96 protein-coding genes, 2 tRNA genes, 2 pseudogenes and 1 CRISPR repeat array (1 of these 101 running past the window's edge) are annotated in these 114,080 nt (G+C 63.4%); of the genes and pseudogenes, 59 read left to right on the top strand and 41 right to left on the bottom strand.

Annotation, left to right across the window (positions count from 1 at the left end):
• From ACN0S5_RS15180 to ACN0S5_RS15160, 5 genes are all read left to right on the top strand, one after another.
• On the top strand, positions 1-1,010 hold the 3' portion of the coding sequence (locus tag ACN0S5_RS15180) for a GMC family oxidoreductase (protein ID WP_417209561.1). Its footprint begins 628 nt before the window's first position; only the last 1,010 of its 1,638 coding nucleotides appear in the window; its start codon lies beyond the left edge, outside the window; it ends in the stop codon at positions 1,008-1,010.
• Between the two features lie 30 nt (positions 1,011-1,040).
• Positions 1,041-2,534 (top strand): aldehyde dehydrogenase family protein, encoded by a 1,494-nt coding sequence (locus ACN0S5_RS15175; protein ID WP_417209560.1) that lies wholly within the window; start codon positions 1,041-1,043, stop codon positions 2,532-2,534.
• A gap of 128 nt (positions 2,535-2,662) precedes the next feature.
• Positions 2,663-3,730, top strand: a complete 1,068-nt coding sequence (gene dctP, locus ACN0S5_RS15170) for a TRAP transporter substrate-binding protein DctP (RefSeq protein WP_417209558.1) — start codon at positions 2,663-2,665, stop codon at positions 3,728-3,730.
• Positions 3,731-3,869: 139 nt separating this feature from the next.
• Positions 3,870-4,388 (top strand): TRAP transporter small permease, encoded by a 519-nt coding sequence (locus ACN0S5_RS15165; RefSeq protein ID WP_417209556.1) that lies wholly within the window; start codon positions 3,870-3,872, stop codon positions 4,386-4,388.
• 1 nt (position 4,389) lies between these two features.
• Complete coding sequence (locus ACN0S5_RS15160; RefSeq protein ID WP_417209555.1) at positions 4,390-5,685, top strand: TRAP transporter large permease; 1,296 nt, start codon at positions 4,390-4,392, stop codon at positions 5,683-5,685.
• Positions 5,686-6,027: 342 nt separating this feature from the next.
• On the opposite strand, the gene ACN0S5_RS15155 is transcribed toward ACN0S5_RS15160, so the two are convergent.
• The 4 genes from ACN0S5_RS15155 to ACN0S5_RS15140 are packed head-to-tail and all read right to left on the bottom strand — an operon-like array spanning position 6,028 to position 10,947.
• Positions 6,028-6,585 carry a hypothetical protein gene (locus tag ACN0S5_RS15155; protein ID WP_417209554.1) on the bottom strand — a complete coding sequence of 186 codons (558 nt, stop codon included), beginning with the start codon at positions 6,583-6,585 and terminating at the stop codon, positions 6,028-6,030.
• 1 nt (position 6,586) lies between these two features.
• On the bottom strand, positions 6,587-9,442 hold the full coding sequence (locus ACN0S5_RS15150) for a 2Fe-2S iron-sulfur cluster-binding protein (RefSeq protein ID WP_417209553.1): 2,856 nt from the start codon (positions 9,440-9,442) through the stop codon (positions 6,587-6,589).
• Entirely contained in the window at positions 9,435-9,695 is a 261-nt protein-coding gene (locus tag ACN0S5_RS15145; RefSeq protein ID WP_417209552.1) for a sarcosine oxidase subunit delta, read from the bottom strand. The genes ACN0S5_RS15150 and ACN0S5_RS15145 overlap by 8 nt, the downstream gene beginning before the upstream one ends.
• A gap of 10 nt (positions 9,696-9,705) precedes the next feature.
• Positions 9,706-10,947: an FAD-dependent oxidoreductase gene (locus ACN0S5_RS15140; protein ID WP_417209551.1), complete on the bottom strand. Its 1,242-nt coding sequence runs from the start codon at positions 10,945-10,947 to the stop codon at positions 9,706-9,708.
• A gap of 121 nt (positions 10,948-11,068) precedes the next feature.
• On the opposite strand from ACN0S5_RS15140, the gene ACN0S5_RS15135 reads away from it, so the two are divergent.
• The 7 genes from ACN0S5_RS15135 (at position 11,069) to ACN0S5_RS15105 (ending at position 19,751) form a co-directional block, all read left to right on the top strand.
• Entirely contained in the window at positions 11,069-11,929 is an 861-nt protein-coding gene (locus ACN0S5_RS15135) for a LysR family transcriptional regulator (protein ID WP_417209550.1), read from the top strand.
• 273 nt (positions 11,930-12,202) lie between these two features.
• A complete protein-coding gene (locus tag ACN0S5_RS15130; RefSeq protein ID WP_417209549.1) occupies positions 12,203-14,257 on the top strand; it encodes a hydantoinase/oxoprolinase family protein in 2,055 nt (684 codons plus the stop codon).
• Positions 14,250-15,944: a hydantoinase B/oxoprolinase family protein gene (locus tag ACN0S5_RS15125; RefSeq protein WP_417209547.1), complete on the top strand. Its 1,695-nt coding sequence runs from the start codon at positions 14,250-14,252 to the stop codon at positions 15,942-15,944. The genes ACN0S5_RS15130 and ACN0S5_RS15125 overlap by 8 nt, the downstream gene beginning before the upstream one ends.
• A 33-nt stretch (positions 15,945-15,977) precedes the next feature.
• Positions 15,978-16,973, top strand: coding sequence for a TRAP transporter substrate-binding protein (locus ACN0S5_RS15120; protein WP_417209546.1), 996 nt, complete (start codon positions 15,978-15,980; stop codon positions 16,971-16,973).
• A gap of 149 nt (positions 16,974-17,122) precedes the next feature.
• Complete coding sequence (locus tag ACN0S5_RS15115; RefSeq protein WP_417209545.1) at positions 17,123-17,575, top strand: TRAP transporter small permease subunit; 453 nt, start codon at positions 17,123-17,125, stop codon at positions 17,573-17,575.
• Positions 17,576-17,579: 4 nt separating this feature from the next.
• Positions 17,580-18,893 carry a TRAP transporter large permease gene (locus ACN0S5_RS15110; RefSeq protein WP_417209543.1) on the top strand — a complete coding sequence of 438 codons (1,314 nt, stop codon included), beginning with the start codon at positions 17,580-17,582 and terminating at the stop codon, positions 18,891-18,893.
• Between the two features lie 126 nt (positions 18,894-19,019).
• On the top strand, positions 19,020-19,751 hold the full coding sequence (locus ACN0S5_RS15105) for a GntR family transcriptional regulator (protein ID WP_417209541.1): 732 nt from the start codon (positions 19,020-19,022) through the stop codon (positions 19,749-19,751).
• Positions 19,752-19,798: 47 nt separating this feature from the next.
• Here the strand turns inward: ACN0S5_RS15105 and ACN0S5_RS15100 are convergent, their stop codons facing one another.
• The 9 genes from ACN0S5_RS15100 to ACN0S5_RS15060 all read right to left on the bottom strand — a co-directional run bounded on the left by ACN0S5_RS15100 (position 19,799) and on the right by ACN0S5_RS15060 (position 28,984).
• Positions 19,799-20,557: an SDR family NAD(P)-dependent oxidoreductase gene (locus ACN0S5_RS15100; RefSeq protein WP_417209539.1), complete on the bottom strand. Its 759-nt coding sequence runs from the start codon at positions 20,555-20,557 to the stop codon at positions 19,799-19,801.
• Positions 20,558-20,591: 34 nt separating this feature from the next.
• The gene (locus ACN0S5_RS15095) at positions 20,592-22,031 is read right to left on the bottom strand and encodes an FAD-binding oxidoreductase (RefSeq protein ID WP_417209538.1); all 1,440 of its coding nucleotides are present in this window, start codon (positions 22,029-22,031) and stop codon (positions 20,592-20,594) included.
• Positions 22,024-22,935, bottom strand: a complete 912-nt coding sequence (locus ACN0S5_RS15090; protein WP_417209537.1) for a dihydrodipicolinate synthase family protein — start codon at positions 22,933-22,935, stop codon at positions 22,024-22,026. The genes ACN0S5_RS15095 and ACN0S5_RS15090 overlap by 8 nt, the downstream gene beginning before the upstream one ends.
• Before the next feature lie 18 nt (positions 22,936-22,953).
• The gene (locus ACN0S5_RS15085; protein ID WP_417209535.1) at positions 22,954-24,258 is read right to left on the bottom strand and encodes a TRAP transporter large permease; all 1,305 of its coding nucleotides are present in this window, start codon (positions 24,256-24,258) and stop codon (positions 22,954-22,956) included.
• Entirely contained in the window at positions 24,255-24,773 is a 519-nt protein-coding gene (locus tag ACN0S5_RS15080) for a TRAP transporter small permease (protein ID WP_417209534.1), read from the bottom strand. The genes ACN0S5_RS15085 and ACN0S5_RS15080 overlap by 4 nt, the downstream gene beginning before the upstream one ends.
• Before the next feature lie 58 nt (positions 24,774-24,831).
• A complete protein-coding gene (gene dctP, locus ACN0S5_RS15075) occupies positions 24,832-25,881 on the bottom strand; it encodes a TRAP transporter substrate-binding protein DctP (RefSeq protein ID WP_417209533.1) in 1,050 nt (349 codons plus the stop codon).
• 366 nt (positions 25,882-26,247) lie between these two features.
• The gene (gene purU / locus ACN0S5_RS15070) at positions 26,248-27,132 is read right to left on the bottom strand and encodes a formyltetrahydrofolate deformylase (protein ID WP_417209531.1); all 885 of its coding nucleotides are present in this window, start codon (positions 27,130-27,132) and stop codon (positions 26,248-26,250) included.
• Positions 27,133-27,311: 179 nt separating this feature from the next.
• A complete protein-coding gene (locus tag ACN0S5_RS15065; RefSeq protein ID WP_417209529.1) occupies positions 27,312-27,776 on the bottom strand; it encodes a RidA family protein in 465 nt (154 codons plus the stop codon).
• Complete coding sequence (locus ACN0S5_RS15060) at positions 27,773-28,984, bottom strand: pyridoxal phosphate-dependent aminotransferase (RefSeq protein ID WP_417209527.1); 1,212 nt, start codon at positions 28,982-28,984, stop codon at positions 27,773-27,775. The genes ACN0S5_RS15065 and ACN0S5_RS15060 overlap by 4 nt, the downstream gene beginning before the upstream one ends.
• A gap of 130 nt (positions 28,985-29,114) precedes the next feature.
• On the opposite strand from ACN0S5_RS15060, the gene ACN0S5_RS15055 reads away from it, so the two are divergent.
• A complete protein-coding gene (locus ACN0S5_RS15055) occupies positions 29,115-29,981 on the top strand; it encodes a LysR family transcriptional regulator (RefSeq protein ID WP_417209526.1) in 867 nt (288 codons plus the stop codon).
• Positions 29,982-30,294: 313 nt separating this feature from the next.
• On the opposite strand, the gene ACN0S5_RS15050 is transcribed toward ACN0S5_RS15055, so the two are convergent.
• Positions 30,295-30,368, bottom strand: a tRNA-Cys gene (locus tag ACN0S5_RS15050).
• A gap of 172 nt (positions 30,369-30,540) precedes the next feature.
• On the opposite strand from ACN0S5_RS15050, the gene ACN0S5_RS15045 reads away from it, so the two are divergent.
• The 3 genes from ACN0S5_RS15045 (at position 30,541) to ACN0S5_RS15035 (ending at position 34,249) form a co-directional block, all read left to right on the top strand.
• Complete coding sequence (locus tag ACN0S5_RS15045; protein WP_417209525.1) at positions 30,541-31,194, top strand: protein-L-isoaspartate O-methyltransferase family protein; 654 nt, start codon at positions 30,541-30,543, stop codon at positions 31,192-31,194.
• A 30-nt stretch (positions 31,195-31,224) separates the two neighbouring features.
• Entirely contained in the window at positions 31,225-32,667 is a 1,443-nt protein-coding gene (locus ACN0S5_RS15040) for a TolC family outer membrane protein (protein ID WP_417209524.1), read from the top strand.
• Between the two features lie 73 nt (positions 32,668-32,740).
• A complete protein-coding gene (locus tag ACN0S5_RS15035) occupies positions 32,741-34,249 on the top strand; it encodes a hypothetical protein (protein WP_417209522.1) in 1,509 nt (502 codons plus the stop codon).
• Between the two features lie 115 nt (positions 34,250-34,364).
• On the opposite strand, the gene ACN0S5_RS15030 is transcribed toward ACN0S5_RS15035, so the two are convergent.
• Positions 34,365-34,685 carry a DUF6280 family protein gene (locus tag ACN0S5_RS15030; protein WP_089280323.1) on the bottom strand — a complete coding sequence of 107 codons (321 nt, stop codon included), beginning with the start codon at positions 34,683-34,685 and terminating at the stop codon, positions 34,365-34,367.
• 216 nt (positions 34,686-34,901) lie between these two features.
• On the opposite strand from ACN0S5_RS15030, the gene efp reads away from it, so the two are divergent.
• Both efp and ACN0S5_RS15020 read left to right on the top strand, forming a co-directional pair.
• On the top strand, positions 34,902-35,465 hold the full coding sequence (gene efp, locus ACN0S5_RS15025; RefSeq protein ID WP_417209521.1) for an elongation factor P: 564 nt from the start codon (positions 34,902-34,904) through the stop codon (positions 35,463-35,465).
• 92 nt (positions 35,466-35,557) lie between these two features.
• Complete coding sequence (locus ACN0S5_RS15020; RefSeq protein WP_417209520.1) at positions 35,558-36,022, top strand: GNAT family N-acetyltransferase; 465 nt, start codon at positions 35,558-35,560, stop codon at positions 36,020-36,022.
• Between the two features lie 3 nt (positions 36,023-36,025).
• Here the strand turns inward: ACN0S5_RS15020 and ACN0S5_RS15015 are convergent, their stop codons facing one another.
• Positions 36,026-36,763, bottom strand: a complete 738-nt coding sequence (locus ACN0S5_RS15015) for a YgfZ/GcvT domain-containing protein (RefSeq protein WP_417209519.1) — start codon at positions 36,761-36,763, stop codon at positions 36,026-36,028.
• Between the two features lie 60 nt (positions 36,764-36,823).
• Here ACN0S5_RS15015 and ACN0S5_RS15010 point away from each other — a divergent pair, with 60 nt between their 5' ends.
• Positions 36,824-37,501, top strand: coding sequence for a TIGR04283 family arsenosugar biosynthesis glycosyltransferase (locus ACN0S5_RS15010; RefSeq protein WP_417209518.1), 678 nt, complete (start codon positions 36,824-36,826; stop codon positions 37,499-37,501).
• Positions 37,502-37,505: 4 nt separating this feature from the next.
• Here the strand turns inward: ACN0S5_RS15010 and ACN0S5_RS15005 are convergent, their stop codons facing one another.
• Both ACN0S5_RS15005 and ACN0S5_RS15000 read right to left on the bottom strand, forming a co-directional pair.
• Positions 37,506-39,254, bottom strand: coding sequence for an ABC transporter ATP-binding protein (locus tag ACN0S5_RS15005; protein ID WP_417209516.1), 1,749 nt, complete (start codon positions 39,252-39,254; stop codon positions 37,506-37,508).
• The gene (locus ACN0S5_RS15000; RefSeq protein ID WP_417209514.1) at positions 39,247-39,960 is read right to left on the bottom strand and encodes a tyrosine-protein phosphatase; all 714 of its coding nucleotides are present in this window, start codon (positions 39,958-39,960) and stop codon (positions 39,247-39,249) included. Before ACN0S5_RS15000 ends, ACN0S5_RS15005 begins: the two co-directional genes overlap by 8 nt.
• 127 nt (positions 39,961-40,087) lie before the next feature.
• On the opposite strand from ACN0S5_RS15000, the gene ACN0S5_RS14995 reads away from it, so the two are divergent.
• A complete protein-coding gene (locus ACN0S5_RS14995) occupies positions 40,088-41,284 on the top strand; it encodes a pyridoxal-phosphate-dependent aminotransferase family protein (RefSeq protein WP_417209513.1) in 1,197 nt (398 codons plus the stop codon).
• 17 nt (positions 41,285-41,301) lie between these two features.
• On the opposite strand, the gene ACN0S5_RS14990 is transcribed toward ACN0S5_RS14995, so the two are convergent.
• Together ACN0S5_RS14990 and ACN0S5_RS14985 are read right to left on the bottom strand one after the other, a co-directional pair.
• Positions 41,302-41,985, bottom strand: coding sequence for an ABC transporter ATP-binding protein (locus ACN0S5_RS14990; protein WP_417209512.1), 684 nt, complete (start codon positions 41,983-41,985; stop codon positions 41,302-41,304).
• A gap of 96 nt (positions 41,986-42,081) precedes the next feature.
• Complete coding sequence (locus tag ACN0S5_RS14985) at positions 42,082-43,368, bottom strand: lipoprotein-releasing ABC transporter permease subunit (RefSeq protein WP_417209511.1); 1,287 nt, start codon at positions 43,366-43,368, stop codon at positions 42,082-42,084.
• Between the two features lie 191 nt (positions 43,369-43,559).
• On the opposite strand from ACN0S5_RS14985, the gene ACN0S5_RS14980 reads away from it, so the two are divergent.
• From ACN0S5_RS14980 to ACN0S5_RS14970, 3 genes are all read left to right on the top strand, one after another.
• Positions 43,560-44,678, top strand: coding sequence for a pyridoxal phosphate-dependent aminotransferase (locus tag ACN0S5_RS14980; protein ID WP_417209509.1), 1,119 nt, complete (start codon positions 43,560-43,562; stop codon positions 44,676-44,678).
• Between the two features lie 127 nt (positions 44,679-44,805).
• On the top strand, positions 44,806-45,012 hold the full coding sequence (locus tag ACN0S5_RS14975; protein WP_417209508.1) for a histidinol phosphate aminotransferase: 207 nt from the start codon (positions 44,806-44,808) through the stop codon (positions 45,010-45,012).
• A gap of 75 nt (positions 45,013-45,087) precedes the next feature.
• Positions 45,088-46,071, top strand: a complete 984-nt coding sequence (locus ACN0S5_RS14970; RefSeq protein ID WP_417209507.1) for an Ldh family oxidoreductase — start codon at positions 45,088-45,090, stop codon at positions 46,069-46,071.
• 138 nt (positions 46,072-46,209) lie between these two features.
• Here the strand turns inward: ACN0S5_RS14970 and ACN0S5_RS14965 are convergent, their stop codons facing one another.
• Together ACN0S5_RS14965 and ACN0S5_RS14960 are read right to left on the bottom strand one after the other, a co-directional pair.
• Positions 46,210-46,644 carry a DMT family transporter gene (locus ACN0S5_RS14965; protein ID WP_417209505.1) on the bottom strand — a complete coding sequence of 145 codons (435 nt, stop codon included), beginning with the start codon at positions 46,642-46,644 and terminating at the stop codon, positions 46,210-46,212.
• 10 nt (positions 46,645-46,654) lie between these two features.
• Positions 46,655-47,065 carry a PaaI family thioesterase gene (locus ACN0S5_RS14960; protein ID WP_417209504.1) on the bottom strand — a complete coding sequence of 137 codons (411 nt, stop codon included), beginning with the start codon at positions 47,063-47,065 and terminating at the stop codon, positions 46,655-46,657.
• A gap of 108 nt (positions 47,066-47,173) precedes the next feature.
• On the opposite strand from ACN0S5_RS14960, the gene ACN0S5_RS14955 reads away from it, so the two are divergent.
• Together ACN0S5_RS14955 and ACN0S5_RS14950 are read left to right on the top strand one after the other, a co-directional pair.
• The gene (locus ACN0S5_RS14955) at positions 47,174-47,644 is read left to right on the top strand and encodes a c-type cytochrome (RefSeq protein WP_417209503.1); all 471 of its coding nucleotides are present in this window, start codon (positions 47,174-47,176) and stop codon (positions 47,642-47,644) included.
• A gap of 64 nt (positions 47,645-47,708) precedes the next feature.
• Positions 47,709-48,128: a c-type cytochrome gene (locus tag ACN0S5_RS14950; protein ID WP_417209501.1), complete on the top strand. Its 420-nt coding sequence runs from the start codon at positions 47,709-47,711 to the stop codon at positions 48,126-48,128.
• A gap of 313 nt (positions 48,129-48,441) precedes the next feature.
• On the opposite strand, the gene ACN0S5_RS14945 is transcribed toward ACN0S5_RS14950, so the two are convergent.
• Complete coding sequence (locus ACN0S5_RS14945; RefSeq protein WP_417209500.1) at positions 48,442-49,029, bottom strand: TetR/AcrR family transcriptional regulator; 588 nt, start codon at positions 49,027-49,029, stop codon at positions 48,442-48,444.
• Positions 49,030-49,109: 80 nt separating this feature from the next.
• Between ACN0S5_RS14945 and ACN0S5_RS14940 the strand changes: the two genes are divergently transcribed.
• From ACN0S5_RS14940 to ACN0S5_RS14910, 7 genes are all read left to right on the top strand, one after another.
• On the top strand, positions 49,110-49,430 hold the full coding sequence (locus tag ACN0S5_RS14940) for a hypothetical protein (protein ID WP_417209499.1): 321 nt from the start codon (positions 49,110-49,112) through the stop codon (positions 49,428-49,430).
• A gap of 133 nt (positions 49,431-49,563) precedes the next feature.
• On the top strand, positions 49,564-50,850 hold the full coding sequence (locus ACN0S5_RS14935) for a homoserine dehydrogenase (protein ID WP_417209498.1): 1,287 nt from the start codon (positions 49,564-49,566) through the stop codon (positions 50,848-50,850).
• Positions 50,851-51,041: 191 nt separating this feature from the next.
• Entirely contained in the window at positions 51,042-52,922 is a 1,881-nt protein-coding gene (locus ACN0S5_RS14930; protein ID WP_417209496.1) for a VCBS domain-containing protein, read from the top strand.
• Positions 52,923-53,111: 189 nt separating this feature from the next.
• The gene (gene glpX, locus ACN0S5_RS14925; protein ID WP_417209495.1) at positions 53,112-54,086 is read left to right on the top strand and encodes a class II fructose-bisphosphatase; all 975 of its coding nucleotides are present in this window, start codon (positions 53,112-53,114) and stop codon (positions 54,084-54,086) included.
• A gap of 114 nt (positions 54,087-54,200) precedes the next feature.
• Positions 54,201-55,955 (top strand): single-stranded-DNA-specific exonuclease RecJ, encoded by a 1,755-nt coding sequence (recJ, locus tag ACN0S5_RS14920; protein ID WP_417209494.1) that lies wholly within the window; start codon positions 54,201-54,203, stop codon positions 55,953-55,955.
• 135 nt (positions 55,956-56,090) lie between these two features.
• Positions 56,091-56,165, top strand: a tRNA-Glu gene (locus ACN0S5_RS14915).
• A 183-nt stretch (positions 56,166-56,348) separates the two neighbouring features.
• Complete coding sequence (locus ACN0S5_RS14910) at positions 56,349-57,632, top strand: DUF6538 domain-containing protein (protein ID WP_417209492.1); 1,284 nt, start codon at positions 56,349-56,351, stop codon at positions 57,630-57,632.
• Positions 57,633-57,724: 92 nt separating this feature from the next.
• Here the strand turns inward: ACN0S5_RS14910 and ACN0S5_RS14905 are convergent, their stop codons facing one another.
• From ACN0S5_RS14905 to ACN0S5_RS14895, 3 genes are all read right to left on the bottom strand, one after another.
• Entirely contained in the window at positions 57,725-61,543 is a 3,819-nt protein-coding gene (locus ACN0S5_RS14905) for a trypsin-like peptidase domain-containing protein (protein WP_417209491.1), read from the bottom strand.
• Positions 61,544-61,686: 143 nt separating this feature from the next.
• Entirely contained in the window at positions 61,687-62,400 is a 714-nt protein-coding gene (locus ACN0S5_RS14900; RefSeq protein WP_417209490.1) for an OmpA family protein, read from the bottom strand.
• Between the two features lie 25 nt (positions 62,401-62,425).
• Positions 62,426-64,855 (bottom strand): hypothetical protein, encoded by a 2,430-nt coding sequence (locus tag ACN0S5_RS14895; RefSeq protein WP_417209489.1) that lies wholly within the window; start codon positions 64,853-64,855, stop codon positions 62,426-62,428.
• Positions 64,856-65,435: 580 nt separating this feature from the next.
• Here ACN0S5_RS14895 and ACN0S5_RS14890 point away from each other — a divergent pair.
• The 10 genes from ACN0S5_RS14890 (at position 65,436) to ACN0S5_RS14845 (ending at position 76,912) form a co-directional block, all read left to right on the top strand.
• Complete coding sequence (locus ACN0S5_RS14890) at positions 65,436-65,690, top strand: hypothetical protein (protein WP_417209487.1); 255 nt, start codon at positions 65,436-65,438, stop codon at positions 65,688-65,690.
• Positions 65,691-65,692: 2 nt separating this feature from the next.
• Positions 65,693-68,188 carry a CRISPR-associated helicase Cas3' gene (gene cas3, locus ACN0S5_RS14885; RefSeq protein WP_417209486.1) on the top strand — a complete coding sequence of 832 codons (2,496 nt, stop codon included), beginning with the start codon at positions 65,693-65,695 and terminating at the stop codon, positions 68,186-68,188.
• A gap of 412 nt (positions 68,189-68,600) precedes the next feature.
• Positions 68,601-70,067, top strand: a complete 1,467-nt coding sequence (gene casA, locus ACN0S5_RS14880; RefSeq protein ID WP_417209485.1) for a type I-E CRISPR-associated protein Cse1/CasA — start codon at positions 68,601-68,603, stop codon at positions 70,065-70,067.
• Positions 70,064-70,558 carry a type I-E CRISPR-associated protein Cse2/CasB gene (casB, locus tag ACN0S5_RS14875; RefSeq protein ID WP_417209484.1) on the top strand — a complete coding sequence of 165 codons (495 nt, stop codon included), beginning with the start codon at positions 70,064-70,066 and terminating at the stop codon, positions 70,556-70,558. The genes casA and casB overlap by 4 nt, the downstream gene beginning before the upstream one ends.
• Positions 70,555-71,649 carry a type I-E CRISPR-associated protein Cas7/Cse4/CasC gene (cas7e, locus tag ACN0S5_RS14870; protein WP_417209483.1) on the top strand — a complete coding sequence of 365 codons (1,095 nt, stop codon included), beginning with the start codon at positions 70,555-70,557 and terminating at the stop codon, positions 71,647-71,649. The genes casB and cas7e overlap by 4 nt, the downstream gene beginning before the upstream one ends.
• Positions 71,649-72,323 (top strand): type I-E CRISPR-associated protein Cas5/CasD, encoded by a 675-nt coding sequence (gene cas5e / locus ACN0S5_RS14865; RefSeq protein WP_417209481.1) that lies wholly within the window; start codon positions 71,649-71,651, stop codon positions 72,321-72,323. Before cas7e ends, cas5e begins: the two co-directional genes overlap by 1 nt.
• Positions 72,320-72,991, top strand: coding sequence for a type I-E CRISPR-associated protein Cas6/Cse3/CasE (cas6e, locus tag ACN0S5_RS14860; RefSeq protein ID WP_417209480.1), 672 nt, complete (start codon positions 72,320-72,322; stop codon positions 72,989-72,991). The genes cas5e and cas6e overlap by 4 nt, the downstream gene beginning before the upstream one ends.
• Positions 72,988-73,950: a type I-E CRISPR-associated endonuclease Cas1e gene (cas1e, locus tag ACN0S5_RS14855; RefSeq protein ID WP_417209479.1), complete on the top strand. Its 963-nt coding sequence runs from the start codon at positions 72,988-72,990 to the stop codon at positions 73,948-73,950. The genes cas6e and cas1e overlap by 4 nt, the downstream gene beginning before the upstream one ends.
• Positions 73,947-74,234 (top strand): type I-E CRISPR-associated endoribonuclease Cas2e, encoded by a 288-nt coding sequence (gene cas2e / locus ACN0S5_RS14850; RefSeq protein ID WP_417209478.1) that lies wholly within the window; start codon positions 73,947-73,949, stop codon positions 74,232-74,234. Before cas1e ends, cas2e begins: the two co-directional genes overlap by 4 nt.
• Positions 74,235-74,312: 78 nt before the next feature.
• Positions 74,313-76,598: direct repeats of the CRISPR family, unit length 29 nt; unit sequence CCGTTCCCCACACCCGCGGGGATGAGCCG.
• A gap of 29 nt (positions 76,599-76,627) precedes the next feature.
• Positions 76,628-76,912, top strand: a complete 285-nt coding sequence (locus ACN0S5_RS14845) for a hypothetical protein (RefSeq protein ID WP_417209476.1) — start codon at positions 76,628-76,630, stop codon at positions 76,910-76,912.
• Positions 76,913-77,129: 217 nt separating this feature from the next.
• Here the strand turns inward: ACN0S5_RS14845 and ACN0S5_RS14840 are convergent, their stop codons facing one another.
• From ACN0S5_RS14840 to ACN0S5_RS14820, 5 genes are all read right to left on the bottom strand, one after another.
• Entirely contained in the window at positions 77,130-78,050 is a 921-nt protein-coding gene (locus ACN0S5_RS14840) for an ABC transporter permease (RefSeq protein ID WP_417209475.1), read from the bottom strand.
• Positions 78,050-79,120, bottom strand: coding sequence for an ABC transporter permease (locus tag ACN0S5_RS14835; protein ID WP_417209474.1), 1,071 nt, complete (start codon positions 79,118-79,120; stop codon positions 78,050-78,052). The genes ACN0S5_RS14840 and ACN0S5_RS14835 overlap by 1 nt, the downstream gene beginning before the upstream one ends.
• Positions 79,110-80,645, bottom strand: a complete 1,536-nt coding sequence (locus tag ACN0S5_RS14830; protein WP_417209473.1) for an ABC transporter ATP-binding protein — start codon at positions 80,643-80,645, stop codon at positions 79,110-79,112. The genes ACN0S5_RS14835 and ACN0S5_RS14830 overlap by 11 nt, the downstream gene beginning before the upstream one ends.
• Positions 80,646-80,742: 97 nt before the next feature.
• Positions 80,743-81,837, bottom strand: coding sequence for a BMP family ABC transporter substrate-binding protein (locus ACN0S5_RS14825; protein ID WP_417209472.1), 1,095 nt, complete (start codon positions 81,835-81,837; stop codon positions 80,743-80,745).
• A 102-nt stretch (positions 81,838-81,939) separates the two neighbouring features.
• The gene (locus ACN0S5_RS14820; RefSeq protein WP_417209471.1) at positions 81,940-82,632 is read right to left on the bottom strand and encodes a GntR family transcriptional regulator; all 693 of its coding nucleotides are present in this window, start codon (positions 82,630-82,632) and stop codon (positions 81,940-81,942) included.
• A 294-nt stretch (positions 82,633-82,926) separates the two neighbouring features.
• Between ACN0S5_RS14820 and ACN0S5_RS14815 the strand changes: the two genes are divergently transcribed.
• The 3 genes from ACN0S5_RS14815 to ACN0S5_RS14805 are packed head-to-tail and all read left to right on the top strand — an operon-like array spanning position 82,927 to position 86,239.
• Positions 82,927-83,814 (top strand): aromatic ring-hydroxylating dioxygenase subunit alpha, encoded by an 888-nt coding sequence (locus ACN0S5_RS14815; RefSeq protein WP_417209470.1) that lies wholly within the window; start codon positions 82,927-82,929, stop codon positions 83,812-83,814.
• Between the two features lie 22 nt (positions 83,815-83,836).
• On the top strand, positions 83,837-85,561 hold the full coding sequence (locus tag ACN0S5_RS14810; protein ID WP_417209468.1) for a Rieske 2Fe-2S domain-containing protein: 1,725 nt from the start codon (positions 83,837-83,839) through the stop codon (positions 85,559-85,561).
• A gap of 9 nt (positions 85,562-85,570) precedes the next feature.
• On the top strand, positions 85,571-86,239 hold the full coding sequence (locus ACN0S5_RS14805; RefSeq protein ID WP_417209467.1) for a glutathione S-transferase family protein: 669 nt from the start codon (positions 85,571-85,573) through the stop codon (positions 86,237-86,239).
• Positions 86,240-86,701: 462 nt separating this feature from the next.
• Here the strand turns inward: ACN0S5_RS14805 and ACN0S5_RS14800 are convergent, their stop codons facing one another.
• Positions 86,702-87,118: a helix-turn-helix domain-containing protein gene (locus tag ACN0S5_RS14800; protein WP_417209466.1), complete on the bottom strand. Its 417-nt coding sequence runs from the start codon at positions 87,116-87,118 to the stop codon at positions 86,702-86,704.
• A gap of 215 nt (positions 87,119-87,333) precedes the next feature.
• Between ACN0S5_RS14800 and ACN0S5_RS14795 the strand changes: the two genes are divergently transcribed.
• Positions 87,334-87,519 (top strand): IS66 family transposase, encoded by a 186-nt coding sequence (locus ACN0S5_RS14795; RefSeq protein WP_417209464.1) that lies wholly within the window; start codon positions 87,334-87,336, stop codon positions 87,517-87,519.
• 270 nt (positions 87,520-87,789) lie between these two features.
• Here ACN0S5_RS14795 and ACN0S5_RS14790 read toward each other — a convergent pair whose 3' ends face one another.
• Both ACN0S5_RS14790 and ACN0S5_RS14785 read right to left on the bottom strand, forming a co-directional pair.
• A complete protein-coding gene (locus ACN0S5_RS14790; protein WP_417209463.1) occupies positions 87,790-88,677 on the bottom strand; it encodes a hypothetical protein in 888 nt (295 codons plus the stop codon).
• The gene (locus ACN0S5_RS14785) at positions 88,674-89,513 is read right to left on the bottom strand and encodes an NAD-dependent epimerase/dehydratase family protein (RefSeq protein WP_417209462.1); all 840 of its coding nucleotides are present in this window, start codon (positions 89,511-89,513) and stop codon (positions 88,674-88,676) included. Before ACN0S5_RS14785 ends, ACN0S5_RS14790 begins: the two co-directional genes overlap by 4 nt.
• Positions 89,514-90,080: 567 nt before the next feature.
• Between ACN0S5_RS14785 and ACN0S5_RS14780 the strand changes: the two genes are divergently transcribed.
• The 13 genes and pseudogenes from ACN0S5_RS14780 to ACN0S5_RS14720 all read left to right on the top strand — a co-directional run bounded on the left by ACN0S5_RS14780 (position 90,081) and on the right by ACN0S5_RS14720 (position 106,192).
• A complete protein-coding gene (locus tag ACN0S5_RS14780; RefSeq protein WP_417209569.1) occupies positions 90,081-91,973 on the top strand; it encodes an ABC transporter substrate-binding protein in 1,893 nt (630 codons plus the stop codon).
• A gap of 246 nt (positions 91,974-92,219) precedes the next feature.
• Positions 92,220-93,206 (top strand): ABC transporter permease, encoded by a 987-nt coding sequence (locus ACN0S5_RS14775; protein ID WP_274576881.1) that lies wholly within the window; start codon positions 92,220-92,222, stop codon positions 93,204-93,206.
• Positions 93,207-93,211: 5 nt separating this feature from the next.
• Positions 93,212-94,357 (top strand): ABC transporter permease, encoded by a 1,146-nt coding sequence (locus tag ACN0S5_RS14770; protein ID WP_417209460.1) that lies wholly within the window; start codon positions 93,212-93,214, stop codon positions 94,355-94,357.
• A complete protein-coding gene (locus ACN0S5_RS14765; protein WP_417209459.1) occupies positions 94,357-96,111 on the top strand; it encodes a dipeptide ABC transporter ATP-binding protein in 1,755 nt (584 codons plus the stop codon). Before ACN0S5_RS14770 ends, ACN0S5_RS14765 begins: the two co-directional genes overlap by 1 nt.
• A gap of 10 nt (positions 96,112-96,121) precedes the next feature.
• On the top strand, positions 96,122-97,330 hold the full coding sequence (locus ACN0S5_RS14760; protein ID WP_417209458.1) for a mandelate racemase/muconate lactonizing enzyme family protein: 1,209 nt from the start codon (positions 96,122-96,124) through the stop codon (positions 97,328-97,330).
• A gap of 81 nt (positions 97,331-97,411) precedes the next feature.
• Positions 97,412-98,362, top strand: a complete 951-nt coding sequence (locus tag ACN0S5_RS14755) for a lactonase family protein (RefSeq protein ID WP_417209457.1) — start codon at positions 97,412-97,414, stop codon at positions 98,360-98,362.
• A gap of 29 nt (positions 98,363-98,391) precedes the next feature.
• Positions 98,392-99,138: a ribonuclease activity regulator RraA gene (locus ACN0S5_RS14750; RefSeq protein WP_417209455.1), complete on the top strand. Its 747-nt coding sequence runs from the start codon at positions 98,392-98,394 to the stop codon at positions 99,136-99,138.
• Positions 99,128-100,186: a DUF475 domain-containing protein gene (locus ACN0S5_RS14745; RefSeq protein WP_417209454.1), complete on the top strand. Its 1,059-nt coding sequence runs from the start codon at positions 99,128-99,130 to the stop codon at positions 100,184-100,186. Before ACN0S5_RS14750 ends, ACN0S5_RS14745 begins: the two co-directional genes overlap by 11 nt.
• 145 nt (positions 100,187-100,331) lie before the next feature.
• Positions 100,332-101,051 (top strand): GntR family transcriptional regulator, encoded by a 720-nt coding sequence (locus ACN0S5_RS14740; protein WP_417209452.1) that lies wholly within the window; start codon positions 100,332-100,334, stop codon positions 101,049-101,051.
• A 300-nt stretch (positions 101,052-101,351) separates the two neighbouring features.
• The gene (locus ACN0S5_RS14735; RefSeq protein WP_417209451.1) at positions 101,352-102,344 is read left to right on the top strand and encodes a D-2-hydroxyacid dehydrogenase; all 993 of its coding nucleotides are present in this window, start codon (positions 101,352-101,354) and stop codon (positions 102,342-102,344) included.
• A gap of 52 nt (positions 102,345-102,396) precedes the next feature.
• Positions 102,397-103,284, top strand: a pseudogene (locus tag ACN0S5_RS14730) (2-hydroxy-3-oxopropionate reductase); the annotation flags it as partial.
• A gap of 25 nt (positions 103,285-103,309) precedes the next feature.
• Positions 103,310-104,578 carry a glycerate kinase type-2 family protein gene (locus ACN0S5_RS14725; RefSeq protein WP_417209449.1) on the top strand — a complete coding sequence of 423 codons (1,269 nt, stop codon included), beginning with the start codon at positions 103,310-103,312 and terminating at the stop codon, positions 104,576-104,578.
• A gap of 87 nt (positions 104,579-104,665) precedes the next feature.
• Positions 104,666-106,192, top strand: coding sequence for an aldehyde dehydrogenase (NADP(+)) (locus ACN0S5_RS14720; protein WP_417209447.1), 1,527 nt, complete (start codon positions 104,666-104,668; stop codon positions 106,190-106,192).
• Between the two features lie 2,295 nt (positions 106,193-108,487).
• Here ACN0S5_RS14720 and ACN0S5_RS14715 read toward each other — a convergent pair.
• From ACN0S5_RS14715 to ACN0S5_RS14685, 7 genes and pseudogenes are all read right to left on the bottom strand, one after another.
• On the bottom strand, positions 108,488-108,763 hold the full coding sequence (locus ACN0S5_RS14715; RefSeq protein ID WP_417209445.1) for a type II toxin-antitoxin system RelE/ParE family toxin: 276 nt from the start codon (positions 108,761-108,763) through the stop codon (positions 108,488-108,490).
• A gap of 34 nt (positions 108,764-108,797) precedes the next feature.
• Positions 108,798-109,073 (bottom strand): type II toxin-antitoxin system RelB/DinJ family antitoxin, encoded by a 276-nt coding sequence (locus tag ACN0S5_RS14710; protein WP_417209443.1) that lies wholly within the window; start codon positions 109,071-109,073, stop codon positions 108,798-108,800.
• A gap of 1,088 nt (positions 109,074-110,161) precedes the next feature.
• The gene (locus tag ACN0S5_RS14705; RefSeq protein ID WP_417209442.1) at positions 110,162-110,812 is read right to left on the bottom strand and encodes a hypothetical protein; all 651 of its coding nucleotides are present in this window, start codon (positions 110,810-110,812) and stop codon (positions 110,162-110,164) included.
• A gap of 29 nt (positions 110,813-110,841) precedes the next feature.
• Entirely contained in the window at positions 110,842-111,792 is a 951-nt protein-coding gene (locus ACN0S5_RS14700; RefSeq protein WP_417209440.1) for a hypothetical protein, read from the bottom strand.
• A gap of 126 nt (positions 111,793-111,918) precedes the next feature.
• A pseudogene (locus ACN0S5_RS14695) lies at positions 111,919-112,398 on the bottom strand (transposase); the annotation flags it as partial.
• A 277-nt stretch (positions 112,399-112,675) separates the two neighbouring features.
• Positions 112,676-113,752, bottom strand: a complete 1,077-nt coding sequence (locus ACN0S5_RS14690; RefSeq protein WP_417209439.1) for a tyrosine-type recombinase/integrase — start codon at positions 113,750-113,752, stop codon at positions 112,676-112,678.
• A complete protein-coding gene (locus tag ACN0S5_RS14685; protein WP_417209438.1) occupies positions 113,752-113,931 on the bottom strand; it encodes a hypothetical protein in 180 nt (59 codons plus the stop codon). The genes ACN0S5_RS14690 and ACN0S5_RS14685 overlap by 1 nt, the downstream gene beginning before the upstream one ends.
• Positions 113,932-114,080: the final 149 nt, after the last annotated feature.

The raw sequence follows: 114,080 nt of genomic DNA, 5'->3' as shown, positions 1-114,080 counted from the left end.
TCGAATCGCGCCCCAATCTGGAGCGGTTGACCGGCACCGCGGTGCGCCGGATTGTGGTGGAGGACGGGCGTGCAACCGGTGTCGAGGTGGCGCGCGGCGGCGAATTCCTGCGGTTGAACGTGCGGCAAGAAATCGTGTTGTCCGCCGGCACGATCAATTCCCCGCAGATCCTGATGTTGTCGGGGATCGGCGCGGCGTCGGAGGTGTCCGCGCAGGGGATCGACGTGGTTGCCGATCTTCCGGGCGTGGGAAGCAACCTACAGGATCACCCTTCGATCGGGGTGACGGCGACGGACCCGTCGCGGTGCTCCATGGCGCTGAATGCGCGCGCTTTGCCCCGACTGGCGGGTGCGGGCGTGCGGTATGTCCTGTCCCGCTCGGGGCCGTTTTCATCAAACGCCGCCGAAGCCGGGGGGTTCTTGCGCACCGATCCGTCGCTGTCGCGGCCAGACATCCAGATGACCTTTGTGGTCGGGATGAAGGGACGCGCCGATGTGATCCCCTCGCAGCATGGATTCGTCCTGCACGCCAATGTCTGCCGTCCGCAAAGTCGGGGGCGCATCTATCTGAAGTCGCCGGATTTCCGTGCCGCGCCGGGGCTGGAGCACGGGTTTTTCCGTGACGGTCGGGATGTCGACGTTCTGGCAGAGGGGCTGCGGCGCAGCCGGATGATCCTGTCCCAGCCCGCCTTTGCCCGTTTCCTCGGCAAGGAACTGGTGCCGGGACCAGAGTATTCCGGTGCCGAGGGGCTGCGCGACGCGGTGCGCGATTTCGCCAATACGGTCTATCACCCTGTCGGCACCTGCAAGATGGGGACCACGGATGACCCCGGCGCGGTTGTCGACAACCGGCTGCGCCTGCGCGGCATCGCCGGGCTGCGGGTCGCCGATGCCTCGGTCATTCCCAGCAATCTGGCCGGCAATACCAGCGCTCCCGCGATTATGATCGGAGAGCGCGCGGCGACTTTCATTCAAGAGGACCGGCGGGCGCGCACCACGGCGTCCGCCTGACTGCCCGATGCGGGCGAGAGAAGGTGTGAGATGAACAAACAGACAAAATTCGGGGTGGCTCCGGCTGTGGCGCTTGCGGGCCGTCCGCATCAATTGCTGATCGGTGGCGACTGGTGCGACAGCCAGAGCGGCGAGACGTTCGAGACCCTGAACCCGACAACCGGCAAGGTGCTGGCCACAATGGCCAAGGCAGGCCCGGCGGACGTGGATCTGGCCGTGGACGCCGCGCGCCGGGCGCTGGACGGGGAGTGGGCTCGCTGGACGCCGCTTGATCGGCAGGCGGCGCTGTTGCGTCTGGCTGATCTGGTCGACAGGCACTTCGACGAAATCTGCACGATAGATACGCTCGACATGGGGGGGCCGATCTCGCGGACCTCGCTGATGCGGCGGAGGGCGGTGGGGTTGCTTCGGTACTACGCCGGTCAAACGGTGATGATTCACGGCGACACGATCGTCAATTCCTCGCCCGTCGCGCCGTTTGCCTACACGGTCAAGGAACCGGTCGGCGTGGTCGCGGCAATCAATCCGTGGAACGGACCGTTCGGCATGTCGGTCTGGAAGATCGCCCCGGCGCTTGCGGCGGGGTGCACGGTGATCCTGAAACCCGCAGAGCAGGCGCCGATCTCTCCTACCTTTTTCGCAAAACTGTGCATGGAGGCGGGCTTTCCCGCCGGAACGGTCAATGTGCTGAACGGTTTTGGCGATGTCGGGGCGGCGCTGTCGGCGCATCCCGGCGTCGACAAGGTCGCCTTTACCGGGTCCACGGAGGTCGGGCAGCGGATCATCCGCGCATCGGCGGGCAATGCCAAGCGGGTGTCGCTGGAACTGGGCGGGAAATCCCCGAACATCATTTTCGCCGATGCCAATCTGGACAAGGCCATCCCGGCGGCGGCAATGGCCGTGTTTCAGAATTCCGGGCAGATCTGTTCGGCGGGAACGCGGCTGTTCATCGAGGACAGCATCCACGATGACGTCATCGAGGGCATGGCGGAGTTCAGCAGAGGCCTGACACTGGGCGATCCGCTTGACCCGGCGACCGATCTTGGGCCGTTGGTGACCCGTGAACAGATGGTTCGGGTGCAGGGCTATATCGACCTGGGCCAGGCAGAGGGGGCGAACACCGCCTTCAGCGGGGCCTTGCCTGCCGACCCGGCATTGGCCGCAGGCAACTTTGTGGCGCCGACGCTGTTTTCTGCCGTGCACGACGACATGAAAATTTACCGCGAGGAGATTTTCGGCCCCGTCATCTCAGCGATGAGCTTTCGGACCGAGGATGAGGTGCTGTCGCGCGCCAACGACACTGTCTACGGGTTGGGGGCCGGGGTCTGGACCCGCGATGTGCAGCGCGCGCACCGGATGAGCCGCGGTGTCCGGTCGGGTACGGTCTGGGTCAATTGTTATCAGGCGATGGACCCCGCCGTCCCCTTTGGCGGATATGGGATGAGCGGTTATGGGCGCGAATCCGGGCCCGATCACATCGAAGAATTCCTTAATATCAAGGCGGTATGGCTGGCCGAGGCGTAAAAAGGTCTGATGGTCAAAAGCGTGACTTTTAATTGGTCATACCATTTGACAGGCATGCGTCACAGGTCTAGGATTGGATATGCCGAGAGGTCCGGGGAGGCCTTGCGGTGGAGACATGGGAGGACAATATGAATTACGTCAAATCAGGAGCCGTGAGCGCCATCTGTGGGGCCGCGCTTGCCGCGACGCTGGGTGCTGTCCCGTCGGGCGGCGTGTCTGCCCAGCAGGCCAGCGTTGATGGGCCCAAGGTCGAATGGCTTGTCTCGCTCTGGGGCCAGCGCCGTGGTCTGACCGAAGGGATCGAAAAGCTGGCGGAAGAGCTGTCCGAGACGACCGGCGGCAAGTTCACGCTGAACCTGCAATATGGCGGCGTGCTTTCGGAACCGGCCGAGAACATCGACGGTCTGCAATTCGGTGCCTTTGAGGCGGCCATGCTCTGCCCCGGTTATCACCCCGAAAAGACGCCGACGCTGTCGGCGGTTGAATTGGCCATGCTTCCGATCACCTCGTTGCAGCAGCGCGCCAACGTGATGAACACCTATTACAAGCATCCTGCCGTCGCCGCCGATCTGGCGCGGTGGAATACCCATATCTTGATGACCGTCGTTTTGCCGGGCTACGAGATCATGGGCAGCGGCGAGGTGCCCAAGAGCCTGTCCGATTTCGACGGTCGCAGGGTCAGCGCCTCGACGGGTGTGGGGGACCTGATGCGGGGGATCGGTGCCTCGGTCGCGCATACACCGGCCCCGGAGATGTATCAGGCGCTGGAACGCGGCGTGATCGACAGTGTCGTGTTTCCCTGGACCTATGCATTTGCGTCCTACCGGCTGGACGAGGTGTCGACCTGGATGACCGACGGCTGGCAATTGGGGGCGGGTCACTGCCTGCTGGCAGCCAACATGGACGCCTACAACGCCCTGCCGCCGCAATACAAGGACCTCATCGACGCGTCGATCCAGCCCTCCTACGACTGGCAATTCGGCCTCTACAGGGCTGCCGATGAAAAGAACATCGCGCAATTCCAAGAGGAAGGGCTTGTCTGGGTCGAACTGTCCGCCGAGGACCGGACCGCCCTGCAAGACGCTGCTGCGCCGAGCTGGCAGGCATGGGTCGATGGGATGGAAGAGAAGGGGTATCCGGGTCAGGAACTTCTTGACTACGTTCTCGAAGTTGCCGCGAGTTCGTCCGGTAGCTGAAATAGGGCCCGGACGGATCGCGTTCGGCCAAGACGGGGCGTGGTGGCCAACCATTGCGCCCCAACCACGAGACGAGGGAAACGGGATGGGTCACGCAATCGTCGTTGTTCATCGGATTTTGCGCCCCTGCGAAAATACGATGGCGCTGGTCAGTGGGATCTTGCTGCTTCTGATGATGTGTATTGGCTGTGCCGAAGTGCTGATGCGGTCGGCATTCAACGCGCCGATCCGCGGGGTTGTCGACATCGTCTCGCAGTTCATGGTTTTTATCGCGGCTCTGGGGATTTCGTATTGCCAGAGAGAGTTGGGCAACGTCCGGATGACAGCCATCGCAGGAAAATTCCGCGGCGCGCTGAAGTGGTCAATGGAGGCGTTGACACTGTCCATCTGCGGGGCTGCCGCGATGGGCCTGCTGCTGGGCAGCTACGCCAATCTGGGCCGAGCCTGGCGGCTGGGCGGCGGCACGGCGGAACTGCACCTGCCAACCTGGATATCGATATCCGCCGTGACACTGGCCCTTGGCGTGCTCTGCATTCGACTTGCAATCCAGATCGTCGAGGCTCTCAGGCTGGCTATGGCCGGATCGGCGCAATCGGAAATCTTCGGTATTGACGCCGACCTGAGCCACGACACTCACACCGACACGAAGGAAGCATGAGATGGATCCGGTAACGGTCGGACTATTCGGCATTGCGCTGCTGATATTTCTGGTGGTTTTCGGCGTGCCGGTGGCATTTGCCGCGGCGTTCACCGGAATCCTCGGCATCTATTACCTGCGGGGCTGGAACACCGCGATCGGCCTTTCCGGGTTGATCCCCTACGCCAATTCGGCCTCCTATTCGCTGAGCGTGCTTCCGCTGTTCATCGCCATCGGATTTCTGGCGATGCAGGCAGGCATAACGACACAGGCCTATGCCGCCGCCCGCACATGGGTCGGCAGAGCGCCGGGCGGGCTCGCGACCGCGACGATCCTTGCCAGTGCCGGGTTCGCCGCCGTGTCCGGCGCCAGCACGGCAAGCACCGCGGTGTTTACCCGGATTGCAATGCCCGAGATGGAAAAGCTGGGCTACAATCAGGCTCTGGCCGCCGGGGTCATCGCTGTCGGAGGCACGCTGGCGGCGCTGATCCCGCCCAGTGCGATGCTGGTTCTGTATGGCATCATCGTCGAGGAATCGATCGGCAAGTTGCTGATCGCGGGCTTTGTGCCGGGCGCGCTGTCACTGGTCGTCTACATGCTGGTGATCACCGTCGTGGTAAAGCTGAAACCGGACTGGGCGCCGTCTCTTGAGCGCACGACCATCATAGAGAAATTGCGGACGCTGCCCAAGGTTTCTGGTATTTTCTGTGTCGTGGGCGTCATCCTGGGCGGCGTCTATTTCGGCCTGATGACACCGACGGAGTCCGCCGCGATCGCCACGGCGATTATCATGGCGATGGCCCTGTGGAAGCGCATCCGGATGAACGACATGCGCAAAGGACTGATGGAAACCATCCGCACCACGGCAATGATCTTCATGGTCATTTGGGGGGTGATGATCTTTATCCGTTTCCTGGCGTTCACCGGACTTCCCAATCAGATCACCGATATGGTCGTGGGGCTGGACGTGCCACGTTTTTATATTCTGATGGCGGTCATCGTGATGTATCTGCTTTTGGGTATGATCCTGGACGGACTGGGCATGATGATGCTGACGCTTCCGGTGATCTACCCGACCATGATGGGTTTGGGCTATGACCCGATCTGGTTCGGCATTCTGATCGTCAAGCTGGTCGAGATCGGCGTGGTCACTCCGCCGGTTGGCATAAACTGCTATGTGGTCAACGGACTGCGCCCGGATATCAAGCTGGAGACGGTGTTTCTTGGGGTTGCGCCGTTTCTGGTTGGCGAGGTTTTCCTGCTGGCACTGATCATCGGCCTGCCTGATTTGTTCCTGTTCTTGCCCAACCATCTGTAGACGACGGGCCTGTCCAGAGTTGGGCCGACAGTCGGAGGCCTCAGGCTCTGGACGCATGGCCGGAACCGGACAAAAACTGCGCGGTTGCAGGCGAACAGACGGCCATAGGACGGCGGCCACAGCCTGCGGCAGCCGGGCGCCATGTCCTGAGGGCACGCGACGCGGGTTTCTTTCCTGAGACGTCTGTCATGGCGGCGCGCTTTGCGGTCAGGCGGCCACCAGTCGTGCGCCCGACGATGCGCCCGCGCCCCGCCTTTTTCAGCCACAGGCATGCAGCGGTGCGGCGGGTCTTGAAAAGGGGGCGTCTGGACACCGTGCCAAAGCGGCCCCTGCAAGCTCGGGTTACAGAGACAGACAGCCCTCGATGAAAGAGTGCGAAGAGGCGATATCAAGTAGGATGTCGGCGGCGAAGGCGTGCCCTGTCTGCCGCGCCAAGACCACCGCATCCACCCCGCAGAGCGTAGTCTGAAGAACGGTTTTTCCGGTCAGGGCTGTGGCCTCCAAGGGCGTCGACGTCATGGCGGAAAACAGGTCCATCGCGCCTGCGCCCGCGATCCGGAACCAGCCCCAGGTCTCACCCCGGTAGGCCGAGTAGGTCCGGGGTGGCAGCGCCCCGAAATCACGCGGGAAAACGCCCGTTTCATCGGCGAGGATCAGCAATTCGTAGCGGCCCAGTCGCGCCAGACGGAGACCGTCGGCCTCCGAAACGCCGTTGATCGCTTCCGGAAATGGCAAGCGGTTCTGACTGCACCACTGAGGGGTGCCGCTGCCCCTTAGCCCGAGACGCGCTTGGTCCGACAGATCGGCGATCACGGTGTCCGGCGCAAAGCGCGACGCGGCGGCGACAAGAAGATCCTTGCGACCTTGCAGGGGATAACGTCTGTGTGCGGAATAGGTCATGTCAGATATCCTGGCGCGCGTTGGTCGGGTCATAGAAGGCATCCGGCGTCAATTCGGCGGCGCGTGTCGTGCCATTGCGGGTCCGGATCGTGATGGCTTTGCCTGCGGCGGCGTCGGCGGCATCGGCGTAGGCCAGCCCGATCAGCCGACCAAGGGTTGGCGACCGCAACACCGAGGTAACATGACCGACCGCTTTGTCGTCTTTCATGACAAGGCAGGACTCGCCAACTTCGTCCGCTAGATCCAGCGGCAGCGAGAACCGGCACAAGCGGCGCCGGAGCCCGGTGTCGCGGCGCAGATCGACGGCGGGTTTGCCAAGGAAATACGGCTTTTTCTTCGACAGCGCCCAGCCCATGTCCAATTCGTCGGGCGTGCTGAGAGCATCGGTGTCCTGACCGATGATGATGTGACCCTTCTCCAGCCGCAGAACCCGCGAAGCCTCTAGCCCGTAGGGCGCCACACCCTGGTTGCGCAGCGCGGCCCAGAGCGCGGCGGCATAGGTGAACGGCGTGTGCAGTTCGAAGCTGAGTTCGCCGGTAAAGCCAATGCGCATGACACGGACCGGACAGCCGGCGACGGTGCCGGTCCGGCCTTCGAGAAAGCCGAAACTCTCCCTGTCAAAGGCAATGTCGCTGTTCAGCCTTTGCAACACGTCGCGCGCGCGTGGACCGGTCAGATTGATCCCTGCAAACGCGGCCGTGACGTTCTGGATGTCGACATCCATCCGCCATTGCGTGCGCCACCACGACATGTCGGAAAAGACACGGGCGACGGCACCGGTTGTCGCGGTGACGTAGAAATCATCCTCGGCTATCCGAAAGGCGACACCGTCATCCACGACCGAGCCCATCTCGTTCAGCATCAGGCAATAGCGCACGCGCCCCACCGGCTGCTTCGCATGGGCCATGGTATAGATCCGGTCGAGAAAGGCGCCCGCGTCCGGCCCCCGTACCGCGATCTTGCCCAGCGTCGAGACGTCGAGCATCGCGACCTCCTCGCGCACCGAGCGGACTTCCCGTGCGATGATCTCTGTCGCCGGACCGTCGCCGTACCAGAGGGGCCGCCACCAGGCACCGACCGGCGTCATTCTGGCGTGTTCGGCGCGGTGTTCGGGGTCAAGCGCCGTCAACCGGTAGGCGCTGTGATGCGAACCGGCCAACAGACCCAGCTTTTCCGGGCCAAAGGGCGGGCGCGCCGTTGTCACGCCGATCTGGCCGACCGTGCGCCCGGTTTCACCGGCGACGATGCGTGCGGTCGGCAGGGCGGAATGTCGGCCCTGCGAGGGGCCCATGCCGACGGTGGAATACCGCTTGACCAGTTCAAGCTCGCGATAGCCGTCGGCGACCGCGTTCACGATGTCCTTGACCTGAAGATCCTCGTCGAAATCGACAAAGTCGCGACCGGCCTTGTCGGCACTCGGGACCGGGTAGGTCCGGTGCAGGGCAGCGCGGTCATCGACCAATGCCTCGGGCAGCGAGACCGTCAGCCCAAGGGACTGCGCCGCGCGGGCCCCGGCGATTTCGCCGCTGCGGCGCACGGCGTCGCCTCCGAACAGCCCGGCGACGCTGCCCGCGAGGAACATGGTGTCCGGGGTTCCGGTGATCGCAAAGCTCTGTCGCGAGTCGTCGAAACCAAGCCGCGCGCCCGCATGGAGCGGCAACTGGTAGCCCGGCGTCGCCCCCGCATCCAGCGCGGCAAGGTCGCAGCGGACCGACTCCGAGCCGGTTGGCGTTTCGATCCGAAGGGCAGCCAGATGGCGGTTGCCCTTGGTGCCTGTGGCGGCGGTGATCCTGGCGCAGCGGATCACCCGGATGCCCCTCTGCGTCAGGTCCGAGGGGTCAAGATCCGGGTTCTCCGCAGGGAGCAGCACGGCGGCGATGGTGACTTTGGCCTCGTGCAGATCCAGTGCGGTGTCGATCCCGTGCGGCGTTCCGGCAAAGACAACCGCTGTTGTGCCGGGCTTGACCCCGTAGTGCCGCATAAGACGTTGCGCGGCGGCGGCGGTCACGATGCCGGGGAGGTCGTTGTTGTGAAAGACGAGGGGTTGTTCCTGCGTGCCGCTGGCGACGATGACCCGGCCCGCCCGAACCCGGTAGAGCGTGTCGCCCTGAACAATGGGCAGGAAATTGTCCGCGTACCATCCGTTGCAGGTGGCCCCGGTCAGGGTCGTGATGTTGGCGTGGTCCAGCGCCGCCCGCGCAGCGGTCAACGCCGCCTCCATCCCGCGTGCATAGGTCAGCGCGCCGCCGGTGTCGGGTTCGGCGTCCACGATCACGACCCGTGCCCCGGCCTCGGCCGCGGTTCTTGCGGCGGCAATCCCCGCCGGTCCCGCGCCGACCACCAGAACATCGCACCGCAGGTTGCGCTTGCGATAGGTGCCATGGCCTGCGCCTGTGTCGACGCTCCCCAGACCGGCGGATTTGCGGATTATCGGCTCCCAGAGCTTCAGCCAGCTTTTCCCGGTCGGCCCGAAGAAGGTGCGGTAGTAAAAGCCCACGGGCAGGAACCGCCCCAGCCGGTCGAGGATCTGGCCCCGGTCGCGCTCGGCCCCGTGCGAACTGTTCTGGACCCGCACCGACTGGCCGTCTGCCAGAGCCCTGCGGTCGGCGCGCACGTTGGGTTCGGACCCGATCTGCACCAATGTATTGGCGTCCTGGCCACACAGGGTCAGCGGCCCGCGCGGACGGTGATACTTGAACGAGCGCGACAGAATCCAGTGACCCTGGGCCAGCAGCGCCGAGGCGACGGTATCCCCTTGCAGGCCGGTCCGGTCGATGCCGTCAAACTGGAACCGCAGGGGGGCGGAGCGGTTGATCCGCGTGCCCCAGGGGGCGTCTAGTCGCTTGTGATCAGACATGCAAAAGGTCCTCTTCTCCGGGCAACCATGTCCGCAGAACGGCGTCGGTGGCGGTGTGGCGTTCGGCCAGAAAGACGGTGTTCGACGGGCGATGCCGCCACCACTCCACCATCGGGCCAATCGGGTTTTCGACGTAGAAGACGTGGCAAACCACGGCCGAGGCGTCTTGGGCAGATGTCGCGCGCCGGGGGCCAAGGTACTGGAACTCATCAATGTCGCGCAGCCCGTTCACCGGGCAGGTCAGCTGTTTCATGGCAAGCTCCTCAGTGGCTGGCGGCGGTGGCGCCCATTTCGTTGAGCAGGGCAAACCGGTCGAACCGGGTCAGCGCGAAAGGGGCGAGAATGTCCGATGTCTTGCCGGTGGCCACGCATTGAGCAAGGTACTTGCCCGCGACAGGCGTCGCCTTGAATCCCCAGGTGCCCCAGCCGGTATCGAGCCAGTAGTTCGACAGCGGCGAGGTGCCCATGATCGGGCTGTAGTCCGGTGTCATGTCGGTGATCCCCGCCCATTGCCGCAGCAGCTTGACGTTGTGCAGGAACGGAAAGAGCTGCAACGCCCCATGCGCAAGGTGCTCTTTCTGGTCGAACGTCGACCGGGTGGAAGCCAGTTGATAAGGGTCCGACCCGCCGCCGACGACGATCTCGCCCCGCGACGACTGCACAAGGTAGGTGTGCAGGTTGGCGGAAGACACCAGCGTGTCGAGAAAGGGTTTCAGCGGCTGGGTGACCATCGCCTGAAGGGGAAAGCACCGGATCGGCAGCCGAATCCCGGCCAATTCGGCGACTTGCCCGTTCAGGCCGCCTGCCGCCTGGATCACCTGACCGGCGCGGATCGTGCCGCGGTCGGTTTCGATCTCGGTCACCTTGTCGTTCGCGGTCCTGATCCCGGTTACGGTTGTGCGCTGGTGGATCTCGACGCCCTTCTCGGCGGCGCGCTTGGCATAGCCCCAGGCGACGGCATCGTGCCGGGCGGTGCCGCCATCCGCGTGCCAGAGCCCGCCGAGGATCTCGTGCTGGCCGCCTTCGTCCATGTTCACCAGCGGGCAGAGTGCGCGCACCGACTGCGCGTCGACAACCTCGATCCGCGCCCCGGCCAACTTGCCCATCTCGGCCCGCAGGTGAAAGCTGCGCAGGGTGGCGTCGGAATGGGCAAGCGTCAGTTGTCCGCGCTGCGAGAACATGACGTTGAAGCCAAGATCCTGCGACATGGTCTCGAAGAGTTCCACGCCTTCCTTGTAGAACCGGATCGACTCGGCGGTGAGGTAGTTTGAACGCACCGTCGTGGTGTTCCGCGCGGTGTTGCCACCGGCCAGATAGCCTTTTTCCAACACGGCGACGGACCGGATGCCATGGTGATTGGACAGGTAGTAGGCGGCGGCCAGCCCGTGCCCGCCGCCGCCGATGATGACGACATCGTAGCTGGGTTTCAGGTCCGGCGTCGCGGGGATGTCGCGAAACGGCTCGTGGCGATTGCGCAGGCCGTATCTCAGGAGGGCGAACGGCATGTGAAGCTCCTTGCTCTTTGGTCAGCAAAAAGCCCGCGAACCGACCGGATCGCAAGAAAGCGATCTTGCCACTCAGGCCTCGATTTCGTTATGTTTTGAAAACGAAATCGAGGTCTTGGCCATGCGTGATCTTCCCCATCTCGTCTACTTGCAGGCCTTCGAGGCCGCCGCCCGGCACCAAAGCTTTACCCGCGCGGCGGCAGAGCTGAACTGCACACAGGCGGCGATTTCACAGCGCATTCGCGGGCTCGAACAGTATTTCGGCCGCCCGCTTTTCCATCGCAAGGCCAACGGGCTGGAGCTGAGCTCGGCGGGAAAGGCATACCTTCCCGGCATCACGCAGGCGCTGGACGTGATGGCGGCGGCGACGCGCGGATTGTCGGGCCGCCGCGAGGCGCGCACCCTGACCGTGTCGGCACCAATCTCTTTTCTCAACCTGTGTCTGGTTCCGCAGCTTGCGGAGTTCATGGAGGCAGCGCCGGATGTCGCTCTGCAACTGAACAGCGCGATCTGGACCGATCCGAACGTCGACCTTGCGGATGTCAGCATCCTGTTCGTGGATCGGCAGCAGGCACCGCTTGGGGCCATCGAATTGTGCCCGGCGCCGGTGACGCTCGTTTCTCCGTCCGCAGGTCGGGCAGGTCAGGCCCGCGCCATCGAGGTTCAGGGCCGGACGCCGCTTTGGACCCTTTGGGCGGACCGGTCCGGCGCGGTATTTGAGGCCGACCTGCCGGCCTGTCGTGTCGATACCGCGGAAACCGCGCTGCATCTGGTCCGCGAGGGATTCGGGCACACGGTGATCTACGCGCTTTATGCGCGGGCCTTTCTTGCGCCGGATGATCCCGACGGGCTGCGGCAGGGCGGCTTGGTCGCGACCGGGCAAAGCCTGATGATGGTGCCGAACGGGACCCGCAAGCCGGGTTCGGCGGCGCGGGACTTCATGGACTGGCTAGCGCGCAGGATGACCGGTTCCGGCACCTGACACGCGTTCCGCGCTCCGGCCCCTCGTGCCTATGCGCTGCGCGCAGGCGTTTGCGCGCCGGAGAATCGTTGCGGACAGCCATGCAGGCGGTGCCGGACGGCAGGCCGGAACGGGCGGGTCGCTCCGGGGGCGCAAAAATGCCCGGCGACCCTCTTCGAGTGACTGTTTTCCACGCATTTTCAGATCGCTGATCGCGGCTTGTCAAAAAGGCCTTGCTTTTCGGCATCCAATCTGGATGCTGAAATGAAACCCATGAACAGAAAGTTTCGGCGCATGTTCGATCAACAAGAAAAAGCTGGCTGGATCGTCGGCGTGGACGTCGGGGGAACCTTCACGGATTTCGCCGCCCGCAACGTGACCACAGGCGAATTCGCAGTACACAAGCGGCCTTCGACGCCCCACGACCCGTCCGAGGCCATTCTGCTGGGCCTTGGCGAGTTGCAGGCCAAGATCGGCATCACCGGCGAGGATCTCGGGCGGTTCGCCCACGGCACGACGGTTGCGACGAATGCGCTCTTGCAACGCAAGGGGGCCAAGGTCGGTGTCGTGACCACCAAGGGATTTCGCGACCTTCTGGAGATCGGCCGCCAGGTGCGCCCGCTGATCTACGATTTGCAGGTGGATGCCCCGCCGCCGTTGTCCGACCGCCGGTCACGGCTGGAAATCGAAGAGCGGATCGGTGAGGGCGGAACGGTCGTCACGCCGTTGACGGACGAGGCCATCAATGCCTTCGTCGAGGAACTGGCCAGCGTGCCGGACGTCCAAAGCCTTGCCGTTTGCCTGCTGTTTTCCTTTGCCAACCCAGAGCACGAGCAGCGCATCGCCACCGCAGTCAAGGCCGCGCGCCCGGATCTTTTCGTCTCGGTCTCGTCAGAGGTGCAACCGGAGTTCCGCGAATACGAACGTTTCAGCACGGCGCTGATCAACGCCTTCCTCCAGCCCGAGGTCAGCCGCTACATGGACCGTCTGCAAGGCGCGGTGGGCCAGATGGCGCCAAATGCCCGGTTCGGTATCTTTCAGTCGTCCGGCGGACTGATGTCGGTCGAGAAGGCGGCGCAATTCCCGGTGCGGACCGCGCTCTCCGGACCGGCGGCCGGGGCGGTTGGTGCAACCGCGGCCGGGGCGGCCTCGGGATTTGGCAACCTCCTGACGCTGGACATCGGCGGCACCTCCACCGATGTCTGCATGATCCGCGGCGGCAAGACCGAGATCGCGCATGTGCGCGAGATCGCGGGCTTTCGCATCCGTCTGCCGATGGTCGACATTCACACTGTCGGCGCCGGGGGCGGCTCGATCGCGCATGTCGGTCCCGACGGGCTGATGCGGGTGGGGCCGGAAAGCGCCGGGGCCGTGCCGGGGCCGGCCTGTTACTGCAAGGGCGGCATAGAGCCCACCGTGACGGACGCCAACGTATTTCTCGGGCGTCTGCCGCTGTCGCTCGCCGGGGGCGGTCTGACGATCGACCCGGACAAGGCAGAGGCGGTCATCAACGAGATCGCCGCAAAGCTGGATGTGACGCCGGTGCGCGCGGCCCTTGGGATCGTCGGCATTGCGACCTCGAACATGGTGCGGGCGATCCGTGCCGTATCGACCGAAAAGGGACATGACCCGCGCGATTTCGCACTGATGCCCTTTGGCGGGGCAGGGGGGCTGCACGCGGCCGACGTGGCGATGGCGCTCAAGATCAACCGGATTCTTGTTCCGCGCGCGCCGGGGATTCTGTGCGCGGACGGTCTGCTCGAGGCCGATTTGCAGGAAAACTTCGTTGCGTCGACACGTGTCCGGCTGGATGGCGACCTGTCACCGTTGGCCGAGATAGCGGCGCGGATGACCAATGAGGCGGAGGACTGGCTTGTCGCCGAGGCCGAGGGGGCCGAGGACGGTCGTACCGTGCTGTCGTTCGACATGCGCTATGTCGGGCAGAACTACGAATTGCCGGTCGAACTGACCAGCGCCGAGATGTGCCCGGACCGGCTGCGCAACGGTTTTCTCGCCGAACACATGCGGGCCTATGGCCACGCCGACCCGGACGCGCCCATCGAAATCGTCAATCTGCGGGTAAAGGCGGCTGCGCGACTTGTGCAGGGCGCGGCAGAACTTGGCGGGGCCTCGGACCTTGGCGCGCCGATTTCGTACGCGCGGGTGTGGTTCGACGAAATCGCCCCGGTCGATACGCCGATCCTCGACCGCGAGACCTTGCCGGTTGGCACGGTTTTGCAGGGACCGGCGATCATCACCCAGCTGGATTCAACGACGCTTGTTCCGCCCGGCGCCACGGTGACCGTGGATGCCGCCCTCAACCTCTTGATGGAGATCGGCCATGTTTGAAGACGCCAAGCCCGATGCCGCGACGGATCCGATCGCACTGGAAATCACCTGGAACGGGCTGAAGTCGGTGGCGGACGAATGCTTTCTGACCATCATGCGCAGCGCCTTTTCCACCAACATCAAGGAGCGCCACGACCATTCGACCGCCATCGCCGACGCGAAAGGCCGGCTGGTGGTGCAGGCGGAAAACGCCTTGCCGATCCATCTGGCCTCGATGGCGGGCCTGATGACCTACATCCTTGAGGCCTACGGCGACACGCTTGCGCCCGGCGACGTCTTTATCGGCAACGACCCGCATGTGGCCGGGGGCACCCATTTGCCGGACATCAACCTTGCCGCGCCGATCTTTGACGGCACCCGCCTGATCGGCTTTGTCGCCAATATCGTGCACCACGCGGACGTGGGGGGGGCCGCCATCGGGTCGATGTCGGGCGGGCTTGACGAGATCTACAAGGAAGGGCTGCGCATCCCCATTGTTCGGCTCTACCGCAAAGGCGAACTGGTCGAGGACATCCAGCGGCTGCTGTTGCTGAACATGCGCCTGCCCGAGGAACGCCTCGGGGATCTCAACGCGCAGATCGCCGCCGCGAACCTCGGCCGCCGCCGTGTCGAGGAGATCATGGACACCATCGGGGCCGACACCCTGACCCGCACCTTTGACGAAATCATCGAGCGTACGCGTCTCCGGATGCAGGCCGCAATCGCCACCCTTCCGGACGGCGACTATAGCTTTGCCGACCTGATGGACGATGACGGCGCCGGGACCGAGGACATCCGCATCGCGCTGACCATCCACAAAAAAGGTCAGGCCATCGGCTTTGACTTTACCGGGACCGATCCGCAGATGCTGGGCAATTTCAATTGCACCTTCAACGCCACACAGTCGGCGGTCTGTTTCGCGCTCAAGGCGCTTCTGGACCCGGATGTGCCGAACAACCACGGTATCTTTGACGCGATCGAGATCAACGCGCCCGAAGGGACGCTGGTCAACTGCGTCTTCCCGGCGGCTGTGGCGATGCGCGCCAATACCTGCCAGAGGATCGTCGACGTGGTGATCGGCGCGCTGGCCGAGGCGCTGCCCGACCGGGTGATCGGGGCGGCCAACGGCGCGAATACCTCGGCGGTCTTCGCCGGGACCGATCCGCGGACGGGGCGACAGTACGTCTACCTCGAAACGCTGGGCGGCGGCATGGGCGCGCGCGCCACCCATGACGGCAAGGACGGGGTGCAGGTCAATATCACCAACACCTCGAACCTTCCGGTCGAAGCGATCGAGCAGGAATACCCGCTGCGCGTCGAGGGCTATGCCCTCGTCGAGGACAGCGGTGGCGCCGGACGGCATCGCGGCGGCATGGGCATCCGGCGCATCCTGCGCCCGGTTGGCCATATCTGCGAGTTCAACGGCGTCGGAGAGCGGTTCCGCCACCAGCCCTGGGGCATGTTCGGCGGTTTGCCCGGCGCGGCGGGGTCTTTCGTCATTGAAAGCGATGACGGCAGCCGCTGCGATCTGGCGCCCAAGGCCTCGGGCATTCGCCTTTCGCCCTCGGACCGGGTGGTGATCGATACCCCCGGTGCCGGCGGCTATGGCGCGCCAGAGGATCGCTCGGAGCGCGAAAAAGCCGAAGACCTGAACTCGGGCAAGTTCACGCCCGGCTATATGGCCCGTTTCTACACAGATCCGACCTAACTTTCTCAACCCAAGCAAAAAGGGAGTGGAACCTTGAACACCTCCATCAGATTTGTGGGTGCCGCGATGATCGCTGGCAGCCTGTCGGCCACGACAACCTTCGCACAAGAGGTGCGCTGGGACATGGCCAACGAATATGGCGAAACCTCGATCCATGGTCAGGCACAGAAGATCTTTGCCGACACGGCGGCCGAATTGTCCGGCGGTGACATCCTCATCACCAATCACTTCGGCGCTTCGCTGGGCTACACCTCGGCACAGCATTTCGATGCCGTCGCCGATGGCGCCCTGCCGATCGCGAACACCAACGTCGGCAGCGTCGCCGGGATCGAACCGCTTTTCCTGCTGTCGTCGCTGCCGTTTCTCGTCGGCGATTTCGACGAGGCGCGGACCCTCTGGGAGGTGGCGCGCCCCTACTACGAGGACGTTTTTGCCGAGTACGATCAGGTCCTGCTCTACGCCTCGCCCTGGCCCCCCGCCGGGATCTGGGCCGAACAGCCCGTTGCCTCGGGCACCGATCTGCAAAGCCTCAAGATCCGCGCATGGGACGCGAGCGGTACAAACACGCTGAAGGCGGCCGGGGCCGCCGCGATCCAACTGCCCTGGGCCGATGTGGTGCCGCAGCTTGCCTCTGGCGGCATCGAAGCGGTCCTGACCTCGGCGGAGGGCGGAGTCAGCGCCAAGTTCTGGGAACACCTCGACAGCTTTTCGGCGCTCAACTACGCAATGTCCCTGAACATGACACATGTGAACAAGGCCGAATGGGACCGCCTGACCGATGCGCAGCGTGACGCGCTGCTGAAGGCCGCCGAGGCCGCCAGCGACTATGCCTGGTCGGCTCTCGAAAAACGCGTGGGCGAAAACTATGCCGAAATGCGCGCGAACGGCATGACCGTGCGCGAAGAACTCGACCCCGAGTTCCTCAAGGCCCTCAACGTGGCCGGTGCGGGTGTCTACGAGGACTGGCTGTCCAAGGTCGGCGCGACCGGTCAGGAAATCCTCGACAAATACGCGGCGGCCCGAGACTGATCCCCGGATCTGACCGCCAAAACTGCCGGGGTGCGCTGCATCCCGGCCGACCCTCACCTGCCATCCAGCAAATGAGACCGACAATGCCCGCTCTGACGCTCTTCACACGTGTGAACCGATACTCCGGAAGGGCCGCAATGGGGCTCGCGATGGCCCTTTTGGTATACATGGTCCTGCACGTATCGCTTGAGATCGTGATGCGGGCCTTTTTCGCCACGTCGACCTATTCGATGGATGAATACGTGGGCTATGCGGTGGGCGCCATGACCTTTATGGCGCTCGCCGACACCTTTCGCGAACGCAAGCACATTCGGGTCGGCCTGATTCTGGCGCGCCTGCGCGGACGGGCGGCGGCGACGGTCGAGGTGATCTGCATCCTGTTGACCTTTGGGATCACGGTGTTTCTGGCGCGCTTCATCTGGCGCATGCTGGCCCGCGATTTTCATCGCGGATCCGTCAGCCCGACGGTCAACGAAACGCCGCTCTGGATGATAGACGCGGTGATCTTCGCGGGTCTGGTTCTGTTCATGATCCAGTTGATCGCAAGCCTGCTGGACGTGCTGCGGAACGGCCAGCCTCTTGAAACCGCACAGGGAGATTGAGACCATGGAAAGCCTGTTTGTCGCCCTCGTCGTCCTGCTGCTCATCATGACCTTTCTCGGACTTGGGGTCTGGGTCTTTGCGGCTCTGCTGCTGGTCAGCACCACCGGGCTGGTCCTGCTGATCGACATGGACCTGTTCCGCATCGGCACCATCATGGGACCGCTGGTGATCCGCAGCGCCACCGGCTGGGAACTGTCCGCCATCCCGATGTTCGTCTGGATGGGTGAGATCATGCTGCGCACCGATATCTCGGACCGGCTGTTTCGCGGCCTCGCGCCGCTGACCTACTATCTGCCCGGCCGACTCCTGCACACCAATATCCTTGGCTCCGCGCTGTTTGCCGCTGTCAGCGGGTCAAGCGCGGCGACGACGGCGACGGTGGGCAAGATCACCATCGCCGAACTGGGACGGCGCAAGTATTCGCACGCCCTGTCGCTTGGCACGCTTGCCGGGGCGGGCAGCCTTGGCCTGCTGATCCCGCCCTCGGTCGTCATGATCGTCTACGGCGTGCTGGCCGAAGTCTCGATCTCGCGGCTGTTCGCGGCGGGTGTCCTGCCCGGCCTGATGCTGGCGGGGATCTACTCGACCTACGTCATGGTCATGAGCCTGCTGCGCAGCGACGTGGCCCCCGCGGAAGGCGATGCGCCGGGCCCGCGCGACTTCCTGATGGGTCTGTGGGATCTGCTGCCCATCGGGGTGCTGATCTTCATCGTTCTGGGGGCGATCTACAGCGGCATTGCCACGCCGTCGGAGGCGGCGGCGGTGGGCGTGGTCTTTACGATCCTGATCTCGGCGCTGACCGGCCAACTGACCCGCGAGGCGTTTTTCTCCAGTCTGCGGGCGGCGGTGCATACCAGCTGCATGATCGCGGTTATCCTGATTGCCGCGGCCTTCCTGTCGACGGCGATGGGGTTTCTGCATGTGCCGCAGGATGTGGCCAAGGCCATTGCGGCAATGAACCTTTCGCCCGGCGCGTTGATCTTTGTGCTGGCGATCTTCTATGTGCTTCTCGGCATGTTCCTTGAGGGGGTGTCGATCACGGTGATGAGCCTGCCCATCACCCTGCCGCTGATCCTCGCCGCGAACTTCGATCCGATCTGGTTCGGGATTTTTCTGGTGATCATGGTGGAAATGGCGCAGATCACGCCGCCCATCGGATTCAACCTCTTCATCCTGCAAAGCCTCACCGGGACGGCGGTGACGCGCGTTGCGCTTGCGGCTGCGCCGTTCTTTCTGATGATGTGCCTTGCGGTCGTGATGCTGACGCTGTTTCCCGAAATCGCCCTTTGGCTGCCGAACAAGCTGTTCGGCGCATGACGCCGGGCGCGCGCGGGCCGGAGTGACCCTGCGCCAGACGGCCCGGCCCGTCTTGCGCTTTCGGGATGCATGCGAAATCATGGAAGGGAACGCACGATGCACCACAAAATGAAGGGAGCGCGCAGGATGTCGGAACGCGATGGGGTCAAGGTCGCGAAAATGCTGCGGGACTCCATCCTTCGGCTGGACCTGCGGCCGGGGGTCATCCTTGATGAGGCCGAGCTGGGCGCGCGCCTCAACGTCTCGCGGACCCCGGTCCGCGAAGCGATCATCCAGTTGATCGCCGACGGACTGGTGGTCCGCGAGGGCCGCAAGGCCAAGGTGGCGCCGCTGGACTTTGACGATGTGCCCAAGCTGTACGATGCGCTGCTGATCTCCAGTCGGCTTGTGCATCGACAGGCCGCCCTGAAACGGACCAAGCGCAACCTGACCGCCATCGCGCGCGAGATGGAGGCGTTCGAAGAGTTCTGTCGGTCCGGCGACGGCGTGGCCCGGTCCGAGGCGAACGCGTCGTTTCACAGCGCGATCTCGGCCTCGGCGAACAACCGCTACATTCAGGACTTCTACGAACAGGCCCTGCTGGGCACGATCCGCCTGTCGCGCGCCTGTTTCAGCGACCGCGAGGTCGAGGGCGATGACGGCGGTATTGCCGACCTCTCGGAGCACCTCAAAGAGACCATGCGCCAGCACCGCAAGATCTACGAGGCGATCGAGGCCGGCGATGCCGCAGCGGCAGACGCGACAGCCATCGAGCATTATGAATTGACCAAGAAACGGGTCATCGCCGTGCTGTTCAGCCGCTCGCAGGACTTCATTGAGATGGGCGACCTGTCGCTGGACAGTTGGGAGGTCGCCTGACGGCGGCGGGACATCCCGGCCCGGACGGGCCGGGGATGCGGTCGCGGTCAGCGGATCAGGACGCCCGAGGCCATAAAGCCGCCATCGACGTTCAGGATGTGGCCGTTGATATAGGCGGCGGCGTCGGAGGCAAGAAAACAGATCGCATCCGCGACCTCTTGGGGTTTGGCATAGCGGCGCGCGGGGATCTGTGCTTCCCATGCGGCGCGGTCCTTGGGGCCGTGGACCTGCAACACCATCGGCGTATCGACGGGGACGGGGGCCACCGCATTTGCGGTGATGCCCTTGTCGCCCAGTTCCGCCGCCAGAAGCCGTGTCAGCATGTCGACACCGCCCTTGGTGCAGGAATAGGCGCCGCGTCCGGTGTTGGCGATCTGGCCGTTGACCGAACTGACCGTGATGATCCGCCCCTTGCCCTTGGCCAGCATCTGACGCCCGGCCAGTTGGCAGCAATGAAAGGTGCCGGTCAGGTTGACGTTCAGGATTCTCGCCCAGGTATCGGGATCGAAATCTAGGATCTGCCCGGTCTTCACGATGGCCGCCGAGGTGACGAGGATGTCGGTTCCACCCGCCTCGGCGATCTGTTCGAAACAGGCGTCCAGCGCTGCCCGGTCGGTGACATCGGCCTTGATGGCCGTGACATCGCCAAGCGGCGATAGCCGGTTCATCGCGGCGTCCAGCGCCTCTTGCGACCAGTCCATGACAAAGACCTTCGCGCCAGCCTTCAGGAAACCGGCGGCCGAGGCCTCGCCGATGCCGCCCGCGCCGCCCGTGACCACGGCGATTTTGCCTGCAAAGTCGTACATATCGTTCTTTCCGTTGCGTTTTGCCAAAGGGGCGTCACTGGCCGCTGGCCAGCAGGACGCCCGGTGACAGCAGGCCGTCGGGGTCGACGGCCCGCTTGATCGCCTGCATCAGCGCGATTTCCGCCGGTGGCTGGCGATGCACCATCTCGTCCACCAGCTTGCGACCGATGCCGTGTTCGGCGCTGAATGACCCGTCGAGATCGGCGATGATATCATGGACGCGTTCGAACATCCGGTGGGTCAGGTCCGCCATCACCTCTGCCGGGGGCATGTCCTCGTGCAGGGTCATCATGATCAGGTGCGAATTGCCGTCGCCCAGATGGCAGACGGTCAGCGGCACCATCCAAGGGGCCATGTCCAGCGCCGCCTCGGTGGCGTGCGCGATGAAGTCCGGCACATGTTTCACCCGCAACGACGGGTCAAAGACGATCCCGTGTCCGGCTTTCTTGTTGGCCTCGGAAAAGGAGTGCCGCCATTTCCAGAGCTCTTGGCTTTCGCGCAGGTTCTGGCACAGCACGGCGTCTTCGACGACGTTTTCCTCCAGCAGGGCCTCCAGCGTGTCCTGCAAGCCAACCTGAAGCCGGTTGTCGGCTTCGAGGTCGCCCAGTTCGATCAGGACCATCCAGTCCGGCATCTCTGCCATCGGGAAGCGCAGGCCGGGAACATGTTCCAGCGTCAGGCTCACCTCGGTCCCCGAGACCAGTTCGCAGGCCATCAGCTTGGTGTCGAACCGATCCCGCATCCGGTTGAAGACCTGCACGGCCGCGCCGGGCGAGGCCACGGAGACCAGCGCATCCGCGCGCGAGCGCATCTTCGGGTGCAGGTGCAGCGCGGCGGCGGTGATGATCCCCAGCGTCCCTTCGCCTCCGATAAACAGGTGTTTCCAGTCCAGACCACGGTTGTCCTTGCGCAGCCCGTTCAGCCGGGAAATGACAGAGCCGTCCGGCAAGACCACCTCCAGCCCCAGCACGAGGTTGCGCATATTGCCGTACCGCACGGCAGAGACACCGCCGGAATTGGTCGAGATCAGCCCGCCGATCTGCGCCGTCCCTTCCGCGCCAAGATGCATCGGAAAGATCCTGTCATTGGCCTCGGCGATCTGGTGCAGGTTGCCCAGCACCAGCCCGGACTCGACTATCGCCACGTTGCTTACCGGGTCGATCTCGCGCACGGCATTCAGCCGGCGGGTGGACAGGAGGATGTCTCCTCCTGTCTTGCCGGGCACCGATCCGCCGCAGAGGCTGGTATTGCCGCCCTGAACGTAGACCGGCACACCATGGCGCGCGCAATAGCGCAGCACGCCGGACACCTCTTCGGTGCTGGCGGGCATCAACACCGCCTGCGCCGTCCCGGAAGCGCGATGCCGCCAGTCGGTCAGGTAGGCGTCCATATCGGTGCCGGTCAACAGTCCCTTTGGCCCGACAATCGCCCCGAGCGCGGCGACGTGATCCCCGAGCACTTCGGTGTCAGGCATATTCTTTCAGCCCCCAGTTGACGTTGAAGGTCTCGACCAGCCTGGTCACCGCCTCCACGGTGGCGGCGCTCGGCGCTTCCAGCGGCAGTCGGCCCAGCCCGCAATCCATCCCCAACAGTTTCATGCCGACCTTGATCGGCACCGGGTTCGGCTCCATGAAACAGGTGTTGATCATCGGCCGCGCCAGTTCCATGTGCTTGACCAGGTCGGCGGTCTTGCCGGCCTTGCCCAGCGTCAGGGCCTCGTTCCAGAACCGCGGGAACAGGTTGGCCGCGGCCAGCACGGCACCGCGGGCACCAAGCGAGGCATGGTAGGTCATCAGCCCTTCCTGACCGCCCAGCAGGCAGAAATCGTCATTGGTCAATTCCGCCAGATGGGCGCAGCGCGACAGATCGGTGTCCGAGAACTTCATGCCGATGATGACGCCTTCGTCGGCAAGTTTCGCGATATGGTCGATGCCGATCTTGACCCCGGTGCGGCCGGGGATCTCGTAGAACACCACCGGCATGTCGATTTCTTCGCGGAAGCGGCGCACATAATCGGCCATGCCCTGTTCGTGGCCGGTGGCGTAGAACGGCAGGATCAGCATGACCGCATCGGCCCCGGCGGCCTTGGCGTCCCTTGCGACCTGCATGTTGTCGGCATAGCCCGGTGACAGCAGCCCGGCGATGACCGGCCCGCGCCCCTTGCTGGCCTCAGCGGTCACCTCGACGATCCTGGCGCGCTCGGCGTTCGACAGCATGGTGTATTCGCCGGTACCGCCGATGGGAACGGTGCCCTTGGCACCGCCGGCAAAGACGTGGTCGATCACGCGGGGGATCATGTCGTAGTTCACCGAGCCGTCGGCTTTGAACGGCGTGACGGTGGCGGGCAGCATGCCGGCGATATCGTTTGCGGTAGTCATGTCAGTGTTGTCCTTGTCTTAGTTTGCAAAGCCGAAAAGGCGGGGGAGGGTGAGAGAGATCGCGGGGATGTAAGTCACCAGCATCAGCACGATCAGCGAGGCGAAGAGCATCGGCAGGCTGGCCCGGATGATCTGTCCAAGCGGCACCTTGCTGACCGCCGAGCCAAGGTAGAGCGCCATCCCGTAGGGAGGCGTCAGCAGACCGATCATGACGTTCATCGTCATGATCACACCGAAATGGATCGGGTCGACGCCCATCGCGGCGAGGATCGGGGTGAACGGCGGTGCAAACAGCAGCAGTTGCACCGAATCCGATATCCACAGCCCGTTGATCAGGAAAAAGATGTTGATCGCCAGAAGCAGCACCCAAGGCGCGACGTCCTGCGCCATGATGAAGGCCTCCAGCGTGTCGGGCAGGCGTTCGTTGGCCATGATCCAGCTGATGATCGTGGCAAAGCCGACGATCAGGTAGATCGACGTCGTCACCCGCGCCGACCGGTCGAGGATCGCCCAGAGTTCCTTCAGCGTCAGGTTGCGGTAGGCAAAGACGCCGACCAGCAACGCGTAGGCCACGGCGACGGCTGCCGCTTCGGTCGCGGTGAAGATACCCGACACGATACCGCCGATGATGATGACCGGCATGAACAGCGACCAGAAAGCATCCAGCACGATCCGGAACACGATTGCCACGCTCAGGTCCTTGATCGGGTTTCGCGGAAAATTCCGCAGCCGCGCCATGATGAAGACCACCAGCATCAGCCCGCCGCCCAGCAGGATGCCCGGAACCGCCCCGGCCAGAAACAGCCCCGCGACCGAGGTGTTGGTCAGGCTTGAGAACATGATCAGCGGGATCGAGGGCGGGATGATCGGCCCCTGAATGGCGGAACTCACGGTCAGAGCGGCCGCGAAATCCCGGTCGTAGCCGTCCTTGCGCATCATCTCGATTTCGACCGGGCCAAGCGCCGCGATATCCGCCATGGCCGAGCCCGAGACGCCGCCGAACATCATCGAGCCGACGACGTTGACATAGGCAAGCCCGCCGCGCAGCCGACCGACCAGCAGGCGCGAAAAGCCCAGCAGACGTTCGGTCATGTTGGTGGCCGACATGATCTCGCCGGCGATGACAAAAAGCGGAATCGACAGCCAGATGAAGACATCCATCCCGGTAAAGAACTTGTGCACAACGATCGAAAGCATCGACGTCATGTTCGGTTCGACAAAGAAATAGGCGATGCCGGCCACGCCGATGGCGAAGATCACCGGGCTGCCGAGGAAGAGAAGAAGCAGCAAGATGCCGATGATGGTAAGAAGCGACGCGCTCATTGTGCTGTCTCCTGCATTCCAACGAGATGAGAGGCGGCCTGTCGGCCCGATACGATCTCGCGCAGGGTCACCGCCACCAGTTGCAGCACGACAAGGGCCGAACCGACGGGAATGGCGAGATAGGGCCAGAACCAAGAGATCTGTAGCGCGGCGGTGGTGCGGCGCATCGAGAATTCGGCCTGTAGCCAGCCCTGCCAGATCATGAGTGAGAACATCCCGACCATGACAAGGCGAAAGACGAGGTTGCGCCAGACCAGCCAGCGTTCGGGCCAGAGCTTGTCGAGGAAGTCGACGCGCACCAGTTCGTTGTACTGAACGAGGCGGCAGGCGGTCAGCATCACGACCCAGATCATCAGGTAGCGCGAGGCTTCTTCGGGCCAGGGCAGCGAATGGGAAAAGCCAAAGCGCAGCGCGACCTGTACGACCAGGCTGACCGCGACGATGATCAGCATGATGCGCGCGATCACCGAGGCAACCCAGCTGGCGGCATCCGCGATTTTTAGGATCAGGGTCATTGGGGGGCTCCATGGTCCCGCCCCGCGAAAAGGCGCGGGGCGGGTTGTGTCATGTGTCTCAGAAGGCGGGGTTTTCAGAGCGGGCTTCCGCGATGGCGGCGTCCAGCTTTTCGAACCAGATCGGATCGACATACTCTTTCAGAAGTTCGCGAACCGGTTCCTGCGTGGCATCGACGAACTGCTGGAACTCGTCCGGTGTCGGCTGGTAGATTTCGACACCCGCCTTGGCGATCTTTTCAAGATCGAGCGACTCCTTCGCCTTGACGATGCCGAGGAAGGCCAGCTTGGCATCCCGGACCGACGAATGAAGCACGCGCTTTTCCTGCTCCGACAGGCTCTGGTAGAAGTCCTCGTTCATCACCACCAGCGCGACGTTCAGCAGGTGCTTGTCCAGCGTGTAGTATTTCTGGACCTCCTGCAAATTGGCCAGCAGCAGCACGTAGGGGGCGTTCTCCTGCCCGTCGACGACGCCGGTCTGCAACGCGTTGTATAGCTCGGCCCAGGCGATGGGTGTGGCCGACGCGCCAAGCGCCTCGACGATCTTCAGGTGGATCGGGATTGCCTGAACGCGGATTTTCTGACCAACCATGTCGGCGGGCGAATGGATCGGGGCCTTGGAGCTGGAGAAGTTCCGGAAAGCCGACGGCAGGTACGCCAGAATGCGCACGCCCGCCTCTGCCGCGACGGCGTCCGCGAGATCCTGACCGAAGGGGCCGTCAAGGACGCGGCGCGCCTCGTCGGTGCTTTCAAAGGCATAGGGCATGTCGAGGATCTGCACCGAGGGGTAGAAGCTGGCGAGCTGGCCAATCGACATGGCGGCGCCCATCTGGATCACGCCGCGCGCGACCTGTTCGGTCACCGAGTCGTTGTCGCCTAGCTGTTTGTTGGGGAAAACCTGAAGCCTGAAGTCGCCGTTGGTGCCGTTTACCAGAGCCGAGCCCAGCACCTGGGTAAAGGCCCAATAGGGATTGTCGATGAGACTTCCCTCGCCTTCGCTATGGGCAAGCTTAAGGACGGTTTCCGCCCCTGCGGTCATTGGCGACAAGGCAAGTGCCGTGGTGACGGCAAGCGCGCCAAGGCCGCGCAGCGTGGTGTCGAAGAATGTCATACGATGTCCTCTTTTCCTGTGGTCAGTTTCCAGTGGTCGGTGCGCGAGCACCCTGGCGCTGCCATTTCGGCCAGGGGTCATGGTCCAACAGATTCCGTAGCTTCAGCTTTTGCCACTTCTGGTATCCAAATGGGATACTCAAATTGAGTCAAGGAAATTTCGCCGTTTTGTCATGGATTCGTCGGAAGACATCCAAGGTGATCAATTTTTCGGCGAAGGAGTGTTGCCCACGGGGGGAATTTGACAACCGTTTGATATTAAATCATTTTATGACAGCATAAGCACCCCGCCTGCCGGGGGCGGCGGGGCGAATTCTGGGCAGGATCATCGGTTTTCCGGACGCCGCTGGCCTGCGTCCGATTTGGCTTATCCCATCCGGTCCGACGCGTAAGAGCCGGGGGAGGCCGGGAAAACCACCGTCTTGGCACCGTTCAGAAACACCCGGCGATGGATGTGCGCGTGGATCGCACGCGACAGCACCTGCGCTTCGACATCGCGGCCCAGCGTCACGTAATCCGAGGCGCTCTGGGCATGTGTCACGCGCACCACGTCCTGTTCGATGATCGGCCCTTCGTCCAGATCGGCGGTCACGTAGTGCGAGGTCGCGCCGATCAGCTTGACGCCTTTCTCATAGGCCTGCTTGTAGGGGTTGGCCCCCTTGAAGGAGGGCAGGAACGAGTGGTGAATGTTGATGATCCGCCCCGACATCTTGCGGCACATCTGATCCGACAAAACCTGCATGTAGCGCGCCAGAACGATCAGGTCCGCGCCGGTGTCCTCGACAATCTCCATCAGCCGAGCCTCGGCCTTGGGTTTGTTCTCTTTTGTGACCTTCACGCAATGGAACGGCAGGTCGTGGTTCACCACCACCTTCTGATAGTCCATATGGTTGGAAATCACGGCGACGATGTCGATCGGCAGCGCCCCGATCCGCCAGCGATAAAGCAGGTCGTTGAGGCAATGGCCAAAGCGGCTGACCATGATGACCACCTTCATGCGATCCTCACCCGAGTGAAACGCGTACTGCATGTCGAAAGGCCGGGCGACGCTCTCAAAATCCCGGCGCAGGCTGTCGATCTCGGCCCCGGTCTCGGAGGCGAAACTGATGCGCATGAAGAAGTTGCCGGTCTCTTGATCATCGAACTGCGAACTGTCGGTGATGTTGCACCCGTGTTCGGCGAGATAGGTGGACACCGCGGCGACGATTCCACGGGTCGAACGGCAAGTGACGGTCAGGCAATGGTCAGACATTTTGGGCTCCGGTCTGTTTGGCGCGCGGGCGAAGACACGCCGGCGCAATCTCGCAAGGGAATGGCAGATACCGGTGCGCCCGCCACGCGGAGAACATCGGGTCGCGGGCCAAATCGCAGGGCGTTGGTTTCCGGGAGGAAAGCTCTGTCGCTCATGTGAGGCCTTTTTCCCGATCGGGCTCAGGCTGGCGACGTGATCCGGTCGTCCTGCGGGGCGTCGACCCTGTGCCCGATTGCGGCGACAAGCTGAATTTCCACCGGTGCCCGGCCGGGAAGGCTGGCCACGCCGATGGCGGCGCGGCTGCACCGGCCCCTGTCGCCCAGCCGCTCACGCAGATGGGCAGAGGCGAAATCGGCCACACCGCTGTGGTTTTCGAAACCGTCCTCCGCCCAGACATAGACCGTCATGGCAAGGATGCCCGAGATTTCCTCGTCTGGATGCACCTGCGACATGACCGCGGTCAGGGCATTGGCGCAGGCCAATTGCGCGGCCGCGCGCAGGGCGGTTTCATCGCCCACCCGGACCGGTCCGAAACAGGTCATGACACCCGCGTGGCGCGGCGTCATTCCGGCGGTGTAGACCAGCGGGCCATGCCGCGTGGCCGGCACATAGTCGCCTTGCGGGATCGGCGCGTCGTCGGTCATGCCCGATACCGTTCGATGAGGGTGGCGATCCGGGTGACGGCAGCGGCGGCGGCTTTGTGGTCCTGCGAGACATTCAGCCGGACGCTGCGGGCCGCATGCGGGCTGAACTCGGTGCCCGGCGTGACGACCACGGCGGCCTGCGTCCGCAGGGCCGCGACGAACTCGGATGGGGCAATGCGCAACGGCGGCAGTTCGGGGAAGAGATAGCTGCCCGCCTGCGGCGCGCGGACGGTGACGCCGTCAATCCCGCGAAACAGCGCGACCAAATCGTCGCGGATCGCCTGATGCGCCCTGATCCGGTCCGCCATCCAGCCTGCGGGCTCGGCAAACCATGTCGTCAGCACCGCCTGTGCGTATCCCGCCGCGCGAAGCGAAACGATGGCTTGCAGTTTTTCCATACGCTCGATCAGCGCGGGTGCCCCAAAGGCGGCCCCCAACCTGTAGCCGCTCAGCGACTCGGTTTTGGACGGGCCCATGATCGTCACCACGTTTGCCGGGTCGATCGCCTGCGCCCGGAGGTGGGTATAGGTCTCGCCCGTATACAGCAGGCGGGAATAGAGTTGGTCGACGATGACCGAGGCGCCATATTGGCCTGCAAGCGCGGCGATCCCTGCAATCTCGTCTGCGGAGTAGACAACGCCCGCCGGATTGTTGGGATTGGAAAACAGAAAGAGTTTCGCGCCGTCGCGAAAGGCCTCTTCCAGTTGGTCGAGATCAAGACCGGCGTCCCTGTCCTTGTCCTTGTATCGCATCCGGACCGGACAGATTTCGCCCTCGAAAAACTCGACCAGTTTGCGATTGGCAAAATAGTCCGGTTGCACGATCGCCACCTTGTCGCCACGCCCGACGCAGGCCGCCACGGCAAGGAACAGCGCGCCCTGCGTGCCCGGAGTCAGGATCATCCCGTCCTGTGGATCGACCGGCGCCCCGGTGAAATCGGCCAGCCGTCCGGCCAGAGTGGCACGGATATCCGCGTCGCCGCGATATTCGGTATAGGCCTGCGCACCGCCGCGCGAAACACCGTTGGCAATGGCCTCAAAGGCGGTGGGGGTCGGCGGGAAGGCATCAACGTCGCCATGCGAGAAATCGACCTTGCGACCGGGCAGAACCGCACCGGTCATCCAGTCACCGGCCTGATGGGCAAGACGCACTTCCTGCCCCGGCGCCGCATCGGTTCCCAGTTTTTCGAACTTGCCTTGGATCGTCATGCACCTGTCCTTGTCGCTTGGCGGACCGCCGGGTCGCTTGGCGGACCGCCGGTTTCGCGCGACCGTACCGCCCGGAAGGACGAAATAAAAACTGGTGTTTTTGAATTCAGACATTAGAAAATCTATCTTCATGGACACGCGGTTTCTGGAATCCTTCATCATGGTGGCCGAGTGCGGTTCGATGGCCGAAGCCGCGCGGCGTCTCAATGTGACCTCCGCCGCGCTGGCCCAGCGTCTGCGCACGCTGGAGGCCGATCTTGGCCATGCGCTGGTGCTGCGCGCCGGGCGCACGGTGCAGCCGACCGAAGAGGGGCTTGCGATCCTCGACAGCGCCCGCGCGCTGGTCCAGAACACGCGGGATCTGCGGGCCATCGCCGCGAAGGGCGTTCCGGAAGGCCAGTTGCGGCTGGGCGCGACGGCCACCTCGATGACCGGGATTTTGCCCGGACTCATCACCGCTCTGAGCCATCAGCATCCGCGCATCGAATACCATGTCCGGCCCGGCTCGTCGGTGGATCTCTACCATGCGCTGATCGCCGGTGATCTGGATGTCGCGCTGCTGGTCAAGCCGACTTTCGCGCTGCCGAAATCGGTGGGCTGGGTGTCGTTGCGGGTAGAGCCCCTTGTCCTGCTGAGCCCCGAAGGCGCAGATTGCAGCGATCTTCACCGGTTGTTTTCGGAGCATCGCTTTATCCGCTACGACCGGAATCAATGGGGCGGGCAGATCGTCGACAGGTATCTGCGGCAACAGGCGCTGCCGGTGGTGCAGTTCTTGGAACTCGACGCGCTCGACGCTATTGCGGCGATGGTCGACCAGGGGCTTGGCATCGCGATTGTGCCCGACTGGGGGCGGCCCTGGCCGGAAGGTCTGCGCGTACAAAAGACCCCGCTGCCGGCGGGCGACGTCCGCGAAACGGGAATGGTCTGGCGAAAATCCGGGGCGCGGCTGGCGGCGGTGATGGCCCTGATCGAAGTCTGTGAACAGGCCGGACCATAACGCAGCGCCGATTGGCTGTCTCGATCGGCGCAAAGCCCGCCTGATCCGTGCAACTGACCTTCCCATCGGGGCCCTCAGGACCGGGGAACTGCCACATCGCAACCCGATCCGGAGACACAAAGCCGATTGTCCCGGCATTGCGTGATGACAGTGCGGGGTCTTGGACCGATGCCCCGGCCACACCACGACCGGCGCAATCGGATCGGGGGCTGCTGTGGTTGCGATCGCTCAAAAGCGCGGAGTTTTGCAAACGGAAAAGAGACCAAATTGGCCTAAGCTCCGGAGCGGATCGTCATAAGCCATTGAAAGGTATTGGAGGCGAGTACCGGAATCGAACCGGTGTACACGGATTTGCAATCCGCTGCGTAACCACTCCGCCAACTCGCCAGAGTGGCGGCCTGATTAGGCGCAACGGCGGCACCCGTCAAGCAAATATCTCTTGTGCGCCCCGCCGGGCCACAGGGCCACATTCGCCAAGTTTGCTGGCTTGGGTCATTGCCGCTGCGCAGCAGTTGTGGCACAACCCGTATCACAGGTTCTGAACGGAAGAGTTTAGTACATGACTGACTTTGCTACACGCCGCCGGATGATGGTCGACACGCAGGTGCGCCCGTCGGACGTCACCGAATTTCCGATCATCGACGCGATGCTCAATATCCCGCGTGAGGCCTTTGTGCCCCGCGACAAGGTAGAGGCCGCCTACGCCAGCGAGGACGTCGATCTGGGTGAGGGGCGGGTCCTGCTGGATCCGCGTGTCTTTGCCAAGATGCTGGACGCGCTGAACCTGACCAACAGCGATCTCGTTCTCGATATCGGGGCCGGTCTGGGCTATTCCTCCGCCGTCATCGCCCGCATCGCAGAGGCGGTTGTCGCGGTCGAGGCGGATGAGACGCTCGCCGCAGAGGCGCAGTCGCTGCTCAGCGACCATCACGCGGACAACGTGGTCCTGCACATGGGCCCGCTGGCCGATGGCGCGGACGAACACGGCCCCTATGACGCGATCCTTGTCGAGGGCGGGGTCGAGGTGCTGCCCGAGGCAATCGCGGCGCAGCTCAAGGATGGCGGGCGCATTGCCGTGATCTTCATGGAAAATGCGCTGGGCACCGTGCGGGTCGGCCACAAGATGGATGGCCGGATCACATGGCGCTTTGCCTTCAACGGGACCGCCCCGGTGGTTGACGGTTTTGAGAAAAAGGCTGAGTTCGCTCTCTGAGAAGAGCATGCGCAGCCGCAGGTGAACGGAATGATTGGAAAGCCGGTGCTGGGCAGGATTCGCAAAAACATGGCGCGCGGGGCTGTCGGCCTTGTGCTCTTGGCCGGAACGGTGACACCGGTCTGGGCCGACACATTGGCCGAGGCGATGGAAGCCGCCTATATGAACAGCGGCCTGCTGGATCAGAACCGCGCCACCCTGCGCGCCGCCGATGAGGACGTGGCGCAGGCGCTGGCCGAATTGCGGCCCGTGCTCAGCTGGACCGGAGAGGTCAAGCGCCAGTTCGGCTATGCCGGGCAGATCAGCTCCACCACCGGTGCGTTTGTACAGGGTGGCAGCGTCACCCAGACCGCCAGCATCAATCTGATCGCCGAGATTGTCCTCTATGCCGGGGGCCGCAACAAGCTGGCCCTTGATGCGACAAAGGAACAGGTGCTGGCCACGCGGGCAGAGCTGATCGCGATTGAACAGCAGGTGTTGCTGCGCGCGGCGGCGGCGTTTATGAACATCCGCCGCTTTTCCGAGACCGTCGGTCTGCGCGAAAACAACGTGCGCGTGATCCAGCAAGAGGTGCGCGCCGCCCGCGACCGGTTCGAAGTGGGCGAAGTGACCCGCACCGACGTGGCGCTGGCAGAGGCGCGTCTGGCCGCCGCGCGCGCCGCATTGGCCGCTGCGCAGGGCGATCTGCTTGTGGCGGGCGAAGAATATCTTGCGGCTGTCGGCAAGGCGCCGCGCAACCTGATCAACCCGCGCTCGCTGCCGAAACTGCCCGCAAGCGTCGCCGACGCCAAGCGTCAGGCGCTGCGGCAGCACCCGGAACTGACGGCCCAGCAACACGCTGTCACCGCAGCGGAAATCGCCATCCTGATTGCCGATGGCGCGAAAAAGCCCACGGTCAGCCTGCGCGGCAGCTATGGCTTCACCGAGGATCTGGACAACCGCGAATACTCGCGCGGCGGGTCGATCACGCTGGGCGCGCAGGGGCCGATCTATTCGGGCGGCGCGCTTGATTCGGCGGTTCGCAAATCCGTCGCCAACCGCGACGCCGCGCGTGGTCGCCTGCATGTCGTCCTGCGTGAGATTGAACAGAACGTCGGTCAGGCCTACGCCAATCTGCGTGTCGCGCGGGCCAACCGCGCCTCTTTCGAAGAGCAGGTGCGTGCCGCCACCGTCGCCTTTCGCGGCGTCCGCGAAGAGGCCAAGCTGGGCGCTCGGACCACGCTGGACGTGCTCGACGCCGAACAGGAACTGCTGGACGCCCGCGCCAGCCTGATTTCATCGCAGGTCGATGAGGCCATCGCCTCTTATCAGGTGCTGTCCTCGCTTGGGCTGCTGACGGCAGAGGCGCTGCATCTCAACGTGCCGTCATTTGACCCCGCAGCCTATTACAACATGGTTAAAACCGCACCGCGCGCCCGGTCCAAACAGGGGGCGGAACTGGACCGTGTCCTGAAGGCTCTGGGAAAAGAGTAGTTTTTTCTGCGTCTGTTGTGCGGGGGCCTGTTTTGCGGGTACACTCTGCCCCGAGGCAAGAGTGGCAAGAACAATGTCAGATCCCGTTACAAACGTCGAAATAGAGGACGTCCTGTCGTCGATCCGTCGGCTGGTGTCCGAAGAAGAGCGCCCGCCGCGCGGCGCGCAGCGCCCCGTTCCGGAACGGTTGGTCCTGTCGCCCGCTTTGCGGGTGCCAGAGGTGGTGGACCCGCCGACCGCTGTGCCGGGCAAGGCGCGCGAGGCGCAGGCGCCGATGGTTCTGACCGAACCCTCGGTCGCGCCGGTCGCGCAACATGTGCCGCCAGTGGCTGACCCGGATCAGGACGCGACCCTTGTGCTGGGCGCCGGGGATGTCGCCGACAGCGCGGCCTCTGACATCGCCGATGGGTCGGAAACGCGCGTGGCCGACGCCGTTGAACCGGCGACCGATGACGCCGTCGATGCTCTGGACCTTGCCGATGCCATCGACCCTGTTGACCCGCTTGGCGACCCGGATACGGATGTGGCCGAAGCCGAAACCGATACAATGTCAGGCGGTGCGGCGGACGTGACGGGTGACCGGGATGAAACCGAATGCCCCGCCGAAGAGGCCGACCAGATCGCCGCCCTGCGCGCCAGTCTGTCGGATATCCTCGCGCCCGCTGCGACGCCCGCACCGGACGCTGACGATCTGGGCACCGCCATCGCCGCAGATGACGCGGCGGAGCAGGGTGCCCCGCTGGCTTCCGATCTGGCTTCCGATCTGGCTGCGGACCATGATCAGGGCAAGGACACCGACCTCGACCGCAAGATTGCGACCCTCGAACGGATGCTGCAACGTCAGTCGAAAGACTGGGCACCCGCGACGCCGCTGTCTGGCATGCGGGCCGATCCAGACGGCGCGCCCGCGTCGCCGGATCTGGATTCGGATCTGGATTCGGATCTGGATTCGGATCTGGATTCGGACCCGGCTTCTGCCCCGGACCTGCATGCCGATGCCGCCGGTGAGGCCGCCATGGCATTGGATCTCGGGGATGTGCTGCCACCGGCAGAGGACAACGGCCCGGACCCCCTGATCGAAGAGATCGTATCGGCGGCGGCGCTGGCCACATTCGTTGACGATGTCACGGACACGGCAGACAAGACCGACACGCCGGAGGGCATGACCCTGTCCGCCCCTGACGATACAGCCCCGCACGATACCGCCTTGGACGACACGGGCCCCGCTGACGAAGCCGCCAGCGCCGTGTCCGAGGAGGCCATCAGCGCCGTGCCCGAGGATGCCATCAGCGCCGTGCCCGGCGAGGCGCGTCCGGCCTTTGTACGCCACGCCCCGTCAGAGGCGCTCGACTGGGAAGACCACGCGCCAAAGGCGGTGGCCGAACCCGACCCCGCGCCAGAGCCGCAACCGGAGCAGGCAACCGCCGTGGCGGAACTGAGCGAAGAGGCCTTGCAGGCTGTCGTGTCCGAGATCGTGCGGCAAGAACTGCAAGGCGCGCTGGGTGAGCGGATCACCCGCAACGTGCGCAAGCTGGTGCGGCGCGAAATCCACCGCGTGCTCATGAGCAAGGATCTGGACTGATCCTGCCCGTGCGGCGCTGCGCCCGGCGCGGTGCCGCCGGACCCGCAAGCCCGCCCTGCAAAAGAAAAAACGCGCCCCTGTAGGGCGCGCATTTTCAAGTCCGGTCTAGGGACGGTCAGGCGGCTTCGGCTTGCTGGGCTGCGTTGCGACGCTCGCTTTCTTCGCGGGACAGCGCGACAGAGGTGCGCACCCCCTTGGACACGAAATCCATCAGCCCGGACACGACACGCTCATTGGGGTCGATCCCGGCACAGCTCAACACTTCGCGGCCATCGCGCGACCGCGCCCAGCGGGCGATCTGTTCGGGGCCATTTCCATACTTCTTGTCGTCGGCGATTGCATCGTCGAGGGCAGCCAGCACCACAGCCGCAAACAGTTTGCGAGCGCGGTTACCCTGCTCAGCGTTGAACGCGGTGCTGTCAACGAAATCCTTCATGTTTCGACCTTTGATTATTGCTCTTGTGTTTTTAGGCGTGACGCGTGTTATGGCGCATTCGTTCCGATTCGGATACCCCGATGCTGCATATCACCTATGCAAAATTCACATGACATTCTGCATGCGCAGCACGAGATACGTTGCCTTGCATGATAGCTGAACGCCAGATATAGGGACCGTCAATCAATCATCAACCTTTTGACACGGTTTTGCCCCATGCCAAAGATCAACGGTAACGAAATTCGCCCCGGCAACGTGCTGGAGCATAACGACGGTCTTTGGGTCGCCGTGAAGGTCGATCATGTAAAGCCCGGAAAAGGCGGTGCCTTTGCCCAGGTCGAGATGAAGAACCTGCGCAACGGCTCCAAGTTGAACGAACGTTTCCGCAGCGCCGACAAGGTCGAGCGCGTGCGCCTTGAGCAGAAGGACATGCAGTTCCTGTTCGAAACCGACGGCATGCTGACCTTCATGGACACCGAAACCTTTGATCAGGTCGAATTGCCCGCCGACATCCTTGGCGAACGGCGGCCCTTCCTTCAGGACGGCATGACCATCGTCGTGGAATTCCACGACACCGAGGCACTGAATGCGACGCTGCCGCAAAAGGTGGTCTGCAAGATCGTCGAGACAGAGCCGGTGGTCAAAGGCCAGACCGCCGCCAACAGTTTTAAGCCCGCCGTGCTGGACAACGGTGTGCGCATCATGGTGCCTCCCTTTGTCGGGCAGGACGAGAACGTCGTCGTGAACACCGAAACCATGGAATATACAGAGCGCGCCTGACCACGGGGCCCGCGCGCATATCCCCCGTCTTTGCCGGGGGTGACAACTGAACTGATCTAAGGCCTCCGGCGCATCGCCAGGAGGCCTTTTTGATGATCGACACCGCAGATGACAGCGACATTCCCGCGCTGGCCGACATGCTCCATGCGCTGAACGCGCATCACGCCAGCGACCTGCCGGACCGGTTTCACACCGACGGCAGCGGCGCGGCGCTGCAAAGCTTCTTCACGCAAAAGCTGGGGCAGGGCGCGCGTGTCCTGCTGTACCGGACAGAGGGCGTGCCGCGCGGCTACCTGATGTGGCAGGCCATCGACACCGCCGCAACGGCGCTGGAACATCCAAGGCGGCAGGCGCTGCTGGACCATATCTATGTGCAGCCGATCTGGCGTCACCGGGGGCTGGCGCAAAGGCTCATCGCGCGGTTTGAACGCGACATCGCCGCCGAGGGCTGCTCTGGCTGGATCACCCGTGTCCATGCCTTCAACGCCCCCAGCGCGGCGCTGATGCGCGGCGCGGGGGCGCATCTGGCGGTAGAGGTCTATGAAAAGCGGCTCTGAGCCTCAGCCGCGCCAGTGGACCTTGGCCGCGCCCGCCACCATATCCTCACCCGCGCGGTCAAAGCGCAGGTAGGCAAGGCCAAAACCGCCGCCTTGGGTGAACAGCGTCCCGGCGACTTTCTCGCCGGACAGGATCTCGGTCCCCACCGGGGCCGCGCCCTCGACCGCGACCTGTGCCAGACCTTTGCGCAACTCTGTCTTGTGCTTCATCCGCGCGGTGACTTCCTGCCCGACATAACAGCCCTTGCGGAAATCGACGCCGTTCAGCCGTTCAAAGCCGACCTCAAGGATAAAGGTGTCCGGCGTCAGTTCGACACCCGCCTGTGGCACGCAGGCCGCCACCCGCAGCGCGTCCCAGTCCGCCGCCTCCCCCGGCTGACCGGCATAGCCGCGCCAGCCCAGCGACGGATGGCGCGGGTCGGCAAAGGCCCCTTCGGGCGCGTCGCCCAGACCCCGGCTGACCGCGATATCGGTCTCTTCGATCTGGATCGGAGAGCGCAGCTTGTACATCATCAGGCGTTGTTTCAGCGCCGCCGCCTGTCCGGCGTCGGCGTCGATCAACACGTCTTCGCCATCGGCCACCAGAAAGAAGTCGGCCAGATACTTGCCCTGTGGCGTCAGCAGCGCGGTATAGACCGCGCCGCGGTCCAGCCCGGACACGTCATTGGTCACCAGTCCTTGCAGAAAATCGCGCACCCCGGTGCCGCTGACCCGCAGAACCTTTCGGTTATCATCCGCCATTCGCTTTCCCTTTCGTCTCAGGGTCGCATATAGGCCCCTAGGCAACTTTCGAACAGGCCCATGCGCGCACCGATTTCCATCGTCATCCCCACCTTGAACGCAGGCGGTCGTTTGCCCGCCTGCCTTGGCAGCCTGTCCGAGGGTCTGCAAGCGGGACTGGTGCGCGAACTTGTGATCTCGGACGGCGGGTCCACCGATGGCACGCTGGCCTTTGCCGAAGAGGCCGGCGCGCGCATCGTCACCGGCCCCGCCTCTCGCGGCGGGCAGTTGCGGCGCGGCACCCAGGCGGCAGAGGGCAACTGGCTGCTGGTGCTGCATGCGGACACGCGACTGGCAGAGGGCTGGGCAGAGGGTGTGACCGCCGCGCTGTCGCAGCCCGGCGCGTATCACTTCCGCCTGGCCTTCGATGCCTCCGGGGGGATGGCCAAAGCGGTTGCGGGCTGGGCCAACCTGCGGTCGCGCCTGTTCCGACTGCCCTATGGCGATCAGGGATTGCTGATCGATCGCGCCACGCTGGAGTCGGTGGGCGGCTACCCGGACCAGCCCCTGATGGAAGACGTTGCCTTGGCCCGCCGCCTTGGCGCGCGGCTGCACCCGCTGCCCGCGACGACGATCACCTCGGCGGAGAAATACCGGCAACAGGGCTGGCTGCGGCGCGGGGCGCGGAACCTGACCACGCTGGCGCGTTATCTGGCGGGGGCCGACCCAGAGGCACTGGCGCGGTCCTATCGCCGCTGACGCGCTACTGCGGCGCGTCGAACTGCAATTTGTACAGATCGGCATAGGCGCCGCCCTGCGCGATCAGCGCGTCATGGGTGCCTTCCTCGACGACGCGGCCCGCCGCCATCACCACGATCTTGTCGGCATTGCGCACGGTGGACAGACGGTGCGCGATGACCAGCGTCGTGCGCCCCCGAGAAAGCTGTTCCAGCGCCGTTTGCACCACCGCCTCAGACTGGGCGTCCAGCGCGCTGGTGGCCTCGTCCAGCAGCAGGATCGGCGTGTCGCGCAGCAGGGCGCGGGCAATCGCCACCCGCTGCCGCTGACCGCCCGACAGGCGCGATCCGCGCGGGCCCACCTGAGTCTCCAGCCCGGCCTCCAGCCGGGGCAGGAAATCCGCCACATGCGCGGCCTTCAGCGCGGCGTCCAGATCCGCCTCGCTCACCTTGCGGTCCAGCACGATATTATCGCGCAGCGTCTCATCGAACAGCAGCGCCTCTTGGCTGACGACAGAGATCATGCCGCGCAAGCTGCGCAGTTTCATCGCCGCCACCGGCACGCCGCCGATCTCGACCGCGCCATCCTGCGCCTCTGCCATCCGGGTCAGCAGGTTAAACACGGTGGATTTTCCCGCGCCCGAGGCCCCGACCAGCGCCGTGGTCTGCCCCGGTGCCGCCGCAAAGCTCAGCCCCCGCAGCACCTGGGTATCGCCAAACCGCAGATGGACATCGTGCAGGGAAATCCCCGGCACGCCCTCGGGCGGGGCCACGGGGCTGTCGGGATCGCGCAACCGCGGCTGCGTGTTCAGCATCTCGATGATCCGCTCGATACTGGCCGCCGCCACCTGCCACACGCCCGACACCGCCCCTAGACGGCGCAGCGGCTCAAACGCGAGGCCAATCGCGGTGAAGAAGGCCATGAAATCGCCGACGGTCTTTTCGCCCGCCAGAATCTCGCTGCCGCCGAAATACAGCACCCCGACAAAGCCGATCCCCGACATCAGGTCGATCAGACCGGGGAGAGAGGCCTGACCCGCCGCCGACCGCGTCTCTGCGCGGATGCGCTGCCGCGTCAGATCGCGGTACTTCTTGCTCATCCAGCGTTCCAGCTGGTTCAGCTTGACCGGCGCAATCCCGTGAAACACCTCGTTCAGCCGGGTCGACAGCCGCGCCGCGATATCGCGCACATGCCGCGCATTGCCCCGAACAAAGCGTTGCAGCAGCACCGAGGGCACAACCAGCAAAGGCGCGCCCACCAGCGCCACCAGCGTCCAGCGCCAGTCGATGAACAGCGCCACCCCAAACAGCGAGATCAGCGCCACCACATCGCGCCCCGCGCCGGTGACCAGCGTGTTCCAGACCTTGGCGATGGCGTTCACATCGCCCTCGACCCGCTGGATCAGATAGCCCGGCCCGTGTGCGTTGTGAAACTCCGGATCCAGCGTCATCAGATGGTCCAGCATGTCCTGCCGGATATCGCCCATCGACATCTGGCTGACCCGCGTCAGCAGCACCTTCTGCACCACGCTGGCCACCGCCCGCACGGTAAAGATCCCCATCACCGCCAGCCCGACCCAGACCAGCGCATCGGCATTGCCGCCGACAAAGACATCGTCGAACATCGGCTTCATCATGTAGCTGAGCAGGCCGAACATGCTGCCCTCAAGCGCCATGAACAGCATCGCAATGGCCATCAGCCCGGCGTAGCGCTTCAGGTAGCGCCGCCAGAGCCAGAGCAACAAGCGCCGTGGCACAGGGTCCGGTTCAGCCACCCATCAACTCCCGCGCGCAGTCGATCTCGGGGCGGCGCGCCTCCCATGCGGGCTGGATGGTCTTGGCGTGATATTCGGTGCGAATCCAGTCCTCAAAGCCGATCTGGCCCAGTGTCAGGCGCGCCTCATAGACCCGCAGGATGTAATCCTGCACCCCGGTCTTGGTGAAATCGAGGTGGATGTAGCGCAGGCTCAGCTGTTTCTTGGCGACCTCGATGGGCGCGTTCTCAAAGATCAGCAGGTACATGGCCGCGACAAACCCGGCCCGGTCGGCCCCGGATTTGCAATGAAACATCATCGGCTTTTCGGCAGCCCGCAGCGCGTCGATGACGCCGACGATCCGCTTGCGCGGGGCCGCCTCTCGCGCCCAGAGCTTGGCATCGACCAGCGTGATCCCCAATTGCGCAAGGCTTTCTTTCTCGAACAGGTAATGGGCAAACCGGTCCTCACCGCGCAGATTCACCACCGTCTTGATCCCCATGGCGGCATAGCGCTCAAATCGTCGGTGCGTCGGCTGGTTCGACCGGTACACCCCCGGCGCGATCTGAAAGAAGTTGGTCCAGAGCACGCGCAGAAAGGCATGATCGAACAGGTTGTAATGCAGCTTTGACCAACGCCGCGCCTCGGGCGTTGAAATATCCGTGCCGAAGGAGCGGCGCAGCTTGCGTTCCGCCTTGTCCAACCTGCTCCAGAGTTTTGCCAGCATGTGTGCGCGGATCCTCAGCGTTCCGGCGGGCGGTTTACGCGGCAATCGGCGGGCTGTCCAGCAAAGCGCGTCTTGACGGCAGGCCGCCGCCGGGTAACGTCGCGCCGCAACAGACAGGAGACCCCCGATGCCACTGTCCAATGGACGCCCCCACATGGCCCTGCCGGGTCCATCCATGATGCCCGACCGTGTGTTGCAGGCGATGCACCAACCGGCACCGGACATCTACGACCCCGAGTTGCATCGGATGATGGCCGGGATGGTGCCGGATCTCTGCGCCGTGGCGCGGACAAGGGGCCACATGGCGATGTATATCTGCAATGGCCACGGCGCGTGGGAGGCCGCCCTGTCCAACACCGTGGCACCGGGCGACACCGTGCTGGTGCCGACCACCGGGCGCTTTGGCCATGGCTGGGCCGAGATGGCGCAGGGGGTGGGGGCCAATGTCGAGATCATCGAACACGGCCGCAAGGTGCCGATTGATCCCCAGCGTCTGCGCACAGCGCTGGAGGCGGACAAGGGGCAAAAGATCAAGGCGGTTCTGGCGGTGCATGTGGACACCTCGTCTTCGGTCCGGTCGGACATCGCAAGTTTGCGCGGGGTGCTGGACGAGGTCGGGCATCCCGCCTTGCTGATGGTCGACTGCATCGCCTCGCTGGGCTGTGACAGGTTCGAGATGGACGCATGGGGGGCCGATGTGATGGTCACCGGCTCGCAAAAGGGGCTGATGGTGCCGCCGGGGCTGGGGTTCGTGTTTTTCAACGATCGCGCCGCCGACGTGCGCCGGGCCATGCCGCGTGTGACCCGCTACTGGGATTGGACCGCGCGGGCGGAACCAGAGATGTTCTACCAGTATTTTGGCGGCACCGCCCCCACGCATCACCTGTACGGGCTGCGCGCGGCGCTGGACATGATCCACGAAGAGGGGATCGAGAACATCTGGGCGCGTCATGCCCGGCTGGCGCAGGCGCTCTGGGCCGCCGGTGAGGCATGGGCCGCAGAGGGGCCCTTCCGGCTGAACGTGGCAGAGCGCGCGCATCGCTCGCATGCGGTGACGGCGGCACAGCTTGGCGCGCCGCACGGCGACCGTCTGCGCGCATGGTGCCGCGATGAGGCAGGTGTGACGCTGGGCATCGGTCTGGGTGTGGAAGACCCCGAAGACCCCACAAGTTCGGGCTATTTCCGCTTTGGTCACATGGGCCATGTGAATGCCCACGGCATGCTTGGCATGATCGGTGTGGTCGAGGCGGCACTGACCGCGCTGGACATTCCGCACGGGGGCGGGGCCGTGGATGCGGCGGTTGCGGCGCTGACCGCCGCCTGACGGTCACAGCACGCGGATCACTCCGCGTGCAGCCCGCCGCTGTCCAGCCGCAGCCGCCGGTCCATCTGCGCCGCAAGGTCCAGGTTATGGGTGGCGATCAGCGCCGACAGGCCGGTTTCGCGCACCAGCGTCATCAGCGCGCCAAACACCCGGTCCGATGTGCTGGGGTCAAGGTTGCCGGTCGGTTCATCCGCCAGCAACAGGCGCGGCGTGTTCGCCATCGCGCGGCAAAAGGCGACGCGCTGTTGTTCGCCCCCCGACAGGGCGGCGGGCCGGTGGGTGGCCCGATCCTTGATGCCAACGCTGTCCAGCAGGGTCAACGCCCGCGCCTCGGCCTCGGCGCGGCTGGCGCCATTGGCCAGTTGCGGCAGCACGATGTTTTCCAGCGCCGTGAACTCGGGCAGCAGGTGGTGGAACTGGTAGACAAATCCCACATCCGCCCGCCGCACCGCCGTGCGCCGCCGGTCGCTTTGGCCCTGCATCGCCTCGCCGCCGATCTCGACCGTGCCCGCGTCCGGCGTGTCCAGCAGCCCGGCGATGTGCAGCAACGTCGACTTGCCCGCACCAGAGGGCGCGACCAGCGCGACAACCTCACCGCGTCCGACGCTCAGGTCGATGCCGCGCAGCACGTCCACCTCGTTCGGCTTGCCCTTGTTATAGCTCTTCTCGATGCCCGTCAGGCGCAGGACCGTGTCGGTCATGGGGTCACTCCGGTCCGGGGGGCGGGACAACGGGCGTCACCGCCCGTTGCAAGGGCCTTCGAAGGCCCTTGGCGCGTTTGGTGCGACGGGTGCGGATCATTCATAGCGCAGCGCCTCCACTGGGTTCATCCGGGCCGCGCGCCGCGCCGGGAAGATCGTGACAATAAAGCTCAGCCCCAGCGACAGCGACACCGCCGATATCACATCCTTTAGCTGTAGCTGCGCCGGCAGCGCATAGATGCCCCGGATCGACGGGTCCCAGACCCCGCCGCCCGACAGGTAGTTCACGGCGGCAAAGATCGGGTCGATGTAGATCGCGAACAGGCAGCCCAGCACCACCCCCAGCGCCGTGCCGATCAACCCGGTGAACGACCCGCAGATGAAAAACACCCGCATGACAGACCCTTCGGTCAGGCCCATGGTGCGCAGGATACCGATGTCGCGGCCCTTGTTCTTGACCAGCATGATCAGCCCCGACACGATGTTCATGGCCGCAATCAGCACCAGCACCGACAGGATCACGAACATCACGTTGTCCTCTATGTCCAGCGCCCGCAGGAACCCGCCGCTGGCGTCCTGCCACGTCCAGACCAACGCCCCCGCGCCCGCCGCCTGTCCGATGGGGCTGCTGTAGCGTTCGACCTCTTCGGGGTCTTCGACGGTGATCTCCAGCTCATCCGCCACACCCTCGCGGTTGAAATACAACTGCGCCTCGGCGAAGGGCATGTAGATCCGCGTGCGGTCGATGTCATAGCGCCCGGCGGTAAAGATATAGGTCACGTCATAGGTCTTGACCCGCGGGCTGACCCCGAACGGCGTCTTGACCCCGTTGGGAGAGATCAGGTCGATCTTGTCCCCCAGACCCACGCCCAGCATCTGCGCCACGCCAGAGCCGATGGCCACGCCGCCGTCGAAATCCGTCAGGTTGCCACGGCCCGTGTCCGGATCGGCGATGCGCGGGATCTCTATCAGATCGGCCTGCGCGATGCCGAACACCTCGACCCCGGCATTGCGGCCATTGCCTGTGGCCATGACCTGCCCCTTGACCAGCGGTGCCACACGGGTAACGCCCGGCACCGCGCGCACGCTCTCTGCCATGGCGGCATAGTCGGGCAGGGTGCGCGTGGGGATCCCGGCCTCATCCAGATGCTGGATGTGGTAGACCGTGACATGGGCATTGGCCCCCACGATCGTGTCGACAAATTCTGCCCGAAAGCCGGACCGCACCGCCAAGGTCGCGATCAGCGCAAACACCGCCAGCGTGATCCCGATCAATGAGATCCACGTCATCACCGACACCCCGCCCTCGGCGCGTTTCGCGCGCAGATAGCGCCAGGCGATCATCCATTCAAACGGGGCAAAGGGCGGCGGCTGGCGCGTCATGGGGCTCTTTCTGGTCCTGCTCGTGGCGGAAACTGGCCTTTTGCCCGGTCCGGGTCAACCTGTCCGCGCCCCCGCCGCGCGGCCATCCGCCAAATGTGACCGCCGCCGCGGGGCCAAGGCGGCCCGACCGCCCCCAGCGCCGCCCGAAATCCCACGTTGACGCGGCCGCCCGCGCCGCCATATTTGCGCCCATGACTGGACCCCGATACCCCGCCCTCATCGCCGCGCTTCCCGCATCCGTGCCCTTTGTCGGCCCCGAACTGCAAGAGCGCGCCCGCGGCGCCCGTTTCCGCACCCGCCTTGGCGCAAACGAAAACATCTTTGGCCCGTCGCCCTTTGCCATCGCGGCCATGCAGGACGAGGCGGCGGAAATCTGGAAATACGCCGACCCCTCACATCTGGACCTCAAAGGCGCGCTGGCCGAACGCCTGACCTGCACGCCGCAGAACATCCTGATCGGTGAGGGCATCGACGGGCTGCTGGGCTATCTGGTGCGGCTGCTGGTGGCACCGGGCGATGCGGTTGTCACCTCCGACGGGGCCTATCCGACCTTCAACTATCACGTGACCGGCTTTGGCGGCGTGCTGCACAAACTGCCCTTCAGGGACGACCACGAAGACCTCGCCGGGTTGATCGCCAAGGCGGCAGAGGTCGACGCCAAGATCGTCTACCTCGCCAACCCCGACAACCCGATGGGCACATGGCACAGCGGGGCCGCGATAGAGGCGGCGCTGGACAACCTGCCCGACGGATGCGTGCTGGCGCTGGATGAGGCCTATATAGAATTCGCCCCCGAAGGCACCGCGCCGCAGATCGACGCCGAAGATCCGCGGGTCGTCAGGTTCCGCACCTTTTCAAAGGCCTACGGCATGGCGGGCGCGCGCATCGGCTATGCGGTGGCGGCGACGGAAACGATCAAGGCGTTTGACAAGATCCGCAACCATTTCGGCATGAACCGCTTTGCGCTGGCCGGGGCGCTGGCGGCCCTTGGCGATACCGAATGGCTGCAAGAGGTGATCCGCCTCACCGCCGAGGGGCGGGCAGAGGTCAGCCGCATCGCCGCAGAAAACGGGCTGACCACGCTGCCCTCGGCGACCAACTTTGTGGCGGTGGATTGCGGCAAGGACGGCGATTTCGCCCGCGCGGTTCTGGCCGGTCTGATCGATCGGGGCGTCTTTGTCCGGATGCCCTTTGTCGCGCCGCAGGACCGCTGCATCCGCATCAGCGCGGGCCGTCCGGAAGATATGGAGATACTGGCCGAGGCGCTGCCAAAGGCGCTGGAGGCGGCCCGACACGCCATCACGGCCTAGGGCCTGACCTTGGGGGGTCTGCGCGGATATTCACCGATTTTTCAGCAGATCGCGGAATCCTGACCTGACTCGCCGTCGCGCTGCGCTAAAGTGTGACCGCGACAGGGCTGATGCAGGAGGCCGCGCGATGGAGAACCATCACCCCAAACCGGTCGAGAATTACATGACCGTGAACATGATCCTGATCTTCGTGAACCTGATGTGGGTTTTCGTGGTGCTCTGGTCCTACTGGGGCCTTGGGATTGTCCTGATCCTTGCCGTCTTTCTGAACCACCTGATCACCCGGATTGACTTGGCCCGTCGCCGCCGCGACGCAGAGTTTGACAGCATATGACCCGGCCTTCGACCTAACCGGTTTTCGTTTCGGCGCGTGCGGCATAGGCTTGCCCAAACGCGCAGGAGTGAACCGATGCCCCAGATCACGATAACAGAGATTTTCCGACTGTCCGAAACCGCGCTGGCCGCGCATGGGGCCGATGCCGCCATCGCCGCCGAAATGGCCCGCGCGATTGCCTGGGCCGAGGCGCGGGGAAACCGCATTTGCGGGCTGTATTACCTTGAAAGCTATTGCCAGCAGTTGCGCTCGGGGCGTGTCGATGGCCGGGCGGTGCCCAAGATCAGCCGCCCCCGCGCCTCTGAAATCCGGGTGGATGCGGCCCACGGATTTGCGCAATCCGCCTTTGCCGCCGCTTTGCCGCAGGCGCTGGAGGCGGCGCGCGACACCGGCCTTGTCAGTCTTGCGCTGCACCACGCCCATACCTGCACCGCGCTGGGCTATTTCACCGAACAGATCGCCAAGGGCGGCGCGCTGGGCTTTGGCCTGACCAATGCCTCGCCCATCGTGGCGGCACCGGGCGGCAAGACCCGCGTGATCGGCACCAATCCCATCGCCTTTGCCGTACCGGACGGGCAGGGCGGCGTGGCGATGATGTTCGACCAGAGCACGACCACCGTCGCGCTGGGCCGGATCACCATGGCCAAGGCCGCCGGTGAGGCCATCCCCGAAGGCTGGGCCGTCGATGCCGAGGGCCGCCCGACGACAGACCCCGACGCCGCGCTGTCGGGCTCGCTGACCTCAGCGGGGGGCTACAAGGGCTGGGGACTTGGCCTGATGGCCGAGATTCTGGCCGCCTGTCTGGGCGGTGGGGTGCTCAGCCGCGATGTCAAACCGCTCAAGGCGCCAGAGGGCGCGCCGCATGACCTTGGCCAGTATTTCCTGATCATCGACCCCGGACAGGGCGATTTCTTTGACCGGCTGTCGGGGCTGGCAGAGGTGGTCACGCAGGATGACGGCGCGCGGATGCCCGGCGCGGGCCGCGCGCCCGCCGATACGGCGGATGTGCCAGAGGCGCTATGGGATCAACTGCGCGCCCTTGCGGGCGAGAGGCGCTGAGTCGCGCCGCCTTGGGTCGCCGGGTTAATGCCCCGCCCGCCGCGTCCTTGCCGGGGCGGGTTTGTCACCAAAAGGTAAATTCGTCTCTGTAACCCATTGATCTTGCGTGCCCCGTGGGCTGTCCACGTGTGGACAGCCTCAGGCCCGCTGGGTGATCCAGACCCCCAGCGCCATCACCGCGATGCCCGTCGACCGGGTCAGGGTCAGCGGCGAGAGCCGCGCCCCGAAGAGGCCAAAATGGTCGATCGCCGCGGCGCTGATCAACTGCCCGATGAGCACGAAAAAGACCGCGTTTCCGACCCCGAATTTGGGCGCGATGATCGTCACCGACAGCACGTAAAACGCCACGAGGCATCCGCCCAGCAGCAGATGCCGGGGCGCCTCTGTCACGCCGCCCAATCCCTTGGCCCCGCTCGCCAGCCAGACCGCCAGGGTCGAGGCCAGCGCCACACAAAACAGCACCACCGCCGCCGCGATGGGCGAGCCCAGCCGCACGCCAAGCGCCGCGTTGAGCGCCGCCAAGGTCGGGATGCCGATCCCGGCCAGCAGCATGACAAGGGCATATTGAGTCATTCTCGGTCTTTCATTCAGCAAGGAAAAAGGTCGCGCTGGCCGCCGCCACCGGCACCGCATCGGGCAGCCGGATCAGCGTGGCCTCGGCAAAGATCATCGCCCGCCCGGCCTTGATCACCCGCGCCGTGCAGCGCACCGCCGCGCCGCGCGCGGCGCTGAGAAAGCGGGTCTCAAGGTTGGTGGTGGCCACCGGTTTGAACGCCCCCAGCCGCCCGGCGCAGGCAAAGACCATCGAGGTATCCGCCAGCGTCGCCAGCGCCTGCCCGCAGACAATCCCGCCCACCCGCGCGATGTCCGGGGTGACGGGGATCTCCAGCACCGCGGACTCGGGCCCGATGGCGGTAACCCTCGGCTGCAACGCCAAGACCCAAGGTGCGAAATTCTCTTCCAACAGGCGCTGCGCGGTGGCAGGATCAAGCATGTGGACCTCCCGTCTGTCCGGCGCGACTATGACCGGACCTGTGGCGACTGTCACCACCTGTCATGGCGGCGGTGCGGTTCCGGGGCAAGAACAAGAACGGAGCGGGACATGTATATCAAGGCACTGGCCGTGGCCGCGCTGATCACAGCGACCGCCTGCACGCCGTTCTGGTCACGGCAGGACGGCACAAGCCGCGCATGGTTTGCCCCCTCGCGGTCCGTCAGTGACGAAGTGGACGTCCCTCCCGGTGCCAAGGCTTTTGCCGCCAACTGCGCCTATTGCCACGGGGTCACAGGACAGGGCGATGGCCCGCTGGGGGCTGATCTGCCGGTGACGCCGCCGGACCTGACCGGGCTGGCGCTGGCCAATGGCGGCAGCTTTCCGGCCGAACGGGTGCTGGCGACGATCCACGGCTATCCCGGCAAGTTCCACCGCGGCTCGATGCCCGAATTCGGGCAGGAACTGAAAGGCCCGGTGGTGGAATGGCGCGCGCCGTCCGGGGCGGTCATCATGACCCCCAGGGGCCTGCTGGATGTGGTGGCCTATGTGGGCAGCCTGCAAGTCGATGGCGAAGGTTGACAGGGCTTGCCGCCGGCGCGGCGCTTTGGCAGGAGACAGGCAAAGGCAGGAAATGAGGGCAGGCATGCACAAGGTAATCATCGGGCTGGCGGCGGCATTGGGTCTGGCCGCCTGTATGGAAGACGGCGCGATGCCGGGTCCGCAGGACGGGCGCGCGCTGTTCATGGCCAATTGCGCCGTCTGTCATGGTGAGGACGGCAAGGGCGACGGTCGAATGGCGCGGGCGATGAAAAAGCCGCCAAAGAACCTGACGCTGATCAAGCTGCGTAACCGCGACGTTTTCCCACGCGCCAAGGTCATGTCGATCATCGACGGCTATGCCCGGTCGGATCTGGCGGGGCCGGGGATGCCGGAGTTCGGTGCGCTGCTGGAGGGGGATCTGGTGCCCTACGACAGCGGCGACGGCAAGCCGACGCCGACGCCGCGCAAACTGGTGGCGCTGGCGGAATACCTCGAGTCGATCCAGGCAAGCCGGACGCCCTGACCGGGTATCTTGGTACGGGATCGCCGGACGGGACTCGTCGCGGCCCCAAGGGGCCGCAACATCGCCCGCCCGCCGACCCTGTGGATTCGCGCCTGACGGCGCGTTTTCCGCTTTGCGATTCACCCGCGAACAGACCCGCCTGTCCGCCGAAACCATCGCTCGCTTTTTGCTGCCTGAGCCACCCGGTGGCGGGCGACAAGGGCAAGCCGCCTGCGGCGGGGCTGCGCCCCCTTGTCCCCCGCCACCGGGCGTCTCTTTTCGGCATCAAGCGAGAGATGGCTCCGGCGAACAGGCTTGGGCGGCCGGGGAGGGGCTAGGCCGCGACCGCCTTGCGCACCATGTCGCAGTAGAGATCCTGCACCTGCGCCACGCCGAGGCGGCCGCCGGGGCGATACCATGTCGTGATGCCGGTCAGCATGGCGATCACCGCGAGGGTTGTCAGCTTGGTGTCGGCGACATCGAACAGGCCCGCGTCGCGGCCCCGGCGCAGGATGTCCTCGAGCGCGTCTTCGTAGTCGCGCCGCAGGCCTTCGATGATTGCGAAATGTTCCGGCGTCAGGTTGCGCAGTTCCATGTAGGCGATGAACACCAGCTCTGGCCGTTCGAGGTGAAAGCCGATGTGGAAGCGCACGAAATCCTCAAGACGCGCCTGTGGCGATCCTGCCGCGGGGCGCGCGCGCCAGTCGGTCAGCAGGTCGTCCATATGGTCCTGCATCAGCGAGAACAGCAGCGCCTGCTTGTCAGGCGTGTAATTGTAGAGCGCGCCCGCCTGTAGCCCCACCTCGGAGGCAATCTGGCGCATGGAGACAGCCGCGTAGCCGCGTTCCGCGAACAGCCTCAGCGCCGCCTCGCGGATGCGCGGGCCGGTGATTTCGGAGTGGCTTCCCTGAGTGCGTGCCATGGCGGCCATGGTTATCTGAACAGGCGTTCAGATCAAGCGGGATGCTTGCCAGTCTTCGCAGGCTGGGGCATGACAGTCACATGCGGAAGGTGTCGTGTCATTTCCTGATCTGGCTGGCTGTCGCGGGCGGTCTTGCGGGCTGTACCCAGTTTCCCGAACTGGACGCGGTGGCGACGCCCGGCGTGGCCACGGCGGCCTATCCGGAATTCCTGCCGCTGGGCGACTTGCTGAACGGCGCGGTTCCGCGCGCCTCGGAGGCGGAGATCGTGGCAGTCGAGGGGCGGGTCAGCGCCCTGCGGTCGCGGGCGGACCGGCTGCAACGGGTTGCGATTGCGCCGCGCGGTGTCGACGGGCGGGTGGCGCGATTGCGCCGCCGGGCCGCAGAGTTGCGCGCGCAGTAACCGCTTGACCGTGCCTTTTCCGGAGGCGTCGTGCGGCCTGTGGGCCGATGCTGTGCCGCGCGCTCTTGTCCCTGCGGCTGCTTGGCGGTAACCGGGGCTTTGATCGATCCAAGGAAAAACAGGAGCCCGTCCCATGTCCCAGCCACTACGCCTTGGTATTGCCGGTCTGGGGACCGTGGGCACCGGTGTCGTCAAGATCCTGCGCCAGAAGGCGGCGCTGCTGACGGAACGCGCCGGGCGCGCCATCGAGATCAGCGCCGTGTCCGCCCGCACCCGCGACAAGGATCGCGGCGTGTCACTGGCGTCTTACGCGTGGGAGGACGATCCGGTTGCGCTGGCGACCCGCGACGACGTGGATGTCTTTGTCGAACTGATGGGCGGCAGCGACGGACCGGCGAAGGCTGCCGTCGAGGCGGCGCTGAAGGCGGGCAAGGATGTGGTGACCGCGAACAAGGCGATGCTGGCCCATCACGGTCAGGCATTGGCGGAACTGGCCGAATCCACCGGGGCCGTGCTGCGGTTCGAGGCGGCCGTGGCGGGCGGTATCCCGGTCATCAAGGCGCTGACCGAGGGGTTGGCGGGCAATGAGATCGAGCGCGTCATGGGGGTGATGAACGGCACCTGCAACTACATCCTGACCCGGATGGAGGACGGCGGTCTGAGCTATGACGCGGCCTTTGCCGAGGCGGATGCGCTGGGCTATCTGGAGGCCGATCCGCAACTGGACGTGGGCGGGATCGACGCGGGGCACAAGCTGTCGCTGCTGTCCTCCATCGCCTTTGGCACGCAGGTGGCCTTTGACGCGGTGGAACTGGAAGGCATCGGCAGCGTCACCATCGAGGACATCCGGCAGGCCGCCGACATGGGCTTTCGGATCAAGCTGTTGGGGGTGGCGCGGATGACCGGGCGGGGGTTGGAGCAAAGCATGGCGCCCTGCCTTGTGCCTGCCAATTCGCCGCTGGGCCAGTTGCAGGGCGGCACCAACATGGTGGTGATCGAGGGCGACCAGGTGGGTCAGATCGTGCTGCGCGGTGCGGGCGCGGGCGAAGGCCCGACCGCCAGCGCCGTCATGGGCGATGTCATGGACATTGCGCGCGGGCTGCGGGTGTCGACCTTTGGCCGCCCGGCGGATGCCTTGAAACCGGCTGTTCCGGCCATGGCCTCGACCCCTGCGCCCTATTACCTGCGCACCGCTCTGGCGGACAAACCCGGTGCGCTGGCCAAGGTGGCCACGGCATTGGGCGAGGCGGGCGTGTCGATCAACCGGATGCGGCAGTACGATCACAGCGACGACAGCGCCCCGGTTCTGATCGTGACCCATCGCACCACACGGGCCGCACTGGATCAGGCATTGGCCGGGATGGAGGCTACGGGCGTGATGATGTCGCCCCCGGTGGCCCTGCGCATCGAAGAGGTCTGAGACAGGTCATCGCGGCGCCCCGCGTCGCGATGAATGACGTAGCGTCATCAAAAGGTTTGGCGATTCCGCATTCTGCGGTTAACCTTTCGTTAAGGATTGGATAGCGGCACCGTAAACGGTGTCCGGCGACGCCCTTTTGGCAGCGCCGCGCCGGTGATTTTGGCGGGTCCGATGCGACGGGGGGACGACATATGCCAAAAGATAATTCCAATGTATTCGGTCATCCGATCACCGGGACAGACGGGGACGATACACTTGCGCCGGTCGATCCCGGTGAGGCCGTCCGTATCAACGGAGGTGACGGCAACGACGATATCACCGGATCGGATCAGGGCGACGTGATCAACGCCGGGGACGGCGATGATACGATCGAGGGCGGCGGTGGCGACGATACGATTCGCGGCAATGACGGCAATGACACGGCGGTCTATGCGGGCTCTATCTTTGATTTCCTGATCTATGGCGGGAAGGGCAACGCCACGGTGGTCGAGGACACCAGCCCCGACGCCGGCGACGAAGGCACCGACACGGTAAAGCAGATCGGCACGTTGCTGTTTGGCGATTTCACCTACCTGATCGGGCAGAACAACGCCCCCTTGGTGCTGATGGACGATCAGACCACCGATGAGGACTCGGTAAAGGTCTTTACGTTTGATGCCTTCGATTTTGACGGCGGAACGGTCAGCCTTGACGATATCTCTGTCTCGGACGGGACGGTGTCGGCGGGCGGTCCGGTCGATGTGACAAACGGAAATTACACCGGTGGGCAATTCACCGTGACCTTCGATCCCGGTGCCGCGTTTCAGTATCTTGCGGTGGGTGAAAGCGCGACCGAGACGGTCTCTGTCGAGGTGTCCGACGGGCAAGGCGGGGTGTCGGTGCTGATACGCGATATCGTCATCGCAGGATTGAACGACGGTGTGGTTATCGACGCCGGGGCCTCTGATCTGACGGGCGCGGTCACAGAGGATGACAGCACGCCGATACTGACCACCTCCGGCAGTATTCTGTTTTCAGATGTCGATCTGTCCGACACCCACGTGGCCGATGCGGGCCTTGCGGGGATTGACGGGTTGAACGACGGGCTGACCGGGGCGGCGGCAGAGGATTTCCTGACGGTGGCGGCCTCGGACACGACCGGGGTCGCAAACGGGACAGCGGACTGGAGCTTTTCGGCAGAGAACGCGCTGTTTCAGTACCTTGGCAGCGGCGACTCGGTGACGTTTTCCTATGACGTCAACATTGATGACGGCAACGGCGGGGCTGCGTCGGAGATGATCGGCATCACGATTTTCGGCGTCAACGACGATCCCGAGATCATTGGCGGCGATTTCACCGGCGAGGTGACAGAGGACACGCTGCTGACGGTCAGCGGCACGATTCTGGCCGAGGATGTGGACTATGGTCCGGACATCTTTAACTGGTCGGTGCAGGGCGGTGGCGCAGGGGCCTACGGGTCGATGAGCGTGGATCTGTTCGGGACCTGGACCTATACGCTCGACAACGTCAACGCGGACGTGCAGGCGCTGGAACTGGACGAAACCCTGACCGATACCTTCATCTTTGTCGTCGATGACGGGCTGGGAGGTGAGGCAACCCAGGCGGTGACAATCACCATCAACGGGCTGGCCGACGGCGAGGATGTGATCAATCCGCTGTTGCAGACCTTTGAGGCCGGGGTGAGCGGTGGACCCGGCGGATTTGTCTTTCAGGGCGATTGGGGCACCGTGGATGCGACGCTGTCCGACGGTCGCAGCGGCAACCCCTACGACGCGGCGCTGCAATCCGGCATGTTTGTTGCGAACAACGGCGCGGCGGATGTCAGCATCGTCCGGGACACGAATTTCGATTTGCAAAGCGCGTATTTCACCTCGCCTTTCGCGGCGAGCATGACCTTGCAGGTGCATGGCTACGACGATGGCGTGCTGATCGGCAGCCAGACAATCAACCTGACCCGTGACACCACAAGCTTCGTGGAATTCGACGATGCCACCTTTGACTCCGTGGATGAGGTTGTCTTCGAAGCGGGCGGAGCGTTCTTTGGAATGGACAACCTGCTGATCATCGGCTGAGGCTGGCAGCGGGGAAATGGACCGGTGAAGGGCGGCGTTCAGCCGCCTTTCAGCGGTGTGGGCGATCCCCTTGGGCCGGGGCCGCGTATTGACCACACCTTCTTGGCCGCAAACCGCTATCCTCTTGCAGCCCTGTCCCGGCGCGGGGTACTCAACGGGCGACGCGGCTCTCACGAAGGATTACCGGCGATGTCCACCCCGATCGATTTCAATGACCGAATGCTTTCCCTGGGTCTGGCCCGCGTGGCCGAACAGGCCGCCATCGCCAGCGCCGACTGGATCGGTCGCGGAGATGAGAAAGCGGCGGATCAGGCCGCTGTGAACGCCATGCGCGACCAGCTCAACAAACTGGACATCAAGGGCGTGGTGGTGATCGGCGAGGGCGAGCGTGACGAAGCCCCCATGCTGTACATCGGTGAGGAAGTGGGCAACGGCAATGGCCCCGGCGTGGATATCGCGCTGGACCCGCTGGAAGGCACCACCCTGACCGCAAAGGACATGCCCAACGCGCTGACCGTGATCGCGATGGGGCCACGGGGCTCGATGCTGCATGCGCCCGATGTCTACATGGAAAAGCTGGCGATCGGGCCGGGCTATCCGGAGAATATCGTCACGCTGGACATGCCGCCCGCGACCCGCGTGTCGGCGCTGGCCACGGCAAAGGGCTGTCTGCCGTCGGATATCACGGTCTGCATTCTGGAGCGTCCCCGCCATGAGGAGATGATCGCCGAGGTCCGCGCCACCGGGGCCTCTATCCGGCTGATCACCGACGGCGACGTCGCGGGCGTCATGCACTGCGCCGAGCCGCATCTGACCGGCATCGACATGTACATGGGGTCCGGCGGCGCCCCCGAAGGGGTGCTGGCGGCGGCGGCGCTGAAATGCATGGGCGGTCAGATTTTCGGACGCCTGCTGTTCCGCAACGACGATGAGCGCGGTCGCGCGGGCAAGGCCGGGATCACCGATCTGGACAAGATCTACACACGGGACGAGATGGTGACGGCGGACGTGATCTTTGCCGCCACCGGCGTGACCGGTGGATCGCTGTTGCCCGGAATCAAGCGTGAGGTCGGCTGGATCACCACCGAGACCTTGTTGATGCGGTCCAAGACCGGCTCTGTTCGGCGGATGAACTATCGCAATCCGTTCAGGCCTCAGGGCTGAGCTTCTGGCGGAGAGGCGATTTTTCGTCGAAAAATCGGTGTTGGGGGCGCTGCCCCCACCGCCCTTCGGGCTGCCCCCGGAGGTATTTGAACAAAGAAGAAGCCGGGAGTAGCCTTGTCCTATCTGGGGGTGGAGAGCAGTCTGACCGGGAGGCGCTGGGTCGGTCCGGGCCCCGAGGAAACCCGACAGGCCGAGACATTGGTGCAGAGGACCGGGCGTCCGCATGCGTTATGCGCCGTGCTGGCGCGACTGGGGGTGTCGGCGGACGAGGTCGAGGGGTATCTGGCGCCGACGTTGCGGACGCTGTTGCCCGATCCGCGCAGCCTGAAGGACATGGAACCGGCGGCGGCGCGGTTTTTGCGCGCCGTGTCGCGGCGCGAGCGGATCGCCATTTTTGCGGATTATGACGTGGATGGCGGCACATCCGCCGCCTTGCTGATCGACTGGCTGCGCCAGATGGGGCGGCAGGCGACTTTGTATGTTCCGGATCGGATCGACGAGGGCTATGGGCCGAACGTTCCCGCCATGCGGCACCTGGCCGAGGCGCATGACCTGATCGTTTGTGTGGACTGTGGGACGCTGTCACATGAGCCGATAGCGGCGGCCAAGGGTGCGGCGGATGTGGTTGTGCTGGACCATCACCTTGGTGGCGAAACCTTGCCCGACGCGCTGGCCGTGGTGAATCCCAACCGGCAGGACGAGGACGGCGCGCTGGCGCATCTTTGCGCGGCGGCTGTGGTGTTCCTGATGCTGGTCGAGGCCGGGCGGCAGTTGCGCGCCGCGGGGGCGCAGGGACCCGACCTGATGGCCGCGCTGGACCTTGTGGCGCTGGCCACGGTGGCGGACGTGGCCCCCTTGAAGGGCGTGAACCGCGCCTTTGTGCATCAGGGGTTGCGGGTCATGGCGCGCCGGGCACGGCCCGGTCTGGTGGCGCTGTCGGATGTGGCGCGGCTGGAACGCGCGCCTGCCGCCTATCATCTGGGGTATGTTCTGGGGCCGCGCGTCAACGCGGGCGGACGAATCGGCAAGGCGGATCTGGGGGCGCGGCTGCTGGCCTGCGACAACCCGGTCGAGGCGCAGGCCATGGCCGAGCGGCTGGACCTGCTCAACACCGAACGGCGCGAGATCGAGAGCGCGGTACGAGAGGCCGCGCTGGCGCAGGCCGAGGACCGCGGGCTGGACGCTCCGCTGGTCTGGGCGGCCAAGGACGGCTGGCACCCCGGCGTTGTGGGCATTGTTGCGTCGCGTCTGAAAGAGCAGACCGGGCGTCCCTCCATCGTGATCGGTTTTGACGGGGACGAGGGCAAAGGCTCGGGCCGGTCGGTGCCGGGCGTTGACCTCGGGGCCGCGATCCAGCGGCTGGCCGCCGAGGGGCTGCTGGTCAAGGGCGGCGGGCACAAGATGGCCGCCGGGTTGACGGTGATGCGCGACAAGCTGGAGCCCGCCATGGCGCGGCTGTCGAACCTGCTGGAGCGGCAGGGCGCGGGACAGGGCGGGGCGGCGGACCTGCGCGTGGACGGCGTGCTGATGCCCGGCGCCGCCAGCGTCGAATTGGTCGACCTGCTGGAGCGTGCCGGTCCTTTCGGGGCAGCGGTGCCCGGTCCCCGCTTTGTCCTGCCGGACATGCAGATTCGATATGCCAAGCGGGTGGGCAGCGCGCATCTCAAGTTGACGGTGTCCGACGGGTTGAGGGCCTCGATGGATGCGATCCTGTTCTCGGCTTTCGAGGGGCCTTTGGGACCGGCATTGGAGGATCATCGGGGCGCTCGGTTTCACCTTGCGGGCAAGCTGGACATCAATTTCTGGCAGGGCCGCTCGACGGTTCAGCTGCGCCTTGACGACGCCGCTCCGGCGGCGCGGACAGTGTGAGGGATGTTCACGGGATGGGGTGGAAAATGGGGCGGAAAAATCTGCATTTTCCGCTTGCAAGCATCGCGCGCTTTTCATAGAACCCGCCTCACGCCGCAGCGATGGTAGCAAGCCAACGCCGCCGCGCCTCAGAGTGGCCCGTTCGTCTATCGGTTAGGACGCCAGGTTTTCAACCTGGAAAGAGGGGTTCGATTCCCCTACGGGCTGCCACTTTTCCCAAAATGGAAATCGTGCAAGCTCTTGGAAACAAGGTGATTTCGCCGAAAGCGTGTCGGCCTTGGCGCCTAGTGGTGCTGATTTTGCACTACGTTTTGCACCACATTTCGCACCACTGGCAGGCGGCATAGCGCGCCATGTCTTTTCGTGGCATCTCCTTCCAAAAGGAGCCCAAGCATGCCCGTCTATCTCCGGGGGTCGACCTATCATCTCAAGCGGCGCGTCCCGACTCGCTACGCGAAAGTCGAACGACGCCAGTTCGTCTACATGTCCCTCAAGACGGACAGCCTGACGGTCGCGCAGCGCAAGGCAGAGGATGTCTGGGATCAACTGCTGGCCCAGTGGGAGGCCCTGCTCAAGGGCGATACGAACCTGGCCAAGGTTCGTTACGAGGCGGCACAGGATCTCGCCAAGGCCCGACAGCTGCGCTTCATGCCAGCCGAGGAGGTCGCCAAGCTCCCGCTCCCGGAGATTGTCGAGCGCGTGGAGATGTCAGTCGGTCCTGACGGAAAGATCAACGACCAGAAAGGCGAGGCATTTCTCGGCGCCATCGAAAAGCCGGGCCTGACGATGACGGAATGCCTGGAGATATTCTTCGAATTAGACAAGGAGGAAGCCGCTCGTCGAAGTCCAAACCAGAACCGGGTACGCGCCAATAACTTCAAGCGGGCTATCAGAAATTTTATCACCGTAGTCGGAGATGTAGAGATTCAGCAGCTTTCTCGTGATCACATGATGGAGTTGCGTGAATCGTTCTGGCTGCGGGTGCAGGCGGGCGAGGTCAGTCTCACGACCGCGAACAAGGAGATGAAGGTCTTCGGCACCGTCCTGCGACGGGTCAACGAAATGACGATGTTGGGCCTTGATCTGCCGCTCAAGAAGCTCGCCTTTAGGGGTGCCGAGGAAACGACCCGCAAGCCGTTCAGCACGACATGGATCAAGCGCACGCTGATCGACGGCGACCACCTGGACGGGCTCAATGCCGAGGCCCGGGCCATTGTGCGGCTAATCATCAATACCGGGCTGCGCCCCTCGGAGGCCTGTGGCTTGCTGGAGGATGAAATATGTCTGGCAAGCCCCATTCCTCACATCGAAATCAAGCCCCGTGAAGGGGGCGACCGGGTGCGGGCAGTCAAGACCCGCAGCGCGCGAAGGACGCTGCCCCTCGTGGGTGTTTCCCTAGCTGCTGCGCGTGAGTTCCCCAAGGGGTTCCCGCGCTACTATGACAAGCCCGGGCTGAGTGCGACGGTGAACAAGTATTTGCGGGAGCGTGGTCTGATGGAGACGCCTGAACATTCGCTCTACTGCCTGCGGCACTCTTTCGAGGATCGAATGTTGATGGAGGGGATCGACGAGCGGCTGCGGCGGGATTTCCTGGGGCACAGGCTCGATCGGGAGAGATACGGTTCCGGCGGGGACCTGGATTTCAGGCAACGCGAATTGAAGAAGATTGCGCTATAAGGCTAGTGGTAGGATGACATCGATCTTGGATTGGCCCGGTAAAGCGCCTTGGGCGAGGGCTCGTCGCCCAAGGCGCTTTACCACAAGCCCGCCTAGCGGTCCCGGTTCGCTGTCACAAAGGCCTTCATCGCCGCCAGTGTGCCCTTGCCGACATCGCCGTCGATCTGCATCGTGTAGTAGCCCTGCGCCTTGAGCACCTGCTGGATTTCCTTGCGCAAGTTCTCGGACAGCGCGGCGGCGCGGTCCTCGACCAGCAGTCGGCGGACCGCCGGATCGCCCTGTGCAAGCAGTTGCATCAGGACCTCCGCAGCTTCCCGGCTCTCGGCCCCCTCGGCCGGTTGCTCGGGAAGGGTCTGCAGCCGGGTGTAGAGTGGGATCAGCGAATCGCGCAGGTCGCGGAAAGCGGCCAGGGTAAGGACGTCGCCTTCTGGCGACCAGACCTGCAGACGCTTGGCCCGGTCCGGGCCCAGAGTGTCGATCTCGTCGCGGTGCAGCCCCGTGTCGGCCTCACCCGGCAGACCTGTCCAGACAACATCGCCGCGCGCGAGGTCGAGCAGCGCGAATTGGTCGCCGGTCAGCATAGCGTGACGCCCATCGGCAAGACTCAGCAGAGCCCCGTTGTCATACAGGCGAGGCGGCAAGCGAAGCGCCTCCGTCGAGGTTCGCGCATCGAGGCTTTGCAGATCCCCGGTCTCGGGATCGCCCAGAACCCAAGGCGTCAAGGCGAGCCGAAAGGTGTCGGGGTTCCTCGCCTGGTTTTCCAAAGGCGCACCTGTCATGCCGTCGAAATATCGCACCTGCGACTCCTCCAGGATGAGAAAGCGCGCCCCGTCCTCGATGAAACCGGCGGCATCGCCGCCCCAACGCCCCGCCTCGAACACAGCGATCATGGCCATGTTCGGCAGAGAGATCAGCGCGCCGGCGCCGCTTTCGCTCTGCGAAACCAGGGCGCGGCGGCCATTGGGCGAGACCCGGATGGTATCGGGCGACTCGACTGGCTCATCTATCCTGCGCACCTCGTCCAGCGTGATGGCGTCGAGCAACACCAGGCTTGTCTTGCCCTCTGCGCTTTCGATGAGCAATAGCTGGTCCGAGCCCGGCACCAGTGCAAGTTCCCCGGCGCCCCAACCGTCGCCTGCGAGTTCTCTGTCGGCCAGGACGCGCCCGGTCTCGGCCTCCCAGGTGACGACGCGTCCGTCCTGCGATGCGGCCACCAGCTTCCCGTCGTCCGAAATCGAGAGGTTTCCGAGCGCTCCGCAGCAAGGGAAATCCCATCCAAGGCCGTATTCCCGCTCTTCCAGCGTGGCAAGTGAGTTCAGCAGTACCGCTTTGTCGCCAGAGATCTCCCAGAGATCCACGACGCCAAACTGGTCGGCCAGGGCGATCCGGGTGCCGCGCAGGGCGGCGGTGCTGGCGTTATATCGCCCGGGGGCCGGATGAAAGCCCAGCCAGTCGCCTGAGCTCAGGCTACGCATCTCGATCCCGCCGTCGATCCGGCCAAAGTAGACCCGGTCGAGCGGCGGGTTCACGGCGATCGCCTCGGCATAGATCTTACCGGAAAACGCTCCGTCCCAGAGCAGGTCGCCGGTGGCCAGGTCGGTCATTGCGATGTCATAGGCCCGCCCGGTCGAGATTACCGAGCTACCGTCGCCGCTCATAGCCAGCGCGGCGATGTGGTAGTCGCGGTGATGGGCCCATTCGCGCAGTGTCTCACCGGTCTTAGGGTCGATCACCGCGACGGAGCCCTCGCCGAAACCGGCGAGGATTTCGCCCGTTCCGGGCACGCGCAGCAGGCGGTCGCCATGGGACAACCCTACCCAGAAACGGTCCGGCAGGTTCTCGCGGAGAAAGATCTGCCGACCCTGTGTCGTGACGCCGGCCATGGTTCTCCCGTCCATGACGATCAGCGCCTTGGAATCGGCGGTGAAGGTCATGAAGAAGTCGGTCCCGTCTACCGCCTTGGGCATGTCCAGGGTCCGGATCGGCCGTTGATCCACCAGGTCGATCAGCGTGACCTTTGCCGCACCATGCGCGATGGCGAGTGTACGGTTGTCTGGGGCGAGGTTCATGGCGTCGATTGGAGTGTTGTCGCCGTCGATATAGCGAAAACGATCGACGGTCTCACCCGTTTGGGTCAAGACGATGAGCAACTCGCCGGCTCGCAGGGGCACAACTGCCTTGTCCGTGCCGGGCAGCAGCACCAGCTTGCCCTCGGGGTGTTCCAGCGGCACGCGGGCGATCAGCGACAGGTCCTCGGCGTCGCGGATCACCAGGCCGTCAGCCCCGTTGAGGACCAGCAGGCGCGCGCCGTCCTCGGTCACCGCCAAGTCGTCCACCCGCCGGGCAAAGCCGTCCGGGATCAGCATCGGGGACCATCCCTCGGGCAGGCCGGTTTCTGCGGGCATCGTCAACCCCAGTGTGTCTAGGAACGATAGTGCCCGCGGCGTGACGTCAGCGCCCTCCGCGACCCTGTCGGCGGGTGGGGTGTCGACGCGATCTACAGGTTTCGCCGTTACCCTGTTGCCCGCTCCCGCCGGGCCCGTCGTCGGCCCGGTCGGGCCCAGCGCCGCGTTTTTCAACGTACGGGCCTCTTGCAAGGCGATTTGGATCCGCTGGGAGAATGCATCGTCCTCATGGCGTTTCAGCAGGTCTTGCAGAGCTGCGATGCGCGAATCGAGATCCGCCAGAGTGCGCGCGGCGTCCAGGGCGGTGTCGAAGTCCGCCTTGGCCCGTCTGTCGAGAAACCGTCGCGCACCGACGGCGGCCCGACTGTCGGGAAAGTCACTCAGGATCGCCTGCAGCGCCGCGGTCTGGGGCTCAGCGTCCTCGATGATCTGGGCTTCGACCAGGGCGTCGCTGGCGGCGCTTTCGCGCAGGCGCGCGGCCTCGGCGGCCTCCTTGCTGCCGGGGAAATCCGTGATCAGGCTGGCGAGCATGTCGAGTCGGCGCTTGGGGTCGTCCTGCTGCAACGCCCGGTCGAGCGCTTGTGCCGCAGGGGTGATCCCTTCCTCGCTCTGCTTGGCGACGTCAAAAAAGCCCAGGTCGAAGGCGTCGTTGATCATTGTAAACTTGTGCCCGCCGTTGAAGCTGTCGCCCTTCGGACTCAGGCCGCCTTGGTTGTGGAGGCCCACGACGGCCAACGTGTCGCCGTCGAACAGCAGCGAGCCGGAAGAACCCCCGGTGCTCTCGCAACTGTGGCGCAGGGGCGATCTCTCCGGCGCGATCTCGGATTGCAGGCGGTGGATCTGGCAAGTGCCGGTGGAATATTGCTGCGGCGCCTTGGCAGGGTGGTGGATCATGATGAGATCCTGCAAGGGCTCCACTCGCGGTGTTTCGCGCAGCGGGATGTGGCCGCCGAGATCCGTGTTGGCGTCGCCGCCAACGATCTGCAGCAGCATGGCGTCCAGCGCGTCGTTGGCCGCGATTTCACGGTTCGACACGAGGTAGGTTTGCTGCTTGTCGCCCGAGTCTGGCGAGGTGTAGCCGAAGGTGATACGAGCCTCGCGGACGATGGTGAAGCCAGCTGAGACCAGGCCTGCGTCGTAGTAGCAGTGCTTGTTTGTCAACAGCCGGTTGTCGGGCAGCAGCGTCGCGGTGCAACTGTTGACCATGGGGCTCTTGACGACGGCGGTCTTGCCGCCGTGTGTCACGCTCCGGGGCTGTCCATCGGGCGTCATCAGGCATACCTGCAGGATGCCGACGTAGCGACCCAGCGCCTTGATGCGGGGCGGGGCGCGATTGATCGACAGCCAAAAGCCCTTTTTCACCTCGCCGTCGATCAGCAGGTTTGGGAACTTGGTCGATTCCGTGTCGACATCGAAGTCGAAATCGCATTCCGCAACCGACTGTGCCTGCGCCGCGCCACCGAACAGGCCGAAAACGACGATGGCGATAGCCTGAAGAACACGCATGGTATTACTCTCCTGCATCTGTGGAACCCTTGGTCGCCGGGCGCAAGATTTACTCTTGGAGGCTAGCCAGCGCCTTGCCGACACGGCAAGCCCGACTGCTGAATTTCGCGGGCCCAGAACCAGGCCAGGGCCGCACCAGACCCTCACCCCGGGCAGACCGCGCTCACCGAGCGCAGTACCGTGTCGACTGTGTCTGGCAGGCGCATGAAGGTCACGCGGCGGTTCTCGGCTGCTTCGGGATCCTTGGTGTTGCGGAGCGCGGTTTCTCCCCAGCCGACCGGGTAAAGAGCCACTGCAGAGCCGCCTTGCAAGGCGCCCGTGACCGCCGTCGCACGGCGCAGCGACAGGGCGCAATTGTAGGCTTCGGAACCCGCCGCGTCGGTATGGCCGATGACTGCAAAGGCGGTGCCTGCGAGCGCCGGATCGGCGAAGGCCTCGCCCAGGTCGCGAACCACCGTGGTCTGGTTGTCGCGGATGCGGTCGCTGTCGAAGTCGAAGGCAATGGTGATCCCGACCGTCGGCAGCACCAACGGCGCGCTCGTGTCGGGCCCAGGTGCCTCCGGCGACGGCGCGTCCCGCCCGGTCGTGGCGGCTACCGTCACACTGTTGTCGTCGGGATTGACGATGAAGGTCTCGGTCAAGACGTCTGGCAGCGTGCTCTCGTTAAGCGTGCCGACCGCCCCGATCCGAAGGTCGGCGCAGATCGCATCGCCGGGGTCGAACAGACAGGCGGCCATCCTGTTTTGCGGCGGCGGCGCAGCGTCCCGCGGATCCTCCATACCCTCGATGAAGAACTCGCTTTCCTGTGCGTGGCCGGCCAGGGCGGGCAGGCCGAGGCAGAGCGTGAGGGTGAGCAAAGTTGGTCTCATCTCGGATCCCCTCCTACTCGTCCCGCACGACGACCGAGACCTGGGCTTGGGCCACGTCCGGGTTGTGGCTCGACAGGGCTCGAAAATCGACGCCACTGTCGGTTTTGCGGGTCACTTGTGGATCGGCGTCGGGATCTGTGACGAAGGTTTCGTTGACCATCGCGGAGTAGCGTTCCCTGGTTACCGCTTGGTGGCCCTTGGTGCAGGAAACCTGGTTCGTGTTGCGGGTCGCCTGTTCTATGGCGGCCTGATTGCCGTTGCAGATCGCCAGGATCGTCTCGAGCCCCGGCTCGGGGGACGTCATAGTGCCCCGCGGGGGATAGATGAACTGGCTGCCACCGGGGATCACCTTGTCCTCGAAACCTTCCATCGGGAAGAGGATGCAGCTGTCGTGGTCGTCGTCGATCGAAATCAACGTCAGCCGACAATCCTCGCGCGGTTCGACGAAGATCTTGACCTCCTCATTGACCTTGACGCTGGTCGGGGTGGCGTAGACCGTCAACCGGCTGCGGACCACGCTGGAATGCTGCATCGGATCGTAGCCGGCGCCGTACTTCACGGCATCCTCGGCGGTCTTGATCCGTTCCCCGCCGGTGACGCCTGCATCGGCGGTGACGGCGGCGGGATCGTAGGGCGTATCCTTGACCACCTGCCGCGTGGAATAGGACAGCTTGGCCGTGGACACGTAGTCGGTGCGTAGCGGGCGGTAGTTCGTCAGGTTCTGGAGCAGCACAGGAAAGGCCGCCTCCCACTCGTCTCGAGCGATCGGGGAGAGGTCGAGCCGGGTGATGAGGCCGGCGAATTGCGGACCGACGAAGGCCATGCTGGAGCGCAGTTCGTCTGGCCTCAGGCCAAGCTCACTGGCGGCCTGGTCGAAGGTGACGAAGTAGTCCACGTGGTAGACAAAGAGCCCACGCACCGGCTCGAGCCCTGCAGCGGTGGCGGATGGGTCGATGCCCGCCCTGTCCAGAGTGTCGAGAAAGGCCTTCATGTCGCGCTGGAAATATTCGTTGACCTCGTCCTTGCCGGGATAAATCTGGTCGATGATCTGGTGCGCGGCCGGCGGCAGCGACTTATTGGCCCTGGCCACTTCGCGCACGATGTCGTCATTCAGGCGGATGCCCTTGGAATGGCATGAGATGCAGGAAATGCCATTGACGACCTCGCCTGTGCCCTCGGGATAGTCCGTGTCGCGCACGATCTGGGTCGGTCCCACGTTCAGGCGTTTGCCGTCCGCCGTGTTGAGATAGTAGGCATGAAAGCCGTTCGGTAGGGTAAAGATCGACTCACCCCCGTCCTGCTCGAAGGCGAACTCGTCGCCAAAGGTCGAGGCCGGGCCCAGCGGGAACTCGAAGAAGCTTTTGCGACCGGCGGAAGCCGAGAAGTCGTAGGAGGTCCAGAAGAAGCCGGTGCCGAGTGGGTGGCGTTCGATCAAGCGGTTGTTGGTCGACACGCCCGAGTCCTGGAAGCCAGCCCGGATCACCTGCCCGTCCCGAATGTTACGGTCGAGATCGAAGCCCAGAAGGTCCTGCAGCCCTTGGAAGCTGTCGGGGAGGCCGAGGATGTCGTAGTAGAGCGGCGATACAGAGGCCGTCGCGGCGAACCAGTCGGCCCGGATTACCGGGATCTCGGTGCCCGAGATCTGCTGCAGAGTGTCCAGGTAGGGATCGACATCGCTTTCCATCGCGTAGGGATACTCGTCCTCGAGCCCGTCCCAGGTCTCGGGTGTCCAGTCGAGATCCGGCAGGAACACGCGCAGCAGCACGCCGTGTGGATCGACTTGTTCGAAACGGTAGACATTCGGATTCCAGCTCAGCGCGTTCAGCAGTTTGACCGCCCCGCCCCGGTAAGCCTCGAATGTCTCGTCGGTAACTCTGGCGTCGTTCCACATCGTCCGCATCGAGATGTAGCGTACGCGGTCGCGGCGGTTGGTCGGTTGCTTCTGCAGGTCCTCGTGCGCCATCGCATATATATCGGCCAGCGAGATGAAGGGGCGCGGCTCGGGCGCGGTCTCGCCCAGCGCGACGATCCAGTCCTTCAGGTGTTTCAGCTCGGTGTCGTCTGGGGCGCAGTCGGGCGAATAGCAGTTGTCGGGCATCAACGGCGCGCCGCCGGTGACGACCTGGTAGAGCTTGGAGGCGTTAGGATCGCCCACCGCGATGTGCTTGGGGTCATGCGCAAGTCGGCGGATGTCCAGCACGTGGCCGAAGCCGGACTTTGGCTGTGTCAGCCCGTTCTTCAGTTTGCCCTGTTGGTGGCAGCCCGAACAGTACTCGTCCAGCACCGCATAGGCGTTCTTCTCGAGTTCCGTGGCATCCTCGGGCAACTGGTATGCGAGGTCCTCGGGGTCGACCAACTTGGTCTGGTCCTGCGCCGTCGCTGGCAGGGCGAGGGTGGTCGTCACGGCGAAGAGGGTGAGCGTGATCAGCGGGTTGGCGGACATGGAATGATCTCCTATCAAATGCGGTTCGGCCACTATCCGCTGGAATGTGTTGCGCCAAGCGCAACTCGTGCCGGGGTTCAGACCGTGGTCAATGATCGATTTCCAACTATCCGATCTTAGGAGTGAACGGCGTTTTCGATCAAGTTGGGAATACCCCAGGGGCGCAGACCCCGGACCAAGCGGCACGCAAAGCGAACGCCACGTCGGGTCGCGGTTGGTGTAGATGGACTCCGGGACCGCGGGTCGAAACCATGCGATGTTGGCTCACAGCGTCCCTGCCCGCCGCCGGGGCCGGGCGGATTGTGCGTAGCAGAGAGGCGGATGGCATTGTGCTGGGAAGGGCGACGGCATTTCTCGCGAGGTCTTGTGGCACGGCGATCGCGGGGGCTCGCCGCTGGTCCAGAGACTTGGCTTGCAACTAATCCACTGCCCCGGGGATCTCACATCCAAAACATTACAACGGTTCTTCCATCGGCTATCGCGCCCGAGCGCGAGAAAGACCATGCTTGCGCTTGTTCGAGCCACCCAGTCACGTTAGCCCTAGACGCAGACAAGCATTCCCAAGAGCAGGCATATTCCCATGTCCCGGTCTGAGTTGTCCAACTTGATCTGGTCCGTGGCCGACCTCCTGCTCGGCGACTACCGGCAGTCCAAATACTACCGTGTCATCTTCGCCTTCACCGTCCTGCACAGCCTCGAATTTGTCCAGTTGCCGAACATGTGGGGTGTTTGCCAGTCTCCAAGGATCGACGTGGGCAACCACGCCAAGCTCGGCCAGAAAATGGCCGTCTGTGCCGGTTCGCACAGTTTCCAATCCATAGCTGTGGTGGGGTGACCATGCTGAAGTTGGACTGGCCGGGCAAGAGCTCCACTGCCGAAGGGATGCCAGCCCATCCGGCTGTCTACCATATGCTGGATGTCGCGGCGGTTGCGGAGCGTCTCATAGCGCCTTTCCCCTTTGCGCCGGGCCTGCGCGAGGCTTTGGTCCTGCTAGTGGCGCTGCACGATTTGGGCAAGATCAGCGACTGCTTTCGGAACTTGCTCGAACATGACCGGCCGCAGGAACGCCGTCATTGGGAACTGACCGAGGTCTTACTGCACAATTTCGATGAACGTCTAGAAGCTCATCTCGGCGGTTTGCCTTTGCATCGCTGGCAACTCTATGCAGCGACGGCTGGTCACCACGGCAAGCCGCCGACTCTTTCACTCGGGACGTTGCCGAAACCTCGAAAGGTGAGAGATTTTCATCGGGCCCTAAAACTCGTCGGGAGTGGTGTGGAGCCAGCCGGCGAAGTTATTGAGGAGCTTTGCAGCCTGTGGCCGGATGCAACACTCTCGGGTTTGTCCAGTCACGAAGTCAAACGATTGTCCTGGTGGCTCCCCGGTTTCTGCGCCGCGTCGGACTGGGTCGGGTCCAACACGGACTGGTTCGAAGCCGTTGCTCCGGGTCCTGATCCGGTTGAGTATCTTGCTAGATCGCGCGAAATTTCTAACCGCGCTGTGAGTGAAGCCGGGTTGGCCGGTACGAAGGTCAAGACTGGGCCGGTTGTGGATTTCGAACTGCGCCCCATGCAACAGGCCTGCAACGATCTGTTCCTGCCAGATGGACCCATGCTGGCGATCATCGAGGACGAGACCGGGGCGGGCAAAACCGAGGCCGCCCTGATCCTCGCGCAACGCATGGTGTGTTCCGGGAAAGGGCGTGGGCTGTACTTTGCATTGCCTACCATGGCCACCGCGGATGCCATGTTCGCACGGGTATCCGACGTGGTCGGTCGGATCTTCGTGCATCCGAGTCTGACGCTGGCGCATGGGCGTGCGGGGCTGTCACAGCCATTCAGGGATCTTGTCGTGGGAGGGGCCCCGGGTGAGGATGCACCAAGCTGCACCGCATGGCTGGCCGACAGCCGTAGGCGAGCGTTGCTCGCCGATGTCGGGGTCGGGACCATCGACCAGGCGCTGTTGTCGGTCCTGCCTGTCAGGCATCAAACGCTGCGCCATTTCGGTCTGTCATCGAAGATCCTGATCGTCGACGAGGTTCACGAGATGGGAGAGCCCTATGTCGCGAAGGAGCTTGAACGACTCCTGCAAATGCACCGCGCGGCGGGCGGGTCAGCCATCCTGCTGACGGCAACGCTGCCGCTGGAACTGCGCGACATGCTGCTGGCGACCTATGGTGGGGTGGCGGATGACCCGGCATATCCGGCGCTGACGGTTGCTGGCGGCGATGCCGTGACAGTGTTTCCGCCGGATGAACGACCGAAGAAGGGGCCTGTCAGGGTCCATCGCCTGCCGGACGCCGCTGCCGCAGCGCAGGTCATCGCCGACGGGGTGGAGGCGGGGGGCGCCTGTGTCTGGGTGCGCAATGCGGTGGATGAAGCTATCGAGGCGGTCTCGATGTTGCGGGACAGGGGCATCGAGGCCCGGCTATTGCACGCGCGCTTTGCTCTGTGTGATCGCAAAAGAATTGAGGCGGAGGTGTTGGCGCGGGCCGGAAAGGCGGGTGTGCAGCGTCAAGGCTTCGTTCTGGTCGGGACACAGGTTCTCGAAGCCTCGCTCGACCTGGACTTCGATGTCATGGTGTCCGACATTGCCCCGGTCGCGGGGCTTATTCAACGCGCGGGGCGGCTTTGGCGGCACATGGCGGAGCGGCCCCGCGAAAGTCGCCCGATTCCGGAACCTGTGTTGCACGTTCTTTCCCCGAACCCTGCGAGTGTCTCCGATGACCGCTGGTTGCAGCCTGTTCTTGGGCGGGGGGCTTGGGTTTACTCGATTGCAGACATCTGGCGGACGGCGCGGGTGTTGTTTGAGCGCGGCCGGATCGAGGCACCGGACGGGCTTCGGGCGCTGATCGAGGCCGTGCATGGACCTGAAGCCGAGGATGTGCCGGAGGTGTTGATCCAGGCTGAGATGGAAGTCTTGGGCAAGGACCAGGCAAAACGAACGCAAGCACTGCACAACCTGGTCGATCTGGACAAAGGCTATCGACAAGGCGGGCGCGGCGATGACGACGCGACCTATCCGACCCGTTTGGGCGATGAGACGCTGACGCTGGTTCTGGCACGACACACGCCCGGCGGACTGGAGCCCTGGGCAGAGGGCTGCGCCGACCATGAAGGCTGGGCGCTGTCCGAAGTTTCGGCAAGGCGCACGCGGTTGGAGGCGCACTCTTTGCCAGACCAAAGCGACGAAGAGATTGTTGCAGTGACGCGGGAGTGGCCGGAGTGGAAACGAAACGCCGTCAGGGTTTGTCCGGTGGGTGACGATGGTCGGATTTGCGAAGGATTGCGCTATGATGCCGAATACGGTCTGGTGTTTTTCAGCCTGGACTGATCCGGGATGGCCCATGTTGAGACGAAGGGCAGGGTCTGTTCCTCGCAATAGCGGGGATGAAAATTTTAAGTGTTGAGACTAAGGGAAAGGTGGGATTGACACCGGCCGCCGAGTCCTCATAAGCTGAAAAGGCCACGGGAGGGATAACCCTTCCGTGGCTCTTGCAACATCCTATCCAGCCGTTGGCGCGGTCAAGAAGTGAGGAGGTTAGATTAGTGCAGAAAATACCTGTCTAGCCTGCTCTTGGACGATGGAAATTTACCATTCCTCAAGGGCCATGGCAAGGGCGTCACGCCCTTGCCATTCATTTCGGCGAGTGCGACAAAAGCTGCCACTCCCAGAAATAACCTTCTTTACGTGGGCTTGGGCTGGTGCTGTTCTGCCCTTGATCCATTTGTGGAGGATTAGCGTTTTGCTTAATCTTATTTATGATTCTTGGATTCCAGTGCGTACCGCTGATGGCTCTCACCGGGTTATCGCGCCCTGGCAGATGGCCGAGGCGGATGTTGTTGGACCGGACTGGCCGCGGGCGGACATGAACATTGCCTGCCTGGAGTTGCTGATCGGACTGGTCTTTCTCGCGGACCCGCCAACCGATACCGAGGACTGGCAGGCGCGTGGGGCGCCAGATCCGGAACGGTTGCGTGTAAAGCTGTCAGCCTATGCGTCAGCTTTCAACCTAGTGGGGGACGGGCCGCTGTTTCTGCAGGATCAGGGGCCTCTGGACGGCGCGGGGAACCCGGTCGATATGCTGTTCATCGACAGTGCCGGGGTTAATACGGCCAGGAACAATGCCGATGTCCTCGTGCATCGAGGCCGCTATCCCGCGCTGGAACTGCCATTGGCCGCAATGGCGCTATACACCTTTCAGGCTTTCGCCCCGTCCGGCGGGGCGGGCAACCGCACATCGATGCGGGGCGGCGGACCTTTGGTCACGCTGATCGAGCCGCGCGAGGCAGAGGGCCCGCTCTGGGAACTCGTGTGGGCCAATGTGCCGGATGGCAAGCCGGGTCGTCTTGAAGACTTGCCCTGGATGCGTCCGACAGTTCTGTCCGATAAATCGGGAAAAGTACGGTATCCGCCGGACCGGCTTTTCGATGTCGAAGCTTTCTTTGGTATGCCGCGGCGCCTCAGGCTGGAGACCGAAGAGGCCGCTGTCGTTGGCGTGGTTCAGAAACCTTGGGGTACAAACTACGCGGGGTGGAAGCATCCTCTAAGTCCCTACTACCGGCTCAAGGAAGGGGCGGAGTGGCTGCCGAAACATCCGCGCGCCGGACGGTTCGGGTTTCGCAATTGGTTGGGAGTGTTGGCACAGGTGCGGCAAGACACTCTGACAGAACTGGCTCTCAGTTTGTCGGTCTGGGGCGAACGGCGAGGTGACGGTTCGGTCATCGTGGCGGGCTGGTCCATGGACAACATGAAGCCACGAGAGTTCGTGCTGTCCAAACAGCCTTTTCTCGATCTGGATTGGGATGCCGAGGATGTTCTCGTCGGCTTGATCCGTGCCGCCGACGCCGCCTCGGCGGCCCTGCGGGACGCCTTGTCGCCTGTCCTGTCCAAGGGCGAGGCGCGGGAAACGGAGCGCGAGAGGTTCTATGTTGAAACCGAGAACCGCTTTCTCGAACACCTGGATACCGTCAAAGGCGGTGGGAACCCTTCTGCTGTCTGGCTCGACGACCTGCGCAAACAGGCTTTTCGCCAGTTCGATGTGCTCTCGGTGCCGGGGATCGACCAGCGCGACATGCCCGCCATAAAGCGAATCGTCGACGCGCGGAAATACCTCGGCATGGCATTCGCAGGATACGGCAAGCAGGGGCGGGCGATTTTCGAAGCTCTCGGCCTGGACCTGCCCGTGAAGAAGAAAGGACAAGCGGTATGAGCGAAAAGCCGAAAAGGCCGGGATCCGTTGCGCTGGGCTGGTGGAGTGCGAACATTGGACAACGCGATGTTCCCGTGGCTCGCGCGCTAGTCGCCAGATTACGCCGCGCGGCGCCTATGGCGGTCCTGAGCGAACCGCGCGTACAGGACCTGGCGCGAAACCTGGACCTGGGGCCGCATAAGGCCGAAGAGATCGTGCGCCTCGCCGTGCTTTTGGCCGAGGTGCGAGAAACCTCATCGGAGCCACTGGCCAGCCGTTTGGGCGGCGATGATCCCGTACTTTCGCAACTGCGCTTTCAGCGGCTGTTGCGCGCTGAGGGCGATGACCTGACTGCGCAACTGCGCAGGGCCATCTCGATGGCCGACAGGCGCTGTAACGTGGCGGCATTGGCTGCCGATCTTCTGTACTGGGAGGCGGCCCGCCCGCGCTGGTGCTTTCAATATTATGGGGCCGACGTGCCCCAAAAGGATTTCGAGGAGACGACTGAATGACCACCTTTTTACAATTTCACCTGCTGACAAGCTACGGCCCTTCCAACCCGAACCGCGACGATCAGGGGCGTCCCAAACAGGCCGTCGTGGGCGGTGCGCCCCGATTGCGTATGTCGTCCCAGTCAATCAAGCGGGCCCTTCGTGAAAGCAGCTTTTTTGCTCTCGATCTCAAGGACAGCAGAGGCACGCGCACAAAACACCTGCACGGCCGACTGGTCGAATACCTGGCTGGCAAAGGTGTGAGCGAAGAGGGTGCGGTCAAGGCTGCAAGCGAGGTGGCGGGGCTTTTCGGCAAGCTGGAAACCGTCAACAAGGGCGAAGGTAAGGAAACCCGCGCGACAACGCTGGCCTTCATCTCTCCGGCAGAATGGAAGCAGGCCGAGGAATGGGTCGACAAGATCGTCGCTGGTGAGGAACTTCCGAAACCGAAGGACCTGAAGAAGCTGATCTTGCGCAAGGCGGACGGCGCAGTGGACATCGCCATGTTTGGGCGGATGCTGGCGGATGATGCCGATTTCAACCGCGATGCCGCCGTACAGGTGGCCCACGCGATCACCACGCACACCGCGCAGGCAGAGGAAGACTGGTTTTCAGCGGTTGATGACCTCAACAAGAAAGAGGACACGGGGGCAGGGCATCTGGGCGAGACCGCCTTCGGCTCCGGCATCTACTACCAGTATGTCTGCGTGAATTGTGATCTCCTGATCGAGAATCTCGATGGTGACACTGACCTTGCCGCCAAGGGTGTCGAAGCCCTGGCCCGCGCCATCGCCCAGACTGCGCCCCGAGGCAAGCAGAACAGCTTTGCCCATCACCCGATGGCCTATCACATCCGGGCCGAGCGCGGCCCGCGTGCGCCGCGCGACCTGTCAGGCGCCTTTTTTACTCCCGTGGATCGCAAACTGCGCGAGCTTGGGGCAAACGAACTTGAAACCGGCTCGGTGCGGGCGATGGAACAGACCGCCGAACGGATCGACAGGTGCTACTTTGGCGGCGAGGCCGAAGATTTCCGCAAGCTTGACACGCTGACGGGTGACGGAACGCTGGGCGAGATCGTGCGCTTTGCCGTCGAGGCCGTTCGGGGCGCGTGATGCAGAGATTTCTGATCTTTGGGTTGAACGCCGGCCTGGGCGCGATGGGCGAGCTTGCCGGTCATGAACGGCGCGGTTCCCTGATCTGGCCTGGCCGTTCGGCGATCATTGGCCTGATGGGGGCGGCGCTGGGGATCCGGAGGGATGGAGACTTCTCCGCGCTCGATGCGCTGGACATCTCGGTCGCGATCTTTGATGCGGGTGTGCCTTTGCGCGACTACCACACCGTGCAGACAGTGCCATCGGCCGCAGTCAAGATGCCGAACTCGCGGCCCGAAGCGCTCCGGGATGCGAGGACTCGGATGAACACCTCCATCACCCTGCGCGACTACCGGGCGGGTTGCATGTTTGGTGTTGCCGTCACGGGGAAGGAGCTGGAAGGCATCGCATCCGCGTTACGAACCCCTCGCTTCACACTCTACCTCGGACGAAAGTCCTGTCCACTGTCCGCCCCGACCGGGGCCAAAACCGTCGAAGCCGACGCTCCGGAGGACGCGCTGCGTCACCTTGATCTGCCGCCGTGGCGTGACAGGGCCATCGCCCGAACCCTGGTTGTTTCTGACCCTACGGGCGATCTCGTGCACGATGTACCGCTTGACCGCCAGCGCTGGCACCACGGAGAGCGCAGGGTCGCACACCGCGCCGTCGAGATCGTTGCCGGAGGCGCAGCATGAGTCATTATCTCAGCCGCATCAGGGTGGCACGAACCCCTTCGGTTCGTGCCCTGGCGCCCTTGTTGATGCCCTCCGAGAGGGGTCAGCGCAGGTCCGCGGCGCATAACCTGCTCTGGTCTGTCTTCGCAGATCATCCTGATCGACGCCGTGATTTCCTATGGCGGAAAGAGGATGAGAACACGTTTCTTGTCCTATCCGAACGTCCGCCACTGCAGACGGATCTGTTCGAGCCACACGACACCAGACCGTTCCAGCCGCAGTTGGAACCGGGGGAGCGGCTGGCTTTCCGCCTGCGGGTGAATGCAACCAGGATGAAACGCGGCGGTCGGCGCGTGGATGTCGTCATGGACGAGCTACACGCGATCCCTGTGGACGAGCGTGCTGAGCGTCGGATGGACATTGCGTCTCGTGCCGGGTCGGACTGGCTAGCGCGACAGGGGGGCAAATCAGGGTTCCGGCTCTGTCACGCAAGAGCCGAGGACTATGTGACTGAGGTTTTGGCAGGACACCGCGGCCCACGGAAAGGCCAGCCACAGTTTGGCATTCTCGAACTGGCCGGTCATCTTGAGGTCACCGACCCCGTGACACTCATTTCCACGATCGGTCAGGGTTTCGGACGCGCCAAGGCCTTTGGCTGCGGACTCATGCTGATCCGCCGTGCCTCATGACGAAGAGCGGGGGACGAGGCGCAAATGGTCTGCCAGGGCTTGCTCCGCCAAAGCCGATTCCGCTGAAGGACCGCGCGTCACTGGTGTTTGTCGAACGCGCGCGCCTGGACGTGCTTGACGGGGCCTTTGTTGCTGTAAACTCCGATGGCACCCGGACGCAGATCCCTGTCGGTGGGCTTGCGGGGATCATGCTGGAACCGGGGGCACGGATCAGTCACGCCGCTGTATCTCTGGCGGCACGCGTCGGTACGCTGATTACCTGGATCGGCGAGGGCGGAGTGCGGCTCTACTCCGCCGGACAGCCCGGTGGGGCTCGTTCGGATAAACTCCTCTGGCAGGCGCGGATTGCGCTCGATGACGCAGCACGCCTGCGCGTGGTCCGCAAAATGTATGCGATGCGTTTCGGCGAAGATGCCCCATCGCGGCGGTCCATCGACCAGCTTCGAGGAATCGAAGGCGTTCGGGTTCGAGAAAGCTACGCGCTTCTGGCCAAACAGTATGGCGTCGATTGGAAGCGTCGCCGCTATGATCCCGCCAACTGGGAGGCGGGGGACACACCGAACCGTTGTCTGTCGGCGGCGACAGCTTGTCTTCACGGTCTGACTGAGGCGGCGGTTCTGGCTGCGGGGTACGCCCCGGCCATCGGTTTCTTGCATTCGGGCAAACCCTTGTCTTTCGTGTACGACATCGCCGACCTATTCAAGCTGGAGACGGTCGTGCCCGAGGCCTTTCGCATCGCCGGTCAGGCAGCGAAAGGCAAGCTGGACATGTCACCGGATCGGGCCGTTCGACTGGCCTGTCGCGATGCGTTTCGAAAATCCGGATTGCTCAACCGTATCATACCGGCGATTGACGAGGTTCTCAGCGCAGGCGAACTCGCTCGTCCCGAGGCGCCGCCTGAAGCGATGCCCAAGGCCTTTGATGACCCGCAATCCGGTGACGCAGGGCACAGAGGATGATGGTCGTCGTCGTGTCCAACGCGCCGCCCCGGCTGCGCGGCCGGCTCGCGGCCTGGCTGGTCGAGATCCGCGCCGGGGTCTACGTCGGCAACTATTCCGCGCGCACTCGGGAGATGATCTGGGAGCAAGTCCTTGGCGGTATTGAGGCGGGAGATGCTGTTATGGTCTGGAAAGCGCCGACGGACCAGGGCTATGATTTCAGAACGGCTGGACAAAACCGGAGAACGCCGGTCGACTTTGATGGATTGAAGCTGGTCAACTTTCTCGCCGAGCGTTCAACGTGAAGTGATAATTGCCACCGATCTTTCGGTACGTTCTTTGACATCGATAAAATCTTGGTAGATCAAGCGTCTGCAGGAAGACCGTTCCCCACACCCGCGGGGATGAGCCGTCGCCATGCAGCGGAACCTCCGGATAATGGTGCCGTTCCCCACACCCGCGGGGATGAGCCTATTGGTGCCGTCCAGAGCCTGCACGTTGGCCCCCGTTCCCCACACCCGCGGGGATGAGCCTGGACCCGCGCCTACTGGAAGCTGCGGGAAGACCCGTTCCCCACACCCGCGGGGATGAGCCGCCACGAAAGCCGCGCGGACCGGCAAAGGAGGACCGTTCCCCACACCCGCGGGGATGAGCCGTGGACCGCCGCCGCCCGATTATGGAAGCGTGGCCGTTCCCCACACCCGCGGGGATGAGCCGTCGGACACCCTGCCGTCAAAGAATGCTAAGACCCGTTCCCCACACCCGCGGGGATGAGCCGCGTCCGCGCCTCACGACGAATTGCACGGGGTTCCGTTCCCCACACCCGCGGGGATGAGCCGGTCCAGATACTCAACGCGTCCGACTATGGCAACCGTTCCCCACACCCGCGGGGATGAGCCGTGGGCCGTGGCGATCAAACGTCCGACCAAGAACCGTTCCCCACACCCGCGGGGATGAGCCGGCCCATGCGCGGCTGAAGATGAAGAGGGAATACCGTTCCCCACACCCGCGGGGATGAGCCGAGTTTGAAATCGTGTCCCCCGCCGATCATGTGCCGTTCCCCACACCCGCGGGGATGAGCCGGGGGCGCGCGGCTGATGGCGCGCGTGACGGTGCCGTTCCCCACACCCGCGGGGATGAGCCGGGCCATGTGGTGTTGGCTGAGGCGTGGAAGCCCCGTTCCCCACACCCGCGGGGATGAGCCGAGAGCGGCAAATTCGTGGCGGTCACGGACGATCCGTTCCCCACACCCGCGGGGATGAGCCGACAGCAGCACCAACACCCATTTTGGGCGTGAGCCGTTCCCCACACCCGCGGGGATGAGCCGCAATCTCTGTCCATCCGTGAGTTGGTGAATCTCCGTTCCCCACACCCGCGGGGATGAGCCGCCGTTGACGCGCTCGCCAAGTGGATCAAGGCCCCGTTCCCCACACCCGCGGGGATGAGCCGACCAGAAGGACGCCGCGCGGGTCGCAGGCAGGCCGTTCCCCACACCCGCGGGGATGAGCCGCAAACCCGCAGCGCGCGCAGGTGAACCCGGCACCGTTCCCCACACCCGCGGGGATGAGCCGGCGTGATCGGCTCTGCCATCATCCGTGACCAACCGTTCCCCACACCCGCGGGGATGAGCCGCCTTCGGCGCGCGCATCGTGGACAGATACCGTCCGTTCCCCACACCCGCGGGGATGAGCCGGCCCTGAAACAGGCGCAGGACGAAGAGGGCGACCGTTCCCCACACCCGCGGGGATGAGCCGAATTCCTTGCGCCGCTTGCTCGGCGTTTGGGACCGTTCCCCACACCCGCGGGGATGAGCCGGTGAGGTTGATCGTTGATGACGCCCCGGCGGCCCGTTCCCCACACCCGCGGGGATGAGCCGGGCCGGGAACTGGACGGCGTCGTACATGACGGCCGTTCCCCACACCCGCGGGGATGAGCCGAAATGGGAATCGAGCCGATCGTTGACCGAGATCCGTTCCCCACACCCGCGGGGATGAGCCGGCAAAAACTCACCGAAACGAGTGTGACGAGCTCCGTTCCCCACACCCGCGGGGATGAGCCGCGGCTCCATGACCGGCTTAAGACGCCCGTCAACCGTTCCCCACACCCGCGGGGATGAGCCGGGACCACGCCCGGACAAGGCCATTCTGAGAAACCGTTCCCCACACCCGCGGGGATGAGCCGTCGGACGCTTCCGGCGCGCGAAGGCGGATTGTCCGTTCCCCACACCCGCGGGGATGAGCCGTATATGAAACCGCGCGCAATTCGCCGCGAAGCCCGTTCCCCACACCCGCGGGGATGAGCCGGCGAAAGCAGCGGCGCAATCGCGTTGGGATAACCGTTCCCCACACCCGCGGGGATGAGCCGTATTACGCGCGCCAGATCCGCTCGAACATCGCCCGTTCCCCACACCCGCGGGGATGAGCCGGCCAGGCGGCGCAGGAAGCCGGCGGGGGGCGTCCGTTCCCCACACCCGCGGGGATGAGCCGGCGCGCGGGCGCCTCATCAGCGCCACCGGCACCCGTTCCCCGCACCCGCGGGGATGAGCCGCTCTAAACGCCGCTCTAGTTTCCGCCGGTTGGCTGTTCCCCGCACCCGCGGGGATGAGCCGCGCAGTTATGATGTTAGAATTATTTCTACCCACTGTTCCCCGCACCCGCGGGGATGAGCCGTCTGTCACTTGTTCACCTCGGGGGATTTCATGAAAAGACTTGTTTTCGCCGCCGCTCTCGCCGCGTCGTCTGCAGCAAACGCAGGGGGCAGCAAGCTTGAGTGCGAAGTTTTGCGCAGCTACAAGCGCGACCTTGAAGCCGCACATGATGCCATTGATGCAGCCTCATCCGACCTCTTTCGTGAGGGTGCCAAGGCCACAAGAGACATGAAGTTTGGCGCAGATCTAAGGGAGGCAATCAAAACCCTTGGCCAAGCCATTGAGGGGCGCGAAGTCTATTTCAAGACGCTCATGGAAGACCGCTGCTCATCTTAGCCCTGTTCCCCGCACCCGCGGGGATGAGCCGGGGATGCGCCGCGCCGGGCTGTTGTTGCGGGTCTGTTCCCCGCACCCGCGGGGATGAACCGGATCTAGAGGTTCTGCTGAACAAGGTGCTCAAGGGGGCGGGCGACATCTGAACAGTCGCCAGTACAATGCCACAGATCTAGAAGAGTACTGCCCGTCGTTGTGTTGTCGGACAGTACCTTGTGGCTTATCCCTTGGGTCGGAAGGGTCGTGCCAGTGAGATGGGGAAATCGAGGGCCATCGCCTGACGGTTGCGGGAGATCAGCACCAATACCGCGATTGTGGCCAGATATGGCAGTGCGGACAGGAGTTCGGAAGGGACGTTCAATCCGATTGCCTGGCCTTGTAACTGCAGAATGGTCATCCCGCCGAACAGCCAGGCGCCAAGGACCACCCGGATGGGGCGCCAGGCGGCGAAAACCACCAGAGCAAGGGCAATCCAGCCACGGCCCGCGGTCATGTTTTCCACCCAAAGGGGGGTGTAGACCAGCGACAGGTAAGCGCCGCCCAGACCCGCCATAGCTCCCCCGAACATCACGGCCATATAGCGGATCCGGATCACCTCATAGCCGATGGCATGCGCCGAATCCGGGCTTTCCCCGATGGCACGCAAGGCCAGTCCGGCCTTGGTGCGGTAGAGAAACCAGCTGACGATACCGAACATCACGAAGGAGAGGTAGACCAGCGGATCGTACTGGAAGAACATTTCCCCGATCACCGGAATGTCGGAGAGACCGGGCAGGTGTATGGGCTGAATGGCGTCCACCGGCGTGCTGCCGAAGCCGCGGCCGATGAAGGCGGACACCCCGGTGCCGAAGATCGCAAGCGCCAGGCCCGCCGCGTACTGGTTGGTCATGAACGTGAGCGCCAGCACGCCGAACAGTAACGAGGAGGCGGCCCCGGTCAGCACTGCGGCGGCAAGCGCCACGATCATCGGCAGGCCGGCAAAATGCGCCCAGACCCCGAACGCGGCGCCGACCAGCATCATGCCTTCGATGCCGAGGTTCAGGACGCCGGATTTCTCGACCACCAACTCGCCAAGCGCAGCGAAGATGAGCGGGGTTGCCGCGACGATCGTCGCGGCAAACATTGAGACAAACAGATCCATCAGGCGGTCCTCACAGCGAGCTTGCGGATGCGGAAGTTGATCAGGAAGTTGCTGGCGAGCAGGAAGAACAGCAGCATTCCCTGGAAAATCAGCGCGATCGAGGACGGCAGGCCCAGCGACATCTGCACCGTTTCACCACCCAGGTAGAGAAGCGACAGCAGCAGCCCGCCCAGCACGATCCCAAAGGCGTTGAGGCGTCCGACAAAGGCCACGATGATGGCGGCAAAGCCGTAGCCGGGCGAGATTTGTGGCGACAGTTGCCCCAGGGGGCCGGCGGCTTCCATCATCCCGGCCAGGCCAGCTGCGGCACCGGAGGCCAGCAGCCCGATCCAGATCGAGGCGGAGGCGTTGAAGCCGGCAAACCTGGCCGCGGCCGGAGCGACTCCGCCGACAGACATCTTGTACCCCAGGAAACTGCGCTCGGTGAACAGCCAGGTGAAGGCGACAACGACCACGGTGAAGAAAATCGAGGTGTTGAGTCGGTAGGAATAGTCGAAGACCTCGAACATGCCGTTGTACGGCAAGAGGGCGGTCTGCGGGAAGTTGTAGCCATCCGGATCGCGCCATGGGCCGTGGACCAGGTACGACAGGATCAGCGTGGCGACATAGGTGAGCATCAGCGTCACCAGGATCTCGTTGGTGTTCATGCGATCCTTGAGAAAGGCGGGGACCGCCGCCCAGGCCATGCCGGCCAACATGCCCGCGATGACCATTGAGGGCAGCAGCAACGGGCTGTCCTGCCAGGGCGCAAACAGGCCGACGCCGGTGGCGGCAATCGCGCCCATGATCAGCTGACCCTCGGCGCCGATGTTCCAGACATTCGCGCGAAAGCCGATTGCGAGACCGCAGGCGATCAGGATCAACGGTGAGGCCTTCAGCAACCATTCGGAAATCCCGTTCATCGTCGTGAGCGGTTCGATGAAGAAGGTGTAGAGCGTTACCAAGGGGTTGTATCCGAGCGACAGGAAGAACAGGGAGCTGACGACAATGGTCAGCCCGGTCGCGATCAGCGGGGCGGCGATGGACATTTGGCGCGACGGTTCGGCGCGAGGCTCGATTTTAAACAGCATGCCTGATGCTCTCCATTTGATCTTCAGACGCGGCACATGTCGGGCCCGTGCCGGTCATGAGAAGTCCGACTTCCTCGATATTGGTGTCGGCTCGGTAAAGGGGCGGAGAGAGCTCGCCATTGCAGATGACGTAAAGCCGGTCGCAGATTTCGAACAGCTCTTCCAGTTCTTCGGAGATCACGATCACCGCCTTCCCGGAGCGGCTGAGGTCGATAAGGGTCTGCCGCACGAAGGCGGCGGCGCCGACATCCACGCCCCATGTCGGTTGCGATACCAGAAGTACCTTGGGGGCGAGTTCGATCTCCCGGCCCATGATGAACTTCTGCAAGTTGCCGCCGGACAAACCATGCGCTTTTGCGTTGGGCCCGCTGGCCTTCACCTTGTATTTCTCGATCACGGCGGAGGCGAAGTCGCGTGCCTTTCTGCGGTTGGCCATCCCGTGTTTGACCATGCCCAGCCTGTGAGCGGTCAGCAGCGCATTTTCAGACAGTTCATAAGGAGGGACCGCACCGCGGCCAAGCCGCTCTTCCGGCACGAATCCCAAGCCCAGATCGCGGCGGCGCCCGGCGTTGAGATGGCCGACCGCGCGTCCCTCCAGCATGATGTCCTCAGCCGCGTCGGTGATCTTTTCGCCACTGATCGCGGCGGCCAGTTCCCCCTGGCCATTGCCCGAAACACCGGCGATGCCAACGATTTCGCCGCCATATGCCTCGAGGTTCACGGATTTGAGCGAGGTGCCCGTGGCGGTTTCCGACGCCATGCTCAGGTTGTTGACCGCAAGGAGCGGTAGGTGGCTGAGTTCCGAGGGTTCTACCGTCATTTCTGGCAGGTCGCTGCCCACCATCATGCGGGCGAGATCGGCAGAGGTCGCCTGTCGTGGGTCGGTTTCGCCGGTTACTTTGCCCCCGCGCAGAACGGTGGCGCTGTGGCATAGCTCGCGTACCTCGTCCAGCTTGTGACTTATGTATAGGATGCTGCAGCCTTCGGCGGCGAGCTGGCGTAGAGTCTTGAAAAGCGTCCGTACCGCCTGCGGTGTCAGCACAGAGGTCGGTTCGTCTAGGATCAACAGCTTGGGCTGACGCAGCAGGCAGCGGACAATCTCCACTCTCTGCCGTTCCCCGACAGACAGGGAAAGCACCAGGCGGTCGGGATCAATCGGCAGACCGTAGCGTTCTGAAACGTCGCGGATGCGGACCGCCAACCTCTTGAGATCCATCTTGCCGGGCATCGAGAGCGCGATGTTTTCCACGACCGTGATAGATTCGAACAGGGCGAAATGCTGGTAGACCATTTCGATCCCCAGTTCCCGTGAGATCGCGGGGCCATGTTCGGGCAAGGTCTTGCCGTCACAGACGATCTGTCCCGTGTCCGCCGGGGTCGCCCCGTAAATGATCTTCATGAGCGTGCTTTTACCGGCGCCGTTTTCACCCAGCACGGCGTGAATCTCGCCGGGGAGAACGGAGAGCGAGATGTCATCATTGGCAATCACACCGGGGTATGACTTGCTGATGCCACGGAGTTCCAATCGTGGAGTCATTGCGTGTTTCACCTTTGTTCGGGTGGATCGCCCGCCAAGCGGAGCGAGGCAGGCATTCCTTCCTTTTGGGAGTCCCGGGGAGCGGTCAGCCCAGCTTGCCGATCATGCCCTCGACGAACCAGTCGATGCTCCGGATGCCGCCGTCAGACAGGCTCTGTCCGGTTTCGACGCGCAGAGCGCCTGACTGGTCTTTCAGTTCGCCGCCAAAGGGGTGCAGCGTGCCCGCGATGATCTCCGCGCGCGCCCTTTCGGCGGCGGCGGTAGCTTCGGACGGCAGATCGTCGTTGTAGGGGGACATCTGGATCACGTCATCCGCGAGGCCGAGCCATCTTTCGTTTGATGTCCAGGTGCCATTGGCCGTATCGCGGGCCGCCTGCAAGTAGACCGGCACCCAGTTGAGCGTGAACGCCGTGAGATGCTTGCCATTGCCGAACGGGGCCATGTCGCTGGCGTAGCCGATGGACCATACGTCGTTTTCCCCGGCCACCTGGACGCCCGTGGCCGTATCGGTCATCGAGCAGATCACGTCGCAGCCCTGTGCGATCAGCGTCTTGGCCGCTTCCTTTTCCTTGCCCGGGTCGAACCAGGAGTTCAGGAAGATGACGTTGCAGGTGATGTCGGGGTTGACGCTTTGGGCGCCGCGCAACAGCGCGTTGGCCGGGCCGACAATATCGGGTATCGGGAAACCGCCGATAAAGCCGATCTTGGCGGACTTGGAGACATGGCCCGCCGCCACGCCCGCCACGTAGGTGCCTTCGAAGTACTTGGCCTCAAAGGTGCCCAGGTTCTTGAGGTGCTTGATGCCCGAGCAATGCTCGAACGCGGCCTTGGGAAAGCGCGGTGCCACTTTCTGCATCGGCGTGCCGTGCGAGAAACTGGTCCCGAAGATCAGGTCGTTTTCGGCCCCTGCCAATTGACGGAACACACGCTCGGCGTCCTGGGGGCGGAAAATGCTGTCGATCACCGTTATCTCGGCATTATCGCCGAACTCGGCCCGGATCGCTTCGATGCCAAGGCTGTGCTGTTTCGTCCAACCGATTTCAGAGACGGGCGAGACATAGACCGCTCCGACCTTGAGCTTGCCCTCTGCCCTGGCCGCCCCTGGCATGTTTGCAAGCCCCGCCGCCAACCCGGTGGCGGCACCGTATTTCAGGATGTCTCTTCTTGTTGCGCGTTTCATTGTTTCCTCCCTGTTTAAATGGACGATTGTCTTGGGCGTTCGGTTCTTCCTTGGCCGTTGGCGCTCCTTGGTTCTTGTCGTTTTTTGGTGTGAGGAACGGCCCTAGTCGGTGTCCTCTTGCGCCACGTACGGCGCGAGTGCTTCTCGCGCGTCCGTTTTCGGCAGCGTGTCGTCCTCCAACAGGTATCCTCTCACGACGGAGTTATGGTGGACCGCGATCAGTTCCTGTGCCTCTGCGATCTTGCCTTCTTCAAGCAGGTCGATCAGTTGGCTGTGATCGTGCAGCAGCCCGCAATAATCGAAGCGCGAACTGACCAGCGAGCGCAGCAACGCGGTTCTGCGGATCAGCTGCGCGTGCATTTGCTGCACGACCGAGTTCCGCGACATCCGCACCAAGGTTTCGTGAAAGCCCGAGCCCAGCTGGTCTGCGAGTGCGTCGTTTTTCTCGTCGATGGCCTTGTTCTGAAGCTCGACATGGCGGCGCAGTTCAGCCCAGCCGCGGGTGTCCAACCGTCCCGACAGCTGCGCGGCGACACCCTGTTCCAGGATGGTGAGCGCATCGTAGATCTCGACCGCCTCGCGGTAGCTGGGTTTCGAGACAAAGGCACCTCGGTTGCGCTCCATTGTCACGAGCCCGTCTTCGCTGAGGTGGATCAGGGCCTGCCGTACCACCGCGCGGCTGACCTTGAAGATGTCAGCCAGCGTTTGTTCACTGAGTTTGCAGCCCGGCAAGAGGCGCTTTTGGATGATCGCCCGGGTGATGATCTTGGAGATCTCGTCTGAACGGCTTCCCATGAAGGCTGCGCAACCTTTCTTATCATGTGTTTGGAGGCCAGCGCCTCGTTGCAGATTGGCCTGTCACACCGTGCACCGGACCTGCGACAAGTAGTACCTCTTCCAGAATTGAAAGACTATCCTTCAAAAATTGAAAGTCTCTATGTTTAAAATTGATATGCAATCTCGTCGTGCTTGGATAGCGTTGAGTGGCAAGTCCCTACCTGGGTGGCGCATCTTTGCCCCACCTGGCGGCCGCTGGACGAAGGGCGGCCGGGGTGACACTTGCAGTAGATTTTTTTGGGAGGACAGATCGTGCCGGAACTGAAATGCAAAGACCCCGTCGCCGTGAATCTCTGGTATGCGATTGCGCCTCTTGAGGACGTCAAGGACGCCCGGGTGCAGCGGAGTGTCCTGCTGGAGCAGCCGATTGCCTACACCAGGAACGATGCCGGCGATGTTGTCACCTGGGCATACGAGGGGAGGCCGGGGGACGCGCCGGGTGATCGGGCGCTGCCGGTGAAGGAGCGGTTCGGGTATTTCTGGACAACGCTCGGGATGCCGGAGCGGGACATCTTTCCGATCCCGGAGTACGAAGAAAAGGACCGTCGCAATATTCACGCCGCAAGCTTCGGGGTGAACGCCTCGGCCCCGCGCCTGGTCGAGAACTTTCTCGACATGGGGCATTTTCCGTTTGTACACACTGACATTCTGGGCGCCGAGCCGCATACCGAGGTTAAAGAGTATTTTGTCGAGGTGTCGGAAGAGCGGGACGAGATCCTGGCCTCCAACTGCAAGTTTTGGCAACCGATGGCGGCGGCCTCTTCCAGCGGCGGTGCCGACGTCGATTACATCTACCGCGTGCCGCACCCGTTCTGCTCGGTGCTCTACAAGTCCAGTCCGCTGGACGATGGCCGCAACGATGTGATTGCCATCTTCATCCAGCCCTTCAATCAAGAGCAGGTCCGCGTGCACATGCTGCTGTCACTGCTGGATGACAACAGCGATGACACTCAGATCCGGTTGTTTCAGCAGACGATCTTTGGTCAGGACAAACCCATTCTGGAGAACCAGTATCCCAAGCGTCTGCCGCTGGACCCACGGGCCGAGACACCCATTCGCGCAGATAAATCTGCAATCGCCTACCGTAGGTGGCTGTCCGGCAAGGGGGTTGCCTATGGCGTGATCCCCCCGTCTGCGTGACTACAACAACAGGGAAACCAGAATGATGTCCGACCTGCACAGTAAATGGTATCCGATCGCCTCGAGCTCGGATCTGCCGAAACGTCACGTCTATCAGGCACAGCTTTTGGGCCGTGAGTTCGCCGTCTGGCGTGCCGACGACGGCTACGTGAACGTCTGGGAAAATCGCTGCCTGCATCGCGGCGTGCGACTTTCCATCGGGATCAACAACGGGTCCGACCTGAAATGCCAGTACCACGGTTGGCGCTATGCCAACCGCACCGCTGGCTGCACCTATATCCCCGCGCACCCGGCCGATGCGCCGGCACGGACCATCTGCAACAACACCTACCCGGCGCAGGAAGCGCACGGGCTGGTCTGGGCCGGCGAACAGGCCAGCGGGGATCTGCCCCCGCTTGACGGGTTTGACGCGGCAACAGTGCTGCGCCCGGTTCCGGTCTTGGCGCCGATGGAAATGGTCGTCGAGGCGCTGCTCGCCTATGGCTGGGACGATAGCTGTTCGGGCCGTGCCAACGCCGACGGATCGGTCACCGTGACCGCGGCGGACGGGGCGGAGGTCCGCCTGTTCGTGCAGCCGATGGACAGCAATCGGTCCGCGATCCGCGGGGTCAGCAATCAGCCTGTGAAAGGCGCTGACCGAATCAGGCTGCTCAAGCGCCACAGCTGGCTGATGCAGGAGTTGCGCAGCCAGATCGAGGCCCGTGCGTCATCACAGGATGCACCGCCGCCCTATCAGCCGGTGATCGCAAAGGTGTCCGAGGATCTGGTCGATATTCCTGCGATTGGCACCGAAATGCGCAAGGCCGAATTGCGCGTGCAGGTCGCGGGGAAGGAAATGACCGCCGAGGGCATCGTCAGCCTGCGCCTGGAGCCGGTCAAGGGCAGCTTGCCGACCTTCCAGCCCGGTGCGCATATCGACGTGCACCTGCCCAACGGTATGGTGCGGCAGTATTCGATCACGAACGGGCCGGGTGAGACCGACCACTACAGGATCGGCGTCAAGCGCGAGCCTGACAGCAAGGGCGGATCGGCCGCCATCCACGATGCGGTGAAAGCGGGTGACGTGCTGGCGATCTCGGCGCCGCGCAACAACTTCCCGCTGCGCCGCAATGCCGAGCACACGATCTTTGTCGCCGGAGGGATCGGTGTCACACCGCTGATTTCCATGGCGCGGGCCCTGAACGCCCAGGGCCTGAGCTTCGAGTTCCACTACTTCGTGCAGTCCGACGATCACGTGGCCTTCAAACCGCAGATCGGCGAATACGAGCAGGCTCTCATCTTGCACAAGGCGCTGACGCCAGAGGCAACCGGCGCCAGGTTGACAGAAATCCTCGCCGAGCCCGGTTTCGCCCGCCACGTCTACATCTGCGGTCCGGGTCCGATGCTGGAGGCGGCTCGCGCAATCGCCGCCGAGCAGGGGTGGTCGGACGAGACGGTGCATTTCGAGTATTTTGCCAATACCGCCGAAGTGGACGACAGCACGGCCTTCGAGGTTGATCTGGCCCGATCGGCGATGACTCTGAAAGTGCCTGCCGGAAAGACCATCCTGGAAGTGCTGCGCGAAAACGGAATCGACATGCCCAGTTCCTGCGAGCAGGGCGCCTGCGGCACCTGCCGGTGCGGCGTGATCGAAGGGGCAGTCAAACATCAGGACGTCTACCTGAGCGATGCCGAAAAGGCAGAAGGCAAGTCCATCATGACCTGCGTCAGCCGCGCGGTGTCCGATCGTCTCATCCTGGATATTTGAGGTGTCAGCATGTTGAAACTGTACGACTATGAACTCTCCGGAAACTGCTACAAACTGCGTCTTCTGCTATCCTTCCTTGGGGTCCAGTACTTGTCCGAGTTGATCGACTTCTATCCGGGCAACCAGCACAAGTCCCCAGACTTCCGCCAGATCAATCCGCTGGGTCAGCTGCCGGTGATCGACGACAACGGTCTTGTTCTCAGAGATGCCCAGGCGATCCTGGTGTACCTGGCCTCGAAATATGACCCCTCGAACCGGTGGTATCCGCGGGAGAGTCCCGAACTGCTGGGGCAGATCTCGCAATGGCTGGCCTTTTCCGATGCAATCACGGCAACGGCCTCGGCGGCCCGCCTGCATGACGGGCTGTTCTACTCGGAGATAGATGTCGAGGCGGCCCGGGCCGGTGCGCATCGTTTGTTCCGGGTTCTGGATGAACATCTCTTCTTTGCCGAGGAGGAGAGGCAGGACTGGATCTGTCCGGGCGAGCATCCCACGATCGCGGACATCGCCTGTTTCCCCTATACCGTCCTCTCCGAGGAAGGGGGCATTCCGCGCATCGATTTCCCGGCCATCCGCCGTTGGAGCGACCGCTTCAAGCGCATCCCGGGTTTTGTCGTGATGTCTGGCGTCTTCCCTGCGGGACCCGCCGCAACAGACCGCCGGCAGGCGGTCGCCTGAGGGCTGGCTCTCTTCCTTAGCCGGTTGTTCCCCCGACCGGCTATCCTGGGCGCCCGATGAAACCTGGCTTCCTCCCATCGGGCGCCCGCCAATTCAGCTGGTTCAAGGATCGATCACATGATCATAGCGTTTGCTGCTGGGGCGGTAGGGGTAGGTCAGGTTTTGGAGATTCTAGGTTCAATCACGCCCCGTGTGTAACCCTGTTGTCAACACGGCCCAATGCACGGGGCGGTCTGAGCCGTTTATTTGTACTCTATCACTGACGGCGCCGCCGGGTTCTGGACAAGATGGGGCTATTGTTTAAGCCAGTCATGCCAACGACCTCTATAAGCATCGGCCACCGATCGGGTCGGCAGAGAGCCGAGTGCTGTTCATGCTTTCCATTTTTTGTCTAAGAGTTCCTGCAACCTAGCCCGTCACGGGCCGCCAATTTGGCGGGCCCGGTCACGGCTTGGGAGGGGTCTATTCCTCAGCGGAGGTTTCACCGACAACCGCCACTAGGAAAAGCCCGTGCAGGGCGTCCAGCAGGGCCGTGGTCATGGGGATGGGGCCAGCGAAGCTGGCGGTCTGGTAAATGTCGATCAGCTTCCGCTCGGCTTCGTCCAGCAGGGGGCTGTATTCTTCCTGGAGCGTCATCCAGATCTCCGGGTGGTACTCTTGCATCGCGAGTTCGAGAAAACGGCTGGAATCGACGCCTAGTGCGACCGAGAGCTTGGGGATGCGGCTGATCGGGACCTTGCATTCCCCGGTCTTCATCATCGACAGGACGTTGGGGTGGGGCAGTCCCGCATCCCGGGCGATTTCACGCTGCGTCTTGTCGGTCGCGTCGATGGCATCCCGGAGGAAGTTGGCGGTGGGAGAGTAGGGGGCTTTGGTCATTTCTGCTCCTGTTCAATCAAGCGTGTCAGTCATGCTGACCCCCGGGTGATAGGAGGCGTTTCCCGACGGGGCTGCTTGTCCTCGGATCGACCGGGATAGGACGGCACATCAAGCGGGCGTGTGACCACGCCAAGGGCCAAAACCGTTTGTGTAGCTCCGGAGAGTGAGCAATGCGCGACGTGGCCAGGATCGATCAGCTTCTGGTAAACTAGGTTTTGCTCACCGCCGCCTTCTTACCCTGGTTCGAAGCACACCTATTCTGCATCCCCAAATCCTCGAAGCTGGCCGGGGGCATCCAGTACCCACTTTCCATCTGGTCGGGGCTCAAGCGATTCCTCGAAGACAGGCGGCTCGAACTGGACACCAATCCGGTCGCACCCAGATTCGTCACATCGTTCTGACCAGAAAGAATGCTTTGTTTGCCGGACATGAAGTCAGAGCCGGGAACGGGGCAATACCCACCTCCTTGATCGCAACCTGCAAGATCAGCTCTCCGGGCATTTCATCTGCATCGAATTGACCCTGCACGCGATCTTCGAAGGCCATCCCGCTCAACAGATCGAGGGACCAAAGCCCTAGACCTTCGCGAAATCTTCAATCTACGCCGTAGCGGAAGGGGGGGCGAGGTGCCTACGACGTGTGGTGCACGCGCTCCCTTGATGCTCCAGAGGTCAGAAAACGCGCAATCTGGCGGTGCCTTTCATTGACGCTCCGGGTGCTAACAGTCGCAGCCCAGTCTCGGGCCACAAGGTGGGCGCGGCATCAAATGCGCCTGCGAGATGAGATACAGGTTCAATACACAGGTAATCTGCCTTGTGTAGAACCGCGCAGTAAGACAGCTCGGCATCACCCTTGAGCGAGATTGTTGCGCTGGTCTCGGTGTCGATCCGCACGGTGGAATGCGTCCACCCAGAATAATGATGGGCTACATCAAGCGTGATCGGGTCATTGGCGCCTGGCCTGTTGCCTGCGCGGGATTTTTTCGCCGGCCTCGCCGAGTGAACTCTTATAGAGTCATCGGATGTAGGTTTGAAATAGGGGTGCCAGCCTATACCACCGGGCATGGCTGTCTTGCCTGAGTTTATCAGTTTCAGACTGATTGAAAGGCCATCCTCACAAAGCTCAAACCTTTGGCTTGCGGTAAAGTCGAAGGGCCAGTCATCGTCGGCGTGGTAGTTCAAAGTCATCCCTAGGAGTGTCGGGCCGATTTCGGTGATGTCCCAAGGGCGTTGGTGCGCCGGACCGTGCATGACGTCCCTGCCGTTTGCCATGTTCGGGCGAAGCCGAACCCGGCGATCGTTCATAGTGAAGTAGGCATCGCGAATGCGGTTGTGAAACGGGAACAATGGGAAAGCGCCGGCTTTCGGCCAAGCGTCCGGGGCAAAATGAAGATCGTTCAATGGTACTAGGATGTCACCGTGATCGACGTGCCTGAGCGAGACTATGCGCCCACCTGCCCAGGGGGCGAAACGCGCTTCGATTTGAGCGTTGCGAATGGAGCATTCGTCAGCTCGCTCGAGCCGGTGGTAGCTTCCGATAGACGAAGACGAACGGCTCATGGGAGGCGCTGCCGCATCTTGCCGTCATGGTCGATCACGCAGAACCGGCCCCCCTGGAAATGTTCGGCGATCTCGGGCAGGTGCGTGGGGTATTCGCGTGTCGTGTCCGGGCCGGCCAGCGCCTCGGCGGAATCGGCGGGCCTGTAGCCAAGGGCCGTTGCGGTGCTGTTGTCCCACCAGCCGGCGGGAACATGCGAGACACCATAGACCGTCGTGCAGGTGATATCGGGATGTTCCAGCCCGATCATGACCAGTTGCGCGAGATCACGGGAACTGACCCACATGTTCAGCGCCCGGGCGTCCTTGGGGCGGTCCCCGGCGTTTCCGATGCGGATATTCATGGTGCGGATGCCGAACTTGTCGAAATAGAGCCCCGCCTCCAGCTCGCCCCAGCACTTGCTGAGCCCGTAGAGCGAATCGGGGCGCATCGGGTCGGCTTCGGACACCACCGTCTGGCGGGGGTAAAATCCGACGGCGTGGTTCGAAGACCCATAGACCACGCGACCGATTCCATTGCGCCGCGCCGCTTCCAGAACGTTGTGCGTCCCGAGGACATTGACGCGCAGGATGTCGTCTATGCTGCGTTCGTTGGGGTAGCCCGCGAGATGCACAATCGCGTCCACATCGGCCAGGCTGGCCGTAAGCGCCGCGCCATCGGAAATATCCACCTGGTCCCAGCTTTCCGTTGCGCCCAGATTCTCCGGTTCTGCCGTGTCCACGATCTTTATGCCTGCCACATGCCCCGACAGGTAGTGCCGAATCGCGGTGCCGACCCGGCCGGACCCGCCTGTCAGCGCGATACGTTTGTCAGAGCGGAAGGGCATTTCTCCCTTCATGCCTGGCTGCGCAACAATGGCGGAAGTTCTTGAGTCGGACATGTCTTTGATACCTTTAGGCAGTCGCGGGCGTGCTGGCCGGGTGTGGTCATAAGGGGCGGATTTCACGCAATCAGACCGCGGGGTCCGGCGTCGGCGCCGTGCATGGATGCGCGATCGGCTTGCGCGTGCATACGTGTGGCAGAGCCCGCAAGGACGTAGACGTGTCGTGCCGCCCTGTGATCGTTGTCTCTGCGCAATGGGATAATGTATGATACTTTGGAAGTTTCATTGTCTATCTTTCTCCTCCCATTCTTGAGAAACCATTGTAAATATAGTTGCTTATGGACCTGAGCTGACGGATTCTCCAGGCGGCTCGATACATCTTCTCATGATGGATACTCAAAATAATGTACGATTACCATTGATAAATGTAAATTGCTGCATTACCCATTCTGGTGCGCGCCGTGATTGGCATGGGGAGGAGCCCTTGGCCGAAGGGCGCGCAGGATAACAGGGAGGATCGAAATGCAACGAGACACTTCGAGAGGTAGTTCCGGCTGGGCCGGGAGCCTGACAGCCCGCTTGATGCGGGGTGTGGCCATCGCGCCCTTGCTTGCGCTTCCGGCGTTTGCGCAGGATGCAACCGGCGAAGCCCCGGCGCTTGCGGACCTGGTGGCCGCCGGTGATCTGCCGCCCGTGGCCGAGCGCGTGGGCGAAGAGCCTGAAGTGGTCACGCCTCTGAATGCCGTGGGTCACTATGGCGGCGATCTCCGGATCTACCTGCGCGGCAGTTCCGACCACAACCATATTCTTCGCGTTGTCGGCCCGCAGGGCCTTGTGCGCTGGGATCCGCAGTACACCCAGGTCGTGCCCAACGTGGCCGAGCGTTTCGAGGTGACCGAGGGCGGCCGTGTTTTCACCTTCTACTTGCGTGACGGGATGAAGTGGTCGGACGGTGAACCCTTCACCGCAGATGACGTGATGTTCAACATTCAGGATCTGGTCCTGAACAATGAATTTGCCCCGACGCCGCCGCGCTATACATCGGGTGGGGAGCCGCTGAAGGCCGAAAAGCTGGACGACTATACCGTTCGCTTCACCTTCAAAGAGCCTTATGGCGACTTCCTCGCCGAACTCGCCAGCCCGCTGGGTCAGCACCCGGTGCTCTATGCCAAGCACTACTGCTCGCAGTTCCTGCCGTCGTACAACGACGACATCGGCGCGCTGATCGAGGCGAACGACGCGACCGATTGGCAGAACCTGTTCCTGCAGAAATGCGGTGACCTGGAAATCCCGGCCCGCTGGGGCAACCCGGAGCGCCCGACGCTGGACCCCTGGATCATCAAGGAGCCCTATGTCGGCGGCACCACGCGGGTGGTGATGGAGCGTAACCCCTACTTCTGGCAGATCGACACCGAGGGCAACCAGCTGCCCTACATCGACCAGGTGATAGCGCCGATCGACCAGGATGTCGAAAGCCTGATTCTCTCCGTGATTGGCGGCAAAGTCGATTTCGGCCTGCGCCACATCGATCCGCCGGCCAACCGGCCCGTCCTGGCCGAGAACCGCGAGAAGGGAGACTACCACTTCTTCGAGGCCAAGTCGACCGGCGGCACCGATATGTCCATCAGCTTCAACCTGACTCACAAGGACCCCGACATGCGGGCCCTGTTCAACCAGAAGGACTTCCGCATCGCGTTGTCCCTGGGCATGGACCGTCAGGCGATCATTGACACGGTGATGCTGGGCGAGGGTGAACCGTGGCAGCATGGGCCGTTCGAGGATCATCCCTACTACCACGAAAAGATCGCGACGCAGTTCCTTGAGTACGATCCCGAAAAGGCGAACGCCTTGCTTGACGGGCTTGGCCTCGAACGTGGTGAAGACGGCATTCGCCGGATGGAGAACGGCGAGCCGGTCCGCTTCCAGATCGACGTCATCCCGACCTTTGATCCGACCTGGGTGGACTCCCTGCAACTGATCGAGCAGCAGTGGGCCGAGCTGGGGATTGATATGGAAATCAATCCGATGGAGCGGACGTTCTTCTATGAGCGCACCTCCAACAGCAACGACCACGACGCCGCGGTCTGGCGTGCGACGCAAAGCTGGGTTCCGGGCCAGATCCCGCAGATGCTGGTCCCCGTTCACCACGACAGCCGCTATGGCATCGCATGGCGTGACTGGTACCTCAGCGGTGGCACGGCAGGCGAAGAACCGCCCGCGAACGTCAAGAAGCGGCTTGAGCTTTATGACAAGGCGCGCGGTCTGACCGATCCGCAGGAACGTATCGCCACCTTCCATGAGATTGCCGATATCGCTGCGGATAACTTCGAAGTTCTCGGTGTGTCCAAGGCCGTGCCGACCTACGGCATCGTCAAGAACGACCTGATGAACGTGCCGGACAGCATGCCAAGCTCCTGGTACTATCCGACACCTTCGCCGACCTTGCCGCAAACGTGGTTCTGGAAGGACGAGTAACGTCGACCTTTGCGGCGCTCCCTGGCGGAGCGCCGCGCACTCCCTGACCGGCACTAGCCGACTACGGGACGGGGTGCGTCTGCCCGATGGCAACACTTTCCGGGTGACCGCGAAGGTTCCTCCAACTCCCTTTGTCAGACACCCGTCCCGACCTTCACACTCCGACCGAGGCCTGCCGTCCGTGGCAGCCATCCATTCCACATTGGCTCACGCCGACCCAAGAACAAAGCAAACAGGGGTCTCTTGATGTTACTCGTCTACATCGCGCGCCGTATTCTATGGGCAATCCCGTTCTTTTTCGCGGTCTCGCTCATTGCCTTCGCGCTGATCTCCGCGCCTCCGGGCGACTACCTGACATCCTTCGCCGCGACGCTGGCGCAATCCGGCGACGTGGTGGACGAAGCCAGGCTGGACGCGCTCCGCGAACGCTATGGGTTCGACCAGCCCTTCATCATCCAGTACCTGCGCTGGATCGGTGGCGTCCTTCAGGGCGATTTCGGGATTTCCTTCGAATGGCAGCAGCCTGTGGGCCAGTTGATCTGGGAGCGCATGGCGCTGTCCGTCACGCTGGCGCTGGCGACCCTGATGTTCACCTGGGCCGTGGCCCTGCCCATCGGGATCTACTCGGCGGTGCGGAAATACTCGATCGGCGATTATTTCTTCACGACTGTCGGCTTCATCGGGCTGGCGATGCCGAACTTCTTGTTCGCACTGGTGCTCATGTATGTCGCGGTGGTGCATTTCGGGGCCGACGTCTCGGGCCTCTTCTCCGAGGAGTACCAGGATGCGCCCTGGTCCCTGGCCAAGATCGGCGATCTTGCCGCGCATATCTGGATCCCGGTCATCATCCTCGGCACCAGCGCGACTGCCAGCCTGGTGCGCATCATGCGGGCCAACCTGCTGGACGAGTTGTATCGACCCTACGTTACGACAGCCCGAGCCAAAGGCCTGTCCGAGTGGCGCTTGATCATGAAGTACCCCGTGCGGATCGCGATCAACCCGTTCATATCGACAATCGGCTGGGCCTTCCCGCAACTGATTTCGGGCGCCGTCATTACTGCCTTTGTGCTGTCGCTGCCGACCTCGGGGCCGCTGATGCTGCAAGCGCTTCTGGCGCAGGACATGTACCTGGCTGGCGCCTTCATCCTGCTGCTCTGCTGCCTGTCAATCGTCGGGATGCTCGTCTCTGACATCCTGCTCGCGGTGATCGACCCGCGCATTCGCTTCCGGTGACCCAAATGACTGCTAATTCCGAAATCGACCCCCGCGCCTTGGCCCAATCGCCCGAAGACTTCGCGTCCCAATGGCGGCTGATCTGGGTGTCCTTCCGCAAGCACCGCCTGGCGATGACCGGCCTGATGATCGTGCTGCTGCTCTATGTGATCGGGGCCTTTGCAGAATTTCTTGCCCCCTTTGATCCGAATGCGACCTCATCGGCCGACATCTACCATCCGCCACAGATGATCCGGTTCATCGACCGTGATGCCGATGGCGGTTGGTCGATCAGCCCCCATGTAATCGCGCAGACGATGGAGCGGGACAAGTTCACGCTCCAGACCACCTACACCCCCGACCCGGACAAGAAGATCTATCTGGATTTCTTCGGCAAAGGCGATCCCTATGAGCTTTGGGGCGTGTTCCCGATGGAGCGGCACTTCCTGACCACCGAAAATCCCGATGAGCACTTCTTCCTCTTCGGGGCGGACCGGCTGGGCCGGGACATGCTGAGCCGGACGATCTATGGAACGCGGATTTCCATGTCCATCGGCCTGATCGGTGTCAGCCTCAGCCTAGTGCTGGGTCTGATCCTTGGCGGCATTTCCGGGTACTACGGCGGACGGATCGACATGTTCATCCAGCGAATCGTGGAGCTGGTGATTTCGCTGCCGACGATCCCGATCTGGCTGGGCCTGAGCGCGGCGCTGCCGCAGGACTGGTCACCGCTGACGCGCTACTTCGCCATCACGATCATCCTGTCGCTGGTGGCCTGGACCGAATTGGCGCGAGTAGTCCGAGGCCGTTTCCTTGCCCTCCGGACTGAGGAGTTCGTGACCGCCGCCCGGCTGGACGGCTGTAAACGGCGCCGGGTGATCTTTCGCCACATGATGCCCTCGATGGTCAGCCACATCATCGCCTCGGTGACGCTGGCGATCCCGGTGATGATCATCGCGGAAACCTCGCTGTCCTTCCTCGGGCTTGGCCTGACGCCGCCGATCATCTCCTGGGGCGTGTTGTTGAAAGAGGCCCAGAACGTCCGCTCCATCGCCCAGGCGCCTTGGCTTTTCGTTCCGGGTGGCGCGGTCTGCCTTGCGGTTCTGGCACTGAACTTCCTTGGCGACGGTTTGCGCGACGCTGCCGATCCCTATGCACAGGACAGCCACTGATGAGCAATACAGCCATGAAAACAGATGCAGAAACGACGGTCCTGGAACTCAAGAACCTGACCACGGAGTTCGTGACCAAGCGCGGCAATTTCCGTGCGGTCGACGATGTCTCTCTGGAACTACACGCGGGCAAGACGCTCTGCGTCGTCGGGGAAAGCGGCTCGGGCAAGAGCGTAATGTCGCGCTCGATCCTGCAGATCGTCGATCCGCCGGGCCGCGTGACCGGCGGGCAGGCGCTGCTGCATCGCCACCGCACGGCGCGCGCTGGCGGTGTCGAGGACACGGTCGACCTCTTGCAGCTCAATCCCAAGTCCAAGGCCATCCGCAACCTGCGCGGTCGCGACATCGCCATGATCTTCCAGGAACCGATGAGTTCGCTCTCGCCGGTGCACCGGATCGGCGACCAGGTCGGCGAGGCGATCCGCCTGCACGAGCCTGTCTCCAAGAAGGAGGCCCGCGAGAGAACCTTTGAGCTGTTGCGCAAGGTCGAGATCCCGAACCCGGGCAAGGCCATCGACCAATTTCCCTTCGAGTTCTCGGGCGGGATGCGGCAGCGCGCGATGATCGCCATGGCCCTGGCTTGCAATCCGACCGTGCTGATCGCGGATGAGCCTACGACTGCGCTGGATGTGACCATCCAGGCCGAGATCCTCGATCTGATCCGCTCGATCCAGGACGAAAGCGACATGGCGGTTCTGTTCATTACGCACGACATGGGAGTGGTGGCGGAAATCGCGGATGAAATCGCCGTCATGCGCTTTGGCAAGGTCGTGGAGACCGGAGACGTCTACGACATCTTCGAGAACCCGCAGCACCATTACACCCAGCGCCTGTTGAACTCCGTGCGCGAACTGGATCATCCCTCGGAACGCCGTCTTGAAATGCGCAAGGTCCGCCCGATCGGCGCACCCTGCTTGGTGTCGGACAATGTCCGCAAAGTCTTTGGCGGCAGCACGAGCTGGTTCGGGGGCGAGGTGAAGGGGCTGGTCGCGGTCAATGACGCTGACCTGGAACTGCGCAAAGGTGAAAACCTGGGCATTGTCGGCGAGAGCGGGTCTGGCAAGACCACGCTGGGGCGCTGCCTGCAACGTGTGCATGATGTCACCTCGGGCCGGATCCTCTACACCAACGAGGACGGAGAGGAACGTGACCTCGCCCCGCTGACCGAAGACCAGCTGGCGCAGCCCTGGCGCGACATCCGGACAGTGTTCCAGGATCCGTTTTCCTCGCTCAACCCGCGGATGACGATTGGCCAGATCATTGCCGAACCGCTGGTGGTCGAGGGCAAGATGACGTCGCAGCAGATCCGCGACCGGGTCTTTGAACTGCTGGAGCTGGTCGGGCTGCCGAACACGGCCTACATGCGCTATCCGCACGCCTTTTCCGGCGGCCAGCGGCAGCGCGTGTCGATTGCCCGCGCGATTGCGCCGAACCCGCGCATCATAATCGCGGACGAGGCGACCTCGGCGCTGGACGTCAGCCTGCGGACGCAGATCCTCGATCTGCTGCTTGATCTTCAGGAACGGCTCGACCTGAGCTTTATCCTGATCAGCCACGACATCGCGGTGATCCGGTATTTCTGTGACCGCATCGCCGTCATGTACCGGGGCCAGATCGTCGAGACGGGCGATACGGAAACGGTCTGTAATGCGCCGCAGCACAAGTACACGCAATCGCTGCTGTCTGCTGTGCCCGTCGCCGATCCGCGCGTTCGCGGGCAGAAGCAACGCGTTCGTTACCAAGAAGCAAACTGAGGACCGCCCCGTGAAGATTACAGAGATCAAGACCTTTCTGATGCAGGTGGGATCGCGGCCGGGAATGCCTGCGGGGGCGGGATCGTTCCGTGGCTCGCGCAACTGGCTTTTCGTCAAGGTCGAAACAGACGAGGGCATCTACGGCATCGGCGAATGTTCCGGCTGGCCGCGTGTGATCGAACGCGCGGTGCAGGATCTGACCAATGTTCTGGTCGGTGAGGACCCGCGCGACATCGACAGGCTTTGGCAGCGGCTCTACGTCGCCACGATGGGCCACGGCATGACCGGCACAGTCGGTGGTGGTGCCTTGACCGGCATCGAAATGGCGCTGTGGGACATCAAGGGCAAGGTGCTGGGCCAGCCGGTCTGGAACCTGTTGGGCGGCAAGTTCCGCGACACTATCCCCGTCTATGGACACGCCAAGTCGCCGGAGCGTGCGCAGGAACTGATGGACCGGGGTTACAGCGCGGTGAAGGTGGGCTTTACAGGGGCCGTTAACCTCGAACTGGTGGCCTCGATCCGCGACACGGTTGGACCAGATGCGGACGTGATGGTCGATGCACATGGACCGTCCTGGATGACCACCGCCGACGCGATTGCCGTCGGGCGCGAGCTGGAGCAGCTGGATCTGCTGTTCTACGAGGATCCGGTTGCACCCGAGAACCTGGACGCATTGCAACGGGTACGTGACGCGGTGGACATCCCTCTGGCAGCCGGCGAGCGCGTTAGCACCATCTGGGGCATCCGCCCCTATATCGAACGCGACCTTGTGGACGTGATCCAACCTGACACGGGCCGTGCCGGCGGTATCACCCAGATGCGCAAAATGGCGGCAATGGCCGAATCCCATTACATCACGATGGCACCGCATTCCGGCTCTCTGGGGCCGGTGGCGGAATTTGCCGCGCTGCATGTCTTGGCCACGATCCCGAACGTGTTGATGCTGGAACGGGTCGAGATCGACTGGCCGGGCCGCTACGAAGTGGTCACACCTGTCCTCAAGGCTGAAAACGGCGCCTTGCCGGTGCCGGACGCGCCCGGTCTTGGCGTCGAATTGGTCGAAGAGGAAATCGAGAAGTACCCGAGCCAGCGCAACGTGGCCGACATGCCGGAGAACGAGGGCGCCTATGAGCCGGGCACTTTTGGCGAATGCGTCTTCTTTCAGCCCCGCTTGCGCCGGCGGTCTCGCCTGCGTTTGAAGCGAACAGAGGAGTCCTGATCGCTCATGGCTCCGGCGACGGACACGGGATGCGCTATTGGGGACGGCCTTTGGGCTATCGCCCTCGCAGGAGAGGGCGCTTTGGCGCTCTGTTCTCTGGACCCGGAGACGGGCGTGCTTGTCGTCATCGACAAGCAGCCCTTGCCGGGGGCCACGGGCCGCTGTCGCGGCGTGCCAATGGCTACAAACGCATGCAAGACCCGGATCTATGCTGCCTGGCGTGGCGATGCGTTCCGGCTGTTCAGCTTTGCCCTTGATCGCGATGCGCGCCGCCTGACCTGCCTGGGAGACGCCAGCCTGCCCGCAAGCATGTGCTATGCCACACTCTCCTCGTGCGGCCAGCGGGTGCTCTCATCGTCCAACACGGGCAGTGTGATTGCCGTCAGCCCGATCGACAAGGACGGGCGGGCAGGCGATCCGATCATGACACAGGAGGCGTTCAAGGCACATTGCTTTGTCGACGCCCCGAACGGCCTTGCCTATGCCACCAGCTTGCGCGGCGATTTCGTCCAGAGCTACGCATTCGATATGGCGCGCTGCGATCTGAAACCGTTGGCCCGGCGCGAATTTCCGGCGGAAGCTGGGCCGCGGCACATCGTATTCGCGGCAGACGGGACACGCGCTTACCTGCTGTCGGAATTTGCGGGGACCCTGACCTCGCTGGACGTGGATGCCGAAACCGGTGTCTTGTCCGTGCAGGGCAGGGTCGAGTTGTTGCCGGGCGCGGATAAGGCATGGGCGGCCGAGTTGCGGCTAAGCCCACGACAAGATGTTCTTTATGCTTCCGAACGCAGCACATCGCAGATCTTCGCCTATCGCCTTGGGGCGCAGGGCGTGATGCAGCTGATCGGCGCCGTGCCCGCGCCCGACTGTCCTACCGCCTTTGATCTCTGCGCCACCGGCCGCCACGTGATCGCCCTTGGCGAAAAGAGCGGCGAGGCCTGGGTCTATCGAATTGACCGGGACGGGCTGCCAGGGCGTGTCTTCCGAACCGAAATCGGCGCCGTTCCCAGCTGGGTGCTGGCGCTTTGAACCATCAAACTCACCTCAAGGACCCGACGATGAAAGAGAGCACCCGCAACAAGTTCCAGCATATCTCGGTCGCGACTATTGCCACGGCGCTCTACAAGCGCGGCCTGCGCCACCAGGTGATCCAGGGTGTGCATCCTGTGGATTGGAAGGGGCAGAACATGGTCGGTCCCGCCTTCACCCTGCGCTACATTCCCGCCCGCGAGGATCGCAACGGAATCGAGGTCTTTCGCAACCCCGAGCACAAGCAGCGCGTCGCCATCGAAACCTGTCCCGAAGGGCACGTTCTGGTCATGGACAGCCGCAAGCAGGCCGAGGCCGCCTCAGCCGGGGACATTCTCATCACCCGGCTGATGAAACGTGGCGGGGCCGGTGTCGTGACGGATGGCGGATTTCGCGACGGGATGAACATCGCCACGCTGGAAATGCCCGCCTACCATTCGCGCCCCTCCAGCCCGACGAACCTGACCAACAACGAGGCCATCGCCATCAACGAACCGATCGGCTGCGGGGATGCGCCGGTCTTTCCTGGAGACGTGATCGTGGGTGACGCGGATTGCGTCATCGTGGTCCCGGCCGAGATCGCCGACGAGGTCGCGGATGAGTGTATCGAGATGACCGCCTTCGAGGCTTTCGTGGCGGAACGCGTGGCCGAAGGCCACACCATCATCGGCCTCTATCCCTGCACGAAGGAGGAAAACCGCGCCGCCTACGAAGCATGGCTTGCAGCCAAGGATGACACGTATTTCTACCACCGGATGAAGCAAGATGAGCGCTGAGCCGACCGGACAGTCAATACTCCATCATTTCCGTTGGGCCTTTGCCGTCACGGCACTAGGGCTGCTTCTCGGCGCAGTCGTCGGCTGGAACGCCACAGGCACGGCCTCGGGCACGCTGACGATCTTCTTTATCTGCGCCGTTCTGGCGGTGCTTGAGATCAGCCTGTCCTTCGACAATGCCATCGTGAACGCCAACAAGCTCAAGACCATGTCGCCGAAGTGGCAGCGCCGGTTTCTGACCTGGGGCATCCTGATCGCTGTTTTTGGCATGCGGATCGTCTTTCCACTGGCGATTGTCGCGCTGGCTGCAAAGGTGGGGCCGTGGCAGGCGCTGGTGCTAGCCGTGGCCGAGCCGGGCGAATACAGCCGCATCATGCACGACGCACATCTGTCCATCGCGGCCTTCGGCGGGACCTTCCTGATGATGGTTGGGCTCTCTTTCTTTTTCGACAAGGAAAAGGACGAGCACTGGGTGCGCTGGATCGAGGACAGGATGGCCCGCGCCGCGGGTATCCGCGGCTTTGAAATCATGCTGGTCCTGGCGCTCATCCTTGTCTTCTCCTCGGTTCAGTCAAGCGCCGCCGATGCGGATGCGTTTTTTAGTGCCGCAATCTGGGGACTGATGACCTTTCTCGTGGTCGAGGCGCTTGGCGCGCTGCTCGACAGTTCGCAGCAGGCCCTCGAAGGGGCGGCCAAAGGCGGGGTAGGGGCCTTTCTCTACCTCGAGGTGCTGGATGCCTCGTTTTCCTTCGACGGGGTGATCGGGGCATTTGCCCTGTCGCAGAACCTGCTGGTGATTGCGATCGGGCTAGGGATCGGGGCCATGTACGTCCGTTCGATGACGATCATGCTGGTCGAGCGCGGCACGCTGAAACAGTACTGTTATCTTGAGCACGGAGCATTTTACGCGATCATCGTCCTGTCGGTGATCATGTTCGCACAGTCGATCGTGCATATCCCCGAAGTGGTGACCGGACTAGGAGGCGTGGCCATGATCGGCCTTGCGCTCTGGTCGTCGATACGCCGGAACCGCGCGGTTGCCTGTTGATGGCAGGGGGCAGTGGCACATAATGTGTAACTTCGTCGTATTGGTATACAGTGTTGGGATCTTGTAATCGTCGGCGGATTTCAAGGATCGGAATGACAGGGCCTTCCGAAGACGGTCAGACAAGTGTTCGAGCGAGAGGATGACAATGGATCAGGCAGCAGGGAATACGCAGCGCAGACGGACCGCCGGGCAAAAGGCCAAAAAGGTTCGGGAGCCCGGCTACAGCCGAATTGCGCATCTGATCCGGGAAGAGATCTTTGGCGGGCGGCTCACTGCGGGGACACGCCTGAAAGTCTCCGAGATTGCCAAGCGCTTTGGCACCAGCACCAACCCAGCACGCGAAGCACTGCAGGTGCTCGAAGGCGAGGGGCTGGTCACGATCGAGCCCAACCGCGGGGCCAGCGTTCGCGAGATCAGCGAGGACATGCTGCAGAATGTCTTTGATCTGAAGATTGTTCTCTGGGCCTATATCGTCAAATCCTTCGTAGAGACCGCGACGCCAGACGAGATCGCGGAATTGCGCCGCCGTCAGGACGCCTGCGAGGAAGCGGTTCAGAATGGGGACTATCCCGCGTATCACACGGCAAACCTCGCGTTCCATGACTATATCGTGGACCACCATTTCAATGCTGAGGCCGTCGCGATCATCCGTAAACACGACCGGTGGCTTCAGGCCATGTCGAAATCCGATCCGCTGAACCTTGCGCAGATGCGTCGGTCGATTGCCGAACATTGGCGCATTGTCGAGGCGGTCGAAAAAGGGGAGGCAGAGGAAGCCGCCCATGCGATCGAGGAACACCTCAGCCATACGCAAACGGCCTTCCTGGATCGGTTGCGCCGTAAGCGCCTGAAGAAATCTGGCTGACGTTCAGCGCGCCAACATCGACGATTGCTGCGAGCCTCTGTGGAACGCCCCGCTATCGGCGTGTCCCCAACGTCCGGATTGTGACCGTTGGGTGCTTGAGGTGTGTATATAAATCAAAAGCTTATGAGATTTTTTTGGTAGATGCTGCAATGGTTTTGATTGCATATTGCACACTAAATAAAATAAATAATGTGTGAAACTTGGTTGCCCTTTGACGCAGCCGGACACTCCCTGCGCCCGTTTCTCGGGACGACGGCGGTCCCTTCGAGCAGGCGGGGAACATGAAAGGACACACGGAACATGGCAGAGACGGTAACCTTCCTTTCCAAGGATCTCCCCTTTGATGCTGACCAATGGGCGCGGCTAGAGGCGGCTTTGCCGCCGGGCCGGATCATCAAGGTCGACACAAGCGATGATTCCGCAGTTTCCGCGGCCCTGGAAGAAGCGGAAATCGCCATTCTGAAAAGCGATCTGGACGCGCGGTTCGTCGATGCGCCGCGACTCAAATGGGTGCATTGCGACCACGCAGGGTTGACGAAGTCGGCCCGTCCGGAGGTCTTCGAAAAGGGGCTGATCGTCACGGGATCAGCTGGCCGTTCCGGACCTGCTTTGGCGGAACATGTGATGATGTTCTCGCTGATGCTCTGCGCCCGCTACCCGGATTTCTACGAGGCGCAGAAACGCCATGAATGGCGTCGGGTACCGGAAATGGACGATCTCTTTGCGCTCTCCGGGCGTACCATGGGGATCATCGGCATGGGGAACACCGGCAAGGCGCTCGCCACCCGGGCCAAGGCCTTCAATATGAAGGTCCTGGGCTACCGGCGCCGTGATGAGCCAGCGCCGGAGGGCGTCGACCGCATGTATAGCAGCGACAAGGGCGAGGGGATCGACGAGATCCTCGAACAGGCCGACATCGTTGCACTGGTCATCAACCTGTCCGATGCCACGCACCATATGATCGGGGCAGAGCAGTTCGCCCGCATGAAACGATCGGCGATCCTAGTGAACCTCGCGCGTGGGGCCGTGGTGGATCAGGACGCCCTGATCGCGGCCTTGACCGAGGGACGCATAGCCGGCGCGGGGATCGACGTGATGACGCCGGAACCTCTCCCCGAGGATCACCCGCTCTGGGATACGCCCAACCTGCTCATCACGCCGCATTTCTCGGCCAAGTTGCCGGATCGGTCTGAACGGTCGCTGAATATGATCATCGACAACCTGCGCCGCTATCAGGCGGGGCAGGAGATGCTGAACCGGATCAGCGAAGAGGACCTCTGGTCAAAGGGGTAAGCCGGTCCACCTTGCGGTCCGGACCGCAACCTGAACTCAAGAAAAGGAATTATTCGACATGAAAATCGGTTTCATCGGGCTTGGCGTCATGGGACAGCCGATGGCGGGGCATCTGATCGAGGCGGGGCACGACGTTCAGTTGTATCGTGTCAAGGACAAGTCGCAGCACCTGGTCGAGATGGGCGGGAAGGCTGCGGATTCGGCCAGGGCTGTTGCCGAGGCGGCTGATGTCATCCTCCTCATGCTGCCGAACACGCCGGACGTCGAAGGGGTTCTGTTTGGCGAAAATGGCGTTGTCGAAGGGCTGAGCGCGGGCAAGACCGTGGTCGACATGAGCTCGATCTCGCCGGTTGCGACGACGGATTTTGCCAGCCGTATTGCGGCGCTGGACTGTGCTTACCTGGATGCGCCCGTCTCTGGCGGCGAGGCCGGCGCCAAGGCAGCGTCCCTGTCCATCATGGTCGGTGGGGCGCAAGAGGATTTCGACCGAGTGTTGCCGATCTTCGAAGTCATGGGCAAGAACATCACCCTGGTGGGTGAGGTCGGAGCAGGCCAGACGGCAAAGATCGCCAATCAGATCATCGTCGCCCTGACCATTGAGGCGGTGTCCGAAGGCCTGCTCTTTGCTTCGAAAGCGGGCGCCGACCCCGCCAAAGTACGAGAGGCGATCATGGGCGGTCTGGCTTCGTCGAAGATCCTGGAGATGCACGGCAAGCGCATGATCGACCGGACCTTCGAGCCGGGCTTCCGTATCTCGCTGCACCAGAAGGACATCAACAACGCGCTGGAATCGGCCCGTAGCCTCAAGCTGGCGCTGCCGTCGACCGCGCTTGCACAAGAACTCTTCAACACCTGCGCGGCACAGGGGCATGGGGAACTGGATCACTCGGCCCTGGTCCGCGCGCTGGAGACCATGGCGGCGCATGAAATCGGTGCCTGACTGGCAATCGACCAGAGGTGCCAAGATGAACGACCTGCAGGACAGGAAATCGCGCGAGTTGCTTCGGCGGATGGTCGACGCTGCCATTTCGGCAGCTGACCCTGCCAAGGTGCTGGCCAGTCATCTGCCCGAGAAACCAACGGGCAGGTGCATCGTCGTCGGGGCCGGCAAGGCTGCGGCCGCAATGGCGCGGGCAGTCGAATGCGCCTGGCCCGATGTCGACCTGTCCGGCCTGGTTGTTACACGATACGGACATGCGGTGCCGACCACGCGGGTCGCGGTCCGCGAGGCCGCGCATCCCGTACCCGATGCTAACGGAGTCGAGGCGACCCGGGCCATTCTGGACATGGTGCACACAGCCGGGAAAGGCGATCTTGTGCTGGCGCTGATCTCCGGCGGTGGTTCCGCACTTCTGACCGCGCCGGTTTCCCCGCTTTCGCTTGAAGACAAGATCGACATAACACGCAGGCTGCTGGCTTCTGGTCTGCCCATTGCCGAGATGAACCGGGTGCGCAGGCGCCTTTCGTTGATCAAGGGCGGCGGGCTTGCCCGTGCAGCTGCCCCGGCCAGGGTGGTGACCTTGGCGATCTCTGATGTGCCGGGGGACGATCCACTTGCCATTGCCTCGGGCCCGACGGTTCTCGATGCCGGGGTAGGCGGCAGTCTTGCGCACATCGTTGATCGTCTTGGCAATGACCTACCGGATCACGTCCGAGAAGCTCTGTCTCAACCAGTCAAATGTGGGGCGACGATGAATGATCTGGGCTTCAAGCTTGTGGCGGCACCTCAGATGTCGCTCAACGCGGCGGCACAGGTGGCGCGGGATGCCGGCACCACTCCGCTCCTGCTTGGGGATGCATTGGAGGGTGAGGCACGGGAAATGGGTGTCGTCATGGCGGGGATCGCAGGTGCGGTCGCCAAACATGGCACGCCGGTGCCACGGCCCGCTGTTCTTTTGTCCGGTGGCGAGACGACTGTGACCATCGGGGATCGCAAACCCGGGCGCGGCGGACGCAACACTGAATTTCTGCTCAGTCTCGCCGTTGCCCTCGACGGGGCATCGGGTGTCTTTGGAGCGGCTGTAGACACCGACGGTATCGACGGGACCGAGGATGCTGCCGGAGCGGTCATTACGCCATCCACACTGAAACGGGCCCGGGCGGCAGGTCATGATCCGCGTGCCGACTTGGCAAATCATAACAGCTACAGTCTTTTCTCGTCCGTCAAGGATCTGATCATGACGGGTCCGACGCTGACCAACGTAAATGACTTTCGCGCCATATTGATACCATGACCCCGCGCAGGCGGGAGCGCCTGTTGCAGCTCGCAGGCGACCTGGACCTCATCGCCCTGAAATGGGGCAAGTAAAGGAGTTCTCGACATGCTCGACAAATCCACCTTCACGCCGCACGGCCGTCATCTGATCGCAGGGGAGTGGGTCTCTGGCGAGACGACCTTCACCTCGGAGCCGGCGCATGGCCCGTCGCATGACTACTCGGTCGGCACGCCGGCGCTGGTCGACCGGGCCTGCGAGGCCGCCGAGGAGGCCTTCTGGTCCTACGGCCATGCCAGCCGCGAGACCCGGGCCGCCTTTCTCAACGCCATCGCCGACGAGATCGAAGCCCGCGCCGAACAGATCACCGAGATCGGCACCCAGGAAACCGGCCTGCCCGAGGCCCGCCTGCAGGGCGAGCGCGGCCGCACCACCGGCCAGCTGCGCCTGTTTGCCAGCCACATCCTGGACGGGGCCTACCTCGACCGTCGGCACGATGAGGCGCTGCCCGACCGCCAGCCGCTGCCGCGCCCGGACCTCAAGATGGTGCAGCGCCCGATCGGCCCGGTCGCGGTCTTCGGCGCCTCGAACTTCCCGCTCGCCTTTTCCACCGCCGGCGGCGACACCGCCAGCGCCCTGGCGGCGGGCTGCCCGGTCGTGGTCAAGGGCCACTCGGCCCATCCCGGCACCGGCGAGATCGTCGCCGAGGCCATCCACGCGGCCATCACGAAGACCGGCGTCCACCCCGGTACCTTCAGCCTGATCCAGGGCGGCAAGCGCGACGTGGGCCAGGCGCTGGTCCAGCATCCGCTGATCCGCGCGGTGGGCTTCACCGGCTCGCTGGGCGGGGGCCGGGCGCTTTTCGACCTCTGCGCGCAGCGCCCCGAACCGATCCCCTTCTTCGGCGAGCTGGGCAGCGTCAACCCGATGTTCCTTTTGCCCGAGGCCGTGAAGGCCCGCGGCGCAGCCATCGGCGAAGGCTGGGCCGCCTCGCTGACGATGGGCGCCGGGCAGTTCTGTACCAACCCCGGCATCGCCGTGGTCGAGATGGGAGAGGCCGGCGACGCCTTTGTCAGCGCCGCCGCCGAGGCGCTGAAGGGCGTCACGACCCAGTGCATGCTGACCGAGGGTATCGCCGATGCGTATAAGAACGGTAAACAGCGCTTCGACACCCGCAACCCGGTGCGCCCGGTGCTGACGACGGAGAGCGAGGGGCGCAATGCCTCGCCCAATCTCTACGAGACGGACGCCGAGAATTACCTGCAGGATCATGCGCTTGGCGAAGAGGTCTTTGGCCCGCTGGGCCTTGTCGTGCGGGTGTCCGGCCCCGACGAGATGGAAACATTGGCGCGCGGGTTCGAGGGCCAGCTGACCTGCACGCTGCACATGGACGAGGGCGACACGGGGCTTGCGCAACGCCTGATGCCGGTGCTGGAGCGCAAGGCCGGGCGGCTCCTGGTGAACGGTTTTCCGACCGGGGTCGAGGTGGCCGACGCGATGGTCCACGGCGGGCCTTACCCGGCCTCGACCAACTTCGGCGCGACCTCTGTCGGCACCCTGGCCATCCGCCGCTTCCTGCGCCCGGTCTGCTACCAGAACCTCCCCGACGGCCTCCTGCCAGACGACTTGCGGTAAGTCATCGCGAAAGACCATCAAAGACTTCGGTATCGACGCGTTCGGCGAAGGTAAGTGATAAGTCACAGGTGCTATTTCCTTTTCTGAATTTTGTGATGACTCAACCCTCATCACATTGGCAGATTGGGGTGCCGCCAGGTGGAGCTCCCACACCATCAAAAGAGTCTTGCGACCTCTATAGGGAGCGGCTGCCCGCCCGGGTCGGCAGAATTTCGAGCGCTGTCTATCCGCTTCGTATCCCACCTAGGACTTTCTGCAATCAGCTGGCCGTGGGACAAGTGTGTCAGTCATGCTGACCCCCCGGGTGATAGGAGGCGTTTCCCGACGGGGCTGCTTGTCCTCGGATCGACCGGGATAGGACGGCACATCAAGCGCGCCGTGTAACTACGCCATGGCAAATGGAGACGTGGATCTCGTCCCGGGCCAGTCGTCAATTGGCGGGTTTGAAGGGGGGGGCAGTGGGGGTATTTTTTTTGACGCCCGCAGAGGGTCTCTTTGTTGCGCGCGGGGACAGGGAGCAAAAACTCGAGGAGGGTGTCACACGGGCGATTTTAACGGGTCTCTGTGCGAGCCAAGGCAAGGGGGGCTCGAGACCCTGCCGCCCCCTCCTAAGGTAGCTGCTACGCCGGAATCGACGGGCCACTTCGGATCCAACTCCTGAAACCAGCCCCCCGGCGTCGAAATTGACCAGCCGCGGAATTGCTATGCTCTGGGTTGTCAGTCAGGCGGCCCGAGCTTTTGAAAAGTCGGGCTTCCCCCGCCCGGGACATATCGGACGCCGAGATGCCGTTGTCTCATCCTCACCGGTGGAAGGGAGATCCGGGGGGGGGCACATCACATGCATTTTTGCGTCTCTAGATGGTAGGAGTGAACGCCGGGTTCATTCCTGAGTGTTTTTATTAAGTGAGCAATGCTGACCTACTTGTTATTGACTAGTCATTCCTGACTTGTCACACTCTCCGAGCGTAGCGAGGAGGGTGTGACAAGGAAGTAAGAAGGGAGGGAGAGGAGACCTACTAAATAACAAGTAGGTCAGCATTGCTCACTTATCTATTTTTGTCAGGTATTATCAGAACAGCGGCCCGAGGTCGTCTTCGTCCTCACCTTCGATGATTACACCACGGGTGATCCGTGGCTCACCGTGCCGGAGAGGTCAACCCGCGCTACCGCGGGGGTGGCACTGTTGAACAAAAGGGCTGCGGGAGACCCGTAAATGAAGCCCGTAGAGCGCCCGGATGCTCTTTCAGCCACCCCATCCCACCCGAAACATCGCTAAGAGCTCTGTACGGGCCTCTCTCGGCCTCTCATGCCCATTTCGGGGTGATGCCCCCGGTCGCATTTGCCCGGGATGGCTTTCACCCGCCCCTGTTCGCGACACCCGCAAGGGGCGTTTGGTATCCGGGCCGGTGATGACCAGATCGTCGTCGTAAGGGGCGGAAGCCAGCCTTGGAGCAAATGTCGAAACGCTGGCCGTTGAAGCGGTCGCCGTTGACACCGCTGGGTCGATGTCCCCGTCCAAGGCGCGGTGGCCGGTCGTGTTGATCTTGTGCCGGGTGCGACCTATCCCTTCCGGTCCTTATGCGAAGCATACCAGACAGGACATGGGATATTTCCGGCGGCCTTGATGGCCTCGGAAAAAGGGCAGAGGGTGCTGCTTGCCTTGTCCCTGTCGACCTGCCCGGCTCTCAAGCGCAGACGCACTTGGCCGTTCGCCTGGATGACCTGGTGTCTTCGGGGTGTTGCCGCTTCCCCCGCTGCCAGGGTGAAAGGATGAATACTGGGTTTGACCGGGTAACTTCCGGCATGTTGTGATGATGGTGCGACCCTGCGGTGCCTGTGTCCCTCCCGGCGGCGCCTTATGCTCCCCCTCGGGCACTTGAGGGCCTATCCAGCGACGGGTCCCTGCACCGCCCTGCGGGCGTTCTCGTCCTGTCTCGAGGGTCTGCGAGATCGCAAGCTGATCCTCTTCGGGGAGGTAGGCGGCCGTATGCCCGGCGCTTGGATGGCGTGATCGAACTCATCCCGCCGGTGGGGCGGCAGGATGTTTTTTGGCAGTCCGCAGCCGTTTTCAATCCCATCGTCGGGCGGGAACACCTCGGGCAAACGTGGTGCCTCTCCGGTTTCAGGACTGGATGAGGCACGGGCCGGAATTTGGCGCCCACAGGGGGCATCTTCGTGCTTTGGGCAGGGGTGGGGAGGAAGACATCAAGGAGGCCATCACACGGGCTGTCTACAGGGGCGTAGCGCGATCGGGAGGGCAGGGGGTGGTCGATCCCGATTTCGACCAGAAGATTTTCACTGATGAGCTGCGTGGCGATGTCTGAAAGTGCCAGGATTCGTCAGGGCCACATCTGCCCGGCATGAAGCACACGCAGCACCGTCACCATCCCGGGGGGCAGCATAGACCACGATGTAGTTGGGCCGGACCACCAGCTCTCGAGTGCCGGCCGTCCTGCCTGGGCGGCAGCGCTTCGGGTGCGCCGGGAACTGCGCCACCTTGCCTTGGATTTCCTCCATCAGGGCAAGAGCGGCATCCGGGTTATCGTCCGAGATGTCATCGACAATCGCCATCAGGTCCGCGACTGCCGCGACCTTCGAGTCAAGGTCAGGTACGGCGCTTGCCGTCGATCAGGGCGCGCGCTTCGTGCATCACCTGATCATGCGGCTTGGTCGGGTGCGGGTCGGCCAGTGCCTCCCGAACCTTGGCGCGAAACCAGGCATCGTGGACCTCCGGGTCTGTGCCCAGCCTGGCGGGCATACCGTCTTCGGCTGCCACGCGGGTCAGCAGGATACGCACCGCATCGGAGAGGGTCCGGCCGAGGCTGGCCAGCGCACCGGCAGCCTCTGCCTTGAGCTGGTCGTCCACGCGGACGTGAGGCATCAAGGTTCGAACGGGCAATGTGATGGCTTGCCCCCTTGCTAGCTGGAGGTGGTGCCGGCGTGGGGGAGGGTGTTGCGGAGGGAATATAGCCCCCGCGAGAGGGGCGTCTTTGCGTACGGGGTAGGGAGGGGTGAGAAAAGCTCGATGAGGGCATCACGCGGGCGTTTTAGAGAGGCTGCGTGCAAGTCAGGGGTGGGACATCGAGCCCGACTTGCCCCTGCCAAGCCCCCTACACTGCCGAGGTCGATAGGCAGTCCCGAACCCGGGACTTGAGGTGCGTGTGACCAGAAGCGAAAGTTCGGCTTTCGTTGGTATTCCTTGGAGGATGATCGGGCGCTGTCCCTGACTGGTTGCATGAGGGCTACTGCACGACAGGAAGTTACACGCAGATACAAGCCAATCGACCTGAGCTTCCCAACCCTGTAGAGCCTCGAGGATGCGGACCCTGCCAGGGCTTGTCTGCGGAACATGATTTCATATTCGCGCCCTCGAACTCGCCTGCGGCTCGCGAGGAGGCGCGAATATCAAGCCGCCTTCGGCGGACAAACCTGATGGTCAGCCCACTGGTCTGGATTGGAGGCCGTGTAGGGCAGGGCTGTTACTCATCATGTTCGATGCGTCACCTCCTTGCGCGGACTGCGTCCGCACGCCGGTCGGTGCCGCATCGAATAAGATTTCGAAGTAACCGGTCTTGAGGATGCGATAGTTACTGGGCTGGGTGTTAGGCAATCAATGAGAGGCCAGCTGCCAAAACTGACACGTCACATTGAATTGGGGTGGTGGTAGGTTAAGGGGGGGGGGGGCTGGATGAAGAGTGGATCGGGTTGATGTTATGCTTTTTGGGCAAAGGAAATCCATCAGGATGCCTGCCCGGGCACCCCGTCGTTTCTTTCAACCGCGATCCATGTTTTCCCCGGGATCTGACCGTCGGGTACTCTTCATCTTGGAACCGCACCTCCACCAAGTATGCGCTCAAGGGGGAGATACAAGGCTTTCCGCCTTGAGCGTGCTCGGGTAGGAGCTGACCTGAACGTCCTTGTGTACTGCGGGTCCGCTTGCCTGGTCGCTATGCCGGCTATGGGCTGTCCTTAAACCTCTGTCCAAATGACAACCCGGGACTGTGCCGTTTCCATCTCGGCTATGGTGGTGAAGCGTCTCGACGTCAGCCGCTTCGCAGCATACCTAGCCCAGATTTCGTCTTCATCGGGATCGGTGAGCATCCTGACCACGGAAGACCCGCCCGGCATCACGTCGTGCCATGCCCATTCGAAGTCATTTTTTACGAGAGGTACTTTGACCGGGAGGAAAATTCCTGTCGTTCCAATCCGCCGTGCAGAGCGTTGGAAGCCCAAAGCGCGCGTGGCTTTCATCTTGGGCAGCCCATGACCCCCAGTGGCGATGATGTGCCAGTGCGGTGTCTTATCCACATCGTGTGGGTCATCTTCATAAAAGGCGAACCATCTCCATTTCTGGGGTTTGAGGCAGGGTCTTCGGTAACCGGCGCCGATCAGTCTTCGATTGATCCTGTTGTTCCATCCCTTCAGCCTGTCCCGCATCATGTAGATGTTCGCCTTTGGGTTGTTACTCTGCAGTGTAACAGCCAGGTGCCATTTATCCGGGCCATTGAAGTAGTTGTTCTGGGGATGGCTGGGCTGCTTCATGACGAAGTCGAGCCAAGCCCGCCCAGTCTGGGCGAGTTTGTGGCGGGATCGGGGATTGAACTCATCATCCACGTTCATAAGCGCGTTACCTGACCTGTTAAATATTTTTACTGAGGGTTGTGCGCACCAGAGGTGCGCTCGATCAGGGCCCGGTAGGCCGTCCCGTCGAGGCCCGCGGCCTCGGCCAGCGCGGCCGCCTCTGTCAGGCGAATGTCCTTGCCCCGGACCCAGCCAGACACCCTCTCGGCAGGCCAGGAGAGCCGCTTGGCAAGCGTGGTGGTGGTCACCCCCTGCGCCCAGGCGAACACCGCGGGGATGGCCGCCGCGACAGCCAGGGTGTTGATCTGGGGTAGGTGCTGCTCAACCCAGTCCGACGAGATCTCGTAGCCACTGAACCCGCGCCGGCCGGCCAGCCATTCAAGCGCATCCAGGGGATTGCCCTCGACATAGTCCGCGCGCGGGCCAAGCGCGGCCGTGGTCCGGATCGGCTTGTTGCCCCGGGGGCCCATGACATTGCGAACGGAGCGGACGTCCAGGCCGCCCAGCGTGGCGATCTCCTGGGCCGAGAAACCGATTTCCAGCTGCCCGTCGCATAGGATGCCCTGGACGACCTCGGCGATGGCAAGCGTCGCCGAGGCAGCGGTCAGCAGGATCTGCAGGGGCGCGTCGGGCGCCAAGTAAACGCCGGTGTGGTCCAACCCGCCCATTGCCTCGCGGGGGAGCGCGGAGAGAAAGTAGGAGAGCCAGTCGGTGCCTTCCGCGCGCTCGTCGGACACGTCGATGTCCTGCAGGGCAGGGGGGGCAGAAACCAGCCGGTAACAGCGGTGCGCGGCACGTTCGATCCCGCTACCTTCGATGGCCACCTCTGCGAGGAACGCCTCGGAGGCGATCAGGTCGTCGAGATGCTGGGCAGGGACGTCTTCCATCCCGAGGATGGCGGCAGCGGCCGCGTTGCCGCGGTCGTTCATGCCCAGGAAGTACCGAGTGTCGTCAGCCTTCAGGACCGCCGCAATGCGGAGGTCTTCGAGGACCCTGGCCCAAGGAGGGAGAGTGTTCATGCGGGGCTCCGTTATTTAATGATGTGTGGTTAATCATATCATTTCACTGAAATAAAGAGTTAATGATATTCGTGACATCACTTTTGCGGATCGCTCCTTTGACATGCAGCGGTCACCTGGCCGATAAGGGATCTGACCCAGCAAGTAGGGCAATGCAGGATTGTCGCCATCGCGGCTGGGTGTGAACTCGACAGCGCGGATGTCGGACGTCGCGGGGGCCATGGCCAGATGGACCTTGCGCCACTGGCGCCGACCCTGAACGCTGTGCTTGCGTGCCTGCCATTCGCCATCCTTGATCCCGATGCTGGCCACAAGCAGGTTCAGCGGGCCATCCGCGCGGCGAGAAGGGACCTGGTCGGCCAGAGTCTTTTGCCTGCGGCGCAGTGCGGAGAAATCCGGCACGGGCCAGTCTAGTCCCGCCAACTTCAGCGGGCTCGTCGCCATGCCAGAGGTCTGGCAAAGCGTTGGCTTGAACAAGATCTTGATCGTGAGGCAGAACTGTATGGCCGCATCGGAAAACACCGCAGGTAATCCTGGTCGCCCGCCATGCGGCGCACGCTAGGCCATGTCCTTGTCGACCCAGATCAGCAGGTATGGGGTGCGTCTACGTCGTACAGATCAATCGCGCCCTTCCGAGGCCGTCATATCTCGACGTTCTCATCCCAAGTCTCCGCAGCGGCTACGACAGCGCGTTGACAGGAGCAGGGGCATCGGGCACCGTCAGGGCACGAAAAAAACGTCCCGGAGTTGCACCACGTTTTGCACTACATTTTGCACCACAATCGAGATCGCCCTGTGGGGAAATTTGTAAAGTTTAAAGCGGGTTGCGTGTGAATTTGCGCGAGTCGAGTTCCCCTACGGGCTGCCACTTTTTCTTGCAACGTCATGTTTTACCTCCACTTTTGTGAGTGGTTTGCCCAACCTTTGTGAATGGTTGGACATTATCGAGGCGAGACAGCCCGCTGTCAGCGAGCCGCCCTCGATTTGCTTTTTTGGTGTAGGTCGCGCCTTCAGCATTGGTTTTGTGCGCCAAGTAGGCCATCACCTCGTCGGGGGTGCCGCCCGAATTAACGATCCGGGTCGCTTGTCCTTTGCGAATTCCGTGAAGCGTGCAATGCGGTAGCCCTGCGGCGAAACACTGGTCCTTGAACCAGTTTCCGAGGGTTTCAGGCTTGTAGGCAAGCCCCTCACCGTGATGGACAAGTAGCATAACTTCGCGCGGACAGTGGGACAGTTCGTCATCGAGTTCGGGCAGGATCGAGTATTCCCCCGCAACGCCGGTTTTTCCGCGTCGGTAAGAGATTTTTCCGTCCTTGATGTTTCCCCAAGTCAATCGTGCCAAGTCTGCCCGAGAGGCTCCCGTGTTCAGGGCCAGTAGGAAAACAAGACGCCCCTTCGTGCCGTGGACGTGATGCTCAAGGAAGCGAGCCATCTCTTCTTCGGTCCATGTGTGAAAGCCGTCATCGCTTTCTTCCATGCGGTCAGCAGCGCGGGCAGGGTTGCCGGTCACGCCTTCGATCTCCTGTTTCAGGGCGTAGTTGAACAACAGGGAGAGGTTCTTTCGGACCTTATTCGCGGCCGCCGGGCCGTCCTTCTTCGCCATCAGCGCTTCTATGTGGCGCACTCGAAAGCTTGCCAACGGCAGATCGCCAGCGATGCCCTTTAGCCAGTCCAGCTCACGGCGCAACACGCGGCGGGTCGTCTCGGACTTGTTCTTGTGCTTGGGCGAGCGAAGATAGTTCTCGATCAGCCAGCAGAGCGTGCCATGCGCTGCATTGGAGTAGCTGGCCGGGGTTCGCGCCTCGTTTGTCGCCGCTTCATAGGATGCGCGGAACTCGGCGGAGCCATAGGTGCCCTGAATGTAGCAGGAGAACGCCTTGCGGCGGAAACGCCAGCGGACCTTGCCGTGGCGATCCGTGACGCGGGTCACGCCGGAATAGGGGTTTTTGGGGCGGGCCATCAGTCAATCAGCCTGTCGCACGGGTTCGCGTCGTCATGTTTTGTCGCGCCAGCGGGGGTAATGGTCACCGTGCCGGTCGGGGAAATGCTTATCTTGCCAATGGGAAGGCCAGCTTTAACCACCGCGGCCACATACCGTTTCAGATCATCCTGTTTAACGGTTGCCTTGCGGTTGGCCATTATGCCCACCCCTTCTCATAGCGGGCCATGTCACCCAATCGCCAGTAGCGCATCCCGTTGATTGCTTTAACCTGAGCTACTCCCCATCTGCTGGACAGGATCTGGCGTAATTTAAGCTACTCGTTGCACCTGCTGATCGGGTTGGTTGA

It is taken from the genome of Antarctobacter sp., assembly GCF_048262615.1.
GTDB lineage: Bacteria > Pseudomonadota > Alphaproteobacteria > Rhodobacterales > Rhodobacteraceae > Antarctobacter.
The sequence above is the reverse complement of the archived record's forward strand: the minus strand, read 5'-3'. Positions and strand labels throughout refer to the sequence as shown.

Excerpts from the sequence above, each read along its gene's own strand:
- ACN0S5_RS14950 (WP_417209501.1), top strand. The coding sequence starts at position 47,709 with ATGCACAAGGTAATCATCGGGCTGGCGGCGGCATTGGGTCTGGCCGCC.
- ACN0S5_RS15065 (WP_417209529.1), bottom strand. The coding sequence starts at position 27,776 with ATGACCGACGACGCGCCGATCCCGCAAGGCGACTATGTGCCGGCCACG.
- ACN0S5_RS14845 (WP_417209476.1), top strand. The coding sequence starts at position 76,628 with ATGAAAAGACTTGTTTTCGCCGCCGCTCTCGCCGCGTCGTCTGCAGCA.
- ACN0S5_RS15040 (WP_417209524.1), top strand. The coding sequence starts at position 31,225 with ATGATTGGAAAGCCGGTGCTGGGCAGGATTCGCAAAAACATGGCGCGC.
- ACN0S5_RS14750 (WP_417209455.1), top strand. The coding sequence starts at position 98,392 with ATGAAAGAGAGCACCCGCAACAAGTTCCAGCATATCTCGGTCGCGACT.
- ACN0S5_RS14785 (WP_417209462.1), bottom strand. The coding sequence starts at position 89,513 with ATGAAGGGAGAAATGCCCTTCCGCTCTGACAAACGTATCGCGCTGACA.
- ACN0S5_RS15080 (WP_417209534.1), bottom strand. The coding sequence starts at position 24,773 with ATGACCCTGATCCTAAAAATCGCGGATGCCGCCAGCTGGGTTGCCTCG.
- ACN0S5_RS15160 (WP_417209555.1), top strand. The coding sequence starts at position 4,390 with ATGGATCCGGTAACGGTCGGACTATTCGGCATTGCGCTGCTGATATTT.
- ACN0S5_RS14745 (WP_417209454.1), top strand. The coding sequence starts at position 99,128 with ATGAGCGCTGAGCCGACCGGACAGTCAATACTCCATCATTTCCGTTGG.
- ACN0S5_RS14825 (WP_417209472.1), bottom strand. The coding sequence starts at position 81,837 with ATGAAACGCGCAACAAGAAGAGACATCCTGAAATACGGTGCCGCCACC.
- dctP (WP_417209558.1), top strand. The coding sequence starts at position 2,663 with ATGAATTACGTCAAATCAGGAGCCGTGAGCGCCATCTGTGGGGCCGCG.
- ACN0S5_RS15000 (WP_417209514.1), bottom strand. The coding sequence starts at position 39,960 with ATGCTGGCAAAACTCTGGAGCAGGTTGGACAAGGCGGAACGCAAGCTG.
- ACN0S5_RS15030 (WP_089280323.1), bottom strand. The coding sequence starts at position 34,685 with ATGAAGGATTTCGTTGACAGCACCGCGTTCAACGCTGAGCAGGGTAAC.
- ACN0S5_RS14820 (WP_417209471.1), bottom strand. The coding sequence starts at position 82,632 with ATGGGAAGCCGTTCAGACGAGATCTCCAAGATCATCACCCGGGCGATC.
- ACN0S5_RS14725 (WP_417209449.1), top strand. The coding sequence starts at position 103,310 with ATGAACGACCTGCAGGACAGGAAATCGCGCGAGTTGCTTCGGCGGATG.
- ACN0S5_RS14805 (WP_417209467.1), top strand. The coding sequence starts at position 85,571 with ATGTTGAAACTGTACGACTATGAACTCTCCGGAAACTGCTACAAACTG.
- ACN0S5_RS15015 (WP_417209519.1), bottom strand. The coding sequence starts at position 36,763 with ATGGCGGATGATAACCGAAAGGTTCTGCGGGTCAGCGGCACCGGGGTG.
- ACN0S5_RS15130 (WP_417209549.1), top strand. The coding sequence starts at position 12,203 with ATGTTCGATCAACAAGAAAAAGCTGGCTGGATCGTCGGCGTGGACGTC.
- cas1e (WP_417209479.1), top strand. The coding sequence starts at position 72,988 with ATGACGAAGAGCGGGGGACGAGGCGCAAATGGTCTGCCAGGGCTTGCT.
- ACN0S5_RS15165 (WP_417209556.1), top strand. The coding sequence starts at position 3,870 with ATGGCGCTGGTCAGTGGGATCTTGCTGCTTCTGATGATGTGTATTGGC.
- ACN0S5_RS15140 (WP_417209551.1), bottom strand. The coding sequence starts at position 10,947 with ATGCCGTTCGCCCTCCTGAGATACGGCCTGCGCAATCGCCACGAGCCG.
- glpX (WP_417209495.1), top strand. The coding sequence starts at position 53,112 with ATGTCCACCCCGATCGATTTCAATGACCGAATGCTTTCCCTGGGTCTG.
- ACN0S5_RS15105 (WP_417209541.1), top strand. The coding sequence starts at position 19,020 with ATGTCGGAACGCGATGGGGTCAAGGTCGCGAAAATGCTGCGGGACTCC.
- ACN0S5_RS14985 (WP_417209511.1), bottom strand. The coding sequence starts at position 43,368 with ATGACGCGCCAGCCGCCGCCCTTTGCCCCGTTTGAATGGATGATCGCC.
- ACN0S5_RS14990 (WP_417209512.1), bottom strand. The coding sequence starts at position 41,985 with ATGACCGACACGGTCCTGCGCCTGACGGGCATCGAGAAGAGCTATAAC.
- purU (WP_417209531.1), bottom strand. The coding sequence starts at position 27,132 with ATGTCTGACCATTGCCTGACCGTCACTTGCCGTTCGACCCGTGGAATC.
- ACN0S5_RS14700 (WP_417209440.1), bottom strand. The coding sequence starts at position 111,792 with ATGAACACTCTCCCTCCTTGGGCCAGGGTCCTCGAAGACCTCCGCATT.
- ACN0S5_RS14960 (WP_417209504.1), bottom strand. The coding sequence starts at position 47,065 with ATGCTTGATCCTGCCACCGCGCAGCGCCTGTTGGAAGAGAATTTCGCA.
- ACN0S5_RS15175 (WP_417209560.1), top strand. The coding sequence starts at position 1,041 with ATGAACAAACAGACAAAATTCGGGGTGGCTCCGGCTGTGGCGCTTGCG.
- dctP (WP_417209533.1), bottom strand. The coding sequence starts at position 25,881 with ATGACATTCTTCGACACCACGCTGCGCGGCCTTGGCGCGCTTGCCGTC.
- ACN0S5_RS15010 (WP_417209518.1), top strand. The coding sequence starts at position 36,824 with ATGCGCGCACCGATTTCCATCGTCATCCCCACCTTGAACGCAGGCGGT.
- ACN0S5_RS14720 (WP_417209447.1), top strand. The coding sequence starts at position 104,666 with ATGCTCGACAAATCCACCTTCACGCCGCACGGCCGTCATCTGATCGCA.
- ACN0S5_RS15055 (WP_417209526.1), top strand. The coding sequence starts at position 29,115 with ATGGACACGCGGTTTCTGGAATCCTTCATCATGGTGGCCGAGTGCGGT.
- ACN0S5_RS14975 (WP_417209508.1), top strand. The coding sequence starts at position 44,806 with ATGGAGAACCATCACCCCAAACCGGTCGAGAATTACATGACCGTGAAC.
- ACN0S5_RS15090 (WP_417209537.1), bottom strand. The coding sequence starts at position 22,935 with ATGACTACCGCAAACGATATCGCCGGCATGCTGCCCGCCACCGTCACG.
- ACN0S5_RS14905 (WP_417209491.1), bottom strand. The coding sequence starts at position 61,543 with ATGCGTGTTCTTCAGGCTATCGCCATCGTCGTTTTCGGCCTGTTCGGT.
- ACN0S5_RS15110 (WP_417209543.1), top strand. The coding sequence starts at position 17,580 with ATGGAAAGCCTGTTTGTCGCCCTCGTCGTCCTGCTGCTCATCATGACC.
- ACN0S5_RS14810 (WP_417209468.1), top strand. The coding sequence starts at position 83,837 with ATGATGTCCGACCTGCACAGTAAATGGTATCCGATCGCCTCGAGCTCG.
- ACN0S5_RS14790 (WP_417209463.1), bottom strand. The coding sequence starts at position 88,677 with ATGAGCCGTTCGTCTTCGTCTATCGGAAGCTACCACCGGCTCGAGCGA.
- casB (WP_417209484.1), top strand. The coding sequence starts at position 70,064 with ATGAGCGAAAAGCCGAAAAGGCCGGGATCCGTTGCGCTGGGCTGGTGG.
- ACN0S5_RS15135 (WP_417209550.1), top strand. The coding sequence starts at position 11,069 with ATGCGTGATCTTCCCCATCTCGTCTACTTGCAGGCCTTCGAGGCCGCC.
- ACN0S5_RS14955 (WP_417209503.1), top strand. The coding sequence starts at position 47,174 with ATGTATATCAAGGCACTGGCCGTGGCCGCGCTGATCACAGCGACCGCC.
- ACN0S5_RS15060 (WP_417209527.1), bottom strand. The coding sequence starts at position 28,984 with ATGACGATCCAAGGCAAGTTCGAAAAACTGGGAACCGATGCGGCGCCG.
- ACN0S5_RS14890 (WP_417209487.1), top strand. The coding sequence starts at position 65,436 with ATGTCCCGGTCTGAGTTGTCCAACTTGATCTGGTCCGTGGCCGACCTC.
- ACN0S5_RS14775 (WP_274576881.1), top strand. The coding sequence starts at position 92,220 with ATGTTACTCGTCTACATCGCGCGCCGTATTCTATGGGCAATCCCGTTC.
- ACN0S5_RS15045 (WP_417209525.1), top strand. The coding sequence starts at position 30,541 with ATGACTGACTTTGCTACACGCCGCCGGATGATGGTCGACACGCAGGTG.
- ACN0S5_RS14945 (WP_417209500.1), bottom strand. The coding sequence starts at position 49,029 with ATGGCACGCACTCAGGGAAGCCACTCCGAAATCACCGGCCCGCGCATC.
- ACN0S5_RS14690 (WP_417209439.1), bottom strand. The coding sequence starts at position 113,752 with ATGGCCCGCCCCAAAAACCCCTATTCCGGCGTGACCCGCGTCACGGAT.
- cas6e (WP_417209480.1), top strand. The coding sequence starts at position 72,320 with ATGAGTCATTATCTCAGCCGCATCAGGGTGGCACGAACCCCTTCGGTT.
- ACN0S5_RS14935 (WP_417209498.1), top strand. The coding sequence starts at position 49,564 with ATGTCCCAGCCACTACGCCTTGGTATTGCCGGTCTGGGGACCGTGGGC.
- ACN0S5_RS14705 (WP_417209442.1), bottom strand. The coding sequence starts at position 110,812 with ATGAACGTGGATGATGAGTTCAATCCCCGATCCCGCCACAAACTCGCC.
- ACN0S5_RS14735 (WP_417209451.1), top strand. The coding sequence starts at position 101,352 with ATGGCAGAGACGGTAACCTTCCTTTCCAAGGATCTCCCCTTTGATGCT.
- cas2e (WP_417209478.1), top strand. The coding sequence starts at position 73,947 with ATGATGGTCGTCGTCGTGTCCAACGCGCCGCCCCGGCTGCGCGGCCGG.
- ACN0S5_RS15145 (WP_417209552.1), bottom strand. The coding sequence starts at position 9,695 with ATGAAACAGCTGACCTGCCCGGTGAACGGGCTGCGCGACATTGATGAG.
- ACN0S5_RS15095 (WP_417209538.1), bottom strand. The coding sequence starts at position 22,031 with ATGCCTGACACCGAAGTGCTCGGGGATCACGTCGCCGCGCTCGGGGCG.
- ACN0S5_RS15100 (WP_417209539.1), bottom strand. The coding sequence starts at position 20,557 with ATGTACGACTTTGCAGGCAAAATCGCCGTGGTCACGGGCGGCGCGGGC.
- ACN0S5_RS14895 (WP_417209489.1), bottom strand. The coding sequence starts at position 64,855 with ATGTCCGCCAACCCGCTGATCACGCTCACCCTCTTCGCCGTGACGACC.
- ACN0S5_RS14840 (WP_417209475.1), bottom strand. The coding sequence starts at position 78,050 with ATGGATCTGTTTGTCTCAATGTTTGCCGCGACGATCGTCGCGGCAACC.
- ACN0S5_RS14710 (WP_417209443.1), bottom strand. The coding sequence starts at position 109,073 with ATGCCTCACGTCCGCGTGGACGACCAGCTCAAGGCAGAGGCTGCCGGT.
- ACN0S5_RS15115 (WP_417209545.1), top strand. The coding sequence starts at position 17,123 with ATGGCCCTTTTGGTATACATGGTCCTGCACGTATCGCTTGAGATCGTG.
- ACN0S5_RS14940 (WP_417209499.1), top strand. The coding sequence starts at position 49,110 with ATGCGGAAGGTGTCGTGTCATTTCCTGATCTGGCTGGCTGTCGCGGGC.
- ACN0S5_RS14970 (WP_417209507.1), top strand. The coding sequence starts at position 45,088 with ATGCCCCAGATCACGATAACAGAGATTTTCCGACTGTCCGAAACCGCG.
- ACN0S5_RS14910 (WP_417209492.1), top strand. The coding sequence starts at position 56,349 with ATGCCCGTCTATCTCCGGGGGTCGACCTATCATCTCAAGCGGCGCGTC.
- ACN0S5_RS15155 (WP_417209554.1), bottom strand. The coding sequence starts at position 6,585 with ATGACCTATTCCGCACACAGACGTTATCCCCTGCAAGGTCGCAAGGAT.
- cas3 (WP_417209486.1), top strand. The coding sequence starts at position 65,693 with ATGCTGAAGTTGGACTGGCCGGGCAAGAGCTCCACTGCCGAAGGGATG.
- ACN0S5_RS15085 (WP_417209535.1), bottom strand. The coding sequence starts at position 24,258 with ATGAGCGCGTCGCTTCTTACCATCATCGGCATCTTGCTGCTTCTTCTC.
- ACN0S5_RS15125 (WP_417209547.1), top strand. The coding sequence starts at position 14,250 with ATGTTTGAAGACGCCAAGCCCGATGCCGCGACGGATCCGATCGCACTG.
- cas7e (WP_417209483.1), top strand. The coding sequence starts at position 70,555 with ATGACCACCTTTTTACAATTTCACCTGCTGACAAGCTACGGCCCTTCC.
- cas5e (WP_417209481.1), top strand. The coding sequence starts at position 71,649 with ATGCAGAGATTTCTGATCTTTGGGTTGAACGCCGGCCTGGGCGCGATG.
- ACN0S5_RS14780 (WP_417209569.1), top strand. The coding sequence starts at position 90,081 with ATGCGGGGTGTGGCCATCGCGCCCTTGCTTGCGCTTCCGGCGTTTGCG.
- ACN0S5_RS15020 (WP_417209520.1), top strand. The coding sequence starts at position 35,558 with ATGATCGACACCGCAGATGACAGCGACATTCCCGCGCTGGCCGACATG.
- ACN0S5_RS15150 (WP_417209553.1), bottom strand. The coding sequence starts at position 9,442 with ATGTCTGATCACAAGCGACTAGACGCCCCCTGGGGCACGCGGATCAAC.
- ACN0S5_RS14765 (WP_417209459.1), top strand. The coding sequence starts at position 94,357 with ATGAGCAATACAGCCATGAAAACAGATGCAGAAACGACGGTCCTGGAA.
- ACN0S5_RS14685 (WP_417209438.1), bottom strand. The coding sequence starts at position 113,931 with ATGGCCAACCGCAAGGCAACCGTTAAACAGGATGATCTGAAACGGTAT.
- ACN0S5_RS14715 (WP_417209445.1), bottom strand. The coding sequence starts at position 108,763 with ATGGCGATTGTCGATGACATCTCGGACGATAACCCGGATGCCGCTCTT.
- efp (WP_417209521.1), top strand. The coding sequence starts at position 34,902 with ATGCCAAAGATCAACGGTAACGAAATTCGCCCCGGCAACGTGCTGGAG.
- ACN0S5_RS14800 (WP_417209466.1), bottom strand. The coding sequence starts at position 87,118 with ATGACCAAAGCCCCCTACTCTCCCACCGCCAACTTCCTCCGGGATGCC.
- ACN0S5_RS14930 (WP_417209496.1), top strand. The coding sequence starts at position 51,042 with ATGCCAAAAGATAATTCCAATGTATTCGGTCATCCGATCACCGGGACA.
- ACN0S5_RS14980 (WP_417209509.1), top strand. The coding sequence starts at position 43,560 with ATGACTGGACCCCGATACCCCGCCCTCATCGCCGCGCTTCCCGCATCC.
- ACN0S5_RS14770 (WP_417209460.1), top strand. The coding sequence starts at position 93,212 with ATGACTGCTAATTCCGAAATCGACCCCCGCGCCTTGGCCCAATCGCCC.
- ACN0S5_RS15035 (WP_417209522.1), top strand. The coding sequence starts at position 32,741 with ATGTCAGATCCCGTTACAAACGTCGAAATAGAGGACGTCCTGTCGTCG.
- ACN0S5_RS14965 (WP_417209505.1), bottom strand. The coding sequence starts at position 46,644 with ATGACTCAATATGCCCTTGTCATGCTGCTGGCCGGGATCGGCATCCCG.
- ACN0S5_RS14740 (WP_417209452.1), top strand. The coding sequence starts at position 100,332 with ATGGATCAGGCAGCAGGGAATACGCAGCGCAGACGGACCGCCGGGCAA.
- ACN0S5_RS14995 (WP_417209513.1), top strand. The coding sequence starts at position 40,088 with ATGCCACTGTCCAATGGACGCCCCCACATGGCCCTGCCGGGTCCATCC.
- ACN0S5_RS14835 (WP_417209474.1), bottom strand. The coding sequence starts at position 79,120 with ATGCTGTTTAAAATCGAGCCTCGCGCCGAACCGTCGCGCCAAATGTCC.